Below are 115,343 nucleotides of genomic sequence, written 5' to 3' on the forward strand. Positions count from 1 at the left end.
CTTGGGGCGGGGGAACTGTCCAAGGGAGGGGGCAACGCACGTGAGAAAAAGGGGGCGCCCCCCCCCCCCCCCCCCCCCCCCGCGCCTTGTCGTTGCCGAACCCGCTCCCGGGGAAGCGCCACATGGCAAGGTGGCGCCATGGATTCCTTGGTCATTGTCGATGCCGCGAATGTCGTCGGCTCGGTGCCCGACGGCTGGTGGCGGGACCGGCACGCCGCGGCGGAGCGGCTGCGCGACGCACTGCCGGGCTTCGCCACCGCCGGCCTGCCGGGGCTGGCCGGGCCGCCCCTGGAGATGGTCCTCGTGGTCGAGGGCGCGGCACGCGGGGTGACCTCGATCGAGGGCGTACGGGTGGTGTCGTCGCCCGGCAGCGGCGACGACCGGATCGTGCAACTGGTGGCGGACGAGGGCGGCGGACGGGACTGCCTGGTGGTCACCGCCGACCGGGGGCTGCGCGAGCGCGTCCAGGCGCTGGGCGCGCGGGTGACGGGCCCCCGGGCGGTGTGGGGACGGCGCGGCGGCGCGTAGGAGCCGTTTCGACGCGGTGGTGGCCGGGTGGAACACCACGGCGCCACCCGCTCAGACCTCGGTCCGCTCCACGGGGATCCACAGCTCCGCGTCCGCCTGTGCCGCGTCCGGGGACAGGCGGGTGCGCAGGATCTCCGGTCCCGGCCTGCTCTGGTACGGGTTGGACGGGAACCACTGGGTGAACACGTCCCGCCACAGGTACTGGAGCGCCTGCGGGAACGGCCCGGAGTTGTCGAAGACGGCCCACGTCCCCGCCGGGACGGTGAGCGCGTCCAGGTCCTCCGGGACGGCCGCCCGGGTCACCACGCCGTGGTAGTAGTCGAGTTCCGTTCCCTCCGCCCTGCTCGGGTCGAGGCCGTCGCTCACCGCGACGATCCCCGCCGGCTCCTGATCGGACAGCGCGCCGATGCGCCGCATCGTCTCCTGGTCGATGCTCCGGATGAGGTCGGCTATCGCGGGGTTCGCCCCCTCGTGCACGAGCGGGACCCGGGCCTTCTTCCCGACCACACGGAACTGCTCCTTCTCCACGACCCGGTATCGCATGCTGCTGTTGCCTTCGATGATGAGACGGAAGGACATCCGCGGTTGGGAGCGCAGCGCGACACCGGTCCGCCGGGCCTCGCCCGGCCCCACACCGTGCACGGCCCGGAACGCTCGCGCGAACGCCTCCCCCGAGCCGTAGCCGTAGCGCACCGCGATCTCCAGCAGCGTCCGCTCTCCGGTGAGCACCTCGGCCCCCGCGATGGTCAGCCGCCTGCGCCGGACGTACTCCGACAGCGGCATCCCCGCCAGCGTGGAGAACAGCCGTCGGAAATGGTACTCCGACGTCGTCGCGATCCGCGCCAGCTCGGTCACCTCGATCCGCTGGTCGAGATGCCCCTCGATGTGTTCCAGGGCCTCGTTCAGCCGCTCGAGCACCTCGGTCTCCTTCCCTTGCGTCCACCACGTGAGGAAGGACGCACCCCGCCGGACCCGACATCCCGTACCCGGTCCGATCAGGTACGACGGTCGCCGACGATCCCCCCTGCACACGAACGCTACGCGGTCGGCCGCACGGAAAGGCCCCGTACACCGCGACGTGCGCGGCGTACGGGGCGAGCGGAGGGCCAGACGGGCGCGCGGCCGGGGCAGGGGCGGGGTCTCAGCCCTTCTCGGCCTGCCGGTTGCGGATGCCGAGGCGGCTGTGCGACCGCCCGTACAGGAAGTAGATGCCGAAGCCGACCACCATCCAGACCGCGAACCGCGCCCAGGTCTCGGCGGGCAGATTGAGCATCAGCCACAGCGAGGCGGCCACCGACAACAGCGGCACCACGGGCACGAACGGGGTGCGGAACGAACGGGGCAGGTCCGGCCGCGAGCGGCGCAGCAGAATGACGCCGACGGCGACCACGACGAAGGCGAACAGCGTGCCGATGTTGACCAGTTCGGCCAGCTCGTCGATCGAGGTGAAACCGGAGACCACGGCGACGACGACGCCCAGCGCGATGGTCGCACGGTAGGGGGTGCCGTAGCGGGGGTGGGCCCGCGAGAAGACCCGCGGCAGCAGCCCGTCCCGGCTCATCGCGAAGAACACCCGGCTCTGGCCGAGCAGCAGGATCATGCAGACCGAGGTCAGACCGACGGCGGCGCCGAAACTGATCACCCCCGCGAAGTAGGGCTGGTCGAGGTCCTTGAAGGCATCCGCGAGCGGGGCGTCGGTGGAGAGCTTGCTGTACTTCTGCATACCGGTGACGACCACCGACACCGCGACGTAGAGGACGGTGCAGATGGCCAGCGAGCCGAGGATGCCGCGCGGTACGTCGCGCTGTGGGTTGCGGGTCTCCTCGGCGGCGGTGGCGACGATGTCGAAGCCGATGAACGCGAAGAAGACCACGGCCGCCGCGCCGAAGATGCCCATGACGCCGAAGTTGGACGGGGTGAAGCCGAAGAGCAGCTGCGCCAGCGGCGCGCCCAGTCCGCCGCCGCCCTCGGTGGGCCGGCTGGGCGGTACGAACGGTTCGTAGTTGGCGCCGTTGATCAGGAAGGCACCGGCGATGATGACCAGCAGGACGACGGTGACCTTGATCCCGACGACCACCGCCGTCACCCGCGAGGACAGCTTCATCCCCAGCACCAGAATGCCGGTCAGCACCAGCACCAGGACGCAGGCGAGCAGATCGAAGCCGAACCGTCCCTCGTGGGTGCCGGACAGGCCGACGGGGAGGTGCCATCCGGCGCTGTCCAGCAGTGAGCGGATGTAGCCCGACCAGCCGACGGCGACCACCGCGCAGCCCAGCGCGAGTTCCAGGATCAGATCCCAGCCGATGATCCAGGCCGGCAGCTCCCCCAGTGAGGCGTAGGAGAAGGTGTAGGCCGATCCGGCGACCGGCACGGTGGAGGCGAACTCCGCGTAGCACAGCGCCGCCAGCGCGCAGACCACGCCGGCGGCGACGAAGGACAGCGCGACGGCGGGACCGGCCTGCTCCTTGGCGATCTTCCCGGTGAGGACGAAGATGCCGGTGCCGATGACCACACCGACACCGAAGACGGTCAGATCGAGGGCCGACAGGGACTTCTTGAGTGTGTGCTCCGGTTCTTCGGTGTCCAGGATCGACTGCTCCACAGTCTTCGTCCGGAACATGCCGCTCTGTCGACGTGAATCATGTGGTGTGCCGTGCTGTGTGCTCATGGGCGAACCTCCGCCTGGACGACCCTCGCAACTCTCCTGAACTGACCGAGTCTCCGCAATGTCTGGAAACAGTCAGCTTTGGCGGGCCTCCAGGAGGCGGTGATTCACCCGATGGGGTGTGGCCGCGGGTATGCCGATGGGCCGGGCGGAACATCCGTACGGATGACCGGCCGGCCCATCGGCCGCGCTCTGCGGAATCAGTCGCGGGCGACCTCGGCCTGCGCGCGGTCGGGAACGTCCGCGGTGGCCGCGGTGTCCTCCAGGTCGGTCCGCGGCAGACCGTCGATCTTGGAGACCAGGCCGGTCACCTGGCGGGCGATGTCCGGAGCGGTGAGCCCGATCTCCGCCAGGATCTCCTTGCGGGAGGCGTGGTCGAGGAAGCGCTCGGGGATGCCGAAGTCGCGCAGCGGCAGGTCCACACCGGCGTCCCGCAGCGACTGGGCGATCGCCGAACCGACGCCGCCCGTACGGGAGTTGTCCTCGACGGTGATGACCACGCGGTGCCTGGCGGCCAGGCCCGGCAGCGCCTCGTCGACCGGCTTGACCCAGCGCGGGTCCACGACGGTCGTCGAGATGCCCTGCTTGTCGAGGAGGTCGGCGATCTCCAGGCACATCGGGGCGAGCGCGCCGACGGAGACCAGCAGGACGTCGGGCCGCTTGACGCTCTCGTCGGGCGCGCGGAGCACGTCCATGCCGCCGACCCGGTCCACGGCCTCGACGGCGGGACCGACCTTGCCCTTGGAGTAGCGCACGACGGTCGGGGCGTCCTTGACCTCGACGGCCTCGCGCAGCTGGGCGCGCACCTGGTCGGCGTCGCGCGGCGCGGCGATCCGCAGGCCCGGGACGACCTGGAGCAGGGACATGTCCCACATGCCGTTGTGCGAGGCGCCGTCGTCGCCGGTGACACCGGCCCGGTCCAGGACGAAGGTGACCCCGCACTTGTGCAGGGCGACGTCCATCAGCACCTGGTCGAAGGCGCGGTTGAGGAAGGTGGCGTACACCGCGAAGACCGGGTGCAGTCCGCCGGTCGCCAGGCCCGCCGCCGACACGGCCGCGTGCTGCTCGGCGATACCCACGTCGTAGACCCGCTCCGGGAACGCCTTGGCGAACTTGCCCAGGCCCACCGGCTGCAGCATGGCCGCCGTGATCGCCACGATGTCGTCGCGCTCCTGGCCCAGCTTGACCATCTCGTCACCGAAGACGGAGGTCCAGCTGGCGCCCGACGCCGCCACCGGCAGACCGGTGTCCGGGTGGATCACCCCGATGCCGTGGAAGCGGTCCGCCTCGTCCTGCTCGGCGGGCTTGTAGCCGCGGCCCTTCTCGGTGAGGCAGTGCACGATGACCGGGCCGCCGAAGCGCTTGGCGCGCTGCAGCGCGGACTCCAGGGCCTCCATGTCATGGCCGTCGATCGGTCCGACGTACTTCAGGCCCAGGTCCTCGAACATGCCCTGCGGGGCGATGAAGTCCTTCAGGCCCTTCTTCGCGCCGTGCAGCGTCTCGTAGAGCGGCTTGCCGACGACGGGGGTGCGCTCCAGGAGGTCCTTGCCGCGGGCCAGGAATCGCTCGTAGCCGTCGGTGGTGCGCAGGGTGGCGAGGTGGTTGGCCAGGCCGCCGATGGTCGGCGCGTAGGAGCGCTCGTTGTCGTTGACGACGATGACGAGCGGGCGGTCCTTGGCGACCGCGATGTTGTTGAGCGCCTCCCAGGCCATTCCGCCGGTCAGCGCGCCGTCACCGATGACGGCGACGACGTGGTCGTCCTTGCCGCGCACCTGGTTGGCCTTGGCCAGGCCGTCGGCCCAGCCCAGGACGGTGGAGGCGTGCGAGTTCTCGATCACGTCGTGGTCGGACTCGGCGCGCGAGGGGTAGCCGGACAGCCCGCCCTTGGCCCGCAGCTGGGAGAAGTCCTGACGCCCGGTGAGCAGCTTGTGGACGTAGGACTGGTGCCCGGTGTCGAACAGGACCCGGTCCCTGGGCGAGTCGAAGACACGGTGCAGGGCGATGGTCAGCTCGACCACGCCGAGGTTCGGGCCGAGGTGTCCGCCGGTCTTGGAGACCGCGTCGACAAGGAAGGTACGGATCTCCCCCGCCAGCTGCTCGAGCTGCTCCGGGCCCAGTCGGTCCAGATCGCGCGGTCCCCTGATACGGGAAAGCAACGCCACCCCTGCCTCCTTGCTGCTGCTGTGTTCGAGCTTGCGGCTGTGATCGAGCTTGCCGATCAGATGAGTCTAATGTCGCGCCCGCGGCGGCGACGCGCGGGCCTCGCGATGTATGTCACTCGGGTGACGACGGCTTTCGGCCGGTTGGTTGCGCGGTGTGACACACACGGCACCGGCCCCCACCGGATCATGCCCGGTGGGGGCCGGCGCCGTCGAAGCGGCTGGGCGGCGCTGCCGCAGCCGAGTGACGAGCGGAGGACTCAGGTGCGTCAGGAGCGCTGCCGCGGGCAGGCGACTTCCCGCACCTTACGTGCGCCGGGAGCGCTGCCGCGGGCAGACGACTTCCCGCACCTTACGTGCGTCCCGCAGTTTTCTGCGTCCGCCGGGAAACCGAGTCGATCACGACCGCGGCGAGCAGCACCGCGCCGGTGATCATGTACTGGATCTCACTGGCCATGCCCAGCAGGTTCAGGCCCTGCTGGATCGACTGGATGACCAGCATGCCCAGCAGCGCGGACCAGATCTTGCCGCGGCCGCCGAAGAGGCTGGTGCCGCCGATGACGGCCGCCGCGATGACATTCATCAGGGTGTTGCCGGAACCGAGGTTCTTGGTGGCGCCACCGGAGAGGCTGGCGATGAACAGTCCGCCGAAGGCGGCGAGCATCCCGGAGATCGCGAAGACGCTGATCCGGATCTTGTTCACGTTGATGCCGGCCCGGCGGGCCGCCTCGGCGTTGCCGCCGACCGCGAAGATCTGCCGCCCGTAGGTGGTGCGGCGCACCACGAAGTCGGCGATGACCAGCACCGCGAGGAAGAGCACCAGGGCAAGCGGCAGACCACGGGCACCGGCCGGCTCGTTGAGCACGTAGGCGACCACGAAGCTGATCAGCGCGACCACGCCGGTGCGCAGCAGGATCTCGCTGAGCGGCCGGGAGGGCAGTGCGGCGGCCCTGCGGCGCTTGCTGTCCAGCAGGAGCGAGGCGGCGTACGCGAGGACCGCGACCAGCGCGAGACCGTACGCGGCGGCCTTGTCCTCGAAGTAGTAGCCGGTGAGGCTCTCCACCACACTGCCGCTCGGCGTGTTGATGGAGCCCTCCTTGCCCATCATCCAGATCTGCAGACCGCTCCAGCCGAGGAAACCGGCCAGGGTGACGACGAAGGCCGGCACACCGATCTTGGCGAAAAAGAACCCGTGCAGGGTGCCGATGGCCACACCGGCCACGATGGCGATCAGGACCGCGAGCCAGTCGTTGACACCGTTGGTGACGCTGAGCACGGCCCAGACGGCCGCACCGACACCGGCCACCGAGCCGACGGAGAGGTCGATCTCGCCGAGCAGCAGCACGAAGACGATGCCGACGGCCATGATGCCCAGGCCCGAGGTGTAGACACCGATGTTCGCGAGGCTGTCCGCGGACAGGAAGCTGCTGTTCTTGAGCTGGAAGACGACCGCGATGACGACCAGGCCGATGATGACCGGCAGCGAGCCCAGCTCACCGCCGCGCACCCGGCGCTTGAAGTCGTTGAGGTAGCCGGCGATGCCCTGTTCACGGACGAGCAGACGGGGGTCGACGGCGGCCGGCTGCGGGGTGTCGACGGCGGCGGGTGCCGCCTCGGTCTCCTGCGGCGCCGCCTCGGTCTCCTGGCCAGCTGGCTCCTTGGTGAGGTCACTCATGCCGAAACCTCGCTCCGCTCGGCCCCGCATTCGCGAGGCACGCACCTTCCAATGGTTCGCTCGCTGCGCTCACTCACGCCCCGGCCTCCTTCTTCACCTGGTCCGTACGCGCCTTGCGGCGGGTGACGGCGTTGTCCGAGGCGCCGGTGATCGCGGCGATGATCTCTTCGTGGGAGGTGCCCTCGACGTCGAAGACACCGTTGTTGCGGCCCAGCCGCAGCACCGCGACCCGGTCCGCGACGGCCTGCACATCGGCCATGTTGTGGCTGATGAGGATGACGCCCAGGCCGCGCTCGCGCAGCCGCTCGACGAGGTCGAGGACCTGCGCGGTCTGCTCGACGCCGAGGGCGGCGGTGGGCTCGTCGAGGATGACGATCTTGGGGTCGCCGATCAGCGCACGGGCGATGGCGACGACCTGCCGCTGGCCGCCGGAGAGCGCGGCGACGGGGATGCGGACGCTGGGGATGCGGATGGACAGGGTGTCCAGCAGCTCCTTGGCGCGCTTCTCCATGGCGATCTCGTCGAGGACACCGGCGGTGCGGGTCTCGTTGCCGAGGAAGAGGTTGGCGACGACGTCGAGGTTGTCGCAGAGCGCGAGGTCCTGGTAGACGGTGGCGACGCCGAGTTCCTGGGCGTCGTGCGGCTTGCCGATGCGGACCGGCTCGCCCTCCCACTCGATGGCGCCGTCGTCGACCGGGTGGACGCCCGAGATGGTCTTGACCAGGGTGGACTTGCCGGCGCCGTTGTCGCCGACGAGGGCGACCACCTCACCGGGGTGGATCTCCAGGGTGACGTCCGTGAGTGCTTGGACGGCGCCGAACCGCTTGGAGACTCCGCGCAACGCCAGCACAGGCGTAGCGGACACGTGAATCATCTCCTTCGCCGCCGTCACAACGGCGGGGATGGTGCGAAGAGCGGGGGGCTCTGCGAGGGGATGGGGGTGGTGCGGGTACGGTCCCGCGCCCGCGCCCGGGACAGGTCGGCGCGGGCGGGAACCGGTACGGCCGGAGGCCGGAGGCCGGGGGCCGGGGGCTGGCAGCCGGGAGGCCGGCAGCCGGTGGCCTTACTTGATGCCGGCCGCCTCGCAGGCCTTCTTGACGTCGCCGGTGCAGATCTGGCTCGCCTTGTAGACCTTGTCCTTGATGATCGTGGAGGCGATGTTGTCCTTGGTCACGATCTGCGCGTCGTAGAGCTTCGCCGGGATGCCCTTGACCTCGCCGCTGAGGCTGTCGACCTTGGCGTCGGTCAGGGAGTCGATCTTCTCGCCCTTGAGCAGCTTGACGGCGATCTCGGCCGTGGAGTCGGCCTGCGGCTTGATCTGCTTGTAGATCGTGAACGCCTGCTCGCCCTTGAGGAGGCGCTGCAGGCCCGCCAGCTCGGCGTCCTGGCCGCCGACCGGGACCTTCACGCCCTTCTGCTTGAGGGCGGTGACGATGCCGCCGGCCATGCCGTCGTTGCCGGAGTAGACGCCCTGGAAGCCGTCCTTGCCCAGCGAGTCGAGGGCCGCACCCATCTTCCGGTTGGCCTCGTCCGGCGACCAGTCCGGGATGTCCTGCTCGTACGCGACCTTCTTGACCTGCTTGTCGAGGACGCTGTGGGCGCCCTTCTTGAAGAACGGCATGTTCGGGTCGGTCGGCGACCCGTTGATCATGACGACGTTGCTGTCCTTGGCCTTGTCGCCCAGAGCCTTGACCAGCGCCTCGCCCTGGAGGCGGCCGATCTTCTCGTTGTCGTAGGAGACGTAGGCGGAGATGTTGCCCTCGGCCAGCCGGTCGTACGCGATGACCTTGACGCCCTTCTTGGCGGCCTGGTTCACCCACGACTTGGTGGCCTTGAAGTCGACCGCGTCGAGGATGATCACCTTCACGCCCTGCGTGATCAGCGCGTCGAACTGCTTCTTCTGGGTCTCGGTCTCCTGCGCCGCGTTGTTGTACTTCACCGTGCAGTCGCTGCACAGCTCCTTGATCTTCGCCTCCATCAGCGGGCGGTCGAAGGTCTCGTAACGCGTGGTCTTGTTCTCCGGCAGCAGCAGGCCGATGGTCTTGTTGTCGCCACCGCCGCCCTTGGCGCCGTCACCGGCCTTGCCGCAGGCGGCCACGGAGAGCGCCATCGATACGGCGGCGGTTCCTATGACGACGCGACGCGTCCAAACGTTCATTGGGGTTGCCTCCCTGACGAGGCCGCGTCGTTGCGGCCGAGGTGGCTGGAAGTCAACTCGGCCGCCAGCCGACCGTCAAGAAGTAAATCCTTAACGAGATGGCAACGGTGCCATGCGTTAGCTGTGTGAACTCAGCGCGCTCACGCTATAGCGGGCGCGTCCACACCCTGCACGCCGTCGAGCAGGCTCGAATCGCCCATTTCGCTCAGCACCAGCGCCAGCGCGCCCAGCACCTCCGCGCGGCCCCCGAGCGTGCCGGGGACGATGCCCAACTGCCGTGCCGCGCTGGGGATCGCGTACCGCGACACCGACTCCCGGATCGGCGCGAGCACCAGCTCACCGGCCTCGGCGAGATCACCGCCGAGCACCACCCGGCTGGGATTGAGCAGATTGCACAGATTCGCCACACCACTGCCGATATGGCGGCCTACGTCCGCAATGACCCGACGGCAGCCCGGGTCCCCCTCGCGGGCCAGCTGCACCACGCGCGGCATGGTCAGATCGGCGCCGTGGCTCGGCTGCAGCAGCGGCAGGACGTACCGGGCCGCGGTGAAGGTCTCCAGGCAGCCGCGGTTGCCGCAGCGGCACACCGGTCCGGACTCGTCCAGGGTGATGTGCCCGATCTCGCCCGCGGTGCCGCCCGGCCCGCGGTAGATCTGCCCGCTGATCACCAGGCCCGCGCCGACACCGCTGGCGACCTTGATGTACGCCAGGTCGGAGGCTCCGCGACCGCCGCCCCACACCAGCTCGCCCAGCGCGCCGAGGTTGGCGTCGTTGTCGACGTAGACCGGCACCCCGAGGCGCCCGGAGAGCTCCTGGCTGGGGTTCGTCCCGGACCAGCCCGGCAGGATCGCGGTCGAGCCCAGCGTCCCCGATTCGACGTCGATGGGGCCGGGCACGCCCAGGCCCACGCCGATGACCTTGCCCGGGCTGATGCCGGTCGCCGCGATCAGCCGGCTGACCAGCTGCTCCGCCCGGTCGAAGCCCTCGGCGGCGGAGGCGTCCACATCGATCGGCTCGGCCTCCTCGGCGAGCACCTGGTGGGCCAGGTTGCCGACCGCGACCCGCAGATGGGAGTGCCCGAAATCGACGCCCACGACGATGCCCGCGTCGCCGGAGAGCGAGACGCTGCGTGCCCGCCGCCCGCCCGCCGAGGTGGGGGTCACCTCGACGGTCCCGCCGTCCTTCAGCTCACGGACGATGTTGGAGACGGTGGCCGCGGACAGCCCCGTGCTCCGGGCGATCTCCGCCTGCGTGAGTGAGCCCGCCATACGCACCGCGCGCACGACCCGCTCCAGATTGGCCCGGTGCAACGAGGACTGCGACCCCGGAGTCTCCATCGACTCATCCACTCCTGTCTCGGGCCGGGGGTGCCTCCCAGCAGAGCTGGGGAGGGCACGACCGCCCACCGACCGCACCCACACCTTCGGGGGGCGGCTGTCGATTCAACATGTGAACTCTAAGCAGAACGCCCGTCGGGAAGTCTCGTCAAGACGTTGAGTCCGGGATGATCGGGGGGCGGCTCAGATGTGCGAACCTCGGGGGCGGCTCCGCCGTGGCGGGGCCGCCCCCGAGGGCGGGGCGCGTGCCGGGGTCTACTTGATCGCTCCGGCCGTCAGCCCGGCCTGCACCTGCCGCTGGAAGACGAAGTACACCAGCAGTACCGGCAGCATCGCGATCATCATGCCGGCCATCAGCCCGCCCCAGTCGCCCTCATAGCCCTGCTGCAGCGCGATGTTGGCGAGGCCCTGGGTCAACACGTACTTGTCCTCGTCCTGGTTGAGGACCATCGGCAGCAGGTACTGGTTCCACTGCCCCAGGAAGTTGAAGATCCCGATGCTGATCAGGCCGGGCTTGGCCATCGGCAGCATCACCTGGAAGAACGTCCGCACGTGCGAGGCACCGTCGATCATCGCCGCCTCCGCCACCGAGGTCGGCAGGGTGCGGAAGAAGGACGTCATGAAGAAGACGGTGAACGGCAGCGAATAGGCGATATAGACCGCGATCAGGCCCTGGTACGTCGCCAGCAGCGGAATCCCCGGAAAGTCCCGCATCACGAAGAACAGCGGGATGACCAGCATGAACACCGGGAAGGACATCCCGGCCACGAACAGGTAGTAGATGAGGCGGTTCCCGGGGAACGTGAACCGTGCCAGGACGTAGCCGGCCATGGAGCCGAGCACCATCGTCCCGATGACCGAACCCCCCACCACGACAAGGGTGTTGAGGAAGAACTTGCCGATGTTGGCCTTGTTCCAGGCGTTGGCCCAGTTCTCGAAGTGCAGCACGTCCGGCAGCGACCAGGGCGTGGTGAGAATGTCGCCGCTGCTCTTGAAGGAACTCCACAGCACCCACAGCAGCGGCATTCCCACCATGAGCGCCCATACGATCAGCATGCCGTGCGAGAAGACATGGAGTACGCCACCCTCGGCGCCCCGACGCGACTTCCGCGCGCTCTTCCCGCTCTCGGCCCGCCGCCCGGCCGTCGCCGGCAGCTTGTCCACCGCGTCGGTTTCCGTCGTCATGCGCCCAGCCCCTAGAACTCGATCCGCTCACGCCGCGCGAAGCGCATCGTGAGGACGGCGAACAACAGCGTGACGATGAGCATGGCGACACCCATCGCCGCCGCGTAGCCGAACTGACTGTCACGGAAAGCGGTTTGGTACAGCCGCAGCGGTACGACGTCGGTCGCGCCGTCCGGGCCGCCCATGTTGACCGACATGATCTGCACCAGTGCGAAGGCGTCCATCGCGATGATGCCCATATAGACCCAGCCCGTCTGCACGGTGTCCCACAGCAGCGGAAGGGTGATCCGGAAGAAGGTGTGGAAGCGGTTGGCGCCGTCCAGCAGCGAGGCCTCGTAGATCTCCCGGGGAATGGAGGCCATGGCGGCGGAGAAGAGCACGACGTAGAAGCCGACGTTCGCCCAGACCATCACCACCATGATGCAGGCCAGGGCGAGGCTGCGCTCACCGAGCCAGGAGCTCTGCAGCGAATCCAGACCCACCGTGCCGAGCAGCGAGTTGAGCATGCCGTCGTGCGGATCCGGATTGTAGATGTTGAACCAGATCACCGAGATGATGGTGATCGAGATGACCTGCGGGAAGAAGTAGACGAACTTGTAGAACGCCGCTCCGCGGACGCCGGTGATGACCGCGCCGCGGCGGGCGCGTCCGCCGACGTTGAGCATGAAGGCGAAGAACAGCCCCAGTGCCAGCGTCGCGATCGGCACCAGCACCAGCATGACGACGTTGTGCCGCAGCGCGTTCCAGAACTCGTCGCTGTGCAGCAGCTTGTCGTAGTTGTCCAGACCGATGCTCTTGGCGGCGCCGCGCAGGCCGCTCCATTCCGTGGTCGAGATCTGGAATGCCTGGATGAACGGCGAGATCACGAAGATCGCATAGATCAGCAGAGGCAGGGCCAGGAACCCCACGATGAATCGGTACTTGCCGTGTTGCATGCGCTCCCCGGCCCTCCCTCGTCAGCGGTGGCGGTGTGCTCAGGCCTAGGGCCTGTCGTCAAGCTCCTGTCGTTCGCCCGCAAGGCAGGCAGGAGTTTGACGACAGGGCCTAGCGGCGGAACTTGGTGACGGAATCGTCCTTGGCGAATTCGTCCGCGTACTGCTGGGCCTTTTTGATCCACTCCGCGGCCTTCATGTCACCGGTCAGCAGCTGACTGGTGAGCCCGCCCAGCTTCTCGTCCGTCAGCTTCGGGTACCACTCCTGCAGCTGGATCATCAGCAGGTTCTCGCCACCCTTCTTGACGACCTCGGCGGCCGAGGACAGGCCCGGTGAGAGCTGCATGCCGTCGGTCGCGCCCTGGACCGCGGTGAGCGACTTGACCTTCGTCGCGAAATTCTGCGCGTGCTTCTTCGACAGCAGAATGCGCAGCAGCTCCATACCGCCGACCGGGTTCTCGCCGCCCTTGGCCACGATGAACGGCTCACTGGGCTCGGCGCGTACGGTGCCGTGCGGCATCTTGTCGCCGCTGCCGCCGTCGAACAGCGGGCCGACGGCCATGCCGAAGTCCTTCGGGGTGGTCGGCGCGGCCTCGTTCTCCACCCAGGAGCCATTGGGGAGGAAGACGGCCTTCCCACGGGTCCAGGCGGTCTGGGACTGAATGTGCGTCAGCCCCTGACTGCCCTGGAGGAAGTACTTCTTGGCGGCGAGTTCCTCATAGTGCTCGACGACCTGCTTGACCGCGTCGTTCGACGTCCAGGCCTTCGGCTCCAGGTTGTCGATGGCGATCCACTTGTCGAGCCCGCCGATCTTGGCGATCTGCGCGAACATATTGAAGTGGACGTAGTAGGGGTACTTGCCCGGGTACGTCCAGGGCGCCACGTTCGCCTTCTTGATCTCCGCACAGAGCTTGATCATGTCGTCGAACGAGGTCGGGTACTCCCAGCCCCGGTCCTTCAGCAGCTTGCTGGAATACCACGTGCCGTAGACCGTGAACGCGTAGTAGAGGACATCGAACGCGTCCTTGTGCTTGCCCTTTTCCAGAGTGCTGGGGTAAAGCGTGTCCCGGACCTTCTTCTTCGGGTCGTCCAGCGAAGGCGCGTCGAGCAGCGTCGTCAGATCCTGCAACTGGCCCTGCGAGGACAGCTTGTTCATATCCAGGTGGTCGGATCCGGAGTTGTCGATGACGTCCGGGGGATTTCCGCCGGCGAACCGCGGCTGCAGCTTCGGGCCGACCTGCTGGGTACCGGTGTGCTTGACCGTGACGCCATAGGTCTTGTGGTAGTCGGCCTCGGCGTCCTTCGCGTACTGGTCGCCCAGCCCGCCCTTGAAGATGAACGCCTCCATCGGCACGCCCTTCTTCACGCCGAGCGGGTTCTTCGCCGAGGTCTCGCCCTTGTTCTTGGTGCCGTTGTCGGTGTCCCCGCCACCGCCACCGGTGGCACACGCCGAAAGCGTCCCCATTGCCGGGACGGCGATGATGCCCAGAGCCGCGGCCCGCTTGACCAGATCGCGACGGTTGAATTCTGAGGTGGATCCCATGCTCAAGTCCTCGCCTTCTTCAGGACTCAGGCGGTGTACCGGAGCCACCCCGGCACCGCGGGTCAGATGAAGCTGAGTTGTACGGGATGTGCACCGGGCGCGCTAGGGATATGCGGGGAAATCATCCGTTCCCCGCCTTCCCCCCGGCTCCCCACGGCCTTGGTCGTACGGCCGCTCGGACGCCGACAGGTATAGTCCACTTCCGGCCGAAGGGGCAAGATCGAATGCAGGGTTGGACAGCAGTCTTTCCCTAGTTGAGACCTCTCCGGTATGCCGACGATCCGACCGCCGTCACCCCGCCGGATCACCTTGGGGCCCGGCCGGCCCATCGATCGCAGCGGCACCCTTGACACCAAAGTGCCCACGCACCTTACTTATCTCTGTTTATCGTCGCGTCGTTCAACTGACAACGATGTCAATCTGGTTGAGAGGGACCGCGTGCGACTCAGACACCGGCACAGTCCACTGCGGGGCGTCCCCCGCCCGACCGCCCTCGTGGCGGCCGCTCTGCTCGTCATCACCGCCCACGGCCCGGCCCTGGCCGCGCCGCCCCAAAAGCCCCGGTCGACACCGGACTTCCGCTCCTCCTTCGAGTCCGGCGACCCCCGGCCCGACTGGACCGACGGCATCGAGACCGGGCCCGACGGACGGCCCCGGACCTCCGGCGTCACCCCGCCGATGACCCCCGCGGCCCCCGGGATGAGCACCGCGCCGGGCACCGGCCCCGCCGACTCCCCCACCGCCAAGGCGCACGCCGGCTTCTCCGGCGGCCATGCGCTGCGCTACGCCGGCACCCACACCGCCGACGGCCGCGGCTACTCGTACAACAAGATCTTCGACGTCGACACGCCGGTCACCGCGTCGACGGCACTCTCGTACGAGATCTTCCCGGAGATGGCGACCACCGACCCGGCCTACCCCGCGACCCATGTCGCCGTGGACCTGGCCTTCACCGACGGCACCTACCTCAGCGAGCTGGGCGCCGTCGACCAGCACGGCGCCCCGCTGACCCCGCAGGGCCAGGCCTCCTCCAAGACGCTCTACGTCAACCAGTGGAACCACCGCGAGTCGCGGATCGGCGCGGTCGCCGCCGGCAAGACCGTCGACCGGATCCTGGTCGCCTACGACGCGCCCGAGGCGCCCCGGAGCGCACCGGCCTTCCGCGGCTGGGTCGACGACCTCACCCTCGGCCGCAAGGCCCCGGACAAGCCGCTCTCCCACCTCTCCGACTACGCCGTCACCACCCGCGGCACCCTCTCCAGCGGCAGCTTCTCGCGCGGCAACACCTTCCCCGCCACCGCCGTCCCCAACGGCTTCAACTTCTGGACGCCGGTCACCAACGCGGGCTCCTCCGACTGGCTCTACGAATACGCGCGCCGCAACAACGCCGACAACCTCCCCACCCTCCAGGCCTTCAGCGCCAGCCATGAACCCAGCCCCTGGATGGGCGACCGGCAGACCTTCCAGGTCATGCCGTCCGTCGCTGCCGGCACCCCGGACGCCTCGCGCACCGGCCGGGCGCTGCCCTTCCACCACGCCAACGAGACCGCGAAGCCGCACTACTACGGCGTGACCTTCGACAACGGCCTCAAGGCGGAGATCACCCCGACCGACCACGCCGCGCTGATGCGCTTCACCTTCCCCGGGAACGACGCGAGCCTGATCTTCGACAACGTCAACAACAAGGGCGGCCTGAGCCTGGACACCGAGCGCGGCGTCGTCACCGGATTCTCGGACGTCCGCAGCGGGCTGTCCGTCGGCGCCACCCGACTCTTCGTCTACGGCGTCTTCGACGCTCCGGTCAGCGGCGGCGGCAGACTCCACGGCGGCGGGGGCAAGGACGTCACCGGCTACCTCCGCTTCCGGCCCGGCGCCGACCGCACCGTGACGATGCGCATCGCCACGTCCCTGATCGGCGTGGACCAGGCGAAGGCGAACCTCTTCCGCGAGATCCCGGCCGGCACGGCCTTCGGCGACGTCAAGCGCCGGGCGCAGTCGCAGTGGGACGACCTGCTGGGCCGTATCGAGGTGCAGGGCGCGAGCCGCGACCAGCTCACCACCCTCTACTCCAGCCTCTACCGCCTCTACCTCTACCCCAACTCCGGCTTCGAGAAGGTCGGCTCGCGCACCCGCTACGCCTCCCCCTTCTCGCCGCAGACCGGCCCCGACACCCCCACCCACACCGGCTCGAAGATCGTCGACGGTGCGGTGTACGTCAACAACGGCTTCTGGGACACCTACCGCACCACCTGGCCCGCCTACTCCCTGCTCACCCCCGAGCGGGCCGGGAAGATGGTCGACGGCTTCGTCCAGCAGTACAAGGACGGCGGCTGGATCTCCCGCTGGTCCTCGCCCGGTTACGCGGACCTGATGACCGGTACGAGTTCCGATGTGGCCTTCGCCGACGCCTACGTCAAGGGCGTGGAATTCGACGCCGAGGCCGCCTATGCCGCGGCCGTCAAGAACGCCACCGTCGCCCCGCCGAACCCCGGAGTCGGCCGGAAGGGCATGAACACCGCCCCCTTCCTCGGCTATACGAGCACCGACACCCGCGAGGGCATGTCCTGGGCGCTGGAGGGCTACCTCAACGACTTCGGCATCGCCCGGATGGGAAAGGCGCTGTACGCCAAGACGCACAAGCAGCGGTACAAGGAGGAGTCGGCGTACTTCTTCCAGCGCGCCCGGAACTACGTCAAGCTCTTCGACGACAAGGTCGGCTTCTTCCAGGGCAGGGACGCCAAGGGCGACTGGCGCCTGCCGCCCGAGCGGTTCGACCCCCGCGTCTGGGGCCACGACTACACCGAGACCAACGCCTGGACCTTCGCCTTCACCGCCCCGCAGGACACCCGGGGCCTGGCCAACCTCTACGGCGGCCGCTCCGCCCTGGCCAAGAAGCTGGACGCCTACTTCTCCACCCCGGAGACGGCCGCCAAGGAATTCGCCGGCTCCTACGGCGATGTCATCCATGAGATGACCGAGGCCCGCGACACCCGTATGGGCATGTACGGGCACAGCAATCAGCCCTCGCATCACATCGCCTACACCTACGACGCCGCGGGCCGGCCCTGGAAGGCCCAGCAAAAGGTCCGCGAGGCGCTCTCCCGGCTCTACCTCGGCAGTGAGATCGGACAGGGATACCCGGGCGACGAGGACAACGGCGAGATGTCCGCGTGGTATGTCTTCAGCTCGCTGGGCTTCTATCCGCTGGTGATGGGGCAGGGCGAATACGCGGTGGGCTCACCGCTGTTCACCAAGGCCACGATCCACTTGGAGAACGGCCGCGATCTGGTGATCAAGGCCCCGCGCAACGGCCCGCGCAATGTCTATGTCCAGTCCCTGCGCGTCAACGGAAAGCCCTGGAACTCCACCGCCCTCCCCCACAAGCTGCTCGCCCGCGGCGGCACCCTGGAATTCGGCATGGGCCCAAAACCGTCCGCCTGGGGCAGCGGCAAGAAGGCCGCCCCCACCTCCCTCACCCAGGACGACCAGATCCCGGCCCCCGAGGCGGATCTGACCCGTCCGGACGGCAGTGCCCTGTTCGACGACACCTCGGACACCGCGGCGGAACTCACCACCGCCACGGTCGCGCTGACCGACCCGAAACGGGCGACGTCGTACACCCTCACCTCGGCGGCGAAGGAGGACGCACCCACGTCCTGGGTACTGGAGGCCTCCCGCGACGGCCGGCGGTGGACACCGGTGGACCGCCGCCGCTCCGAGTCCTTCACCTGGGACCGCCAGACCAGGGTTTTTGAGATCTCCCGGCCGGGCTCGTACCGGCACTACCGGCTGGCGGCCGACGGCAGTCCGACGCTCGCCGAGATCGAGCTGCTCGGGGCGCCGTAGCCCCGGTCGACCTGTGGCGCCCCGGTGACCGGCGAACGGCACCCGGGCATCGCCGGCGCCCGGAACGCGGAACGGGCCGCACCCCCTCGTCTCGGGGAGTGCGGCCCGTTGTGCGTCGTGCGGGACCTACCTGCGGCAGTGCTTACTTACGGATGAGCGACCGCAGCACGTACTGCATGATGCCGCCGTTGCGGTAGTAGTCCGCCTCGCCGGGGGTGTCGATGCGCACGACCGCGTCGAACTCGACGCCGGTGTCGGTGGTGACCTTGACCGTGCGCGGCGTGGTGCCGTTGTTGAGCTCCTCGACGCCGGTGAAGGAGAAGGCCTCCTCGCCGGTCAGGCCGAGGGACTCGGCGTTCTGGCCCTCGGGGAACTGCAGCGGCAGAACACCCATGCCGATGAGGTTCGAGCGGTGGATGCGCTCGTAGGACTCGGCGATGACGGCCTTAACGCCGAGCAGCGCGGTGCCCTTGGCGGCCCAGTCACGCGACGAACCCGAGCCGTACTCCTTGCCGGCCAGGATGGCCAGCGGGATGCCCTGCTCGATGTAGTTGCGCGAGGCGTCGTAGATGAACGACACCGGAGCGTCGGCCTGGGTGAAGTCGCGGGTGTAGCCGCCCTCGGTGCCCGGCGCGATCTGGTTGCGCAGGCGGATGTTGGCGAAGGTGCCGCGGATCATGACCTCGTGGTTACCACGGCGGGAGCCGTAGGAGTTGAAGTCACGACGCTCCACACCGTGCTCGGTCAGGTACTGACCGGCCGGGGTGTCGGCCTTGATCGCACCGGCCGGGGAGATGTGGTCGGTGGTGACCGAGTCGCCGAGCTTGGCGAGCACGCGCGCACCGGTGATGTCCTGGACCGGCGCCGGCTCCATCGCCATGCCCTCGAAGTACGGGGGCTTGCGGACGTAGGTGGACTCGGCGTCCCACTCGAAGGTGTTGCCGGTCGGGATCGGCAGCGCCTGCCACTGGGCGTCGCCCGCGAAGACGTCCTGGTAGGACTTGTTGAACATGTCCTCGCCGATGGCGTTGGCGACGACGTCGTTGACCTCGGCCTCGGTCGGCCAGATGTCGGCCAGGTAGACCGGCTTGCCGTCCTGGTCGGTGCCGAGCGCGTCCTTGGTGATGTCGACCTTCATCGAACCCGCGAGGGCGTACGCGACGACCAGCGGCGGGGACGCCAGGTAGTTCATCTTGACGTCGGGGTTGATCCGGCCCTCGAAGTTGCGGTTGCCGGAGAGCACCGAGGTCACGGCCAGGTCGTGCTCGTTGACGGCCTTGGAGACCTCCTCCGGCAGCGGGCCGGAGTTGCCGATGCAGGTGGTGCAGCCGTAGCCGACGAGGTTGAAGCCGACCTTGTCGAGGTACGGGGTCAGACCGGCCTTGTCGAAGTAGTCGGTGACGACCTTCGAGCCGGGCGCCAGGGTGGTCTTGACCCACGGCTTGCGGGACAGGCCCTTCTCGACCGCCTTCTTGGCCACCAGCGCGGCGGCGACCATGACGTACGGGTTCGAGGTGTTGGTGCAGGAGGTGATGGCCGCGACCGTCACCGCACCGTGGTCGATCTCGTAGGTCGAGCCGTCGGGGGCGGTGACCGTGGTCGGACGGCTCGGCACGCCGTTGGTGGCGGCCGGGGAGTCGGAGGCCGGGAAGGACTCCTGGCCCGCCTCGTCGGCGTCCGACACGTAGTTCAGGACGTCGCGCTCGAACTGCGAGGCGGCCTCGGCGAGGACGATGCGGTCCTGCGGGCGCTTGGGACCGGCGATCGACGGAACGACCGTCGACAGGTCCAGCTCCAGCTTCTCGGAGAAGTCGGGCTCGGCGGCCGGGTCGAGCCAGAGGCCCTGCTCCTTGGCGTACGCCTCGACGAGCGCGACCTGCTGGGCGTCACGGCCGGTCAGGCGCAGGTAGTTCAGGGTCTCGTCGTCGATCGGGAAGATCGCCGCGGTGGAGCCGAACTCCGGCGACATGTTGCCGATGGTGGCGCGGTTGGCGAGCGAGGTGGCGGCGACGCCCTCACCGTAGAACTCGACGAACTTGCCGACGACACCGTGCTTGCGCAGCATCTCGGTGATCGTGAGCACGAGGTCGGTGGCGGTGGTGCCGGCGGGCAGCTCACCGGTCAGCTTGAAGCCGACGACGCGCGGGATGAGCATGGAGACCGGCTGGCCGAGCATGGCGGCCTCGGCCTCGATGCCGCCGACGCCCCAGCCCAGCACGCCCAGGCCGTTGACCATCGTGGTGTGCGAGTCGGTGCCGACCAGGGTGTCGGGGTAGGCCTGGCCGTTGCGGACCATGACCGTACGGGCCAGCTTCTCGATGTTGACCTGGTGGACGATGCCGGTGCCCGGGGGGACGACCTTGAACTCGTCGAAGGCGGTCTGGCCCCAGCGCAGGAACTGGTAGCGCTCCTTGTTGCGGCCGTACTCCAGCTCGACGTTCTGCTTGAAGGCGTCGTTCGTGCCGAACTTGTCGGCGATGACGGAGTGGTCGATGACCAGCTCGGCCGGCGCGAGCGGGTTGATCTTCGCCGGGTCGCCGCCCAGCTCCTTCACGGCCTCACGCATGGTCGCGAGGTCCACGACACACGGGACGCCGGTGAAGTCCTGCATGATCACGCGGGCCGGCGTGAACTGGATCTCCTGGCTGGGCTGGGCCTGCGAGTCCCAGCCACCGAGCGCCCGGATGTGGTCGGCGGTGATGTTCGCGCCGTCCTCGGTGCGGAGCAGGTTCTCCAGCAGCACCTTCAGGCTGTACGGCAGACGGGCGGAGCCCTCCACCTTGTCCAGCCGGAAGATCTCGTACGACTCGTCGCCCACCTGCAGCGTGCTGCGGGCGTCGAAGCTGTTCGCCGACACGACAGTCTCCTTCATGCATGAATTCGCGCGTACCACCGCAATCCTGCCGTCACAGGTCCTTGCCCCATCCGCTAAGGTGAGCCTAAGTTAGGCATGCCTTACTGGCGCGGCAGCGGTACGCCTCTCGGCAGATATCTCGATGTCGAGATAACTCTAGTACATCGTCGCGGCGGGGTCATGCCCTGACGGGCGCCGACGACTCCCCCGCAATCCGGTCGCTGTCTCCTCGAACGCCGTCCAAAAGGACACACCCGCGCCCGAAGATCTCCGCACGGACCCGGACGACCTGCTGGTAGGCCGCTGGAACGGCGTCCCGTTCGCGGACGGCGGTGTCGCGCACATCACCCTTGCCATGATCGTTGTCCGGTCACATCCGACCCGCCGCATACGTCATGGTGATGACGGATCATGACGGGGAGGCAGGAGACCGGTGAACGATCACGAGTGGCTGGCGGCGCGGTTCGAGGAGAACCGGAGTCATCTGCGGGCGGTGGCCTACCGCATGCTCGGCTCACTCAGTGAGGCGGACGACGCCGTCCAGGAGGCCTGGCTGCGGCTGAGCCGGTCCGGTGCGGAGGGCGTGGAGAATCTGGGCGGCTGGCTGACGACGGTCGTCGGGCGGGTGTGCCTGGACCAGCTGCGGATGCGCAAGGCACGGCGCGAGGACCCTCTCGACACGCACGTCCCCGAGCCGGTGGTGAGCCGCCTGGACTCCGTCGATCCGGAGAACGCGGCGATGCTGGCCGACTCGGTCGGGCTCGCGCTGCTGGTCGTCCTGGAGACCCTCACCCCCGTCGAGCGGCTCGCCTTCGTCCTGCACGACATGTTCGCGATGCCCTTCGACGAGATCGCGCCGATCGTCGACCGCACACCCGCCGCCGCCCGGCAGCTCGCCAGCCGGGCGCGGCGCCGCGTGCAGGGCACCGCCCCGGCCGCGGACACCGATCTCGCCCGCCGGCGGGAGGTGGTGGACGCGTTCCTCGCCGCCTCGCGCGGTGGCGACTTCGAGGCGCTGCTCGCCGTCCTCGATCCGGACGTGGTGCTGCGCGCCGACGCCGGTGCGGAGCCCGGCGGCCTGTCGAAGCTGATCCGCGGGGCACGGTCGGTCGTCGGCCAGGCGCTGATGTTCTCCCGGTTCGCCCCCTTCGCACGGCCGGCGCTGGTCAACGGCGCTCCGGGACTCGTCACGGTGGTGGAGGGGCAGCCGTTCTCCGTCATGGACTTCACCGTCGCGCACGGGAAGGTCGTCGAGATCAACATCCTCGCCGACCGCGCGCGGCTGCGACGACTGGATCTGACATTTCTCGATGACTGAGTCACGCGCGGCCCATGACAGGCCGGACCAGCTCAGCAGCTGGGGACCGAGCCGCCCTTGGCCAGCGCGCGCAGCGCCTGCACCGCACCCTTGAGGGTGGTGACGGGGACCAGCCGCAGCCCGTCCGGGGCCGGCTGCACCGCCGCGCACTCCGCCTTCGGCACGAGGAAGACGCTCGCCCCGTCACGCCGTGCCGCCTGCGTCTTCAGCGCCGCTCCGCCGACCGCGCCCACCGTCCCGTCGGCGTCGATCGTGCCCGTACCGGCGATGTTGCGGCCGCCGGTGAGGTCGCCGCCGCTGCCGTCGCCGTCCAGCTTGTCGACGATGCCGAGCGAGAACATCAGTCCGGCACTTGGCCCGCCCACACCGTCGAGGGTGAGCTTCACCTTCACCCGGCCCGGGTCCTTCCCCAGCAGTCCGAGCGCGGCCGCGGTGGCGGCATGCTGGGAGGACTTCATGTCCGCGAGGTTGTGCCGCGCCGTCTCGGCATCGGACATGCCGGCCGGGAACACGGCGTCTTTGGGCATCACCGCACGATCCGTACGGAACCAGCCGTCGATCACCTCTCCCCAGCGGACGGTGACATGCGGCCCGGTCGCCTGGATCGCTGCCATCCGCAGCTGACCGCTGGTCTGACGCACCGGTGCGCCCCTGATGGAGATGACCTCGCCACCACGATCCGAGCCCAGCACGTCGGTGGTCTGTCCGGGCCGTGCAACGGAGTACGGAAGCGGTGCGAGGCCGACGACGGCCAGCAGCACCACGAGCGGCACGGCGCTGAGCGCGAGGACACGGCCACGGACGCGCGAGGGAGCGCCGGGGCGGACCGGAGTTCCGTCGGGGGAAGGGCGAGTGATCACGTTGTCAATCTAGGTCAGGGCGCGTGACCGGGGTTCACGCGCCCCGATGGCGAGACCGGCACAGACGGCATACGGGCGGAGAGCCGCACCGTCCCGGCTCACTTGCCCGCCAGGCCCACCCGTACCACCGTCACGATCTCCTCGTCGGAGAGTCCCAGATGGCGGGCCTGCGCGATCAGGCGCTGGGCGGCCTCACCGAGGCGGGCGCGCGCGGGGGTGGCGATGCCGGTGACCACCGCGCCGCGGCCGCGGCGGAGTTCGATCAGGCCCTCCTCCTTGAGGCGCTGATAGCCGCGCAGCACGGTGTGGACGTTCACCCCGAGGGACGCGGCGAGTTCACGGGCGGCCGGCAGCCGCTCCCCGGTGCCCACCGTGCCGTCGGCGATGGCGCCGCGGACCGAGGCGGCGATCTGGTCGCCGAGCGGGACGGACGAGCCGGGGTCCACCCGGAAAAGCACCTCAGCCTCCTTGCCGCGAGCGCGCGCGGTCCGCGTAGGTGTTGAGCAGCGCGGCGGCGGTCGCCGCGTCGTCCACCGTGACGACGAACTCCCGGCCGCTGGTCAGCCGTACCGCGATCCCCTCACCCGAACGCAGCACCAGGCCGCTGCCGCGCCCCCGGACACGGTAGCCCCAGCCGCCGAACTCGGCGAAGCAGTCGACCCGACGGCTGGTGGCCTCCGCCACGCGGTCGGGGCCGATGCGCCGGAACCGGATGCCGAAGGCCCGCGGCAGCGCCGGCGCGAGGGTCAGACCGCGGCGGTCGACGGTCACCCGTACCGACGTGACGGCGAGGCACACGATCCCGCTGAGGACGAGGATCACGCCGGAGAACCAGCTGGCGAGCTCGCCGGTGGCGAGCCTGCCGCAGAGCACCAGTCCGCCCAGCGCCATCAGCGGGGGCGAGCTGATGGTGCGTGACCAGCCGGCCGTCGTGCCCGCCGGGAGGTCGAGCCGGGGCGCGTCGCCCGCCGGCCGGCGGGGCGGGCGGGGTGCGGCGCCGGCGAGCAGATGGCCCAGCACGCCGGCGAGCAGGGCGACCGGGATCGTCAGGAGCAGCTGCCACAGCGGCAGCCGTACGGCCGAGGCGTCGGCGGCGCTCGCGTTGCCGAGCAGGGTGAGGCAGAGCGCGTAACCGACACCGGCGGCGACGGTGTATCCGGTCGCGATCACCCACGGGGCCGCCGTGGCGAGCTTTGGCGCCCCGCCGAGCAGGGTGAAGACGGCTCCCAGGGCGAGGAGGACGATCAGAGTGCCCGTCAGAAAGCCGTGGGTGGAGGAGAAGCCGTCGGCCCGACCGGCGGCGTCGAAATGGGTGGCGAGCGGGTCGGGCAACCGGGTGGAGACGGAGGCGTGGACCGTGGTGGCCGTCGCGGCGGCCACGACGAAGGGAAATGCGGCAATAAGCGGCCGAAGTATGGCCTTTAAGCGTAGAGCCGGACGAGGAGCGCGCTTCATATGCGTGGTGACCACCCTTCAGTTGTTTGCATATTAGTAGAACAACCTAGCCACCATCAATTGCACATCCATCTCATATCTGAGATACGGTCGGCCCATGGCAGACGACTACCTCGTACGCATCGGCAAGCTCATCCGTGACGCCCGACAGCATCGCGGCTGGACGCAGACGCAACTCGCGGAGGCGCTCGGCACCAGCCAGAGCGCGGTCAACCGCATCGAGCGCGGGAATCAAAACATCAGCCTTGAGATGATCGCCCGTATCGGTGAAGCGCTCGACAGCGAAATCGTGTCGCTCGGCTATGCCGGACCGATGCATCTGCGAGTGGTCGGCGGTCGCCGGCTGTCCGGCAGCATCGACGTGAAGACGAGCAAGAACGCCTGTGTCGCGCTGCTGTGCGCCACGCTGCTGAACGCGGGACGCACCACCCTGCGCAGGGTGGCCCGCATCGAGGAGGTCTACCGCATCCTCGAAGTGCTGGGCAGCATCGGCGTGCGCACCCGGTGGATCAACGACGGCAACGACCTGGAGATCGTGCCGCCCGCGGAACTCGACCTCGACGCGATGGACACCGAGGCGGCCCGCCGCACCCGCAGCGTCATCATGTTCCTCGGCCCGCTGCTGCACCGGATGGACCACTTCAAGCTGCCGTACGCGGGCGGTTGCGACCTCGGCACCCGGACCGTGACCCCGCACATGACGGCGCTGCGCCACTTCGGGCTGGAGATCACCGCGACCGACGGCACCTACCTCGCCGAGGTCGACCGCACCGTCGCCCCCAAGCGGGCCATCGTCCTGACCGAACGCGGCGACACCGTCACCGAGAACGCGCTACTGGCCGCCGCCCGGCACGACGGCGTCACGGTGATCCGCAACGCCTCCTCCAACTACATGGTCCAGGACCTCTGCTTCTTCCTGGAGGAGCTGGGCGTCCGGGTCGACGGCATCGGCACGACCACCCTGACCGTGCACGGCACCGCCCACATCGAACGCGATGTGGACTTCGCCCCCTCCGAGGACCCGGTCGAGGCGATGAGTCTGCTGGCGGCGGCAGTCGTCACCGAGTCAGAACTGACGATCCGTCGGGTCCCGGTGGAGTTCCTGGAGATCGAGCTGGCCGTCCTGGAGGAGATGGGCCTGGACCACGAGCGCAGCACGGAGTACCCCGCGGACAACGGCCGCACCCGGCTCATCGATCTGACCGTCCGCCCCTCCAAGCTCCAGGCCCCGCTGGACAAGATCCACCCGATGCCCTTCCCGGGCCTGAACATCGACAACGTCCCCTTCTTCGCGGCCATCGCCGCCAGCGCCCAGGGCCAGACCCTGATCCACGACTGGGTCTACGACAACCGCGCGATCTACCTCACCGACCTCAACCGGCTCGGCGCCCAGGTCAAACTGCTCGACCCGCACCGCGTCCTGGTGGACGGCCCGACCCGCTGGCGCTCCTCGGAAATGATGTGCCCCCCGGCCCTGCGCCCGGCCGTCGTGGTCCTGCTCGCCATGATGGCCGCCGAGGGCACGTCCGTACTGCGCAACGTCTATGTCATCAACCGCGGTTACGAGGACCTGGCGGAGCGGCTCAACTCGATCGGGGCGCAGATCGAGATCTTCCGGGATATCTGAAGTCCCCTCCGGAGGAAGGCCGCAGACTCCCCCGTGCGGGCCCACCTGACCCGGGCTCACCTGACCCGGGCCCGAACGACAAGCACTGACCAGGATTCCCCCGGGAAGCCTGGTCAGTGGTCTTTTCGCTGCCCTGTAGGGGCCGGGCGATGGCGTCCGGCCCCTACCGAAGGGCGAAAGCGGGCCCTGGGTACCCGGCCTGTGGCTCGGGGGTCCGGGCCGTTGCGGACTCTTAGTAGTCCTTGTCTTCCTTGCCGTCCTTGTCGTCCTTGCCGCCACCGTCGGCGAAGCTGTTGTTGCAGCCCATCGACGAGCCCATCTTGGTCTCCTGGGCGCCCGGGGAGCCCTCGCCGCCGAGCGCGTTGCCCAGGACGCCGTTGAGGATGCCGACCTCGCCGAGGACGTCGACGTTCAGGTCGTGCGACCGGCAGGAGCTGCCCTGCTTGATGTTGAACTCGGTGCCACCCTTGTGCCTCCCGCCGTCGGCGGAGGCAGAGCCGGCGCCGAGGAAGGCGACGCTGCCGAGGACGGCCGCCACGACGGCAGCCTTACGAAGCTTGTGCATGTCATCTCCGGTGTTCTGAACGGATGCGATCAGTAACTGATCAACCTCGTACAGTTACGAAAGGCTAATCGGAAAGTCCTCGTCCGCATTGATCGACGCGCCGAGTCTGGGCGCGGCCGCGGCATACCGGTCAGCGGCGCCCGCAACGCCGCACGGTGTCGGCGTGGTCACCGCTTCCCGTGGTAAGGGCGGCGGCGCCCGGGCCGAACGCGGCGTGCCGCATGCGGCGTTCGGGCCGGACGCCGCATGCCGCATGCCGCGTTCGTCCAGCGTGGGGTACGGGAAGGTGCGGCCTGGCGCCTCCGCCCGGAGGGACAGGGACTATCGGCGGCAGAGGACTTTGAGCCGCGGTTTGTGCGGAGTCGGGGGTGGGAGGGGCGTCGTCGAACGTCGGGGAGGGCGAAGGGCGGTCAGCCCAGTGCGCCCGCCTGCGGTGTGAGGACGACGAACTCCGCGCCCGAGGAGTCGGTGCAGACGGCCAGTCGTCCGACGTCCTCGGCGGTTTCCGGTCCCATCGACAGCGTGCCGCCGTTGCCCGTCACCAGGCCGACCGTGGCATCGCAGTCCTTCGAGACGAACACCGGGTGCCAGTACGGCTTTCCGCCGGGCCCGAGCAGGTCGGCGGGGACGCCTATGAGGCCGCCGTGCATCCGTTCCTCGCTGCAGTTCGCGGGGCGGAGCAGGGTGTAGGTGCCGCCGCCTGCGGGGAGCTGCATGTCCTGGGTGTGCCAGCCGAAGACGGTCCGGTAGAAGGTCTGCGCGGCGGCCGGGTCGGTGGTGTACAGCTCTGTCCAGCCCAGAGTGCCCGGGCCGTCCGCGGCCTCGATGCCCGGATATCTCGCCGGCTGCCAGACGGCGAACTCCGCGCCCTGCGGATCCGTGAGCTGGGCGAACCGGCCGTCGTCCGCTCCCACCGGGGCCGGCGCCGAGCGGACCGAGCCGCCCGCCCGCGCCACCGCCTCGGCCGTGGCATCCGCGTCAGGGGTGTGGAAGTAGATCGTCCAGGCGGAGCGGGCGCCGTCCTCGGTGAGCGGGCCGGCCGCGCCCACCGCCTTCCCGTCGAGCCGGAAGAGGGTGTATCCGCTCGCGCCCTGCTCACCGTGCGGTTCGGCCCGCCAGCCGAACACCGCTCGGTAGAAGGCCGCCGCGACCTCGACATCGGGCGCACCAAGATCGATCCAGCACGGGGAGCCAGGGACGAAGTCAGTAGTGATCATGACGATTCCCTTCGCGGATCCTTCGTGATTTCAGCCTGACATCCGCCACTGACACTCGCCCGTCGGCCGCCCACCGCCCGGGATTCGGCCCCCGGGCATCCGCTTGCTAGCCTGACGCGCGCTCGTCAAGGAATCCCGCATCGAGGAGACCCGCGAGCGCATCATCAATCGGGTACGCGTACGGCTACGCGTACGCAGCGGCCGCCCACGGAGGCGGCCGCTTGTCACGGGGGAGAACTCGGGATGAAGATTCGCCATGTTCGCGCTGTCGCGGTGTGCGCGCTGGTGGTCGTCGCGCTGACCGGTGCGCGCGGTTCGCACGGTGGTGGCTGCGGCGGCAGCCACAGCTCCAGCTCCAGCTCCAGCAGCAGCTCCGGCGGCGAGTACAGCTCCGGCAGCACGTCCAGCGGCGGATACAGCAGCTCCGGCAGCACCACCAGCGGCACCACCACCAGTGGCACGACCACCGGTTCGCCGTCCTCCGGATCCACCACGCCGCCCGAGTCGGACATCCGCATCACCGACTGCCAGGTCGACAGCGCCGCCGCCACGCTGACCGCCAAGCTGAGCGTGACCAACGGCAACTCCACGAGCCCCGCGACCTACAACGGCAGCGTGCGGTTCACCGACGCCTCCGGCGGCTACGTCGGCGTCGTGCAGATCTCGTCGCTCAAGGTGGCCGCCGGCCAGACCCTGCCCACCACGGTGACCGGCACGTTCATCAAGAGCCCCAGCGAGCAGGGCACGTTGTCCGGCAAGTGCACGCTGGGCAGCGTGTGGAAGGTCAACGGCTGAGGCCTCAGGGTCGGCCCGGGCGGCGGAGTCCGGTACCGGCACGGACGGTTGACGTTCAGTGCCGGTACAGCTCCTTGGCGATGATGGAGCGCTGCACCTCCGTCGCGCCCTCGTAGATGCGCGGGGCGCGGACCTCCCGGTAGAGGTGCTCCAGGAGGTGGCCGCGGCGCAGCGCGCGGGCGCCGTGGATCTGGACCGCGGCGTCGACCACGTACTGGGCGGTCTCGGTCGCCAGCAGTTTGGCCATGGCCGAGCGGCGGGCGATGTCCGGGGCGCCGGTGTCGTATGCGGAGGCGGCCGCGTACACCAGCAGGCGGGCGGATTCGACCCGGGTGGCCATCTCGGCGAGCTGGTGGCCCACGGACTGCAGGTCCTTCAGCGGGCCGCCGAACGCGGTGCGCGCGCCCGCGTGCGCCAGCGCCGCGTCCAGCGCGGCCTGCGCCATACCGACCGCGAAGGCGCCCACGCTCGGCCGGAAGAGGTTCAGGGTGGCCATCGCGACGGCGAACCCACCGCCCACCTCGCCCAGCACATCCGCCCTGGTCACCGGCGTACCGTCGCACACCAGCGTCCCGATGGGGTGCGGGCTGAGCATGTCCAGGCGCTCGCCGGTCAGGCCCGGCCGGTCGGCGGGGACGAGGAAGGCGGTGACCCCGCGCGCGCCCGCCGCGCCCCCGGTGCGGGCGAAGACGGTGGCGAAGTCGGCCTCGGGGGCGTTGGAGATCCAGCACTTCTCGCCGGTCAGCCGCCAGGCGTCCGGGCCGTCCGGCTCGGCGGCCAGGGACAGCGCGGCGGCGTCCGAACCGGCGCCGGGCTCGCTCAGCGCGAAGGACGCGACGGCGCGCCCGGCGGCCACCTCGGGCAGCCAACGGGCACGTTGGGCATCGGTGCCGGCCTGGACGATCGGGTAGGCGCCCAGGCCCTGCAGCGCGAGCGCGGTCTCCGCCTCCGTGCACTCCTGGGCGAGGCACTCCCGCAGCAGACACAGGTCCAGGGCGCGCAGCGCTCCGTCGGTGGGGAACAGGCGGCGCAGCAGGCCCAGTTCGCCGAGGGCGGCGACCAGCGGGCGGTTGACCCGGCCCGCCGCGCCCTTCTCCGCCAGCGGGCTCAGCCGTTCGGCCGTCATGGCGCGCAGCTCGGCACACCATTGCCGCTCGTCCGGTCCCAGCGCGAATACAGTCACGAGGCGGCTCCCTGGTAGCGGTCCTCTATCGCGGTCTGTTGACTGCCGTCACCAACACGTTACGCTGACGAAGCATCCGAACGGCAGTCCTCGACCACTCGTCGCACCGGTCCCGGCCGGCCGGACGAGCAGCCAACCGAGTCGGCCACCCGGCCGCCCTAGGGGGCGCATCCGCCATGGAGCTACGGTCCTCGGCCCACGCCGACACCTTCGCGCGCGACCGGCTGCCGCCCCGCGAGCAGTGGCCGCACCTCACCGACCTGGGCTACCCCGACCGCCTGAACTGCGGCGCCGAACTGCTCGACGGCACCATCGCACGGCTCGGCGCGGACCGTCCCGCGGTGCGCGACGCGAGCGGGCCGGTGTGGACCTACGGGCAGCTGCGCGCACAGGTCGACGCGATCGCCCGGGTGCTCACCGACCGGCTCGGGGTACTTCCGGGCAACCGCGTGCTGCTGCGCGGCCCCACCACCCCGTGGCTGGCCGCCTGCTGGCTCGCCGTGATGAAGGCGGGGGCGGTCGCGGTGACCGTCCTGGCCGCGCAGCGCCCCAAGGAGCTCGCCACGATCTGCGAGATCGCCCAGGTGCGGTACGCGCTGTGCGACGTCCGCTGCGTCGACGACCTCGCCGCGGCCGGGGTCCCGGGGCTGCGGATCACGCCCTACGGCGGGGACGGGCCGGACGATCTGCACCGGCTCGCCCGGCCCGGCGCGCCGTACACCGCGGTGGCGACCGCGGCCGACGACGTCGCGCTGATCGCCTTCACCTCGGGCACGACCGGCCGCCCCAAGGGCTGCCTGCACTTCCACCGCGATGTGCTCGCCATCGCGGACACCTTCTCGGCACGGGTGCTGCGCCCGGCCCCTGACGACGTGTTCGCCGGCAGCCCGCCCTTGGGATTCACCTTCGGCCTCGGCGGGCTGGTGGTCTTCCCGCTGCGGGCCGGCGCCTCGACGCTGCTCGCCGACTGGAGCGGGCCCAAGCGGCTGCTCACCGACATCGCGGAACATCGCATCTCGGTGCTGTTCACCGCGCCGACCGCCTATCGGGCGATGCTGTCCGAACTCGACGGGCATGACATCTCCTCGCTGCGCCGGTGCGTGTCGGCCGGCGAGAACCTGCCCGCCGCGACCTGGCAGTCCTGGTACGGGGCGACCGGCCTGCGGATCATCAACGGCATCGGCGCCACGGAGCTGCTGCACATCTTCATCTCGGCCGCCGACGAGGCGATCCGGCCGGGTACGACGGGGCTGCCGGTGCCGGGTTTCCAGGCCCGGGTGGTGGGCACGGACGGCACACCGCTACCGGACGGCGAACCGGGCCTGCTGGCCGTACGCGGCCCGACCGGCTGCCGCTACCTCGCGGACGCCCGGCAGACCGAGTACGTCCGGGGCGGCTGGAACCTCACCGGTGACACCTATGTCCGCGAGCCCGACGGCTACTTCCGCTACGTCGCCCGCGCGGACGACATGATCATCTCGGCCGGATACAACATCGCCGGGCCCGAGGTGGAGGACGCCCTTCTCCAGCACCCCGACGTGGCCGAGGCCGCGGTGGTCGGGCGGGCCGACGAGGACCGCGGACAGGTCGTCGTCGCCCATGTCGTGCTGCGGGCCGGCGTCCCCGAGAAAGAGGACACGGTCGCCGCGCTGCGCGCCTTCACCAAGGCCCGTATCGCGCCCTACAAATGCCCCCGCGAGATCGTCTTCCACACCGCGCTGCCCCGCACCCCGACGGGCAAGCTCCAGCGCTTCCGGCTGCGTACGCCCCTCTAGAGTGACCCGGTGACCGACCAGCAGACACAGCACACCCCGCGGTCCCTGATCGTCACGTTCTACGGCGCCTACGGGCGCGGCGAACCGGGCGCGACGGACGAGACGGCCGCTGTGGTGCCGGTCGCCGCGCTGATCCGGGTGCTCGGGGTGCTCGGGGTGGATCCGCCGTCGGTGCGCTCCGCGGTCTCCCGGCTCAAGCGGCGCGGGCTGCTGGTCCCCGCGCGGACGGCCACCGGGGCGGCGGCCTACGCACTGTCCGACGCGGCCCGCGAGCTCCTGGAGGACGGCGACCGGCGGATCTTCGGCCGGCCGGCCGCGCGGCCCTCGGACGGCTGGGTGCTGGCCGTGTTCTCCGTCCCCGAGCAGGAGCGGCACAAACGGCACCTGCTCCGCTCCCGGCTGGCCCGGCTCGGCTTCGGCACCGCCGCGCCGGGTGTGTGGATCGCGCCCGCACAGCTCTACGAGGAGACCCGGCACACCCTGGAACGGCTGCAACTGGCCCCGTACGTCGATCTGTTCACCGGCACGCACGCCGGGTTCGCCGCCACGGCGGACGCGGTGGCACGCTGGTGGGACCTGGACGCCATCGCCGCGCAGTACCGCGCCTTCCTGGACGAACAGGAGCCGGTCCTGCGGCGCTGGTCACGACGGCGCACGGTGCCGCCGGAGGCGGCCTACCACGACTATCTGCTGGCCCTGGACGCCTGGCGCCACCTGCCGTACGCCGATCCCGGGCTGCCCTCTCCCCTCCTTCCGGAGGACTGGCCGGGTGGCCGCGCGGCAGAGGTGTTCAGCAGGCTGCACGGCATGCTGCGGACCACCGGCGCCCGTTACGCGCACCAGGCGACGGCCGGTCCGTAAGGCGCCGTCCGCGGCTCAGCGGCGGCGCGCTTGAGCCCCCACCGCGACGGCCGGCCGCGGCCTGGCCGCCGCGATCACCGAGACCACGTCCTTGAACGAACTGCACATCCGGGTGCCGGCGACCGCGGCGAGCTCACCGAACGTACCGACGCCGTAGGTCACCGCGACCGGCGCCATGCGCGCGGTGACCGCCATCCTCATGTCCCCCACGGTGTCCCCCACATACGCGCTCTGCCAGGGCGCGACGCCCAGCCGGCCGGCCGCCCGCAGCACCATCTCCGGGTGCGGCTTGCCGCGCCGGACCATGTCCTGGCCGATGACCGGGCCGACCAGGTCGCGGATGCCCATGACGTCCAGCAGCGCCTCGGCGCTGCGGGTGGTCTTGGACGTGGCGACGGCCAGCTCGACACCATGGGCGCGCAGCGCGGACAGCCCCGCGGTCACGCCGGGGAAGAGCAGCTGCGGCCCCTGGCACAGCACCTCGTAGGCGAACAGCTCGCGGTAGCGGGAGATGGCGGCCTGCACCCGGCCGTCGTCCTCGGGCTTGCCCAGCAGCCGGCCGAAGGCGGGGCCGGGGGGTTTGCCGATGGCGGAGGCCGCCTGCCGCGCGGTCACCGAACAGCCCTGCTCCGAGGCCACCTTGACCAGCAGTTTGCTGATCGCGGGCAGAGTGTTGGCCAAGGTGCCGTCCAGATCGAAGACGGCGGCCTTGATCGTCTCGCCTCCTGCGACCCGTGCGCCTCTCGCGGGACGTTCGCCGACTTCCATTGCTACGCGCATGGCTGGAGACCTTTCCGGATTCCGATGGGGGTGCGGGGTGCGGGGGTTCGGGTGACGTTGCTGGCTCTGCTGGTTGGGCGGCCTGCGGTCGGCGACGGGTAAGGGGCGGAGGCGGTCTCGCCATGGCGCACACGCTGTCCAAGGGCGGTACGCGACCGTCGCGGCGGCTACATCGGAACGGATCGTCCCGTTTACCGCCTTCGGAGATTTAAAAACCGCCTGCGCTGTTTGTCAATGTGCCTTTGTCACATCCTGACGGGTCGACAACGCTCCCCCGCAAGGCCAGACTGGCGACACAGGACCCGCAGGCGCCACCGGAGGCCCGGAATCCGCGGCCGGACATCGGCTTCTCGCCAGGGCGTACCAGTTCAGGCCATTCACCCCGACCATATCGAACCGCATGGTTGGTTTTCTATGTAGACTGCAATCAGCTTCGCAGCCGTACTAGAGACGGGACGGACACCGTGCCCACCCAGCATCGCGCCATCCAGAGCCGCCAGGCACTCATCCGCTCGGCCGCAGAGACCTTCCTGGAGAAGGGGGTTCCCGCCGCGGGCATGGTCGAGATCAGCCGGCGGGCCCGGCTGAGCAAAGGAGCCCTCTACTTCCACTTCACGTCCAAGGACGACCTCACCCTCGCGGTGCGCGACGCCGCGCTCGCCACCCTGCAGGAGATCGAGAACGGCTTCGCCCGCTCCCCGCGACCACTGGCGAGCGCCGTGCAGGACTTCGCCGTCGAGCTGTTCAGCCGGGTGGAGACGGACGCCGTACTGCGCGCCGGATTGCGGCTGCGTCCGGAGACCGCACCGGGTCTGGGCATCTACGCCCTGGAGCAGCGCTGGTACGCGCTCTTCCTCGACAAGGCGGTGACCTGCGGGACCGGCGAGCCGGGCCGGCCGACCGCGGCGGAGGCGCCGGACGCCGAACCGCGCCGCACCGCCCAGCTGCTGACCTCGATCGTGGTGGGTCTGCTGCATCTGGGCGGCGAGGACGGGACGTGGTGGGACCGGGAGGCCGTGATCGGCCTGTGGGGGCTGCTGTCGGCCTCCGCGGAGCGGATCCCGGCCGCCGGCGTCCCGGAGCCGGCACACGCCCCGGCCGCCGGCTGACCCGGCAGGCCGTTCAGGGGCTGTACGCCACGAACGGGCGCGAGCGGATCACAACTCGACCAGCACGGCCCCGATGTGGCGGCCCTGGGTGAGCTCGCACAGCGCCCGCGGGGCCTGCTCGATGCCCTTCAGCAGGGCGTGCGGGAAGACCAGGGAGCCGTCCCGCAGGCCCTGACCGAACTCCTTCGCCCACTCCTGCGGCAGATCCGGGTGCGCATGCAGCGCGAAACCGCGCAGCGCCACCCGCCGCGTGATGATCAGCGCCGTGTCCAGCTCCACCGGGGCGGTGCTGCCGCCGGTCGCGCCCAGCTGGCTGGAGAGCGCGCCGACCAGCGCGAAGCGGGCGTCGGGGCGGGCCAGAGCGAGTGCCGCGGTCAACTGCTCGCCGCCCACGGTGTCGAGCAGTACGTCGATGCCGTCCGGGGCCGCCCGCCGCAGCTGCCGCTCGATCGGGCCGGCGCCGCGCACGATGGTGTCGTCGTACCCCAACTCGGCGCGCAGCCGGGAGGCCTTGCGCTCCGAGCCGGTGCTGCCGACGACCCGGGCGGCGCCCAGCCGGCGCGCCAGCTGCCCGGCCAGACTGCCCACGCCACCGGCCGCGCCGGAGACGAACACCGTGTCCCCCGGGCGGACTTCGGCGGCCCGGCGCAGCGCGCCCCAGGCCGTCGCGCCCTGGGAGAGGTGCGCGGCGGGATCCGGTAGCGCGTCCAGGTCGAGCCGGCGCACCTGCGACTCGTCGACCACCGCGAACTCCCGCCATCCGTAGCGGTGGTGGACCAGTTCGCCGGGCGTGAAGCCGCCGCCGGGCGCCGCCACCACCTGCCCGATCGCGGAGCCCCACAGCGCCTGACCCGGTACGAAGGGCGGCATCGGCTTCGAGTCGCCGGACATCTGCATCCGCATCGCCGCGGTCACCGCCATCAGGCGCGTACGCACCAGGACCTGCCCCGGCTGCGGTTCGGGCAGCGGCACCTCGGCGACCACGAAGTGCCTGCTGGTCAGCTCTCCTTCGGCGTGGCGGGCGAGCCGGATCTCGCGCTGCGCGGCAGGCAGAGCGGTGGGGGACATCGGACAGCTCCTAGAAGTCGTAGTACACGCCACGGCGCGCAGATTCAATACCGCCTGGTTGGCTTCTTTATGATGCCGAAAGAGACTGCGCGGCCAGGGCGACGGGTCGCACTCGGCGCAACTCCAAGAGAGCATACGGAGGCGGTTCGGTGGTCAAGCAGGAACGTGCAGTGCGCACCCGGCGCGCGGTCCTCGAAGCCGCGGCGCACGTCATCGGCAGCCGCGGGTACCAGGCCGCCACCATGGCCGAGATCATCCAGCGTGCCGGGGTCACCAAAGGAGCCGTGTACTTCCACTTCACCTCCAAGGGCGCACTGGCCCGCGCGGTCATCACCGAGCAGGCCGACCCGTTCCTTCCGCAGGTCAGCGACTCCCGGTTGCAGGACGCCATCGACTTCACCCACCGGGTGGCGCTGGCGCTGCGCAGCGACCCGCTGCTGCAGGCCGGCACCCGTATCGCGGTCGAGACGACGTTCAGCGACGAGCCGCTGGTCCCCTACCAGGCCTGGACCGACATCATCAGCACGATGTTCAGCGAGGCCCGGGACAAGGGGGAGTTGCTGCCCGGTGTGGTGCCGGACCGGGCCGCCGAGTTCTTCGTCGCCGCCTATATGGGCGTGCAGTTGTTCTCGCGCGCCGCGACCAACCGCGCCGATCTCCCCGAGCGGGTCACGGCGCTGTGGAAGCACACCCTGCCGGGTCTCGCCTCGCCGGGCGCGATGAGCCACCTCGACCCGCACGGCCGCGCGGCGCGGGTCTCCGTCTGACGTCCGCCCGTCCGGCTTCGCCGCCCTGTCGAGCCTGGCCGAGGAGCGCCCCTTAGCACTGGTGAACACACCACAGGGTCCGTATCTTGGAGCCGCGGGGACCGCCAGCGCGGCTCGGCCCGTCTGGGCGCTGAGAGCCGCACTTCAGAGAGGACACCTATGGCCAGAGCCATCCTCATGCCGTCGTCCCAGGATCAGCGCCACGACGGCAGAGGCGGGTTCGCCGACGGAAACCGAACGTTCCCTTTGAGTTCCACCGCGCCGCAGGGGTACGGCCGCCGTGCGGCGGTGCCCGAGGTGTTCCTGACCAACTGGCGGCGGGACACCGCCGACGGCTGGGTCGTCAGCGCCCGGTGGCCGCGCGCACACGGCTTCTACGGACCGGTCGACGGGCGCGAGCGGCTGCACGACCCGCTGCTGCTGGTCGAGACCATGCGGCAGGCGGGGATACTGCTCAGCCATCTCGCCCACCGCGTGCCGCTCGACCACCCGATCACCTGGCAGCGGATCCACTACGACCTCGCGCCGCAGGCACTGGGCACGGCCGGCGCGCCGGCGGAGGTGGAACTGCACGTCACCGACCATGAGGTGGTCCGGCGCGGCAAGCGGCTGCTCAGCGCGCGCCAGGACTTCCGGGTGCGGTGCGACGGCGCCGACCTGGCCACCGCGACGCTCGACTACGCGTGCCACAGCCCGGCCGTCTACCGCCGGCTGCGCGGCAGGTACAGCGAGCGGAGGCCGGCCGACGCCCGCAGGCTGCCGCTGCCCACGCCCGTCTCCCCGCAGTCGGTCGCCCGGGAGCGCGAGCACGATGTGGTGCTCTCGCCCACCGGCCGCCCCGGCCTGTGGCGCCTGCGGGTGGACACCTCTCATCCGGTGCTCTTCGACCAGCCCGCCGACCACGCCCCCGGCATGCTGATGATCGAGGCCGCCCGCCAGGCCGCGCAGGCGGCGACGCCCGGGGTCACCCTGCCGATAGCGATGGAGTGCACCTTCGAGCGGTACGCCGAACTGGACGCACCGTGCTGGGTACGGGCGCGGACCGCCACGGAGCGGGCCGCGGCGCAGGACCGGGACGGCCGCATGCCGGTCGACGTGGCCGTGGAGCAGCACGGCAAACCGGTGATCTCGGCGCGTGTCACCAGCCTGCCGCTTCCCTGAGGCGCCGCCGTAGGGCTACCGGAGGTGCGCCGTCCCTCCGCAGACGGCCCCGCCCCGCTGCCCGTGTCTCCCCGTCACCGCAGCGCGAGGCGGGGCTTCGGCGCGTCGGTACGACCGGTGGGCGGGGTACGGCTGCCCGCCTGGTAGGGCAGCGGCCACGGGGCGCCCGGCCCGGTGTACCCCTGCTCCGCTGCGGCGTGCAGCGTCCAGTGCGGGTCGTACAGATGGGGCCTGGCCAGCGCGCACAGGTCCGCACGCCCGGCGAGCACCAGGGAGTTGACGTCGTCCCAGGAGGAGATGGCGCCGACCGCGATGACCGGCACCCCCAGGGTGTTGCGGATGCGGTCGGCGAACGGCGTCTGGTACGAGCGGCCGAAGTCGGGGCGCTCGTCGGCCACGACCTGCCCGGTGGAGACATCGATGGCGTCAACACCGTGCTCGGCGAAGGCCGCCGCCATGGCCACGGCGTCCTCGGCGGTGGTGCCGCCCTCCGCCCAGTCGGTGGCGGAGATGCGGACCGTCATCGGCCGGTCCTCCGGCCACAGTTCGCGGATCGCGTCGAAGACTTCGAGGGGGAAACGCAGGCGCCGGGAGAGGGAACCGCCGTAGGCGTCGGTGCGTTGATTGGTCAGCGGGGAGAGGAATCCGGACAGCAGATAGCCGTGGGCGCAGTGCAGTTCCAGCAGATCGAAGCCGCAGTCGACGGCGCGGCGCGCGGCGGAGGTGAACTGGCTCCGGATCATGGCGAGTTCGCCCGTGGTCAGCTCGTGGGGGCGCTGGCTGCCGGGCTTGTACGGAAGGGGGGATGCCGCCACGAGAGGCCAGTTGCCGTCGTCGAGCGGTTCGTCGATGCCGTCCCACATCAGCTTGGTGGAGCCCTTGCGGCCCGAGTGGCCGAGCTGGAGACCGATCGCGGTACCGGGTGCCTGGGTGTGCACGAAGTCGGTGATGCGACGCCAGGCGGCGGCCTGATGCGGGGTGTAGAGCCCGGCGCAGCCCGGTGTGATGCGCCCCTGTTCGCTGACGCACACCATCTCGGTCATCACCAGGCCCGCCCCGCCCAGGGCCCTGGCGCCCAGGTGGACGAGGTGGAAGTCCCCGGGGACGCCGTCCCGCGCCGAGTACATGTCCATCGGCGAGACGACCACGCGGTTGCGCAGGGTCAGCGAGCGCAGCCGGAAGGGCGTGAACATCGGCGGTGTGCCGGTCGGCGTGTCCGCCTCGCCCTCGACGGCCGCGACGAATCCGGGGTCGCGCAGCCGCAGGTTGTCATGGGTGACACGGCGGCTTCGGGTCAGGAGGTTGAAGGCGAACTGGCGGGGCGGCTGGCCGAGGTAGGTGGCCAGCTCCTCGAACCAGGCCAGGCTGGCGCGGGCGGCGCGCTGGGTGGAGGCGACGACGGGGCGGCGCTCCGCCTCGTAGGCGGCCAGCGCACCGGCGGTGTCGGGCTGCTCCTGGAGGCAGGCGGCCAGCGCCAGCGCGTCCTCGACGGCGAGCTTGGTGCCGGAGCCGATGGAGAAGTGCGCGGTGTGCGCGGCGTCGCCGAGCAGCACCGTGTTGCCGTGTGACCAGCGGTCGTTGACGACCGTGCGAAAGGCGGTCCAGCTGGAGTTGTTGGAGCGCAGCGGCCGGCCGCCGAGTGCGTCGGTGAAGGTCCTGGCGCACCATTCGGCGGATGCGCGCGCGTCGCAGCGGTCCAGTCCGGCCGCCCGCCAGACCTCCTCGCGCATCTCGACGATGACGGTGCTGGCGCCGCTGGACGGGCGGGCGTAGGGGTAGGCGTGCAGCTGGGCCACACCGTGCTCGGTCTCGGCGATCTCGAAGCGGAAGGCGTCGAAGGCGAAGTCGGCGGCGAGCCAGATGTAGCGGCAGCGGTGGGTGGTCAGCCGCGGCCGGAAGGCGTCGGCGTGCGCGGTGCGGGTCGCGCTGTGCACCCCGTCCGCGGCGATCACCAGGTCGTGGGCGCGGGCCAGCTCGGCGGCGGGCGGCGCCTCGGTGCGAAAGCGCAGATCGATGCCGAGGTCGCGGCAGCGCCGGTGGAGTACGGCCAGCAGCCGGCGCCGTCCGAGCGCCGCGAAGCCGTGTCCGCCCGAGGTGAAGGTGCGGCCCCGGTGCACGATGTCGATGTCGTCCCAGCGGACGAACTCCGCCTGGAGTGCGCGGTAGACCTCCGGGTCGGCGTGCTCGATGCCGCCGAGGGTCTCGTCGGAGAGCACGACGCCGAAGCCGAAGGTGTCGTCGGGGGCGTTGCGCTCCCACACGGTGATCTCGCGGCGGGGATCGAGCCGCTTGAGGAGCGCCGCGGAGTACAGCCCGCCCGGTCCACCGCCGATGACGGCGACCCGCACGGCTACTTCCCCTGCCACTTGGGCGCCCGCTTCTCCATGAAGGCGGCGTGGAACTCGGCGTAGTCGGCGCTGTTCATCAGCAGCGCCTGGGTGGCGGCGTCCATCTCCACCGCGGCGGCCAGCGGCAGATCGAGCTCGGCGGTGAGCAGCGCCTTGGTCTGGGCGTGCGCCAGCGCGGGACCCTCGGCGAGCCGACGGGCGAGCGCGGCGGCCGCCTGGTCGGCGTGGCCCTCCTCGGCCAACTCGCTGATCAGGCCGAGCCGTTCGGCCTCGGGCGCGCGTACGGCGTCGCCGAGCATCAGCAGCCGGGTGGCGTGGCCCAGCCCGATGACGCGGGGCAGCAGATAGGCCGCGCCCATGTCGCCGCCGGACAGTCCGACCCGGGTGAAGAGGAAGGCGAAGCGGGCCGAGGGGTCGGCGACGCGGAAGTCCGCGGCCAGCGCCAGCACCGCGCCGGCGCCGGCGGCGACGCCGTGCACGGCCGCGATCACCGGGAACGGGCACTCCCGCAGCGCCCGTACGACCTGGCCGGTCATCCGGTTGAAGTCCAGCAGCTGTGCGGTGTCCATGCCCAGGGTGGCGCCGATGATCTCCTCGACGTCGCCGCCGGAGCAGAATCCGCGGCCTTCTCCGGCGAGCACCAGGGCGCGTACGGAGCGCTCCCTGGACAGCTCCGTCAGCAGGTCGCGGAGGTCGGCGTAGGCCTCGAAGGTGAGCGCGTTGAGCTTCTCCGGGCGCGCCAGGGTGACCGTGGCGATCCCGTCCTTCCTGGTCACGCGGATGTGCTGCCAGGAGTCTGTGCTGCGGGCGGATCCTGTGAACGGGCTCATCGGACTGCCTGCCCCCTTTGGCGGGTCGGCCGGTGGATGCTCTTCCGGATGCCCTTCGAAGTTATCACCGCTTTGTGACTGTCGTCACGAGGGCGCGATACGCCGTTTCTCGGCCATGGACCGGACGAAGGTCCCGCCCGCCGTAGGGCTTAGGTCACCGCGGCCCCGGCCGCTCGCCTCTGCCCCGGGCTCCGCCGCGCTTCCTACGGTGGACCTACCGGATCCGGCCGGCAGGCCCCCGGCGCGGGCCGCGGGCACCCGGCGCGGGCCTTCCGCACCCGATCCGGCCCCCGGCATCCGATCCGGCCTTCTGCGAACGGAACGTACCGCTCATGTTGGCACCGCCCACCCCCACGACCTGGCATATCGCGCTGCCGCGGGGCGCGACCGCGGTCCCCGTCGCCCGGGCGATGGTCCGATGCGCCATGCAGGACCTGCGGGCCACGGCCGACCGGACCACCGCTCAGCTGCTGGCAGCCGAGCTGGTCGCCAACGCCCTCAAGCACACCCGCGGCACCGACCCCGTCGAGCTGGTGGTGGAGCTGGGGGCCGGGGGCTGCCGGGTGGAGGTGCACGACGGGGACGGCAGGCACCTCGACGGGCTCGGGGCGCCTCCCCCGGCTCCGTCCGCTCCCCCTCCCCCGGGCGACGGCACCGCCGCCCCGGCCTGTGCCCGCGGCCGCGGTCTGCTGCTGGTCCGGTCCCTCAGCTCCGCGTCCGGCTGCCGCCCGACGCCGCGGGGCAAGGCCGTCTGGTTCACCCTTCCCGAGCTGCGTCAGCGGCGCCAGGGCCGCTGACGGCCGGTTCACCGGCCGGCTGCGGGGCCGCCGCGAGCCTGGAGTGGCGCCGCCCGTAGAGCGCGTAGACCAGCGCGCCGGCCACCAGGAAGCCGGCGAACTGGAGCCAGGTGGCCGGGCCGGTCCCGTACATCAGGTAGAGGCAGAAGCCGATGCCCAGCAGCGGGCTGGCCGGGAAGAGCGGGACGCGGAAGCGGCGCGGCAGATCGGAGCGGGTGCGGCGGAGCACCATCACGCTGAGGTTGACCGCCGCCATGACCGCCAGCGTCCCGATGGTGGTCAGGTTCATCACCACGTCCAGCGGGACGACCGCCGCCGGCACGGCGAAGACGGCCGCGACGATCCAGGTGTTGGCGACGGGGGTGGACGTACGCGGCGAGACCCGCTCGAAGACCCGCGGGATCAGGCCGTCCCGGGACATCGACATCAGGATGCGGGTCTGGCCGTACATCACGGCGAGGACGACGGAGGCGATGGCGACGACCGCGCCGAAGGCGATCACCCCGCCGCCGAGCGCCGAGTCGGTGACCCGGTTGACGATCAGCGACAGCGCGGCGGGCCGGCCCGCGACCTGGTCGGAGGAGAGCGCACCGATGGCGGCGAGCGCGACCAGGCAGTAGAGCACGGTGACCACACCGATGCAGACCATGATCGCGACGGGGATGTTGCGGCGCGGGTTCTTCACCTCTTCACCGGCCGTGGTGATCGCGTCGAAGCCGATGTAGGAGAAGAACGCGAGGGAGGCGCCGGAGGTGATGCCGGCGATGCCCTCGGGCGCGAACGGCGAGAGGTGGCCGGCCCGGAAGGCGCTGAGGCCGATCGCGCAGAAGAGCACCAGGATCGCGAGCTTCAGCACGGCCATCGCGGCGGTCGCCCGGGCGCTCTCCCGGATGCCGCGGACGAGAAGCAGGGCGGCGAGCAGGATCACGACGACGGCCGGGATGTTGACGATGCCGCCGTCGCCGGGCGGGCCGGCGAGCGCGGCCGGCAGCTGCCAGCCGATCAGGCTGCCCAGCAGCTCGTTGAGGTACTGGCCCCAGCCGACGGCGACCGCCGAGACCGAGACGCCGTATTCGAGCAGCAGGCACCAGCCGACGAGGAAGGCGGTGCGCTCGCCGAGGGTGGCGTAGGCGTAGGAGTACGAGCTGCCGGACACCGGTATCGCGCCGCCCAGCTCCGCGAACGAGAAGGCGGTGAACACGCAGGTGACGGCCGCCAGCACAAAGGACACCAGGACCGCGGGGCCGGCCTCGGCGACGGTGTCGGACAGGCCGACGAAGATGCCGGTGCCGACGATGGCGCCGATGCCGAAGCACACGAGCTGGAAGAGCCCCATGCTGCGCTTGAGGCCGTTGCCTTCGAGGTCCGCGCCCGATTCGGCGACGAGGACGTCGGGGGACTTGATGCGCAGTCCGGACGGACCTGGCGCGCCGGGTGCGGCGCGCAGCGCCTCCTGGGGACGGGGGCGGGAGACGGGCGGGCGCATGGGGGCGGTTCTCTTTCTGGTGGTGCGGTGCGCGCGGCGGGGGTGGGCCGCACACAGGAGCGGGGTCCGGACCGGTGGGTCCGAACCCCGCGAGCGGCTCGATGGTAGCCGCTCCCTCCGCATGATCGCCCATTGGGACGTATGCCTATGCAATGCGATCTTTCAGGCGATGCCGCCGCACATGGTGGATACCGCCTCCGCTCAGCGGGCGAGCGTCGCCACCAGCACCGCCTTGATGGTGTGCATCCGGTTCTCCGCCTCGTCGAAGACGACGGAGTGCGCGGACTCGAAGACCTCGTCGGTGACCTCCAGCGACGTGAGGCCGTACCGGGCCTGGATCTCCCGGCCGACCGCCGTACCGAGGTCGTGATAGGCGGGCAGACAGTGGAGGAACTTCACGTCCGGCTTGCCGGTGGCGCGCAGCACGTCCATCGTGACCGCGTACGGGCCGAGCAGCGCGATCCGCTCGCCCCACACCTCCTTGGGCTCGCCCATGGAGACCCAGACGTCGGTGGCGACGAAGTCCGCGCCGCGCACACCCTCGGCGACGTCCTCGGTGAGCGTGATCCGGGCACCGCTGCCCTCGGCGAGCGCCTGCGCCCGGTCGATCACCGACTGCTCGGGCCACAGCTGCCGCGGGGCCACGATCCGGACGTCCATGCCGAGCAGGGCTCCGGTGACGAGGTAGGAGTTGCCCATGTTGTTGCGGGCGTCGCCGAGGTAGGCGAAGGCGGTCTCCTCCAGGGGACGGCGGCCGCCGTGCTCGACCATGGTGAGCACGTCGGCGAGCATCTGGGTCGGGTGCCAGTCGTCGGTCAGCCCGTTGAAGACCGGTACGCCGGCGTGGGCGGCCAGCTCCTCGACGTCGGACTGCCGGCTGCCGCGGAACTCGATCCCGTCGAACATCCGGCCCAGAACCCGGGCGGTGTCCTTGACCGACTCCTTGTGCCCGATCTGCGAGCCGGACGGGTCGAGGTAGGTGGTCGAGGCGCCCTGGTCGGCGGCCGCGACCTCGAAGGAGCAGCGGGTCCTGGTCGAGGTCTTCTCGAAGATCAGGGCGATGTTCCTGCCCTGGAGGCGGGGGACCTCGGTGCCGGCGCGCTTGGCCGCTTTGAGCTCGGCCGCCAGGTCGATCAGTCGGCGGAACTCCTCGGCGCTGAAGTCCAGCTCCTTGAGGAAGTGGCGGCCCCTGAGATCTATCGCCATGGGTGGGCTCCTGGTTCGCGGCGGTGGGACGGGGATGCGTACGGAAGGCGTACGGTCGCACGACGGGAGGGGCACACGGCCCCACATCTGGAAGTATATACGAACAGCCGTATCTATATACAGAGCGTCCGGCGTGCCCTCCGGACGCGCGGCCGGGTGCATCGGCGGGTGTCACGCCTCAGGCTGCCCCGGGTACCGCGTCCCTCGCCACCGGGCAGCTCATACAGCGCGGGCCGCCCCGACCCCGCCCCAGCTCACTGCCCGGGATCGTGATCACCTCGATGCCGCGCTTGCGCAGAAACGTGTTCGTGGTGACGTTCCGCTCGTACGCCACGACCACCCCCGGCTCGACCGCCAGCACATTGCACCCGTCGTCCCACTGCTCGCGCTCCGCGGAGTGCACATCCTGGGTCGCGGTCAGCACCCGGATGTCCGACAGGCCCAGCGAGGCCGCTATGGCGCGGTGCATATGCTCCGGCGGATGGTCGGTGACCTTCAGGTCCTGGTCGCCAGAGCCCGGCTCGATGGTGTACGAGCGGAGCATGCCGAGCCCCTCGTACTGCGTGAAGGTATCCCCGTCGATCATGGTCATGACGGTGTCGAGGTGCATGAACGCGCGGCGCTTGGGCATGTCGAGCGCCACGATCGTGCGCGCGGAACCGGCCGCGAACAGCCCGCGCGCGAGCAGCTCGACCGCCTGCGGGGTGGTCCGCTCACTCATCCCGATCAGCACCGCGCCACTGCCCAGCACCAGGACGTCGCCGCCCTCGATCGTCGACGGGAAGTCCGCCTGTCCCTCCGACCAGACGTGGAAGTCCTCGTCGCGGAAGAGCGGGTGGTGGCGGTAGATCGCCTCGTAGTGCACGGTCTCGCGCTGCCGGGCCGGCCAGCGCATCGAGTTGATCGAGACCCCGTCGTAGATCCACGCGGAGGTGTCGCGGGTGAAGAGGTGGTTGGGCAGCGGGCCCAGCAGGAAGTCGTCCAGATCCATCACATGGAAGCGGACCGAGGTCGGCTCCGGGTGGCGTTCGAGGAACTCGCGCTTGGTCATGCCGCCGACCAGCGCCTCGACGAGTTCCGGCACCGGCAGTTCGTCGAAGGCGGCACGCAGATGGTCGGTGGCCAGCGGCCCGTACTCCTTCTCGTCGAAGACCCGGTCCAGGACCAGCGTCCGCGCCTCGGGGATCTGCAGGCTCTCGGCCAGCAGATCCCCGAAGAGGTGCACCTCCACACCGCGGTCGCGGAGCACATCCGCGAACCCGTCGTGCTCGGCCCGCGCCCGGCGCACCCACAGCACGTCGTCGAAGAGCAAGGTGTCCTTGTTGGACGGTGTGAGCCGCTTCAGCTCCAGGTCGGGTCGGTGCAGGATGACCCGGCGCAGCAGCCCGGCCTCGGAGTCAACATGGAATCCCATCCGTCCATCTTGACCGCTTCCGGTGCCGGGGGAAGGGAGTCGGGCGATGTCGGCTGGTCGGGTCCGGGGGCGGGCGGGCCCGGGGCACTGGGCGGACCGTCGCAGATCACCTGTCGGGCCATCGCAGGGTCGGCGCTGCCACGACCGCGGCCGCCGAGATCACCGCGAAGAGGAGCCAGCCCCCCGCAACCTCCCTGATACCGGGCTCTGCTGACCGCCCATCACAATGCTCAGCACGGCCATGCCGAGCGCCGTCCGACCTGCCGGGCGACCACCAGGACGCCGGATCCCTGCGAGAGCCGACGCCGCGACGGAGGCACGGGCGGCGCGACGGAGGGGGCGGGGGGAGGAGCGGCAACCGCCCCTCCCCCCGCCTCGGTCCGCCTCGGTCCGCCTACAGTCTCGGGTCCACCGGCTCCGACTCCAGCGCCAGCACCGCGAAGACCGCCTCATGCACCCGCCACAGCGGTTCGCCCTCCGCCAGTCGGTCGAGCGCCTCCAGGCCGAGCGCGTACTCCCGCAGGGCCAGCGAACGCTTGTGCCCCAGATGGCGTATGCGCAGACGCCTGAGATTGTCCGGGCGGGTGTACTCCGGACCGTAGATGATCCGCAGGTACTCGCGGCCACGGCACTTGACGCCCGGCTGGACCAGCCGCCCGTCCGCCGTCCGTACCAGCGCCTGTACCGGCTTGACCACCATGCCCTCACCGCCGTCCGCGGTCAGATCCAGCCACCACTGGACACCGGCCGCGACCGACGCCTCGTCCTCGGTGTCGACGAGGATGCGCCGGGTCGTGGCGAGCAGCCCCGGGCGGTCCCGCCCACCGGCCCGTGGCGCGGCACCGTCCCGGGACGTCACCGCGTCCTCGGCCGCGACGATCCGGTCGATCAGCGCCAGCTGTTCGGTGTGTGCCAGCCCCGCGAGGCTGCGCCCCTGCACCGCGAGGATCTGGAACGGCGCGAGCCGGACGCCCTCCAGGTCGCCGAGCCCGCCGGACGGTTCGGCCGCGGCCGCTGCCGTGCCGCCGCCCGCCACATCCGCCCCGGCCGCCGGCCCCTCCGCCGTGCCTTCCGCCGTCCCGACGCGCCAGCAGTAGCGCCGGTACGCCTCGGTGAACGCCGCGGCGTCCGCCGCCCGGTCGCGCTGCCGATCGAGCAGCGGCCCCACCTCGACACCGCGGGCGGCGGCCGCCTCCAGCGCACCGAGCACGCTCGGGAAGGCCGCGCCGGACGCCGCGCCGACCGCGGCGTACTGCTTGCGCAGCAGGCCCGTCGCCTTCAGGGACCACGGCATCAACTCCGCGTCCAGCAGCAGCCAGTCCGTCTCCAGCTCCGCCCAGAGGCCGGCCTCCTCGACGCACGCCCCGATCCGCCGCAGGATCCGCTCGGTCGTCTCCGGGTCGTCGAAGAACGGCCGGCCGGTGCGGGTGTACAGGGCGCCCGACACGCCCTTGGGAACGCCGAAGCGCTCGCCGGCCACCGACTCGTCGCGGCACACCAGGACCACCGCACGCGATCCCATGTGCTTCTCCTCGCACACCACTTCGCGTACGCCGTCCGCCCGGTATCCGGCGAACGCTTCCACCGGGTGCTCCAGGAAGCCCTCGTCACCGGCTCCCTCACGGGTCTGCCCCGTCGAGGTCGCGCAGGGCGCCATCGTCGGCGGGAGGTACGGCAGCAGCCGCGGGTCGATGGCGAAGCGGCTCATGACCTCCAGCGCGGCCGCGGCGTTCTCCTCCCTGACCGCGAGCCGGCCCATGTGGCGGGTTTCCACGATCCGTCGGCCGGCCACGTCCTCCAGGTCGAGGGGACGGCCGTCCGCCCCGCCCGGTGCCTCCGTGGCGAGCGGCTTCGCGGGCTCGTACCAGACCTGCTCCGCCGGTACGTCCACCAGCTCGCGCTCCGGCCAGCGCAGCGCGGTCATCGCGCCGCCGAAGACGCAGCCGGTGTCCAGGCAGATCGTGTTGTTGAGCCAGGTGGCCCGCGGGGTGGGCGTGTGGCCGTAGACGACGGCGGCGCGGCCTCGGTAGTCCTCGGCCCACGGGTAGCGCACCGGCAGGCCGAACTCGTCGGTCTCGCCGGTCGTGTCGCCGTACATCGCGAAGGACCGCACCCGGCCGGACGTCCGGCCGTGGTACTTCTCCGGCAGCCCGGCGTGGCACACCACCAGCCCGCCGCCGTCCAGGACGTAGTGGCTGACCAGGCCGTGGACGAACGCCCCCGCCTCGGCGCGGAAGGCGTCGTCCTCCGCCCCCAGCTGCGCGACGGTCTCGGCGAGCCCGTGGGTGTGCTGGACCTTGCGGCCCTTGAGGTAGCGGCCGAGCTTGTTCTCGTGGTTGCCGGACACGCACAGCGCGTGCCCGGCCCCGACCATGCCCATCACCAGGCGCAGCACTCCGGGGCTGTCCGGTCCGCGGTCGACGAGGTCGCCGACGAAGACGGCCGTGCGGCCCTGCGGGTGCGCCGCGTCCACGGCCCTGCCGAGCTCGTCGCGCACCAGCGCATAGCCGAGCCTGCCGAGCAGCGTCTCCAGTTCGGAACGGCACCCGTGGATGTCGCCGATGATGTCGAACGGGCCGGTCAGATGGCGCAGGTCGTTGAACCGCCGCTCCAGGACGACTTCGGCGGACTCCACCTCCGCCTGGCCGCGCAGCACGTGCACCTTGCGAAAGCCCTCGCGCTCCAAGTGCCGCAGGGAGCGGCGCAGTTCGCGCTGGTGACGCTGGATGACACGGCGCGGGAGCCCGGCTCGGTCGGCACGCGCCGCGTTGCGCTCGGCGCAGACCTGCTCGGGCACGTCCAGCACGATCGCCACCGGCAGTACGTCGTGCTCCCGGGCCAGCCGCACCAGCTGGGCCCGCGCCTCGGGCTGCACGTTGGTGGCGTCGACGACCGTCAGCCGCCCGGCCGCGAGCCGCTTGCCCGCGACGAAGTGCAGCACCTCGAACGCATCACCGCTCGCGCTCTGGTCGTTCTCGTCATCGCTGACCAGCCCCCGGCAGAAGTCCGAGGAGATCACCTCGGTCGGCTTGAAGTGCCGGGCGGCGAAGGTGGACTTACCGGAGCCGGTGGCCCCGATCAGCACCACCAGCGAGAGGTCGGGCACGCCGAGCGTGCGCCGCACCGCCTCCCCGCTGTCCCCGTGCCCGTGCGCCTTCCCGTCCTGGGACTCCGTACGATCCGCGTCCGTCATGCCGCGACCTCCTCCCCACTCACCGAACCATCGTCACTACGCGCACCATTGCCCTGTGCGCCGTCATTACGTGCACCACTGCCACGTGCACCGCCGTTACGGCCGCCGCTGTTACGGCCGCTGCTGTTACGGCCGCTGCCACCTGCTCCCTTGCCGTCATCGCCGTCGTCGCCGGAGATGCGGAAGTGCGCGAGCTGGGTGGGTGGGCCCACCTCCGGGTCGTCCGGCCCCACCGGGCCGAAGACCACCTCGTATCCGTGCCGCGCGGCAACCTCCTGCGCCCACTGCCGGAACTCCTCGCGGGTCCACTCGAAGCGATGGTCCGCATGCCGCACATGGCCGGCCGGCAGCGACTCCCAGCGCACGTTGTACTCGACGTTCGGTGTCGTCACCACCACCGTCCGTGGCCTGGCCCAGCCGAACACCGCGTACTCCAGGGCCGGCAGTCGCGCGGGATCGACATGCTCGACGACCTCGCTCAGCACCGCCGCGTCGTACCCCTTCAGCCGGCTGTCCGTGTAGGCCAGCGACCCTTGCACGAGCCGTACGCGCTCGGCCTGCCGCTCGGACATCCGGTCCAGCCGCAGCCGGCGTCGCGCCTCGTGCAGCGCCCGCATCGACACGTCCACGCCGACGACCTCGGTGAACTGTCCTTCCTTGAGCAGCGCACCGACCAACTGGCCCTGTCCGCAGCCCAGATCGAGCACCCGTGCCACCTGCTCCCCGCGCAGTACGGTGAGAATCGCCTCCCGCCGCTGTACGGCGAGCGGCACCGGCTTCTCCTCGGTATCCGCCTCCTCGTCCACCGCGTTGTCCACCTCCTCGGCCGCCACCCCGTCCGACTCGGCCAGCCGCTCCAGCTCCAGCCGCTCCATGGCCTGGCGCGTCAGCGACCAGCGTCGTGCGAGATAGCGTCCGACGATCACCCGCTGCTCCGGGTGGTCCTCCAGCCAGCCCTCGCCGGCCCGCAGCAGCTTGTCGACCTCGTCCGGCGCGACCCAGTAGTGCTTGGCGTCGTCCAGCACCGGCAGCAGCACATACAGATGCCGCAGCGCCTCGGCGACCGTCCGCTCGCCCTCCAGGACAAGCCGGACGTAGCGGGAGTCGCCCCACTCCGGGAACGTCTCGTCCAACGGCACCGGCTCGGCCAGCACCGTCCAGCCCAGCGGCTGGAACAGCTTGCGCACCAGCTCCGCACCGCCCCGGGCGGGCAGCACCGGCACCTCGACGCGCAACCGCATCGCCCGCGCCACCAGCTCGGGCCGCGCCGTGCACTGCCCCTTCATCGCGCTCGCGAAGACGCTTCGCAGCGCCACCGCCAGCAACGAGGAGGCCGCGTACGGCCGGTCGTTCACATACTGCCCGAGCGCCGAGTCCGGAGCGCCGCCACGGCCCTTCCCCCGGCCCCGGCGGACCAGGGCGATGGGATCGACCTCCAACACCAGTGCGGCCGTGCACCGTTCCGCATCCGCCTCCGGGTAGAGGACGTGTGCGGTGCCGTGCGACGTCGAGAACTGCTGCGACCTGTCCGGATGCTTGTGCAGCAGAAACCCGAGGTCGGTCGCGGGACGGTCGGCGCTGCCGGTGGTGGTTATCGTCAGGAACACGCGTCCGAGTATTGCCGCAATCCGTCCCGATTCCCCACCGGTTTTCCCACAGCACCGCCCACCACCCCGGCCCCGATAGGCCCGGCCCGGCCGGCCTCGCCGGCCCGGGCCCGACTCGCTTCACCTCACCTCACCTCGCCCCAGCTCCCCTCCCCCCTCCCCTCCCCTCCCCTCCCCTCCCCTCACCTCACCTCCCCTCCCCTCACCTCCCCTCCCCTCACCTCACCTCACCTCACCTCACCTGCGACTGGACCTGCTCCGAGATCAGCTCAAGGTGGTCGAGATCATCGAGGTCCAGGATCTGCAGGTAGACACGGGAGGCACCGACGGCGGCATAGCGCCCGATCTTGTCGACCACCTCGGCGGGCGAGCCCGCCAGGCCGTTGGCCTTCAGTTCGTCCACGTTCCGCCCGATGGCCGCGGCGCGGCGTGCCACCTCGGCGTCGTCCTTGCCGACACAGGCGACGAGGGCATTGGAGTAGACCAGCTCATCCCCTTTCCGCCCGGCGGCTTCGGCGGCCGCCCGCACCCGTCCGAACTGGGCTTCAGTGTCCTTGAGCGAGGCGAAGGGAATGTTGAACTCATCGGCGAACTGCGCCGCAAGGCGCGGGGTGCGCGTCTTACCGTGTCCACCGATCAGCACCGGCACCTTGCCCTGAGCGGGCTTGGGCAGCGCGGGCGACTTCTCCAGCTGGTAGTAGGTCCCGTGGTAGTTGAACTCCCTCCCTGCGTCTGTGTCCCACAGGCCGGTGATGACTTCCAGCTGTTCCTCCATTCGCGCGAACTTCTCCCTGGGGAAGGGGATGCCGTACGCCTTGTGCTCCTCCTCGAACCAGCCCGCGCCAAGGCCGAGTTCGACCCGTCCGCCGGACATCTGGTCGACCTGCGCGACCTGGATGGCCAGGACGCCCGGCAACCGGAAGGTGCCGGCCGTCATGAGTGTGCCGAGCCGGATGCGCCGGGTCTCACGGGCGAGGCCGGCCAGTGTGATCCAGGCGTCCGTCGGGCCGGGCAGCCCGTCGACGTTGCCCATGCTCAGGTAGTGGTCGGACCGGAAGAACGCGTCGAAGCCGAGATCTTCCGTGGCCTTGGCGACCGTCAGAAGGGTGTCGTAGGAAGCCCCCTGCTGGGGCTCGGTGAAGATTCGTAGGTCCATACCTCCATCCTGCACACCGAACGGCAAACCAACCGTTAGGTGTGTCGAGGCATCAAGTCGCTACGTCAGTTTGGGTCAGAGCTGGTCAGGGCCGAGTGAATGTGGGTCAGCCTCTGTCACGGCGACGGTGCGGGCGGCGCGGGCGGCGCGCATCGATCATCGACGCGGGGTGGCGCGACATGGCAGGACATGGCATGGCACGTTTGGGCCCAGTGCGTTAGTGCGGCTGCGCGGGCACGAAGGCGGCGATCACTGGCATCACTGGCATCACTGGCATCAGTGGCAGATGAAACGGAAAGCGCAAGCAGCCGCGCGGTGGCAGTGGCAGTGGCAGTGGCAGTGGCAGTGGCAGTGGGGAAGGTAAGCACGGCGGTGGGCCTACCGCCACCTGTCGGCGGGCGTGACGTCGCACCGTCGGCGTGCTGGGCGTGAGCATTCGTGTCTTGTCCGGTCCCCGCTCAGGCCGGGTTCCGGTCACGCACCTCCAGCTTCTCCAGGATTCCGGCGACGCGATCCCTCGATTCGTCGACCGTGTCCATGGCCTCGACACAGGTCCAGTACGCTCCCTCCTCGTCCGCGAGCAACACCACTCCCACCAGCGCCTCGCACACTTCTCGCAAGAGCCGGCTCAGGCTCGTTAAGGCGACTCTGGCATCGCGCACCTCGGTCAGCTGAGCCGCTCGCAAGCCGCCGGTGACCGATGCCGGGCACAGCAGTCCCCCGCTGAACCGCCCGCCCGCGTCGCCCAGACTCTGAGCCCTGGACCGTACTTCGTACGGCCCGAATATCGCGAGATGGCTTCCTATCGCCTCCGCCAACGCTTGCGCCTGCCACGCCTCGACGATCACGTCCTGGACCGTCGTCGCCTCCACCAGCCCGCGCCGACCGGCCGCGATGATCCGCACCGCATCCATCCGTTCCCCTCCTTCCCGCTCCATTCGCATGCACCCTGCACTTCTTCCACTACCCAGAGTGAGGGTGAACGCCCAAAAAAGCCAGGGGAATTCGCAAATCTGTGGACAACCAAGGCGTTGTGGAGAGATCAATCACTCCGGAGAGTGACGATTGGCGGGTGCGGGCCCTTCGCCCTCCCCTCTCGCCACAGCACCCCCACCTCTCACACGACGGACATAAGTCACGGAAAACGCCCGAACGGCCTGAATCGTCGCGCCGGTACGGACCGAACGAGCCCGGAGCCCGCCGTGATGAAAAGGCGGGGGTGGGAACGCATGCCGCTCCCACCCCCGCGCCGCCCCGGCTCCGCCCGGCGCCCCCTACTGCGCCGCGACGACTCCGCTCCCTACTCCTCGTCCTCCCGCGGCCGGTCCGGCCGTGCCCTGCGGACCGCGGGGAATCGCGACTCGTTGCGCTCGATCTTCGCGGCGAGCGCCGCCAGGGCGTCGATCCCCAGCGCCTCGCAGAACTGCAGCAGATACGCCAGCACGTCCGCGACCTCGTCCTCGACCCGGCCGGCCGCCCGCGGATCGGACATCACCTTCGCCGACTCGTCCGGTGTCAACCACTGGAAGATCTCGACGAGTTCCGCCGCCTCGACGCTCAGCGCCGCGGCCAGGTTCTTGGGGGTGTGGTACTGCTGCCAGTCCCGGGCGGCCGCGAATTCGGCCAGCCGTCGCTGCAGCGCGTGAAGATCCTCGCTCATGTCCCTAGGTGTAGCACCTGTACACCGGGCAGCCCCTCGGCGACCGACGGATCCCGCACCGTCCCCAGCAACCGGACATGTCCCCGATCCGCCATGCGGACGGCCAGCGACACCAGCTCACGGGCCTGCCTGCGGTCCATGCAGCGGTCCATGCCGTCCGCCATCACCGTCATCTGCTGCTGGGCCGACGGGACCTCCCCGGCCGGGTCCATCGCCAGCACCCCCGGCCCGGTGAGCAGTACCAGCGCCAGCGCCAGAAAACGCAGCTCCCCGTCACCGAGCTGCTCGACGGGCATCTCCCCCAGGGCACCCCGGTCAAGGACGGCCCGTACGCCCGGCTCCCACGCCTCCTGCCCCTTGTGCTGAACGGCCGCCGGTCCGCCTCGGCCGGGCGCCGACGGGGCGGCGGCCGCCCCCTCCGCCACGGCGCCCGCCTGACGCGGCACGGCGCGCAGCCCGTCGACCGGCCCCGTACAGGCCTCCCTTACGGCCGCGACCAGCACCGCGTGCCGCCGCGCGCACTCGCGGCTCGTGCGCTCCAAGACCGCGGGCAGGTTGTCGCAGGACGACCGCAACCGCCCCTCGTCCTCCTCCCCGTCCCGGCCCCAGCCACCGGCCTCGCCGCCCCCTCCACTCCCCCTGCGCCCCCGTGTGCCCCCGCCGGCTTTGGTCGCACAGCTTCCCGCGCTCCCCGCCCGGCCGCCCCGGGCCCCGCCTCCCCGCCCCGCGGCGCCGTCCGGACCCCGTCCACCCCAATCGCCGCCCCCGCTCGTCTCGCCCGCACGGGCCTCCCGCATGGCCTCCGGTCGGGGGTCGCACACGAACGCCGACCGGAGCGCCACCACGACCTGTTCGGCCGCGGCCAGGACCAGCCGCTGGCCTTCCGTCTTCCCCGCCACGCGCAGCGGCAGCAGCGACGTGCCCAGCCGGTCGTCGGGCAGCGGAGCGCGGGTCACGGCAGTCGCGCCCGCGGTGTGCCAGGCCGCCTGGACCGCGGGACGGGTGGGGTCGGTGAGCGCGGTGGTCAGCAACGTCTCGCCGCCGCCGGTCAACCGCTCGCCGACGATGCGCAGTTCGGGCTCGGCCTGTACGGCGAGATCGAGGCTGACCGGACCGGCCGGGCCGTCGACCGTGCAGCCGATGCGGAACCCGCGCCGTCCCTGTCCGTCGGGGCGTGCTCCCGCCGGCACACAGGCCGACGGGCCGCCCACCACCTCCTGTACGGCACGTGCGAGCGGCTCCCCGCTACCGAGCCGGGCGAGCATCTCGTACGCCTGCAGCACACTGGACTTGCCGCTTCCGCTCTCGCCGCTCAGCAGCGTCAGCGGGCCGAGCGGCAGGGTGACGCCGCGATGGGTCTTGAAGGCGGACAGCCGTAACTCGGTGACGGCCGGCCGCACACTGTCGGTATTCATGCGTGGACGCTATGCAGCAGCCCGGCCGGAGAACCGTTACGCCCGACAGCTCTTCCTACGAACGGGGGACGGCCCCCGTTGCGGCCTCGTCGACCTCGGTGCCCACCGGGGCGAGCAGGAAGACGTTGGTGTCCACGCGGTGCATCCCGCTGCCGAGCCCGAAGACGACGCCGCTGGAGAAGTCCAGGATGCGCTTGGCGACATCGGTGTCCGCGCTGCTGAGGTCCAGCAGGACCGGGATCTGCGCCATCAAGTACTCGGCGACCTCACGGGCGTCCGCGAAGGTCTGGACGCGGATGACGATGAACCGCCGCATCTCCTCCGCCGGCTCGTCCTCGGGGAGGGCGCGGTGGTCGGGCCAGGAAGGCCATCCACTGCTGCTGCGGAGCGGGACGACCTCGGCGAGCCCTTCCCACTGCTCGTCGGTGGCATCGGGGCCGTTCACCGAATCACCTCACCCAGAGGAGCGCTGGCTATCTGCGGTATCTGCATCGCACGATTCTAGAGATAAACATACAAAGCCTGATGGACGCGACACACGCCGCGCCGCGCCCGTTCCATCCTGCACCATGCCCCCTGACCTGTGCTGACATCCTCGACAGATATCCTGCGTCGAGATTCTGTGTGCCCGTTCATCCCCCCTTGTCACGGAGGTCGGTTCTGTCGTGAGCACTGAACCTCCCGGTCGCCGGCCACGCGGCCTGCGCGGCCTGCGCAAACCCGCGAAGAAGAAGGGGGCCGCCGCGCCCCCGCCCGCCGAGCCCGCCGACGGCACCGAAGCCCCCGAACCGTCGACCGAGAACAACAGCAGCATCATCAGCGCCGCCCTGTACCGGGACGGACACCGCGTCAGCACCCACGACACCCTCGCCGACGCCTTCCGCCAGCAGCGCGCCACCGCCGACACCCTGGCCTGGATCGGTCTGCACCGGCCCACCCCGTCCGAACTGGTCACCCTGGCCTCGGAGTTCGATCTCCACCCGCTCGCCGTCGAGGACGCCCTGGAGGCCCATCAGCGCCCCAAACTGGAGCGCTACGGCGGCACCCTCTTCGTCGTACTGCGCGCCGCGCGCTATCTGGACGACCCCGAAGAGGTCGACTTCGGCGAGCTGCACATCTTCGTCGGCCGCGACTTCGTGATCACCGTCCGGCACGGCGGCGCCCCCGACGTGTCAGCGGTGCGCCGCCGCATGGAGGACACCCCCGAACTCCTCAAGCGCGGTCCCGAAGCCGTGCTCTACGCCATCCTCGACGCGGTCGTCGACGGCTACGCACCCGTCGTCGCCGGCGTCCAGAACGACATCGACGAGATCGAGACCGAGGTCTTCGGCGGCGATCCCCGGGTCTCCCGCCGCATCTACGAACTCTCCCGCGAGGTGGTGGAGTTCCAGCGCGCGACCCGCCCCCTCAACACCATGCTGGAGAGCCTCACCGCCGGCTTCGAGAAGTACGCGATCGACGCGGAGCTCCGCCGCTATCTGCGCGACGTGGCCGACCACGTACTGCACACCACGGAGCGTGTGGACGGGTTCCGGCAGGCCCTGCAGGACATCCTCACCGTCAACGCGACGCTGGTGAACCAACAGCAGAACGCCGAGATGCGCGCCCTGGCGGAGGCCGGCTTCGAACAGAACGAGGAGATCAAGAAGATCTCCGCGTGGGCGGCGATCCTGTTTGCACCCACATTGGTGGGAACGATCTACGGCATGAACTTCGACAGCATGCCGGAGTTGCACTGGGCGGGTGGCTACCCGTTCGCGATCCTGCTGATGGCCGTGGTGTGCACAAGCCTGTACGTGGTCTTCAAGAAGCGCGACTGGCTATAGAACACGACGCCACACCGCTGATTATCTTCATGCCTGCGCACACCTCTGAGAGGTCGCGGCAACCGTCTGGGGAGAATCTGGGGAGAATGCGCACACGGCCCGCCTTCTGTCCGGTTTGATGTCCCGCCGCAACCGGTACCGGTGCCGGCGCACCGCGGCGGCGGTGGTCTTGAGCCGCTCGGCGATCCGGGAGTCGTCGTGGCCCTCGGGGGCGAGTAGCACGACCGCCCGGGACTCGGCGGAACGCTATGGCGCGGTCGCGGCGGGCGACGTGCCCTTGCCGGCGGGCGAGAGCCTCGAATCACCCCCCGGCGGGTGCAGTGATTCGTACTGCAGCTCTCAGTACTCCGTCGAGCCCCTCGGGGCGCGGCATCGCGGTAGCGTCGGGTGACGTGGCGTCAATGGCCCCAAGGGGAGGGGAAGGTGCGTCGAAGGTCGACCGGGTGCGGTGGGCGGGTGAGCGGCCGGCCGGTGTCCGCGGTGCTGCCCCCGTTGCTGCGCGCGTGGCTCGGGGTGATCGCGGCTCTCGCCGCGCTGGTGGTCGTCGTGCTCGGGGTCCTGTATGCCGATGCCGGCGAGCCCGGCAGGGTGGACGCGCGGATCTGGGCGGCGGTGGACGGTGTGGGGCCGCCGTGGCGGTATGTCGCTCTGGCGACGGACTTCTTGGGGGAGCCCGTGGGAGCGGCGACGCTGGTCGTGGCCGCCGTGGCGGGCTGCCTGCTGCTTCGGTGTCCTCGTGCGGCGGTGCTCCTCGTTGCCGGTGCCGGCATGACCGTGGGGACGGCGACGGTGCTCAAGCACCTGGTGGGCCGCACCATCCACGGCGACGACAACCTGTCCTACCCGAGCGGGCACACCGCCTTCCTCACCGCGCTCGCCCTCATGGTGGCGCTGCTCGTGACGGGGCAGCTCGGGCTCGGCCGGGCGGCCGGGATGCTCCTCGTGCTCACCGCGGCGCTGGTTGCCGGCGCCCTCATGGGCTGGTCGCAGGTCACCCTGGGCGCGCACTATCCGACCGACGCCCTCGGCGGCTGGTGCACCGCGCTGGCGGTGGTACCGGCGACCGCGTGGCTGGTCGACCGGATGGCCGTGCGGGTGACCGATCGGCTGGGTGAGCGGATGGCCGACGGGCTTGGTGAGCGAACGGCCGACGACGGTCGGCGGGAGCGTGGCTGACGTCACGTCAGGTTTCAGGTGACGTGACGTCATGTCACGGCATGCGGCGGAATACCGGCTTCACCGGCCGTCCGGCCAGCCAGGGGGTGGGGTCACCGGCGTCCAGTGCCTTCCGGTACACCGCGCATGCCTGGGCCACCACGTCGACGGTGTGATCGATGTCGGCGTCGCTGAGCGCGCTGCTCACCACGAACGACGGGGCCAGCACTCCGCCCGCGAGGAGACGGCGCAGGAACAGGGTGCGGTACTGCTGCGAGGGCTGCCGGTTCTCGTCGAGGGTGGCGAAGACCAGGTTGCTGGCCCGGCCCCGGACGACGAGGTGGTCGCCGACGCCCATGCCGGCCGCGGCGTCGCGGACACCGGCGGCCAGCCGCTCGCCGAGGGTGTGCAGCCGTGCGGTGACGCCCTCCTCGACGTAGGTGGTCTGCACGGCCATCGCGGCTGCCAGGGAGTGCGTTTCCGCGCCGTGCGTGGTGGACAGCAGGAACACCCGGTCGTGGGAGTGGCGCAGCCCGCCTCGCTCCATGAGAGCGCGGCGCCCGGCCAGTGCGGAGACGGCGAACCCGTTGCCCAGCGCCTTGCCGAACGTGGAGAGGTCGGGGACGACGCCGTACAGGCCCTGGGCGCCCGCCTCGGACCAGCGGAAGCCGGTGATCATCTCGTCGAAGATCAGTACGCAGCCGTGCCGGTCGGCCAGTTCGCGGAGGCCCTTGAGGTATCCGGGCGGGGGCTCGGTGTGGGTGGCGGGTTCGAGGATCAGGCAGGCGACCTCGTCCTGATAGCGGGTCAGGAGCTCCTCCGTGGCGGGCAAGTCCCCGTACGGGAACGGCACGGTGAGGTCGGTGGTCGCCGTCGGGATGCCGGCGGACATCGGTGTGGTGCCGATGAACCAGTCGTCGACGGAGAAGAAGGGATGGTCTGCGCAGAGGGCGACCCGCGGGCGCCCGGTGACCGCGCGGGCGAGGCGGACGGCGGCGGTGGTGGCGTCGGAGCCGTTCTTCGCGAACTTCACCATCTCGGCGGTCGGCACCGTGGCCAGGAAGCGTTCCGCGGCCTCGGCCTCCACGATGGACGGCCGGACGAAGTTGCTGCCGCGGTCGAGTTCCCGTCGCACCGCCTCTAGCACGCGTGGGTGGGCGTGGCCGAGGCTGACCGATCGCAGGCCGGAGCCGTACTCGAGGTAGCGGTTGCCGTCGATGTCCCACACGTGGGCACCGCGGCCGTGGCTGATGACCGGGGCCAGGTTCTCGGGGTACTGGTCGTCGCCCTTGGCGTAGGTGTGCGCGCCGCCGGGGATCAGGGCGTGCAGTCGTTCGTTCGCCGCCCGTGACCGGGGGAGGCTGAACTCTTCGGTGTCCATGGCGACTTCAGCTCTCTTTCTGCTTCAGGGCTTCGGCGAGGCTCGGTGCCTCCCGGTCCCGCTGGGACATCGAGGTGGGCGGAAGCGGCCAGGGAATGGCGAGCTCCGGGTCGTCGAAGCGAATCGTCACGTCCTCGGTCGGATCGTGCGGGCGGTCGATCTTGTACGAGGTGTCGGCGGTTTCGGTCAGCGCCTGGAAGCCGTGGGCGCATCCCGCCGGGATGTACAGGGTCGTCTGTGTCTCGCCGGACAGCTCGAAGGAGGCCCGGCCCAGGTAGGTCGGCGAGTCCGGCCGCAGGTCCACGACGACGTCGAAGATCTTCCCGTACGAGCAGCGCACGAGTTTGGCCTCGCCGGCGCCGGAGCGCAGGTGCAGGCCGCGCAGCACGCCCCGGACCGAGCGGGACACGCTGTCCTGGATGAAGGCGTCCGGGTCGAGGCCCACCGAGCGGATCACGTCGGCGTCGAAGGTGCGGCAGAAGAAACCGCGTTCGTCGGCGTACGGGGTCGGCTCGAAGAGGTATGCGCCGTCGATCGCCGGGACTGCGGTCGCTTTCATGGAGCCTCCCGGATGGTGCGGGCGTGGGCATGGGCAGGGGTGGTCGCCGGGAACAGGGCCGCGGTCAGGGCGGTGAACTGTCGCTCCAGGCGCCGGGCGGCGGTCAGGTTCCGCTGGGTGAGGGTCCGCCGCAGCTCCGCCGATCGCCGCTCCAGCGCCCGGAACTGCACGAGCAGCCGGTCGGCGTCGACCTCGCGGGCCGGGTGGCAGTACGCGGCAAGGCCCATCTGAGCCATGAGCGCGTCGCTCTTGGCCGCATAGCTGAGTGCGAGCGTGGGCGTGCCGACCTTCAGCGCGCAGATCAGGTTGTGGTAGCGGGTCGCCACCACGGTGTCGGCGGCCGCCATCTCCTTCATCAGGTCGGCCAGTGAGAACGTCTCGGCAGCGGTGACCAGCGGCGAGTCCACCGCGTCGAGGATCGCGGCGACCACCGGCGCATCGCACTCGTCGCCGGTGAGCAGCCGCACCGGCCTGCCGTCCTCGACCAGCGTACGGACGAAGCGGGTGGTCCCGTCGAGGTAGCGGCGGTGGATCTCCTCGGCCCGGGCGCGGTCGTCATTGCCGCCGTGGAAGGCCATGACGCCGACGCAGACCGGGCCCGGCCGACTCGGTACAGGCGCCGAGGGCGCTTCCCCAAGCTCTCCGACAAGCTCCGAGCAGGGGATAGCCCCTTCCCGCGGTGTCGGCAGGGCGAAGGCGAGGTCCGGGTAGACCTCGTCGCGTGCGGTGTCCACGCCCATCTCCCGCATCGCGTCGCGGGACGGGGCGTCCCGGTACGACCGGTACGCGGCCAGCCGCGCCGACCAGCGCACCAGGGCCCGGGTCGACCGGTTGCCGATCGGGGCGGCGCCGACGCCGACCAGCGCGACCCGGGTGCCCAGCAGCCAACCGGATGCGCAGAGCAGGAACAGCGCGTACGGGAAGCCCCACGGCCGCAGTGGCAGCGTGGCCTCCAGGACGCCCATGCCCGGCACGATCACCACGTCGTGCCGGCGCACCCAGACGGCGGTGCGGACGGCGTCGACGAGTTTGCCCAACCCCTTCGCCGCGATCGCGCCCGCGCGCGACGCGGTCCGGTACTCCCCGCGGTACCAGTGCAGCCGCGTCGCGGGGATCCCGTACCGGGCCGCGACGACCTCGGGGCCGCCGCACAGCGCGTCGACGACCGCCTCCGGGTGCTCGGCGCGGAGGTAGCCGAGCACGGCCTCCAGCGACCCGTCGTTGCCGAGGTTGCCGGAGCCGAGCAGGCCGAACACCCCGACGCGCACCGGGGTTTCGTCCGCGGACGTCATGCCTGCCCCCCTGTACGGCCCTCACGGCCGGCGACGAGGGCGTCGACGGAGACGGTGAGCAGGGCCGGGTCGGCCGGGGCGCGGTCCTCGACCCGCTCGCCGGCGCCCGGCCGGACCCGGCTGGTCATCCATGCGGCGAGGTGGCGGTAGCAGGCGCGCCGGTCGGCCGGGGACAGCGGCGCCCGCCGGATCGCCGAGGCGAAGCCCCAGACGTACTCGGCGAGCAGCCGGGGCGTCGGGTGCAGCGGGCCGGCCCGGCGCGGGTCCAGGTTGACGCACCGGGAGCGCTTGGACGGGTTCGCCCGCTCGGCGCGGGTGGGGTGGTCGCGGCGGAAGTACAGCAGCTCCGGCACCTGGTGGAAGGGCCCGTGCAGCACGATCTCGGCGACGAACGTGCGGTCCGCGTGGTGGTAGCTGTCGTGCGGCTTCACCCGGCGCAGCATGTCGGCCCGCATCACCCCGTAGAAGTCGTCGCCACCGGGCTCGAACAGGAAGCTGCGGAACCGCTCCGGCGCGTGCGGGGAGGCGGTGGCGAGCCCGTACGCGTACGGGACCTTCACCTGGCCGTCGCCGTCGATGACCGCCTGGCCGGAGTGCGCGAGGACCACGTCCGGCCGCTCGTCCAGCGCCTGAACGCAAGCCCGCAGCAGGTCCCGGGCGTACAGGTCGTCGTGCGAGGCCCACTTGAACAGCTCGCCGCGGCACTGGGTGAACACGTAGTTGTGGTTCGGTGCGGCGCCGATGTTGCGGGGCAGCCGGAGGTAGCGGATGCGCGAGTCCTGCGCGGCGTACTTGCGGCAGATGTCCTTGGTCCCGTCGGTCGAGGCGTTGTCGGTGACGACCAGCTCGAAGTCCTCGTAGGTCTGGCCGAGCAGGGCGTCGAGCGACTCGGCCAGGTACTCCTCGCCGTTGTACACGGGCAGGCCGATGCTCAGCCGGGGATGGCGGGGATGGGCGGTCATGGCGTCGTGGTCCTCACTTCGGGGATGGGGTTCTGGTGGCGCTCGCGCAGGGCGGAGCGCAGCTGCAGCCACCACACGGCCGAGCCGCTGACGGTCGCGGCGGCGACGCCCCAGGCCGAGCCGACCGTGCCGGCCACGGCCGCCCCGCCGAGCCCGCCGATGACGTAACAGGCGGAGGCGAACAGCTGGCTGCGCAGGCTGCGCCGAGCCGCGCCGAGCGCGCGCAGCCCGGCCGCCGCGCCGGTGCCGAGGCCGGCGCCCGCGACGCCGAGCGTGGCCGGCACGATGAGCTGGGAGGCGGAGTGCCAGACGCCGCCGAGTACGAGTTCGCCGCCCCGGTCCGGCATCAGCAGCAGCGCCGCGCCCCAGAGCAGCGCGGCGACGGCCTGCCCGCCGCCCAGCAGGAGGCAGAACGCGCCGAGGCGGTGCGGGGCCCGCCGCAGCACCCGTGCCGCCTCCGCGACGGTGACCAGCGACAGCCCCATCAGCACGGCGAGGAACGGGCCGAGCAGAAGCTCGGCGCCCCGGACCACACCCACCGCGCCGACCCCGACGATCGCGCCGAGCCCGTACGCCCGCAGCTGGCTCGCGCCGCTGGTGCTGACGTTCTCGACCAGGTACCGGTAGCCGAGGTCGCGGTGCTCGCGAAGCCACTCGCGCGCTCCGGACAGCCGGGGCAGGAGTCCCGACTGGAAGCAGCCGTACACCGCGGCCACCGCGGCGGACGCCCCCCAGGCGAGCACGAAAGCGGCCACGGTGCCCACGCGGGCCGCCACCACCATGGCCGGGACGAGCGCGACGCCCCACACGACGTCGTTGACGAACGCCTTTCGCCCGGCTCCGGCGGCGAAGAACGCGAACCGCCAGGCGTCCTGCAGCAGCAGCGCCGGCAGGACGACGCCGAGGCAGACGAACGCGGGCCCCACACGGCCGCCGAGGCCGAGGCCGACCAGCAGGCACACCGCGCCGAGGGCGGTCCCGACGCCGAGCGCGGCACCCGACGACCGGGCCGCCGCCCCGCGCCAGGACGCGTCCGGCACGCCGCTGAAGCGCACCACGAGCGGGTCGGTGGCCAGGCCACGGGCGACGTTGAGCACCACACCGTAGGTCAGCCAGGCCAGGCTGAACACGCCGAACGCGGTCACCCCCAGCGAGCGTGCCACGTAGATCCCCACCGCGAAGTTGGTCATGCTGGAGGCCGCCTGGTCGGCCAGTCCCCAGGACAGCCGGCCGACGATGGCCCGCCTGGCGGTCGCCGCCGTCGGCCTCGTCTTCTCCCCCTCGGTGGTCATCGGCGTCATGCCTTGATCAGCCCGGCGCCGTGCAGGGCGCCGGCCGCGGCGGCGACGGTGGAGAACGGCAGGCCGGACCGCTCGGCGACGTCCAGCAGACTGTGCTCGCCGTCGGAGAGGTTGAGCACCCAGAGCATGGCCATCTGGGCCTGCTTGGCGTCGCTGCGGCCGCCGAGCGAGTCGTACAACCCCCGCCGGCCCAGCTGCGGTTCGCCGTAGGGGCTGAGGTTGACGTACCGCCGGTTGCGGTCCAGCACGGCGCATGCCTCGCGGCAGACGGCGAGGGTGTCCGCCATCGCCTCCGGGGAGACGAAGTCCAGGTTGTCCGCCGAGGTGTGGTACTCGGGGTAGCCGGCGTACGGGGTCCGGGTGAGCGAGCCCACGCCGAGGTCGAACCCTGGCGAGCAGTACTGCCGCTCGTCGTAGCCGTAGGGGGTGAACTCGGTGATGTGGTGCGGGCGTTCGGTGGCGGCGAGCACGTGCCGCATCACCCGGTCGATCTCCGCGTCGCCGCGTCTGCTCTGCTTGTACGTGAGGTCGCCCGGGTCGCCCGCGCAGGCCAGCACGAGGCCGTGCTTGACCCGCTCCACGCGTTCCTTGTTGCGGGCGAGCCAGGTGATCGCGCCGATGGTGCCGGGCGCGAAGATGAACCGGTAGGTGTAGTAGGGGGTCTGCTCGGCCAGGGCGCGGGCCAGGTAGGTTGCGACCGCGATGCCGGCCAGGTTGTCGTTGGCCAGCGACGGGTGACAGACGTGGCAGGAGACGATCACCTCGTCGGCGACCTGGCCGGGGACCACGTGCTCGGCGTAGGTGAGATGGCCGTCGGCGAGGGTGGAGTCGACGCACACCTCGTACTCGCCGTCCGGCATCGCGTCCAGGGTGTCCTGCGCCAGGCAGAACCCCCATTCCGGCTGGTAGTAGCTGGTGCGGTACGGCACCCACGTCGGGTGGTCGGGAAGGGTGTGGAGGTGTGCGCGCAGCTCGGCGAGCGGCATGGTCCGCGACACCGGGACGCTGTAGCCGAGCACGTGCAGGCTGGACGCGGCGAAGTCGACGACCCGGTTCCCGGCGGCGTCGGCGATGTACGCGTCCCTGATGTTCCACTCCTGCGGCACCGTCCAGTCCAGCACCTGGGTTCCGGTCGGTACCTCGTGCACGTCGAGCGGGAGGTGTTCACCGACGAGGGCCAGGGTGGCGCGCACACCGTCGCCCGTGATGCTCCGGCAGAGCGGGTACATCCGCTCCACCAGGGCGTACATCTCCTCGCCTGGCGTGGTCACGGGCGCCACCGCAGGGTGTCGTCGACGGCGCCGGCCTCGGAGGCCGCGCGCAGCACGGCGAGGCGGGTGAAGCGGCGGTCGAAGTCGTCCTTGGTGAGGGCGAACTTCCGGTAGGCGTCGGCGAGTTCGAGGGCGCCCCGCTTGACCGTCCACTCGCAGTCGAAGCCGGGGAGCGCGTCGCGGAACCGGGAGAAGTCCACCCGGTAGGAGCGCGGGTCGGCGCCGTTCTCCCCGGTGATGCGCACCTTCGCGCCGGTCACCGCCTCGGCGACCTGCTCGGCGATCTCGGCGACGGTGACGTTGTTGGTCTCGCTGCCGATGTTGAAGGCCCGGTCGTGGACCGCCTCGCGGGGCGCGGTCAGCGCGGCGGTGAAGGCGCGGGCGATGTCGGCGGCGTGCACGAGCGGACGCCAGGGCGTGCCGTCGGAGAGCACGAGCACCTCGCCGGAGAGCAGGGCGTGGCCCACGAGGTTGTTCAGCACGATGTCGGCGCGCAGCCGGGGCGAGTAGCCGAAGGCGGTGGCGTTGCGCATGGAGACGGGCGTGAAGTCGTCGTCGGCGAGCGCGTGCAGGTCGTCCTCGACGCGCACCTTGGACTCCGCGTACGGGGTCACGGGGCGCAGCGGGGCGTCCTCGCCGACGAGTTCGTCGCCGCCCGCGGCCCCGTACACCGAGCACGTGGACGCGTAGAGGAATCGCTTGACGCCGGCGTCACGGGCGAGGCGGGCCAGGTGGACGGAGGCGTGGTGGTTAATGTCGTAGGTGAGTTCCGGCGCGAGCGAGCCCAGCGGGTCGTTGGAGAGCGCGGCCAGGTGGATGACGGCGTCGACGCCTGCCACGTGCTCGGCGGTGACGTCGCGGAGGTCCACCCGGTGCCCCTGCGGGTCGGCGGGTGTCGGGCCGAGGACGCAGTCGGCGAACAGGCCGGAGTCGAGGCCGACGACGTCGTGTCCTGCGGCCTTGAGGACCGGGGCCATCACGGTGCCCAGGTAGCCCTGGTGTCCGGTCAGTAGTACGCGCAAGGTTCAATCCCCCAGGTTGAGCGTGAGTTTGGTGACGGCGAACGCCTCGGCGTAGCGCTCTTGGCATTCGATGCCGCGGATCCGGGCGAGGCCGAGGAAGGCCTCGCGGTCGTACCAGGGACGGTGCCGCTGCGAGGGGTAGTGCTCCTGCAGCAGCCGTACCTTCTGTTCGGCGATCTCCTCGGGCAGCGGCTGGTACGCCGTCATCCGGCCGAGGTCGCCGTCCCACTTGACGATCTCGTAGCCGAGCACGAGGTGGTCGCGGAACGCGGTGGGGATCAGTCGCGCCAGGCCCCGGTGGTCCTGGTGCGCGTCGTCGGTGCGCGGGGCGAGGACCAGGTCGGGGTCGGTCTGCGCGCGCAGTTCCTCGACCGCCGACTTGGCCTCCTCCCAGTGCGCGGGAAGCCGTCCGTCGGGCAGCTTGTGCACGGTCAGGCGCAGGTCGGCGCCCGGGCAGAAGGCGGCGAGCGCGGCCTGCTCCTCCTGTTCGCGGTCGCTGCCGCCGCCGGAGAGCACCAGCGCGTCGACCCGCACGCCGGGCCGCGCCCGGCACAGCGTCAGCAGCGTGCCGCCCGCGCCGATGGCGATGTCGTCGCAGTGCGCGCCCACCGCGACGATCCGGTCCGGGCGGCCGGCTCCGAGCCTGATCACGCGCCCACCCCCACGCCGGCCCGCTCCCACACGGCCCACGGGCGGTCGCCCCGGGCGTAGGCGTCGTCGAGCGCGGCCCGCTCCTTGACGGTGTCGGTCGGCTTCCAGAAGCCGCGGTGCTGGTGCGCCACGAGGCGGCCCTCCTTGGCGAGCCCGGCGCAGCCGTCGGCGACCAGGTCCCCGTTCTCCGGTATGTGGTCGAAGACCTCCTGGCGGAGCACGAAGTAGCCGCCGTTCTCCCACAGCGGCATGTCGCTCACCGCGGTGATGCCCCCCACCAGGCCGTCCTCGCCCAGGTCCACGCAGTGGAACGAGGACTGCGGCGGCACCACCATCATCGACGCGCCCGCGTCGCGCCGGGCGAACCGGTCGACCATCTCGTCGAGCGGGGCGTCGGTGAGCACGTCGGCGTAGTTGGCGAGGAACATCTCGTCGCCGTCCAGGTGGTGCCGCACCCGGCGCAGCCGCTCCCCGATCGGCGACTCGATGCCGGTCTGCGCGAACGTGATCGTCCAGTCCGCGATGTCGGTGGACAGCAGCTCGGTCCGCCCGCCCCGCAGCACGAAGTCGTTGGACGTCGTCTCCTCGTAGGTGAGGAAGAAGTTCTTGATGTGGTGCGCCCCGTACCCGAGGCACAGGATGAACTCCGTGTGCCCGAAGTGCGCGTAGTAGCGCATGACGTGCCAGATCAGCGGCCTGGGGCCGACCATCGCCATCGGCTTGGGCACGTCGTCCGCGGCACCGCTGCGCATCCGCATCCCGTAACCGCCGCAGAACAGAACGACCTTCATGCGGTGACCTCCTTCACGACGCCGACCTCGACGATGCTCAGTTCCGGGATGGGGAAGACAAGGCGGCCGCCCCAGTCGTGGACGAAGGACAGCTGCTCGGTCAGCTCGGCGCGCAGGTTCCACGGGAGGATCAGCACGTAGTCCGGCTTGTCGGCGGCTATCTGCTCGGGCGGCAGGATCGGGATGCGGGTGCCCGGGGTGAACCGGCCGTGCTTGTAAGGGTTGCGGTCGACCGTGTACGCGAGCAGGTCGGGCCGGATGCCGCAGTGGTTGAGCAGGGTGTTGCCCTTGCCCGGGGCGCCGTAGCCGACGACCGTCTCGCCGCGCTCGGCCGCCTCGACGAGGAACGTGAGGAGGTCCCGGCGCACCTTGGCCACCCGGGCGGAGAACTCGGTGTAGCCGGACAGCTCCTGCAGCCCGGCGGCCTTCTCCCGGGCAAGGACGTCGGCCACTCGCTGGGACGGCTCGCCGGCCGCCTCGGTCGGCCGGGCCCACAGCCGGATGGAGCCGCCGTGCGTGGGCAGCAACTCGACGTCCACGAGCGCCAGTCCGCCGCTCGCCAGGGCTCGGATCGCGGAGGCGACCGTGTAGTACTGGAAGTGCTCGTGGTAGATCGTGTCGTACTGGTTCTCCTCGATCAGGGTCAGCAGGTGCTGCACCTCGATGGAGACCCAGCCGTCGTCGGCGACCAGGGCGCGCAGCCCCTGGGTGAACCCGACCACGTCGGGGATGTGCGCGTACACGTTGTTGGCCACGACCAGGTCCGCCGGGCCGTGCTCGGCGCGGACGGCCGAGCCGGTGTCCGGGCTCAGGAACTCCGTGAGCGTGGGCACCCCCGCGTCGCGTGCCGCGGCGCCGACGTTCACCGACGGCTCGATGCCCAGGCAGCGGATCCCCCGGTCCACCACGTGCTTGAGCAGGTACCCGTCGTTGCTCGCGACCTCGACCACGAAGGCCTCGGAGCCGTCGGTGCCGAGACCCACCCGCTGTACGGCGTCGGCGACGAACGTGCGGGCGTGCTCCACCCAGGAGGTCGAGTACGAGGAGAAGTACGCGTACTCCTTGAACGTCTCCTCCGGAGTGATCAGCGGAGGGATCTGCGCCAGCCAGCAGTCGGTGCACACCCGCAGATGCAGCGGGTACGCGGGCTCCGGCGCGTCCAGTTGGTCCGCGGCGAGAAAGCTCTCACACGGCGGGGTCGCCCCCAGATCGACGACGCTCGCCAGCGCCGTCGAGCCGCAGAGTCTGCATCGTGTCATTTACTGCCCCCCATTGATTCCGTCCGACCCGCGATCGCGGTGCGGTACCCCTCCACCAGGCGCTCCAGGCCGACGGCCGGGCTGAAGCCCTGCTCGTATCGGCGCCGGGCCGCCTGGCCCATCTCCTGGTTGCGGTCCGGATCGGCCGTGATCCGGCGTATGCCGGACGCGAGCGAGGTTGCCTCGCCCGGCCGGTGCAGCAGCCCGGTCACCCCGTCCTCGACGAGCTCGACGAAGGCGCCGTGACCGGCGGCGACGGTCGGCACCCCGGCCGCCATCGCCTCCACGACCACCAGGCCGAACGCCTCCAGCCACGTCGAGGGAGCCACCACGGCGACCGACCGCGCGACGGCCTGACGGCACTCCTCCGCGTCGTACAGACCGACGTAGCGCACGTCGTCCCGGCCCGCCGCCCAGGCGGTCACCTCTCGCTCCAGCGGCCCCGCGCCGGCGATCACGAGCGGCACGCCCACACCGCCGCCCGCGGCGATCTCGTCCCACGCGGCCATGAGCAGCCGCACGCCCTTGGCCTCCGCGAGCCGGCCGAGATAGAGCAGATGCTCGCCGGCGCCCGTCCGGCAGGCGCCCGGGTCGGGCACGAAGTTGTGCTTCACCGCCAGCCGCTCGGCCGGCATGCCGGCCCGCACCAGGACGTCGCGCTGCGCCGCGGAGATGCAGAAGAACCGCTCCACGCCGGACCACCACCGCCGCCGGTTGACCGACAGGCTGACCGCGAGCGGCACCGTCGCAAGGCGGGAGTCGCGGTAGCAGCCGTGCCGGACGGCGGGCAGCGGCGCCGTTCCGACGCACTCGGTGCACGGCCGGCCGTCCCGTTGCAGCGTGCCGGGTGGGCAGACCTGGGTGTAGTTGTGCAGCGTGGCGACGGCGGGCACGCCGGCGTCGGCGCAGGCGGCCAGCACCGCGGGCGACAGCAGCGGGAAGACGTTGTGGACGTGGACCACGTCCGGCCGCTCGGTGCGAAGCCGGGCGGCGAGCTCCCTGCGGACCGCCGGGTTCCACGGCACCAGCAGCGGCACCGCGACCTTGCCCGGCAGGGACCGGGCGGCGATGGTGTCGCTGCGCCGCTCGAACACCTCGACCCGGTGGCCGGCCGCGCGCAGCAGCGCCACCTCCTGGTCGACGACCTTGTTCTCCCCGCTCGGCTGCGCCGAGGCGTAGCGGTTGTGCACCACGAGGACGTGCATGCTCAGATCACCTCCGATTTCCGGGCCCATCGCGGGATGCGTCGTCGAGGGACCTCGGGCGTCACGAGTCGGGGCACATGGGGCGTCGCCAGGGGCGTGGCCGCGGCAGGAGCCGTCAACAGCGAGGCGGCCACGGCCAGATGCAGCAGATACGGCGAGGCGTCGCCCAGCCCGGCCTCGGTGTACGACGCGATCGCGCAGTAGCTGATCAGGAAGATCGCGCAGGCCCTCGGCAGCGACGGTGGCCGCAGCAACGCGACACCGCCGAGGACGATGACGATCGCCGCCACCAGGGCGACGCCGGTCAGCCCCTGCTCCTGGTAGACGGCCAGCCAGCTGTTGTCGATCGGCAGCCCGCCGAACGACTTGTCGCCCAGGCCCACGCCGAACAGCTGCTCCGAAATCGTCCGGGGGGCTGCCAGCAGGGCGTCCCAGACCTTCTGCCGACCGGTGAGGCTGGTCAGGTACTCCTGGCTCTGTCCGCGCAGGAACCACGCCCGTAGCGCGGAGCCGAACCCCACCGCGGCCACGGCGGCGCACAGCACCGCCCAGGTGAAGAACCGGCGGGCGGCGGCGCTGGTCAGGACGAGCGAGCCGATCGCCAGCGCCAGCCCGATGAGCAGACCGAGCGTGGCCGTTCGGGTATGGGTCAACGCGAGCAGGACGAGCGAGGGCACGATGATGACCGCCGCGCCGGCCCGGTCGGTCCGGCGGCCCAGTACGAGCAGCACGGTGAGCCCGATGATCACCGCGGCGTACTGTCCGATCTGCGGCGGGGTGAGCGGCCACAACGCGCCGACCAGCCGCCCGCCGTAGAACTCGGGCATGGCCGCGCCCGGTGAGAGGACCGCGCCGGCGGCGACCGACCCGAGCACCGCGAAGTACATCCGGATGTGGTGCCGGACGAACGTCGGGCTGCCGTCCCACCAGCGGCTGAGCAGCCACAGCGTGCCGATGAAGAGAGCCAGCCGGGCGCAGCGGAACAGCGCGCCGAACCCGGACTCCAGGTGCACGCTGGAGATCACGCTCGGCACCAGCAGCAGGGTGAGCAGGAACACGAAGGCGCTGGCCCGGATGCGCAGCCGGGTATTGAGCGCGAGCGCCAGCGCGAACGCGGCGACCAGCGCGCCCATGGTGACCAACTGGATGAGGGAGCGGGGCAGCGGGATGATGGTCTGCGCCCCGGCGGAGCCGAGCGTGTTGAGGACCAGCAACCCCCAGACGATCCCGACGGTCTTCGGTGTGCCGGCAGGGCGCGGTGCGGCGCCGGGCCGCGTGCCCGCCGTCTCCGCTCCGCCCGGCAGCCCACCGCGCCGCAGGTCCCCGCCCATCTCAACCACCGGCCCGTGGGGCGAGGGTGCTGCCCGCGTCCTGCTGGTAGGGCGTGGCCTGCCACTGCGCGAAGTCGAGCACCCGGCTCGGGTCGTGGGCGACGAATTTCCACGGTCCGAGGTAGACGTTGTCGTGCCAGCGGTTGTGCTGCTCGTGGGTGATCGCCTCGGCCACCCGCTCGCCCTGGTACGGCGACCAGTCCGGATAGGTGCCGTAGTTGGCCAGCACCGCCATGCGGTCGCACTTGACCGTGCACTCGACGACGGACTTGTCCAGCACGAAGCGGTTGCCGTGGATGTCCACCCGCTGGGTCTTCCACCGGCAGTCGGCGTAGCGCGGTGGGGTGGCGATCGCCGGCCGCGCGCAGCGGTCGGAGTGCCGCACCAGCAACGTGCAGTCACCGGAGGAGGTGTTGGCCGGGCTGTTGCAGAACCGGTCGGCGTTCTCCCACAGGGTGATTCCGGACCAGTTGTTCTCCAGCACGTTCCGGTAGATCTCGATCTTGTCCGTGCGGGCCTTGATCCGTGGTTCGCCGCCGGCCTCGGACAGGTAGACGGTCGCGAACGGGAAGCTGTCGCCGCGGTCGGCTGACCTGCGGCCCTCGACCCAGTTGTTGCGCCGGATGGTGTTCTTGCGGACGACCGCGTTGTAGCTGGTCTCATAGATCAGCGCGGCACCGTCGTTGGCCTCCAGCACGTTGTTCTCGATGCGGAAGTCGTTGTTGTTGGTGTCCGCCCACAACCCGGCTCCGCGGTTGTCGTGCACCCAGTTGCCGCGTACGTCGGCGCCGTCGACGGCCCAGAACTTCACGCCTGCGGTGCAGCCGCAGCCCGGCCGCCGCCGCTCCCAGTCGTCGGTGTTGTTGGCCACGATCTCGTTGCCCTCGACCACCAGGTCGCCGAGGGGGTCGCCGGCCTTGTACGCGTTCATTCCGTACTGTCCGTTGCCGCGCAGGCAGCTGGCGCGGACCCGCTGGCGGGCTCCGGCCATCAGCCCGGCGCCGGAGTTGTGCTGGATCGTGGCGTGCTCGATCACCCACCCGTCGGCCGAGTCGTGGTTGACCACGCCCTCGTTGTGCGGCGCGACGAAGCGCTGCACGGTCAGATAGCGGATGGTGACGTCGCGGGCACTGCCGCCGAACGCGTACTGGTTGGTCTTCCGGCCGTCGAGGACCGCGCCCGGCGCGCCGAGGTAGCGGTCCCCCTTCTTGGGGATGACCTGGGAGTAGCGGTCCGGCTCGAGCCTGTGCTTGCCCGGTCGAAGCCAGAACGTGGTGTGCGGGGGGCTGTTCCGGGTCTTCGCCGCCAGGTCACCGACCACCGCGGGGTCGACCGTCACCGCGCCCGCCGGCGCCTTCGCCGGCCCGGCCGCCGGCTTGGCGCACACCCGGGCCACGGATCGGGCCACGGGCGTGGAGGGCGCAACGGTCGGCTCCGCCGCCGGGGTGCCCGGCGTGCTCACACAGCCGGTCGCCAGCAGGGCCAGCGCCAGCGGTGCCACCGGCCACGCCCAGTGCCGTGTCTTGATCACCACGCGTCCTCCCTAGCCGCGGAACCCGAGTACGGTGGTGAACCCCTGCGCGCCGTCGACGAAGCCGGTGCCGACCAGCGTGGTGGTGGGTTCCTTGCGCCCGAAGCCGGCGGAGTACCAGCCCAGCGGCGGGTCACTCTCGCCGCGATGCGCCCGCCAGGACAGCTCCCCGGGCAGGTCGAGCACCGCGGAGCGGTCCTCGCCGTCCCGGGTCCAGGTGAGCGCCGCCCGGTTCCCCACCAGGTCCGCGGCGATCGCCGGGCCGAGGTGGAACGCCAGACGCACGGCCCGGCGCGGGCCGCGCACCTCGTCGACCACCCGCAGCTCCCGGCTCGCGGCGGTCAGCTCCACCCGGCGGCGGTGCACGGAGCCCTGGTAGCCGTCGTGCTCGGCACACCAGCGGGCCGTCCCCCCGTCGGAGGCGCCGGAGGTGTCCGCGACCAGGACGCGGCTGCGGGCATGCCGGGTCCACAGGAACGGGCCGCCGGAGACGGACTGGTCACCACCGTCCAGTTGCAGGGTGTTGTGGCCGAGGGTGGACCGGAAGTACTGCCGCCACCCGGGCTGCCCGTGGTAGCAGTACGTCCCCGGGTCGGCGAGCACGTCGACCCCGTCGTGCCGGACCTCCACGGACAGCGCGTCCGCGTGGGCGTGCGCGGCGATGGACAAAAACCCGTGCGGACCGCCGTCGCAGCGGCACCAGATCCCTCCCGCCTCTTCCGGACCGCGCAGGATGGTGAGCCCCGCGTCGGCGAAGTGGGCCGGTCGGCTCGCCGGGCGGGTCACGGCCGGTGCGGTTGCGTTCTTCGCGTACGGCCGGATGAGCGCGGCGAGCAGCGGGGTGCGCACATCGGTGCCGGTCACCTCCGGCCACCAGGCGAGCCGGCCGAACACGGCGTCCCCGGTGGCAAGGAGCGAGGCCCAACGGTCGGTGCCGGCGCCGTCCACGACCAGACCGTGCCCGTCGTCCGCGTCCCCCTGGCGCGGCGGCCGCAGCCGGCCGTCCACGATGGCCGCGAGCGCGTCGGTCATCCGCAGCAGCACCAGCCGGATCGACGCGGGTACCGCCGCCCCGGCGGCATCGGCCTCGGCCACCGCGGCCAGGCCGAGATCCAGCACCAGTCCGTGATACTCGGTGGCCAGCTCGCGGTTGAGGCCGGAGTCGAAGGTGTTGCCGCGCAGATGCCGCTCCAGCGACCGCAGCGCGCCGGCTCGCCAGCGCGCCGAGGAGGGGAACCACCCGAACGCGCAGGCCGCGGCCAACTGCCCGGCGGCCTCGGCGATGACGTGGTTGTTCGCCGAAGAGCCCCGGCTGGGGAAGGCGGCCAGCCAGCGCTGGTGGTGCCAGATCTGGTTCCGCGCCACCGGGTTGTCCTCGAACAGCCCGGCCACGCCCGGCCAGCCGTCGAGCAGCCGGCGGATCCACACCCAGGACAGCAGCCGGATCCCCAGCTCGATGCCGCTGATCCAGTGCACTCCGCGCAGCGGCGCGTTGGCCCCCCACCACAACCGCAGGTGCTCGGCCACGCGCTCGGCGTACCGCTCGTCCCCGGTGACCGCGTAGGCGGCGGCGAGCACGGTGAGGTACTGGTGCCGGGACGGCTCCCAGATCTGCTTGATGTCCCCGACCGCGTCCTCGTCGCGATACGGCACGTCGAAGGCGTAGCCCCACGGAGCCCGGCGCCCGGTCTTCGGGTCGTACCACCAGTCCGGGTCGGCCATATCATCGCGGACCACCCCGAAGTACTCGGCGTGCCCGGCCATCAGCCGGTCCGCCTCGGCGAGGAGACGCTTCGCGGCGTCCGGGGGCACCGCCTCGATCGTGCCGGCGGGCAGTACCGCGGTGAACCGGGCGCCGGTCACGCTCGGGCAGTCCGGCAGCGCCGACCGCCACCGCCGCCTGCGCACCGCGTCGCCCACCCGGCCGCCGACCTCCCGCGGCCCCATCCGGGACAGCCGCCGTAAATACCAGCTCGCGCTCATGGTCACGGCGTCCTCGCCAACGTCACCGGCGCGCCGCCGGCCAGGCCGACCGGCACGGCGAGGGTGGCCGCCGTGGTGGCGACCAGCGACTGGAGCGGCACCGGCATCGGCCCACCGGTCCGCACGGCCTTGATGAACGCCGCCAGTTCGGCGTTCTGGCCCTTGTCCCGGGCCTTGGGCAGCCGCGAACTGACCCACCGCTTGCGGCCGGCCCCTCCGTCTACAAACAGCGAGGCACGGACGAAGTCGTCGAGCCGCAGCACCTTGCCGTCCGCGACGAGGTCCAGCGTCTCCTTGGGGAAGCCGGGCGCGCCGGTGGTGACGTAGCTGATGGTGGCGGTGGACCCGTCCGGGTAGCGCATGACGACTTGGAGGTCCTCGTTGCCGGGCGTGGCGAGCGCGTACACCGACACCGGGTCGGCGTCGAGCAGCCAGCTCGCGGTGTCGATGAAGTGTCCGCCCTCGCCGGCGAACCGCGAGCCCTCGGTGCCCTGTTGGAGGTACCAGCTGCCGTGCTGCAGCGTGCCCGCGTTGACCAGGTAGCGCAGGCTCGCCGGGCCGGTCCGGGCGCCGAACCGCTTCTTGGCCTCCTGCAGCATCGGCGCGAACCGGCGGTTGAAGCCCACCTGCAGCCGGTCGTTGCCGGACTCCTCCACCGCCGCGAGCACGCCGGTCAGCTCGTCCTCGGTAAGGGCCAGGGGCTTCTCCACGAACACCGTCTTGCCGGCGAGCAGCGCCTTCCGGGTGAGTTCGGCGTGCGTGCTGTGCCGGGTGACGACGAACACCGCGTCGATGGACGTGTCGCCGAGCACGGCGTCGAGGTCGGTGGTCGCCTCGGCGAAGCCGAACTTGCGCTGCGCGTTGGCCGCGGACAGCGCCGTCGTGGTGACGACGGTCGACAACTCGACGCCGTCGCGCTGTGCCAGGTGCGGCAGCAGCATCGACGTCGCGTAGTTTCCCGCGCCGACGAAGGCGAGGCGCACCGGCGTCTTGGAGGCACGGGCGGGACTCGGCTTCACGTTCACCGAAGGCACCGCCATCGACGGGGCCTCCGCTTCCGCCGTCTCCTCCGTCTGTTCGGGGTACCGGAACAGCACGGCCACGGCCTTCAGTTCGCCGTCCTTCAGGCGCCGGTAGGTCTCGACGGCGTCGTCGAAGTCGGCGATGTGGGACACCAGGGGCTCCACGTCGACGCGGCCGCGGGCGACGAGGTCGAGGAAGCACGCCAGGTTGCGGCGCTCGGTCCAGCGCACATAGCCGATCGGGTAGTCCCGCCCTTCCAGCTCGTACTCCGGGTCGTAGCGGCCCGGACCGTAGGAGCGGGAGAACCGGACGTCGAGCTCCTTCTCGTAGTACGCGTTCCACGGCAGGTCCAGGCGGCACTTGCCGATGTCGACGACCCGGCCGCGGTCCCGGCAGAGCCGGGCGGCCAGCTCGACGGGCTGGTTGCTGCCGCCGCCCGCGGCCAGGTACACCTGGTCCACGCCGTGACCGCCGGTGAGTTCGGCGACGGCGGCCTCCACGGCCGCGGACGCGGGATCGCCGCAGGCCGCGGCGCCCAGGCGCTCGGCGAGCTCGCAGCGCACCGGGTCGGGGTCGGCGCCGACGACGCGGACTCCCGCGGCGGCAAGGAGCTGCACCACCAGTTGCCCGATCAGCCCGAGGCCGATGACCAATGCCACTTCGCCGAGCTGAGGCTCGCCTTGGCGGACGCCCTGCAGCGCGATCGACCCGACGGTGCCGAAGGCCGCGTGCCGCGGCGCGAGGCCGTCCGGCACCGGGGTGTAGAGGTTCTTCGGCACCCAGTTCAGCTCGGCGTGCAGCGCGTGCTCGTTGCCGGCGCAGGCCACGAGGTCGCCGACCTTCACATCGTCGATGCCGGCGCCGACCTGCTCGACCACCCCGCACAGCGAGTAGCCCAGCGGCGTGTAGGAGTCCAGCTTGCCCATCACCTTGCGGTAGGTGGCGGGCACGCCGTTGGTGGCCACGCTCTGCATGACCTTGGCCACCTGGTCCGGCCGGGAGCGGGCCTTGCCCAGCATCGACATACCGGCCTCGGAGACCTTCATGAGTTCGGTCCCGGTGGAGATCAGCGAGTAGGCGCTGCGTACCAGCACACCGCCCGGCTTGCACCCCGGCACCGGCACGTCGAGCACCGCCAGCTCGCCGCTCTTGTAGTTCTGCACAACCTGTTTCACCCGAAGTCCCCTTGTTTCTACGCCGTCACGTGAGCGTTGTTGTCGGACCCGGAGGTCGCGCCGCGATACCAGTACTCGAGGGTCAGCACATGCCACAGATGCTTGGAGAAGTCCCGCTGCCCGGCGGCGTCCTCGGCGACCATGCGGGCCAGCGCGTCGCGGCGCAGGAACCCGGAGTTGACGAGCACGCCGTCGTTGACCACCTCGCGCACCAGCGGTGCCAGATCCCGGCTCATCCAGGCCCGCAACGGGGCGCTGAACAGGCCCTTGGGCCGGTACACGATCTCCTTGGGCAGGATCGAGGTGGCCGCTTCCTTGAGGACGGCCTTGCCCTGCCGTCCGACGATCTTGCGGTCGCCGGGCACCGCGAACGCCGCCTCGACCACCTCGACGTCCACGTACGGCACCCGCACCTCGGTCGACGCGGCCATGCTGGAGCGGTCGGTGTACGCGAGGTTCAGGCCCGGCAGGAACATCCGGGCGTCGCCCAGGCACATGCGGTTGACGAAGTCGTCGAGGTCGTTGTCCTGGTAGATGTCGTCGTGCTCGGTCAGCACGTCGTCGACCGTCCCGGCCAGGTCCGGATCGACCAGGGCGAGCAGCTCGTCCTGGTCGTACATGGTGTAGCTGCGCCGGAACGCGGTCTCCTCCGGCAGATCGGCGAAGGACAGGAACCGCTTCGCGAAGCGCACCGACCGGTACCCCCGGCGGGCCGTGGCGACCGGCAGCCGGTCCACGACCCTGGACACCCCGCGCCGCAGGGGCCGCGGGACGCGCTGGTAGCGCAGCGCGAGCAGGTTGGCCAGGTGCTTGCGGTACCCGGCGAACAGCTCGTCGGCGCCCATCCCCGAGAGCATCACCTTGACCCCGGCCTCCCGGGCGGCCGAGCAGATCAGGAAGGTGTTGATCGCGGCGGGGTCGCCGATCGGCTCGTCCAGGTGGTACGTCATCTGCGGCAGCAGGTCGAGCACGTTCGGGGCGATCTCGATCTCGTGGAGGTCGACGCCGAACCGCTCGGCCACCTGCCGGGCGTAGCGCAGGTCGTCCGGCATCGCCTCGAACTTCGCGTCCTCGGCGCGGAATCCGATCGTGTACGCGGAGATACCGGGCTGGTGGCGAGCCGCGAGCGCGGTCAGGTAGCTGGAGTCCAGCCCGCCGGAGAGGAAGGTCGCCACGGGTACGTCGGAGAGCAGATGCCGCCGGGTCGACTCCTCGACGATGGCGGCCAGATCCGGCCGCTCGCCGCTGCGGGCCCGCTCCCGGCCCTCGGCGGCGACGTCCTTCAGGTGCCAGAACCGGCCGCGCTCCACCCGGCCGTCGGGCCGGCACCGCAGCCAGCTCCCCGGCGGCAGCTTCTCCGCTTCGCGGAACGCGCAGCGCGAGTCCGGCACCCAGTAGTACAGCAGCGAGGCCACCAGCGCCGCATGGTCCACCTCCAGCGTCCCGCCGGTGGCGGCGGCGAGCGCCTTGAGCTCGGAGGCGAACACCAGACCCTCGCCGCGCCGGAGCCAGAACAGCGGCTTGATGCCCAACTGGTCGCGGGCGAGTACCAGTTCACCGGTCCGCTCGTCGAAGATCCCGAACGCGAACATGCCGCGCAGCCGGGGCAGGCAGTCCGTGCCCCAGCGCCGCCAGGCCTCCAGGACCACCTCGGTGTCGGAGGTGCCACGGAAGCGCACCCCGGCGGCTGCCAACTCGGCGCGCAGCTCGGGCGCGTTGTACAGCTCGCCGTTGTACGTCAGGGCGAGGCCGCCCGAGACCATCGGCTGGGCGCCGGTCCCGGACAGGTCGATGATGGCCAGCCGCCGGTGCCCGAGGTGCACTTCGCCGTCACCGGCGGGGTGGCTGTACCGTCCGGCCCCGTCCGGACCGCGATGGGCGAGGGTGTCGGTGAGCCGGTCGGTCACGACCTTCCCGTCCGGCCACCGGTAGGTGCCTGCGATGCCACACACGTCTTACTGCGCCTCCTGGTCGGTGTCCGGGACTCGTCCCCGAGCTCTCAACCCTGTTCGAGCAGGGGAGACCCCACTGGCCCATGTCGGCCGCTCCGTCCTCAGCTGGCCCTCCCCCACTGCCTCGACGGCGTGGGAGGTACCCCCATCGTTCTGCCGGGCAAGGCGCTCGCTGTGACCCCGCAGCGCGATGTGCAGCCCGTCCCACAGCGTGCCGTCGGTCCGGTCACGTGGATCGGGGTCGATCAGCACCACACCGATCACCACAATGCGCTGGTCCGCCAGCTGCCGTGCCACGGTGTGCAGCCAGGTGGCGCTGCCGTGCCCGGCACGCACGACGAGCACGGTCTGGCTGCCGAGGTACCGCAGGTCGGTCCACGCCGTGCCGGGCGCGACCGAGCCGACGCCGAGCCGGCGCACCTGAGGCGGCACGGCCGCGGCACGCTCGCCGCTGACCACGTCCGGGTCTCCCGGCTTCCGGCTGCTGTTGGCGAGCAGCGGGCCGGGCAGACCGTCGACGATGGCCACTGGCCCCTCCGTCGCCAGTGCCCTGGCGACGTTCAGGGCGATCACGCTCGTGCTGCGCGCACAGCCCAGTTCCAGCAGCGACACCGGTTCCGTGGAGCCGCGCACGGTGCGGGCCAGGGTCGTGGTGAGCCGTTCGCGTGCCGCGCGGTTCCGCCGGCGCTGCCACCGCCCGGCCGGCCGGCGGGGCGCACCGCGCAGCTCCGCGATGACCGAGGCGCCCAGGTTCGCCGCGATCTCCCGGCGCAGCACGGGGCGGTCCGCCACCACCGCGCCGACCGCGGCCACCGCGAGCCCGAGGACGAGCCCGAGGAGGAGCCCGATCCCGGCGTTGGTGACAGCGGCCTTGGGCAGGGAGTGCCGCACCAGGTGCGGGGCGTCCACGATCTGCGTGCCGGCGATGAGCTGGGGCGTGCCGATGCGCGCCTCCTCGGCGCGCTGGGCGAAGTCGGCGATCCGCGCGTTGAGCTCGGCCCGGCGGGCGAAGAGCGACTCGATGCTCGCCGACGCTTTCGGGTCGCGCTCCGGCGATCGGTCTCCGATCGCCTTGTTGACCTCGGCGAGTTCGTTCCGCATCCGGTCACGCTGGTCGAGCAGGGCCTTGGCCTCGGCTTTCGCGGCTTCCCGCATCCGCTGCACATGGTCCGCGACGAACGCGTCGGCCAGCGCCTTGGCCCGGGCCACCGCTTCGGTTTCGCTGCCACCTGTCACATCGATCTGCAGCAGGTTGTTGGTCAGGCCGGTACCCCGGTATTCCCGCAGGAAGTCTTCCGGTTTCTCCGGGGACTTGAGGGACTGCAGGGCCCGTTCGGCGATCCTCGTGGTCCCCAGCAGCTCGACGTCGGTGCGGATCAGCGTTCCGGTGTCGTTCGGCTGGTCCTCCTGGTGCGCGACCAGCACCTTGGTCGCCGCGGTCGGCGGCGGCAGCAGCACGACCGCCACCGCCGCGCCGATCAGCAGCCCCAGCAGCGCCACGGTGCACCACAGCCGACGGCGCCTGCGCACCGCCACCACCAGCGCCTGCAGGTCCAGCAGCGGAGCGGCGGCCGACGGCTCCGAAGTCGTGCTCGTCGTCACACCGAACCTCCCGTCGCGTGGCCGCGCACCGCGAGCGCCAGAGGGGCGTCATGGTGAGGATGGCCGGCAGTCCGCGTCGGACGGGCCCGGTCCGTGCCGGCGACGACGACGCCGACGACCTCGTGCCCCCCGTCCGCACACGCCTCGGCGATGCCGGCGAGCTCCCCTGCCGTCCAGCTGCCCGCGCTGAGCACGACCAGGGCCCCGGAGTCGACGTCGCGGTCCGGCACCATCGGCTGGGACACCGAGACTTCCACCACGCGCAGCATGGGGTATCCCCTGCTCGACGAGCTCGGGGAAGGATCGCTCTCGGCCTCGGCGACGAGCTGCCCGGCGGCCCGGCGGGCGATCTCGTCGCCGTCCGGTACGACGACCAGCAGCCGCCGGGGGGCCGGCAGGTTCTCCCGGAGGCGGGCGCACACCCGCCGGTAGCGGATCCGCCGGCTGGCCTCGTCGCCGGACATCCGCGGGGTCGGCACGTCCCACCGGGTGTCGACGCCCAGCAGCCGGCGGATCCAGGCCCGCGGGCCACGGCCTTGGGGCCGCTGCGCGGGCCGGTCTCCCGGCACGTCGACGGTGCCCAGCAGCGCCGAGCCCAGCGCCGCGGCGATCTCCGGTTCGGTGCGCAGTCGGCGGCTCATCCGTGCGGCGGTGAGATGGCCGATGACCGCGAGCAGGAAGAACAGCAGCGCCCCGGCGACGATGAGTTGCACCCTCGTCGGCGGTGCCTCGCCGGTCGGCCGGGCCGCCGGCCCCATGACGACCATGTTGGCCTTGTTGGTCGCCGGGTCGGCCTCGTCCAGCTTCTTCATGGCCGCCTGCAGCGCGGTGCGCAGCTTCTCGAGCTCGGTGCGGACCTGCACGCTCTCCACGGTCTGCCCCGGATCGGCCGCATCGGCCAGGTCGGTGATGCGGCGGTTGGTCTGCGCCACCTTCTGCCGCAGTGCCTCGGGCTCCGCCGCCGCGTCGGGGTCGGTGTTGTCGCCCGCGATCCGCGCGGCGAAGGTGACGAACTCCTGGGCCACCTGGTCGGAGAGCCGTTGCGCGCGCTCCGGGGTGTCGGCCGTACCCGAGATCTTGATGATGTTCCCGTCGGCGGCCTTGGCGGCCACCCGTTCCCGCAGCTCGTTGCCGCTGACGCCGGGCCAGCCGAGCGTGGCGGCCGCGCGGTCGACCACCGCCGAACTGGCCGCGATCTCCGCCTGGGTCAGCAGCTCGCGCTCCTCCCACTGCCCCGCCAGCAGTACCGATGTCGATGTCGTGTAGCTCGGTGGGAACAGCAGAGAGGCGCCGTAGCCGACGAGCGCGCCCACCACGGCGACGACGGCGAGCAGCCGCCAGCGCCGACGGAAGATCCGCCCGATCGTGACCAGGCGTATCGCATCATCGCTCAACGCCGCTGCCTCCTCTGTGCCCGGACCGGGGTGCCCTCGGACACCGGGACGCGGTCACGGCAGGCGGCGGCGTAGGCGGCGAGCAGCGACGCTTGCGAGTTCCGCCAGGAGAGCGGCCCGCTGATCCGCTCCTGGCCGATCTTGCCCATCCGGGCCCGCTGCTCCGGATCGTCCAGTAACTGCGCGATGAGACCGGCGAATTCGGCCTCGTCGTTGGCGGGCGCGTAGAGGGCGGCGTCACCGGCGGAGACCCTCGCCTCCCGCAGGTCGAACGAGACGATCGGCCGGCCCATCACCATGTACTCCAGGACCTTGTTCATGGTCGACACGTCGTTGAGCGGATTGCGCGGGTCGGGCGAGAGGCACACGTCCGCGGTGGACAGGTAGCGCACCAGGTCGGCGTCCGGAACGCGCCCGGTGAACTGCACCTGCTCGCAGAGCCCGAGCCGCCGGGACAGCTTCACCATGTCGTCGAAGGCGTCGCCGGCGCCGACGAACACCGCGTGCCAGTCGGTCCGCCCGAGCTCGTCGCGCAGCTTCGCGAGAGACCGCAGGGCGTAGTCGACGCCGTCCTGCGGGCCCATCACGCCGAGATAGCACAGCAGATGAGGCTTGCCCCGCTTCAACTCCGGCTCGGGCGGCACCGGGTGGAACCGGTCGATGTCGGGGGCGCTGCGCACCACGAAGACGTCCTCCGGCCGCCGGCCGCCGCGGCGCAGCGCGACGTCCCGGTAGCTCTCGTTCGTGGCGAGCACGATGTCCGCGGCCCGGTAGGTCCGCCGTTCCAGCGCGCACACGGCGCGGTAGAGCAGGTCCTTGCCGCGGTCGAACCGGGAGAGGTACAGCTCCGGCACCAGGTCGTGCTGGTCGAAGACGAACCGCGCGCCGCGCCGCTTCAGCCACAGTGCCGGCAGGAACAGCAGGTCGGGCGGGTTGCAGGCGTGGACCACGTCGACCGGGCCGACCTTGCGGGCCAGCCGGACCGTGTGCCACAACGCCGATCCGTACTCCCGCAGGTAGCCGGCCGGCCCTCCGGTGGCCGCGCGCAACGGGTAGCGGTGGATCCGCACCCCGTCGATCACCGCCTCCGGCTCCGTGTCGCGCTTGCTCCCCCGCGGACAGATGACGTGCACCGTCCAGCCCGCGTCGCGCAGCGTCGTGCACTCCTGCCACACCCGTCGGTCGAACGGCACCGACAGGTTCTCCACCAGAATCAGCGCGCGACGGGCCGGCCCGTCGCCGCTGACCGTGTCACCAAACGATGTGTCACCAAGCAAGGCCCACGTACCCAGGTTCGGCCCGGCGCGCGTCGGCGTCGGGAAGGTGGATGAGGTCGACAATCACCGGGCCGTCGCCGTGGGGCAGCGCCGACAGGACGGCCGGATCCCTGGTCCCGACCAGGCACACCTCGGCATGCTCGAGCACGTCGTCGACGGACTCCGCGAGCAGCTGCGCGAGGTGCGGCAGCCGGGTCTCGATGTACTCGCGGTTCGCGCCCATCAGCCGGGAGAGGCTCACGTTGGCGTCGTGGATCCGCAGGTCGTAACCCTTGCCGAAGAGCCTCTCCGCGAGCTCGACGAGCGGGCTCTCGCGGAGGTCGTCGGTGCCGGGTTTGAAGGAGAGACCGAACAGGCCCACCCGGCGCTTGCCGGTGCGCTCGACCAGCTCCACCGCGCGCTGCAGATGGTCGGAGTTGGAGGGCAGCACATGGGACAGGATGGGCACCGAGACGTCGGCCCGCTGGGCCGCATGGACCAGGCTGCGCAGGTCCTTGGGCAGGCAGGAGCCGCCGAAGGCGAAGCCGGGCCGCAGGTAGGCGGGGCTGATGTTCAGCTTGCGGTCGGCCAGGAACACGTCGATCACCTGGTGCGAGTCCACCCCGAGCGCCTGGCACACCGCGCCCAGCTCGTTCGCGAAGCCGATCTTCAGGCCGTGGAACGCGTTGTCCGCGTACTTGATCGCCTCGGCCGTCGGGACCGGCACCCGGAACACCTCGCCGGGCAGGCCGTCGTACAGCGCCGCCACCACGTCGCCGCTTGCCGGGTCGAGCTCGCCGATGACGGTCTTGGGCGGGTCGAAGAAGTCCCGCACGCTCGTGCCCTCGCGCAGGAACTCCGGGTTGACCGCGACCCCGAAGTCCACCCCGGCCGTACCGCCGGCGCACTTCTCCAGGATCGGTACCAGCAGGTTCAGACAGGTGCCCGGGAGCATGGTGCTGCGGAACACGACGGTGTGCCGCCCGCCCCGCTCGGCCACCGCGGCGCCGATCTGCTCGGTGACCCGCTCCAGGTACGTGGTGCACAGGCTGCCGTTGGGCTCCGACGGCGTGCCCACGCAGACCAGCGACACCTCACTGCCCATGACCGCCTCGCGGACGTCGCCGGTGGCGCGCAACGCTCCGGTCCGCACGACCTCGGCGATGAGCTCGCCGATCCGCTCCTCGACCACCGGGGCCTTGCCGTCGTTGACCAGGTCGACCTTCACCTGGTTCACATCCACCCCGATGACCTCGTGCCCCATGCTGGCCAGGCACGCGGCCGACACACAGCCCACGTAGCCAAGCCCTAAGACGCTGATCCTCATGACCCGTCCCTCCCCCCAGGCAGGCCCTTTTGGCCTGCGGTCCGTGCGCCCGCCGTACGACGGTTCGCGCGCATCAGTAGGCCCCCTGCCCGTGGAGCACCGCACGCAGCGTCTTCCACAAGATCACTGTGTCCAGGGCGAGCGACCAGTCCTCCACGTACCGCAGGTCGAGGCGGACCGCCTCCTCCCACGGCAGGTCGCTGCGCCCGCTGATCTGCCACAGGCCGGTGAGCCCGGGCTTGACGAGCAGCCGCCGCCGGATGTCCGGGCCGTACGCGGCGGACTCCTCCGGCAGCGGGGGCCGCGGGCCGACGAGCGACATCGAGCCGGTGAGCACGTTGAAGAGCTGCGGGAGCTCGTCGATCGAGTACCGGCGCAGCACCGCTCCCAGCCGGGTCACCCGCGGATCCCGGCGGAGCTTGAACAGCAGGCCGGCGCCCTCGTTGCGCTCGGCCAGCTCGGCACGTGCCCCGTCGGCCCCGGCGACCATGGTGCGGAACTTGACAATGGTGAACTCGCGGCCGTCCTTGCCGACCCTGCGCTGGCAGTAGAACGCCCCACCCCGGCTGTCCACCAGCACGAGCAGCCCGACGAGCACCATCAGCGGCGCGAACAGCATCAGCAGGATGGCCGCGCCCATCCGGTCGACGACCTCTTTGATCGCCCGGCGGCCGCCGGTGAAGATCGGCATGCTGACCCGCAGCAGCGGTATCCCGAGCACCGCGTCGACGTGCAGCCGCGGGCCGGCCACCTCCATCAGCACGGGGGCCACGACCATCTCGGCGTCGCCGCCTTCGAGGTTCCAGGCCAGTCGTTGCAGCCGGTCCGGTGACCAGTGCGGGTCCGGTGTGACCGCGACGACCCGGTAGCCGTCGCGGTGGACGTGGCCCGCGACGTCCGCGAGTCGGCCGACGACCGGCACTCCGTCGAGTCGGTCACCGTCGAGCCCGAGACCGTCCGGCGTGCACACCGCCTCCACCCGCCAGCCGAGGTGCGGGAACTTGCGGGTTCGGGTGATCAGGTCGCGCACGGTGGCCAGGCTCCCGGCAGCGAGCACCGGGCGCAGGCACCGTCCTTCCTTCCGCTGTTTGTGCAGCCACAGGCGCAGCAGATACCGCTCGGTCATGGTGATGAGCGCGATCGCCGGGAGCGCGACGAAGATCCAGAGCTTGATGTTGCGCGAGGTCAGGGCGATCCCGCCGAGCGCCAGTACGACGGCCGCCGTGAACAGTGAGCGTCCCAGCCGGCGGAATTCCTCGGCGCCCTGGCCGAGCACGGCCGGAGCCCACGACCGGCTCACCGCGAGCGCCGCCAGCACCAGCAGTTCGGTGCCGAAGGCGAGAATTCTCCACTTCTCATGCCAGTTGGCCGCGTCCCGGACCCCGAAGAAGCCCCCGATCGCCGCCACCACGAAGGCGGTGGCCACCGTATCGCTGATGATCACGGTACGGCGGTATCGCTGTTCCCAGTCGATCGCGGGCGGGCTGATCGGCCCGTTCTCCAGGCACCCGCGCGCCGAGGGAAACGGGCTGACCAATTCCCCCTGCTGCACCGACCCCCTCAGGTCGCCAGCGGGCTCGACGTGTTCGCCCCACACGGTTCCTCCCCCCGGGAGGCCCCGCCCCCCGCACTGTTCCACCCCTTCGGGAGGCCCCCGCCCCCCGCGCCGCGCCGTTCCTCCCCTCGGGAGGCCCCCGCCCCCCGCGCATGACATCCGTGCTGTTGCCGCGCTACGTGAATCAACCCACCCTGGCGGCAGCGGACTTGCAGGTCCTGCCAGACCTTCGAGGTACACCGGAACCCGTCGACACCTCGGGCGCTCCCCGCACCCGAGGCCCCCTCGCGGGCCCCAAGAATTGATCACCCCCACGTCCGACGCCGGGACGCGACTGCCGGCTGTCCGTAGTGGCGGACCTATAGATCATTTTGGTCGCCACGTGACCGACCGGCCGAAGCACGGTCAATCTAGACCATCGGGACCAGTATGTAGAGGGGATGTGTTCAACTTGTGCTCAAGCTTTGGGTATTGCTCCCTCGACCGGTGATTCCCACGGGGGTCTTGACGAAGAAGACGTGCCTTGTGACCTGTGAGGACGGGAATTCACCGGGCCGCCGGCACCGGCAACTCCGTGGCGTCGTCGGCCAGAACGGGGCGCTGCCGTGGAAGCGGCGCCCGCAGACCAGCCGGTGGTGCGGGCGGTCGGGGCGGGCTGCCGCGGTCAGCGGGCCAGGCGACCCAGGAGGGAGGACGCGGCGGCGATACCGAGGGCCGCGGCCACCACGAGGACGGCGTAGTCCAGGGCCAGATGGGCGTGGGTGCCGAGCAGCAGACCGCGCAGGGCGTCGATCTGGTAGCTCAGGGGATTGACCTTGCTGACCGTCTGAAGCCAGCCGGGCATGACCGCCACCGGATAGAGGGCGTTGGAGGCGAAGAAGAGCGGCATGGTGATGGCCTGGCCGATGCCCATCAGACGGTCGCGGGTGAGCACGATCCCGGCGATCGTCATGGACAGGCAGGAGAAGAAGGCCGAACCGAGGACCACGGCGACGGCCACACCGATCAGCCGCAGCGGGTTACCGGTCATGGCCACGCCGAGCAGCGCCGCGATGACGATCACCACCACGGCCTGGATCAGCGCCTTCACCCCGGCGGCGAAGGCCTTGCCGGCGATCAGGGCGGCTCGTGGGGTGGGCGTGACCAGCAGCTTGGTGAGGATGCCGGCGTCCCGCTCCCAGATGATCATGATGCCGTAGAAGATCGCGATGAACATGGCCGACTGCGCGATGATGCCGGGCGCCAGATAGTCGATGTACGGGGTGCCGCCGGTGGGGATGGCGTTGATGCGGGTGAAGGTCTCGCCGAAGACCAGCAGCCACAGGGCCGGCTGGACGGCGCGGGTGTACAGCTCGGTGCGGTCGTGGCGCAGCTTCTGCACCTCGACCACGCACATCGCGACGACCCGGGCGGGCAGCACCCGCCAGCCGGTGCGGGAGCGCGGCGGGACCAGCAGCAGATCCAGCCCGTCGGCGCCGGTGGCGGTGTCAGCCGACTCGGTTGGCCGTGCGGCGGGTGCTTCGGACATCGCGGAAGTCTCCTGACTGCTCGTCGAGGCCGGTGCCGGCGACGTCCCGGAAGACGTCCTCCAGCGTCGGCGCGGCGTCCGACGAGCGCGATGCGGGGGAAGGGCCGGGCGCGGTGGAGGTGTGCGCGGCGCGCGCCGTGCGGCGACGGGCGCGCAGGGCGGACTTGAGGGCGTCCGGTGTGCCCAGGGCGCGGATGCGGCCGTGGTGCATCAGGGCCACGCGGTCGCAGTACTGGTCGGCCTCGTCCATGTGGTGCGTGGTCACCAGCACCGTCATGCCGGTGGCCGCGCGTACCGCGTTGATGTGCGCCCAGACGCTGGTACGGGCGACCGGGTCGAGGCCGACCGTCGGCTCGTCGAGCATCAGCAGACGCGGCGCGCTGACCAGCGCCTGGGCCAGTTCGAGGCGGCGGATCATGCCGCCGGAGTAGGTCTTGGCGAGCCGGCCGGCGGCGTCGGTGAGGCCGACCGCCGCGAGCGCCTGGGTGACGCGTGCGGCACGTTCGCGGCGGGGGACGTCGAAGACGCGGGCGAACAGGGCGACGTTCTCGCGGCCGGTCAGTCCGGCGTCGGCGGAGAGCTGCTGCGGTACGTAGCCCAGCAGCCGGCGGACCGCCATCCGCTCCCTCGCCGCGTCGTGACCGAATACCCGCACCATGCCGGCCGGGACGGGCAGGAGCGTGGTGATGCAGCGGATGGTGGTGGTCTTGCCCGCGCCGTTCGGCCCGAGCAGGCCGAAGACCTCACCGGCGTGTACGCAGAGGTCCACCCCGTCCACGGCCCTGGTCTCGCCGAAGGCGTAGTGGAGGGCGCGGCAGGTGACGGCGTCGGGGGTGGGGGTGGCGGGCGCCGCTGCGGCGGCCGGTCCCGGACCGCGCCCGTCGTCGGTGGTCATGTGCCCGCCAGTTCCTCGCGCAGCAGGTGGCCGGGCCGCAACCGGCACCGGATCGGCCGCCGGACACCGGCCGCCGGGCCATCGGCCAGGACGTCGGCGAGCGAGTCGGGGCACTCCCCTGCAGCCATGCCCCGATTTTAGTTCCGGGTGAGAGGCGGCGGCCAGGAAGCGCGCGGGAGCACGGACGAGCAGCACGCCCCATGGCCCGGCCGAGGGGTTCCAGCCGCTCACCCCCGCTTCCGGGGGCGGCGGTGGAGCCGGGCCCCGGTAGCGGCGCGATCTTCACATGGCCCGGACCCTGCCCACCGCCACCGACGCCGTGGCCGTGGCCACGCCGTCGGACGGTCGGACGGCGTCGCGGCGGGTGCGGACGGCAGGAACGCGTCACGGCGGGCTCCCGGGCCTCAGCCGGTGTCGACGACGCGCTTGCGTTGGAGGCGGATATTCCGGGCGGCCGTACGTTGTCCACAGCCCCGACCGCCGGCCTTGACAGTCATGTTGTAGGCGGAGAAGTCTGGTTGTTCCGGCCATTGCCGGAAGTCGGGGGAATCCGAAGGTAGCGGGAGTACCTGAGGTATCGGGGGAATCGGGGGGCTCATGCCGGGATACACGTCTGTGCGCCCGACGGGCGGGACGTCGACGTACGGGGACGGGGCATCGGCGTACGGGGTCGGGGCGCGCACCGCGAGCGCAGAGCGGAGGCCAGGGCGGCGGGCGCGGCGGACCGCCGGCCTCGGCGCGACGGCTCTCGCGCTCTGCTGCGCGCTGGCGGCCTGTGCGTCGGAAGGCGGTGGCGCGGACAGGGCGGGCGGACCCGGCAGCTCGCCGGGCACCGCCACGTCGTCGATGCCGCCCCCGACGCCCTCCGTCGCCCCCGACACCTATCGCCGCGCTCTCGCCCACGCCCTCGCGCCGCTCGACAGCGCGCTGCGCGCGGTGGACCGGGCCCACGAGGGCGGCTCGCTGGACAAGGCGCTGGGTGCCGCCGCCACCAAGGCCGACGCCGCCGCGGACGCGCTGCAGACCACCCGCACACCGGACAACGCCGGCCCCGGCAACGGCCAACTCGCCACGGCCCTAAGGGCATTGGGGCAGGACCTCAGGAGCGCCCGCGGTGCGGGCGGCCGCTGCGCCACCTCACCGCGGGTCGAACTCGGAACGGCCCAGAGTCCCAAGAGCGTCGAAGCGGCCGGTCGCGCGCTCGGCGCGCTCGGCTATGACGCCGCGCTGCGGCTGCCGCGCACGGAGCAGGCCAAGCACCGCAGGCTCGCCAACGGCGCCTTCGTTCGCGACGGCAGCCGGGGCGGGCTGGGACGACTGACGGTCAACAACGGCACCGGCACGGATGCGGTGGTGACGCTGACCCGCGGCCGGCGGACGGCGTTCTCCGTGTATGTGCGCCACGGCTCGAACACCACCATACGCAGCGTCGACAGCGGTGCGTACACGGTGTACTTCACGACGGGAGAGGACTGGAACGGCGCGAAGAGCTCCTTCACCCGGGAGTGCAGCTTCGAGAAGTTCGACGACAAGGCGAACTTCCGGACCGTCCGGGTGGCCGGTGGGACGCAGTACACCGTGCTGACGTTCACGCTGAACAAGGTGATCGGCGGCAATGCGAGCACGAGCACGGTTCCGCCGGGCGAATTCCCGTCGTAGCGGGGCCCGTCGGGTACACCGGAGCGGCTCGGTATTGTGGCGCCACGTGGGTGACAGCACATGGTGGACTCTGGCAATCGCGGCGGTGACCGGTGGCACGGCCGTGCTCGCCAGTTGGGTCACCAGCCGCGGCAGCACGCAGGCCGCAAGGATCCAGGCCGAGATCGCCGCGGGCTCGCAGCGCGCCGAGCGACTGCGGGAGAGCCGGCGCACCGCCTATCTGGATCTGATCGAACAGACCCACCGGATGGGCGAGTTGTACTGGGAGATCTCCGCGGCGCTGCGGCTGCCCGGCTCGGATGCCCGTACGGCCACGCTCGGCGAACTGCACGACCGGGAGGTCGCCGAGTACGCGAAGATCCGCCGCTGCGCACGCGTCGTCGAACTGGAGGGCCCGCCGTCGGCCGCGGCCGCGGCGCTCGCCCTCCAGAAGGCGACCGGCCCCTTCTACGCGGCCGTCAAGGCCGAACTGGACGGTGACGCCGACCACCGCGGTGCGTTCGACGCCGCCTACCGCCCCTTCTGGGCGGCCCTGGAGCGCTTCGTGGACGCGGCACGGGACGCACATCAGACGGACTGACTGCGCCCGCACGGCCGTCAGCCGTTCTCGGCCTTTTGGCGGGCACGGTAGGCGCGCAGGTTGGCGGCGTTGCCGCAGATCCTGACGTCGTGCCAGACGCCGCTGTTGTTGCGGGAACGGTCGTAGAAGGCCACCCGGCAGCGGGGGTTGCGGCAGGTCTTGAGGCGGCGACGGGTGTCGGCCTGCTGCGCCGCGAAGGCGGCGGTGAGGACCAGCGAGACCAGCCGGCGCCAGCCGCTGCCGCGCGGCTCCAGGCGGACGAGTCCGTCCTGCCCGATCTGGAGCGCGGCGCTGGCACTGTGCAGCACGGGTGCGACGGCGGCGGCCGCCGCGGCTCCGGTGTCCTGCGCCGTGGCGGTCAGTTCATGCAGGTCGTCCCGGAAGGCCCGGAGCCCGTCGAGACCGTCGGCGTCCAGCGCCACATGGGGAACGGGCTGCCCCGTGACCGCCGACCACTCGGCGATCGCCTGGTCCGCCCAGGCCTGCGCGTCCTCCGGGGTGGCGAGGAAGTCCGGCCTGCGTGGGGCGCCCGCGGCGACGGTGTTGAGCAGGTCCTGGACGAGGCCCAGCCCACCGGGCGCGGGGTCCAGGCGGTAGCGGGTGGTTGCGGGCCAGGTCATCGCGTCACACCTCCTGGCTGGACGTCGGTCGGGCGGTCGGGCGGTCCATCTTTTCACAGGGGCGGCGCCACGCGCTCCTCCGGTGAGGACATAGCCGTAAGCAGATCACCCATTACGCCACCGCCCCGGACGGGACCGGCCCGCCCGTGACCGCGGACGCCTCCCCCGGCTACCGGCCCCCGACTACCGGCCCCCGGCCGCCGCCGCGCGACTCACCACAGCGTGTCGAGCAGGGCCGCGTCGTACGGAATCGCCTGGTCGAGCCGGCCGCCGAGGGCCTTGGCCGGCCAGTCGGGGTCGGCGACGAGGGCGCGGGCGACGGCGACCAGGTCGAACTCGTCGCGCTCCAGACGGTCCAGCAGGAGGTCGATCCCGGTGGCCCCGGATCGCTGGGTCCGGCTCCGCGGGTCGGAGAACTCCTTGTCGAGGCCGACGGATCCCACGGTCAGCACGGCCCGGCCGGTCAGCTTCTTGACCCACCCCGCCAGGTTCAGCTCGCTGCCGCCGAATTCGGGCAGCCAGTAGCGGCGGGTGGAGGCGTGGAAGGCGTCCACCCCGGCCGCGGCGAGCGGGGTGACCAACTGCTCCAGCTCTTCGGGGCTCTCGGCGATCCGGGCCTGATAGTGGCCGGTCTTCCACTGGGAGAGCCGGAAGACGACCGGGAAGCCGGGCGAGACGGCCGCGCGCACCGCGGCGACCACCTCGGCGGCGAAGCGGGCACGGGAGGCCGGGGCGCCGCCGTAGCCGTCGGTACGGCGGTTGGTGCGCGGCCACAGGAAGTTGTCTATCAAGTAGCCGTGGGCGCCGTGGAGTTCGATGCCGTCGAAGCCGATGCGCTCGGCGGCCGCGGCCGCCTCGGCGAAGGCCCGGATCACCGCGTCGATGTCCTGCGGCGTCATCGCGGTGCCGTGGGGGCGGCCGTCGAGCCCCACCGCGGACGGGCCCTCGGCGGGGACGCCGGCCGGCAGGCTCCCGGGGCCGCGCGACACCCCCGTGTGCCACAGCTGCGGCATGATGCGGCCGCCCGCGCGGTGGACCTCGTCGACCACCCGGGCCCAGCCCGCCAGCGCGTCCTCGCCGTAGAAGTGCGGTACGTCGTGGTAGGCGGCCGCGGCGTCGCGGCCGATGAAGGTGCCCTCGGTGATGACCAGCCCCGCCCCGCCGGCCGCCCGGCGCGCGTAGTAGGCCGCCACGTTCTCGCCGGGCACCCCGCCCGGCGAGAAGCACCGGGTGACGGGCGCCATGGCGATCCGGTTTTGGAGGGTGAGGCCCCCGATGGTGAACGGTCGTCCCAGCAGCCGTGCGGCTCGCGAGTCCTCGTACGTCGTCATCGCCATGGCGCGCTCCTCAGGTGCGGCAACTCATCGTCTCGACAGAAGCATAAGCGATACACCTCTTTCGTGATCATGTGCCGTTCCTCACCCCCAGCACGGCCGCGACTCAGCTTCGAGGACGGAGGACCAACTTCCCCTTCGTCCGGCGGGCGAGCAGGTCCTCCTGCGCGTCGCGGGCCCGCGCGAGGTCGTACTCCGCGCCGACCAGCGGCCGCAGCCGACGCCGCGCCGTGAGGTCGAGCAGTTCCTGAAGTGCCGGGCCGCCGGCCCCGTCGCGGGCGAGGAGCGGGACGAGCCAGAAGCCTGCGACGGTGAGGCTCTCCAGCGCGAGGCGGCCCGGCGCGATGGCGGAGGCGGCCTGCCGCGACGAGGCGCCGTAGGTGACCAGCCGCCCGAGGTACCCGAGCGCGCCCAGGGCGGAGTCGAGGACCGGGCCGCCGACGGCGTCCAGGACGACGTCGACCGGGCGGCCGCGATTGGCGTCGAGGACCCGCTCGCGGTAGCCCTCCGCCGCGCCGTCGATCGCCACGTCCGCGCCGAGCTCCAGGGCGAAGGCGCGCTTGTCCTCGGACGACGCCGTGGCGATGATCCGCCCCGCCCCGAACTCCCGGGCCAGTTGGACGGCGAGGCTGCCCGTTCCGCCCGCGGCGGCATGGACCACCACGCTCTCGCCGGGAGTCATACGGGCGGCCGACCGCAGCAGGTGCCATGCCGTCAGCCCCTGCACGAGCAGGGCCAGCGCCTCGCCCGCAGGCACCCCCTCCGGCACCTCGACCAGGTCACGGTCGGCGACCACCGCCTTTTCGGCGTATCCCCCCTGCGGCAGATAGCCCAGCACCCGCCGGCCGTCCGGGGTCCGGCCGACGACCTCCAGACCGGGAATGCGCGGGAGCGGCCCCTTCAGCGCGTACGGACCGTCGGTGTGCTCGCCCGCGATCTGCTTGATGTCCCCGAAGTTGACGCCCGCGGCGGCCACTTCGACCAGTGTCTCGCCCGGCCCCGCCACCGGGTCCGGTACCTCGGCCTCCGCCAGCACCTCCGGACCGCCGAACCGCTCGAACCGCATGGCGCGCATGAGTGCCCCTCCCAGATGTCGGACTGATCGCCGTTCCGTCGCCAAACTACGTGGCCTACGAAATCAGTGCGCTGGGCCGTCGCTCCCGGTGGCGTGCGGTGCGAACGCCAGGATGGCGACGTCGTCGTGGAACACGCGGGTGTGCAGCGGCAGATCCGTGTTGAGGAAGTCGACCACGTCTCCCGGGCCGGGCGCGGGCCGGTCGGCGAAGCCGTGGCGGAGGCGGTCGAGGAGGGGGTAGAAGGCGCCGGTGGGGTCGCGGGCCTCGATCAGGCCGTCGGTGCACAGCAGCAGGACGTCACCGGGGGCGAAGGGGTGGGTGTAGGCGACGGGGGCCTCGTCGACGAGGGTGGCCAGTCCCAGCGGCAGGGCGGGCGGCCCGGTGAGGGCCGTCACCTCGCCGCCGGAGATCAGGACCGGTTCGATGTGCCCGTGATTGACGATCGTCACCAGGCCGGCGGGCGCGTCGTACTCGACCAGGGCGGCGGTGACGAACAGTTCGTCGTCGCGGATCTCCTGGGCCTCACGGGCCAGGCACCGTTCCAGACGGGCCGCTACGGACAGCAGGTCCCCCTGGTCGTAGGCGGCTTCGCGGAAGCTGCCGAGGGTGTCGGCGACGGTGCGTACGGCCTTGAGTCCCTTGCCGCGGACGTCCCCGATGATGGCGCGCTCACCGGCCGCGGTGGCGAGGATGTCGTAGAGGTCGCCGCCGACCATGGTGCCGACCTCGCCGGCCCGGTAGAGACCGGCCGCGAGGACGTTGCCCACCTGGTGCGGCACCGGCCGCAGCAGGGTCCGCATCAGGGCTTCGGCCACCGAGTTGGCGCGGACCAGATACCGCTCCTGGCGCTGGCGGTGGGCGGCCAGCGCCATGCCGAGGGCGCCGACCAGGCCGGTGGCGACATACGCGGCGACGTGGTGGTTCTCCCACAGCTGGTGGAGGTTGTGGCCCGTGCAGCACGGCGTGCCGGCCACCACGCCCAGCAGCACGACGGCGAAGACCGTGACCAGGCCGACGCCGACGGGACCGAGGGTGTAGGCGGCGACCACCGGCAGCGCGATCAGCAGGAAGCTCACCGCCCACGGTGTGGGGGTCACCGTTTCGAGGAGCATGACGAACACGACGTAGGCGAGCGGCAGCCAGCGCATCCACGCGGGCGGGCGGGGCACCTCGAAGCCGCTGTTCTCCACCATCGGCGCGCAGCCGTCGGCCGGCCGGCGGCGGTCCGGCCGGCGGCGGTCCGGCCGGCGGCGGTCCGGCCGGCGGTCGCGGTGTATCCGTTCGAAGACCGTCTCACCCGATCTGTTCACTCACGGACTCCCGGTACGGCCGTGCACAAGGGCCACAGCCTCGCGCGCCCGAACGGCCCCGCCCGGCCATTACGCCGTCAGCGGCATGTCATACGGCGTGTCCGTCAGGGCAGCGGGAAGGGGAGGGTCATGTCGGTGAGCGTGCCGGGGCAGGCGCAGGAGCGCTCCTGGGGAAGGCGGCCGAGGGCTTCGAGAACGAGGCCGCGCAGGCGCTCGGTGTTCTGGGCGAAGACGGTGAAGACCTCCTCCTGGGAGACGCTCTGGTGGGCGTCGATGCCCGCGTCGAGGTCGGTGACCAGGGCCACCGCGGTGTAGCAGAGCGCGAGTTCACGGGCGAGCACGGCCTCGGGGTGCCCGGTCATGTTGACCAGCGACCAGCCCGCGGCGGCGTACCACTGCGACTCGGCCCGGGTGGAGAACCGCGGCCCCTGGACCACGACCATGGTGCCGCCGTCGGTCGCCCCGGTGCCGGTCGCGGCGGCCGCCGCCAGCACCGCCCGCCGGCCGTGCGCGCAGTAGGGGTCGGCGAACGAGACTTGCACCGCGCCCCGCTCGTAGAAGGTCTGCGCACGCCCGCTCGTGCGGTCCACCAGCTGGTGGGGGACGACGACGGAGCCGGGGCCCAGTTCGGGACGGAGCGAGCCGACCGCGCAGGGGGCGAGGATCTGGCGGACGCCCAGCGAGCGCAGCGCCCACAGGTTCGCGCGGTAGTTGATGCGGTGCGGGGGTACGGCGTGACCGCGTCCGTGGCGGGGCAGGAAGGCGACCCGGCGGCCGCCGGCCGGGCTCAGGGTGATCGCGTCGGACGGCGCGCCGTAGGGGGTGTCGACGGTGACGCGTTCGGCGTCCGCGAGCAGCTCGTAGAAGCCGCTGCCGCCGATGACGGCGAACTCGGCGGTGGGGGTGGTGGTCATGTGTCCTGTCCCGCTGCGACATGAAGTCGCTCCACATTAGTGGAGCACCCGCGCCGTCAGGCCGTGTCGGAACCTCGCTCCAGGTATCGGGTCCGTGCGCGCCGGGAGCGGATCGGCGCCTGCCGGCACTCCGCTCGGTAAGCGGCCGGCGGGCCATGCAGAAATCAGCACGGCCGGCAACTCGGCAAAGAATGCGGAAAAAGAGGAGTGCGGCGAGTTTCGTTTCCGGCCGGGATCCGGTGTCGGCGGGAAAAGGAGCCCACCACCCGTTCGGCGCAGCGGAACCGACGTCGGGCCGCCCCGGCCTCTCACGCTTCACGATAATGAGATCGCAAGTGGTGTCGAAAAAAACTGGTGTCAAAACCTCTGACGTCGGGAGTTCATCATGGAATCCGGTTCCAAGGTCTGGAACTGTCCCTTCGACTATGCCGAGGCCCTTGAATTCGATCCGACGCTCAAGCGTCTGCTGACCGAAGAACCCGTCGCACGCATCAAGCTGCCGTACGGGGAGGGCGAGGCCTGGCTCGTCACGCGGTATGACGACGTCCGCACCGTGACGACCGACCGGCGCTTCAGCCGTCACGCCATCATCGGCCACGACTTCCCCCGGATGACGCCCGAGCCGATCGTCCAGGACGAGGCGATCAACGTGATGGACCCGCCCGCCAGCAGCCGCCTGCGGAGCCTGGTGTCCAAGGCGTTCGCCCCGCGCCAGGTGGAGCGCATGCGGGCTCGTACGAAGCGGGTCGTGGACGAGCTGCTGGACGGGATGGAGCGGCACGGGTCGCCGGCCGACCTGATGGAGTCCCTGGCCTCCCCGCTGCCCCTGACGACGATCTGCGAGGTCCTCGACATCCCCGAGGCCGACCGCGCCCAGCTGCGCGCCCACGCCCGGACGATGATGGACATCGGCCTGGACAACAAGGACAACGCCGTACGGGCCAAGGCCGAGATGCGGGCGTACTTCGCGACGCTGACCGCACAACGGCGCCAGAACCCGGGGGACGACCTGATCAGCGCGCTGGCCACGGCGCGGGACGGCGACGAGCTCCTCGACGAGCGGGAACTGACCGTCATGGCCATGGTGCTGCTCATCACCGGCCAGGACACCACCACCTACGAGATCGGCAACCTCGCCTACACGCTGCTCACCCGGCCCGCGGAGCTGCAGAGGGTGCGCTCGCGCCCCGAGACGCTCCCGCAGGCGATGGAGGAGATGCTGCGGTTCATTCCCTTCCGCAAGGGCGTCGGCATCCCCCGGGTCGCCCTGGAGGACGTGGAATTGAGCGGGGTGACGATCCGGGCCGGGGACATCGTGCACGTTTCGTATCTGACGGCAAATCGGGACGGCGCGAAATTCGAGCGGCCCGACGAGCTGGATCTGGAACGCCAGGGACCGTCCCATATGACGTTCGGCTGGGGCGGGCATCACTGCCTGGGTGCCCCGCTGGCCGTCACCGAGCTCGAAGTCGCCCTCAGCGCCCTCCTGGAGCGTTTTCCGGAGCTGCGGCTGGCCAAGCCGGCCGATGAAGTGCCCTGGAACAAGACCTCGATCTGGCGCTATCCGGTGGAGCTGCCGGTCACCTGGTGACGGTGTGCCACAGGCGGGCATGCGGTTTTTGCCCGCCTGGCTTACCGTTATGGTTCGACCAGTTGGCCCATCTGGACAAGGAGAGTTCATCCCTCGGGGAGAGTTCCTTCTTCGAAGGCAGGCCCGCCGAATCGAATTGAGCACAGGGATGTGCACTGGCGGACCACGGTCTGCAAGGAGTGGAATCCCATGGCAGTTCTGTGCAAACCAGCGATAGCCGTCCCCGAATACGTCATCACCCAGGAAGACACCCTCGAACTGGCCCGGCGGCTGCACAAGGACCATACGCAGCTGAAACTGGTGCTCCGACTGATCGAGCACACCGGCGTCCGCACCCGGCATCTGATCCAGCCGATCGACAAGGTCCTCAAGCACCCGGGCCTCGACGCCCGCAGCGAGGTCTACGAGGAGGAGTCCAAGGCCCGCGTCCCCGCCGTGGTGCGCCAGGCACTGGACCAGGCCGAGCTGGAAGCACGGCAGATCGACCTGATCGTCTACGTCTCCTGCACCGGCTTCATGATGCCGGCGCTGACCGCCTGGCTCATCAACACGCTGGGCTTCCGGTCGGAGACCCGCCAGATGCCGATCGCGCAGCTCGGCTGCGCGGCGGGCGGCGCGGCGATCAACCGGGCGCACGACTTCTGCACGGCGTACCCGGACGCCAACGTGCTCATCGTGGCCTGCGAGTTCTGCTCGCTGTGCTACCAGCCCACCGACCTGGGCGTGGGATCGCTGCTGTCCAACGGTCTCTTCGGTGACGCGGTGGCCGCCACCGTGGTCCGCGGCAAGGGCGGCAAGGGCATCCACCTGGAGCGCAACGGCTCGTACCTCATCCCGCACACCGAGGACTGGATCTCCTACGCGGTGCGGTCCACCGGATTCCACTTCCTGCTGGACAAGCGGGTGCCGGGCACCATGGAGCCGCTCGCCCCGGCCCTGCGCGCGGTCGCGCAGGAGCAGCAGTGGGACGCGGGCAACCTGGACTTCTACCTCGTCCACGCCGGCGGCCCGCGCATCCTGGACGACCTCAGCCGCTTCCTGGAGGTGCCGCCGGAGGCGTTCCGCTTCAGCCGGGCGACGCTGACCGAGTACGGCAACATCGCCAGCGCGGTGATCCTCGACGCCCTGGGCCGGATGTTCGACGAGGAGTCCTCCCGTGAGGGCCACCGCGGTCTGCTGGCCGGCTTCGGGCCCGGTATCACCGCGGAGATGTCGCTGGGCACCTGGACCTCGACTCCGGAAGCGGCGGAGTGACCGTCACGGCCGATCACCGCGCACACAGCGAAATCCGCCGTCGGCCGCGTGTCCAGATGTCACAAACCAGGGCATCTTGACACGCGGCACGGCGCGATCTATCCAGAGGGTGGAGGCGGTGCTCTCTCCATACCAGCAGGTGAGAGGGCCTGCGACCAGGTAAGGAGAGGACCATGACACGTGCAGTGGGTATCGACCTCGGGACGACGAACTCGGTGGTCAGTGTGCTGGAGGGCGGTGAGCCCACGGTCATCGCCAATGCCGAGGGGGCCCGCACCACCCCGTCGGTGGTCGGGTTCTCCAAGGGCGGCGACGTGCTCGTGGGGGAGATCGCCAAGCGGCAGGCCGTGACCAACATCGAGCGCACCGCGCGGTCGGTCAAGCGCCACATGGGCGACGCCGAGTGGCGCTTCCCCGAAGGGGGCGGCGAGATCGACGGCCGGCGCTTCACCGCCCAGGAGATCTCCGCGCGGGTGCTGCAGAAGCTCAAACGCGACGCCGAGCAGTACCTGGGCGAGGACGTGACGGACGCCGTCGTCACGGTCCCGGCGTACTTCAACGACGCGCAGCGCACCGCCACCAAGGAAGCCGGCGAGATCGCCGGGCTGCGGGTGCTGCGGATCGTCAACGAGCCCACCGCCGCCGCCCTGGCCTACGGCCTGGACAAGGAGAACGACCAGACGATCCTGGTCTTCGACCTCGGTGGCGGCACCTTCGACGTGTCGCTGCTGGAGATCGGCGAGGGCGTCGTCGAGGTCAAGGCCACCAACGGTGACACGCATCTGGGGGGCGACGACTGGGACCAGCGGATCGTCGATCACCTGACCAAGCAGTTCAAGAACGCGTACGGCATCGATCTGTCCCAGGACAAGATGGCCACCCAGCGGCTGCGGGAGGCGGCCGAGAAGGCCAAGATCGAGCTGTCCGCCGCCACCGAGACGACGATCAACCTGCCGTACCTGAGCGCGTCGGCCGAGGGCCCGCTGCACCTGGACGAGAAGCTCACCCGCTCGCAGTTCGAGCAGCTGACCGCGGACCTTCTGGAGCGCTGCAAGACGCCGTTCCACAACGCGGTGAACGATGCCGGGATCAAGGTCTCCGACGTCCATCATGTGATCCTGGTCGGCGGCTCGACCCGGATGCCGGCCGTGACCGAGCTGGTCAAGGAGCTGACCGGCAAGGACCCCCACAAGGGCGTCAACCCCGACGAGGTCGTCGCCATCGGCGCCACGCTGCAGGCCGGTGTCCTCAAGGGCGAGGTCAAGGACGTCCTGCTGCTGGACGTCACCCCGCTGTCCCTCGGTATCGAGACCAAGGGCGGCATCATGACCAAGCTCATCGAGCGGAACACCACGATCCCGACCAAGCGCTCGGAGATCTTCACCACCGCCGAGGACAACCAGTCCTCCGTGCAGATCCAGGTCTTCCAAGGGGAGCGCGAGATCGCGGTCTACAACAAGAAGCTCGGGATGTTCCAGCTGACCGGTCTGCCGCCGGCCCCGCGCGGCGTCCCGCAGATCGAGGTCTCCTTCGACATCGACGCCAACGGCATCATGCACGTCACCGCGAAGGACCTGGGCACCGGCAAGGAGCAGAAGATGACCGTCACCGGCGGCTCCTCGCTGCCGAAGGACGACATCGACCGGATGGTCCGCGACGCCGAGCAGTACGCGGAGGAGGACCGCCGCAGGCGGGAGGCCGCCGAGACCCGCAACCAGGCCGAGCAGCTGGTCTACCAGACCGAGAAGTTCCTCAAGGACAACGAGGACAAGGTCCCCGGCGACATCAGGACCGAGGTCGAGGCGGCCGTCGGCGAGCTGAAGGAGAAGCTCAAGAGCGAGTCCGCCGAGGGCGACAACACCGCGGAGATCCGCACCGCCACCGAGAAGCTCGCGGCCGTCTCCCAGAAGCTCGGCCAGGCCATGTACGCCGACACCCAGGCCGCGCAGGCCGCCGCGGGCGGCACCGGGGGCGGCACCGAGGGCGGCGGCGGGCAGCAGGCCGGGGCCGAGGACGACGTCGTGGACGCCGAGATCGTCGACGACGACAAGAAGGAGGGAGGCCCCCGATGAACCGCCCGCCCCACGTCCGCGGCCCCGCCCGCCCGCGGCTGGCACTCGTCGGACGCGGGCCGCAGGACAGCCCCGCCGTGCTCCCCTCGCGCACCGCCACCGGCAAGGAGCGGACCGCCACCGGGCCGCCGGAGACGTCCGAGGCCGCGGCGAGCGCCGAACTGCGCGAGCGCACGGCCGACCTGCAACGGCTCAAGGCCGAGTACGACAACTACCGCAAGCGGGTCCGCCGCGACCGCCAGGCCGTCGCCGAGATCGCCGTGGCCAATGTGCTGGGCCGGCTGCTGCCCGTGCTCGACGCGCTCGCCGAGGCCGCCGAGCGGGGCGAGGTGACCGGCGGCTTCCGGCGCGTCGCCGACGCCCTGGAGACCGAGCTGGCGGCACTGGGCCTGCAGCCCGTCGCCCGGCCCGGCGCCCCCTTCGACCCCCACGTCCACGAGGCGATCACCTGTACCCGCACCGACCGGGTCAAGGGCCCCACCTGCTCCGTGGTCGTCCGGCAGGGCTACCGGGTCGGCGGGCAGCTGCTGCGCCCCGCCGAGGTGACCGTCGCCGCACCACCGGACCGGGGCGCGTCCGGCAGACCGGGGCCGGGTCAGCGGGGCGGCAACCCGCCGTGCGCCAGGGCGCGTTGAGATCCCCCGGGGCCGCCGGCGGAGCGGGCCGGACCGCCCGCGCCGCTGTGTGAGCGTCCGGCCCGCGAGCGGCGCATTTGCCCCGGACCTGGGGCGGTGTGCGAGAGTGGTCGGCCCGGTCGGCCGGGCCCGCCGCGCGCGCAGCCGCTGCCGGGCTCCCCTACCGCACACCGACGGCTCCGGCGCGCCTCGCGCGCGGGGCCGCCGGCTCCCGTACGTGTCCCCTACGTCCTTCCCAGAGAGCGATGCAGGCAACGACCCTCGTCCCCCGGACCGCCGACCTGTTCGACCAGGGCCTGGAGCGCCAGGCCGGCTCCGCCCTGCTGCGTTTCGGCGCCGCGCGGCAGCGCCCGGCCGACCGGATCAGCTGGTCCGGCGACGGCGCCGCCGCCTGGCTCGACGGCCCCCGCGGCCACGTATGGAGCGTCGGCTCACCGGACGCCGCCGCCGGACTCGTCCTGCGCGCCGCACACGGGCTGGCCGGCGGTGTGCGGGAGTTCACCGGCCCGCGCGGGACCGACGCCCTGGTCGGCCGCCACCTGGCGGTGGCCGACGCCGTCGAGTGGGTCTTCCGCTGGACGCTTGAGGAGCCGCCGGTCCAGCGGGGCGAGGAGCGGGTGGCCGCGCTCGACGAGACCCACCACGAGGAGCTCTTCGCCTTCCTCACCGAGCACAGCCCGGCCCACTCCACCGGCCCCGGCTCCTCGGAGGTCAGCCTGTGGGCCGGCATCCGCGACGACGCCGACGGACGGCTGGTGGCCTGCGGCGCCCTGAGCAGTCTGCGGGACAGCGGCGCCCCGCTGATGGCGTCGGTCGCGACCGACGCCGCGCTGCGCGGCCAGGGACTCGGCGCCGCGCTGACCGCCTGGCTGACCCGGCTCGCCGTACGCCGGCACGGGTTCTGCACCCTGTGGCAGCTCGCCGACAACGCCCCGGCCGAACGCCTCTACACCCGCCTCGGATACCGCAACGAGGACCCCTGCGTGGCCGCCCGCATCGGCGCGCGCTGAGGCTGCGGGGCGGGCGGGCGCGCTCTACACACCCGTGGCGGACAGCAGTTGGCGGGATATCTCGCGGACGACGACGTCGGTGTGCTCGTTGAGGTAGAAGTGGCCGCCGCGGTAGATCTTGAGGTCGAACTCCCCGGTGGTGTGGGTGGCCCATGCGCGGGCCTCCGCGACCGTCACCCGGGGGTCGGCGTCACCGATCAGGGCGGTGACCGGGCAGCTGAGGCCGGGGCCGGGCGCATAGCGGTAGGTCTCGGCGGCCTTGTAGTCGCCGCGGAGGGCCGGCAGGACCATGCTGCGCATCTCGGGATCCTGCAGCAGCCGCGAGTCGGTGCCGCTGAGCTCCTCGACATCGCGGATCAGCTGGTCGTCGCTCTTCCGGTGCACGAACTCGTCCCGGTGCGCGGACGGCGCCCGCCGTGCGGAGGCGAACAACACGACCGGGGCGACGCCGTGTTCGTGCTCCAGCAGCCGGGCGACCTCGAAGGCGAGCGAGGCGCCCATGCTGTGCCCGAACAGGGCCAGCGGGCGGTCGGTCCACGGGAGCAGCCGGGGGACGACCTGACGGGCCAGCTCGGGGAGGGAGTCGATGCACGGCTCCTTGCGGCGGTCCTGGCGGCCGGGGTACTGGACGGCCAGGACCTCGACCCGGGGGGCCAGGGCCGCCGAGACCGGGAAGTAGAAGCTGGCCGCGCCGCCGGCGTGCGGGAGGCAGACCAGGCGGGTGCCGGCTCCCGGGGCCGGGTGGAAGCGCCGCACCCACAGGCCGTTGTCCTCGGTGGTGTTCATCGACCGCAACTCCTTTGTTTCTTCGCTCGCTCGGACCGCTCGGGTCAGTCAGGTGTCGACAGGGCGCACGGCGGACTTCGTGTGCGCCGGGCGCCTGGGGGTGTCCGATGGATCAAACCCTAGAGGGAAGATCCCGGAAGGCCGCGGTGAGCGGCGTACAAGGCCGCGCCGTGGAGTGTACGTTCCGTGCATGAGTGGCGCGGCGGGTTTATCGGAACCGCGCATTCCGCGGCCGGGCGCCCACGCCGAATCCGGCATCGTACGGGGTGTCCGCGGGCCCCTTTCCGAAAGCTTGACTGCAATTTTTTGCACATCGCCCGGTGGATAAACCCCGTCGGACGCGAGGTGAAATTTTCTGCAGATGCATCCGGAGTGCAATTCTCGGCAGGTGAGCGGCTTCACCACGGCTCCCACCTGCTGCGTTCCGACTCACAATGCATCACGCCGGAATAACCTTGACGACATTACTGAGCCGAAGATAGCTTCGGGGCTGCCGCAAAGCCGCACGATCTTGTGGGGCGGCGCGGCCGATGGGGGTGGCTGACGTGGAGTCGGCCCGGGCCGCGCGCTCGGGCCGGCCCGCGCGGCCCAAGCGGACGAGTCCGTGGCAACGGGGTTCTGGGGGAAGGCGTGACGGGGGTGCGGGACGGGGTGGACACCCCGCTGGCGTGTGGGCCGCAGGGCACAGTCCACCACTACGGAAACCGCTTTCCGTTCAACGAATTTCCGCACGTTACACATTTCTTTTCCACCCCCGATGCGGCCGCCTTTTCGGCCGTCGCCGCATTTTCCGCACGTGGCCGCGCCGCCGGTGGCCGGCGCATCTGATCACAGGAACTCGACGGGGGACTTGAAATGAACTCGGCCGACTGCTGACACCTGCGAGAAGCGCTGCCCTGCGAGGTAACCGAACTGCCCCGCAGCATGTTCACCCCTACCGCCTCGCATGTCACTCCGCCTCTGCCCCCACACGCCACCACCCGAGGGGATCCGAAAAGCATGCCCGCCGCAACGCTGTCCAGCGCGCCCGCGCAGCCGCCGTTAACGGAAGAAGGGAAGTAGCCCCATGCCGAACCGCATTCTTCTGTTGGCGCTGACTCTCGGTGCGTTCAGCATCGGCACCGACGGTTTCGTCATCAGCGGTCTGTTCGTGCTGACCGTGGCCCTGCTCACCGTCTTCACCTACCACCGGCGTCGACGCCACCGGAGTCGGCGTCTTCCTTCTGGTGTGGGGCGTCGCGGCGGCGCGCGTCACCTGGGTGCCATCAACCGCTTCCGCACCCCCGCCGCCGCGCCCGTGTGAGCCACTGCTTTCCCGCTCAACTGAACAGGACCGTCGGGCCCCTGTCCGCCGGCTGACGGACGGTCCGGACTGTCGCTCTGCGCACGTTGAAGAGAGGTATCCAGTGACTGGCAGACAGCAGGTCGAGGAATTACTGCGTCGCGCCGACCGCCGCGTCGGTCCGACGATCGAGAGCATCGCCGGACCGCCCACCAGAGGAGAAGTGGCCGACCAGCACCCCGGTGTCGAGTACTTCGAGCTGGCCGACAGCCTGTTCCGGACCGCACGCAAGGAAGTGCTGCTGGTCAACGGCCAGATGAACGGGTTCCGCCGAGAGGACATCGATCGCTTCCGGGGCAGCATCGCCGCCCTGGGCGAGCGGTCGATCGCCGTGTCCGTGATCTGCCACCCCGACGAACTCGACGGGCACGGGCGGCAGGAGTTCCTGCAGCGGATCGGCCGGGAGCACGGGGCGCAGACCCGGATCAGCACCGTGGACCTGCACGGGATGCTGGTCATCGACCGCAGGCGCGTCCTGATGTGGCCGGCCGAACACGGCCGCAACTGCCTCCTGGTCCACTCCCCCGTCATCATCGAACCGCTGCTGACGCTGCTCGACGCCAGTTGGGAAAGCGCCTGCGACCTGGAGACGTTCGTCCGCTACCACCAGAACATCCTGGACGAGAAGACCCCGCAGATACTGCGGCTGCTCGGGTCGGGGCGCAAGGACGAGGTCGCCGCCCGCCAGCTCGGCGTCTCGGTGCGGACCTACCGCCGCCATGTCGCGAGCCTGATGGAGATGCTGGGTGCCGAGTCCCGGTTCGAGGCGGGGGTGAAGGCGGCGGCGCTCGGGCTCATCGACGTCGACATCCGCGGTGGCGCTCCCCGTCCCGCCGCGCCGCCCGGGCGCCGGGCCGTGCCGGTGGTCCCGAGCCGGCGGAGCGGCCTCGGCCCCGCTGCCGCCCCGGAGATCAGGGGCGAGGGCGACCCGGCCGACGAGCAGCTCGGCTGCGCCGCCACATCCCTGGCACTGCGGCGGCCCCGTCGCGGCGCCGGCCCGACGGCTCCCTGGGCGGCCCGCTGGTGCCCGAGGTGATCCCGCCCCGCCCCCGCCCACCGCGATGGCAGCTTGCTGCCTTGCGGGCGGGGGCGGGGCGGGCCCGGCCTACGCTTCCCCCGAGGTGTTCCCCCGAGGGGTTTCCCCTGCGGGGCAGGGCGCAGACGACGCGACGGAAGTGATCGGGGACCGTGCACACCACAGCTGCCGACGATGCGACGCCGATGTTCGCGCGGGACAAGACCATCTGGTTCCACCACTGCGACCCGGCCGGCATCGTGTTCTATCCGCAGTACCTGCTGCTGATGAACGAGATTCTGCAGGAGTGGTTCGAAGCCGGACTGCGGACCGACTACGCGGGGCTCTTCCAAAAGAGGCGGCTCGGCATTCCGACCGTGCGGCTGGAGTGCGACTTCCTCGCGCCGAGCCGGCTGGGGGACACCGTGCGGTTCAGCCTCGCGGTGCACCAGATCAAGACCAGCTCGTTCCACCTCGCGTTCTCGTGCACCGGCGCCGACCCGGCCGACGTACGCGTGCGGATCAAGGCCGTTCTGGTGTGCATGTCGCTCGATTCCCACCGGCCGGTGCCGATTCCCGACGACATCCGTACCGCGATGCGGGACTGGCTGGTCCCGGCGGCCGACGCGGAGACCACCTGACAGGGGAAGGACGAGAGCGAGAGATGGCAGACGAACTGGTGCTCACCGAGGGCATGGGAGCGGGCAACTTCTTCCGCACCGCGGCCGCCGCCGGCACGATCGCCGGCAAGAGCGTCATCGAGCTGGACAAGGACTACCACCACCCCGAGGGCCACACCGTCCGGGCGTTCACGCTCGCCGAACTCGACGCGCTCACCGACCGGGTGGCCGCCGGATTCCAGCGCGACGGCATCGGGCCCAAGGACCCGGTGGCGCTCTTTCTGGACGAGAGCGTGCGCTATCTGATCCACTACATCGCCCTCACGAAGATCGGCGCCATTCCGGTCTTCCTCAACAGCCTGCTTCCGCCGGACATCGCGGCCACGTTCATCTCCCGGGTCGGCGCGGTGGCGGTGGTCTGCGACGGCAGGCTCGACAAGGGGGCGCTGGACCTCCCCTTCTACGACGCCGACCCGTACGCCGCCGAACCCTTCCGGGCGTTCACCCACGCCGACAACGACCCCGTCCTGATCGCGCACACCTCCGGGACCACCGGGGTACCGAAGGCCGTCCAGTTCAACCACCTGGGCTTCTTCTTCGGCATCAGGCAGCAGATCGGCGCGGCGCTCGGAGCGCGCGTGCTGTCCGCGCTCCCGCAGAGCCATGCGTCGGCGATCTCGGTGCTGATGTCCTGCGTGGCCCGCGGCAGCCGGGTCCTGCTGAGCACCGGGCGCGAGCCGGAGGGCCTGGCGGAACGCATCGAGGAGTTCCGGCCCGAACTGGTCGCCGCCTTCCCGAAGGTCTTCGTCGACCTGTGCCGCCTCGACCTGGACCGCTACGACTTCGCGTCGGTCGCCCGCTGGATGTCCACCGGGGACGCCAACCACGAACGGCACATCCGACGGCTCGTCCGGCTGGGCAACCACCGCGACCGCAGCGGGACCATGACCCCCGGCTCCCTGTTCATCGACAACTTCGGCTCCTCGGAGTTCGGCTTCGCGATGTTCCGGCAGGTCCACTCGCCGGCCACCGACCGCTACGGCCGGTGCATAGGGCGGCCCTTCGACTGGATCGACGCCCAGGTCTTCGACGACACGGACACGCCGGCGGCGCACGGCACGGTGGGGCGGCTCGCGCTGAAGTCCCCCACCGTCACCGCGGGTTACTGGAACAACTCGCTGCTGAGCGAGAGGAACCGGGTGCGGGGCTACTGGCTCACCGGTGACCTCGCCTACCGCGACGAGGAGGGCCGCTTCTACCACGTCGACCGCACCTCCGACAGCATCACCACTCCACGGGGCACGATCTACAGCTGCCAAATCGAGGAGTTGATTTTGCGTCAGATTCCGGAGGTTTTCGACTGCTCCCTGGTGCACACCTCGGCCACCGCCGACGCGCCGCGGCACCTGGTCCTCACCGTCGACCTGTCCTCGGCCGGCACCGACCTGGAGGCGCTGCGCACGCGGATCAACGCGGCGCTGTCCCAGGCGCGGTTCCCGATCGTCGACCGGCTCGTGGTCAAGGAGTCGGACGACCACGTCGGCATGACCGGCAAGGCCCTCAAGCGCACCATGCGGGACGCCTACCAGAGCGTGTGACACCTCCGCCCGCCCGGGCGCGCCGCCCACCCCCCAACGGCGCGCCCGGGCCATTTCCGTACGTCAGGTGAGGAAAGAAGCACTATGCCGACACCCAAGCTGCGCACCCGGGTGGGCAGCGCGCACGCCAGGCCCAGGCCGCGGACGGCGGCGGCCTGGACGGTCACGTACATCGTGTTCACCTTGCTGCTCGGGGGGACCGTGCCCACCCCGATGTACTCGCTGTACGCGCAGCGGCTCGAACTGTCGCCGGTCACGGTCTCGGCCGTCTTCGCCGCCTTCGCGGTCGGCGCGCTGTCCTCCCTGGTGCTGTTCGGCTCGCTGTCCGACCAGATCGGACGGCGGGCGACGATCGCTCCGGCGCTGTGCCTGGCCGTGTGCAGCTGTGTGACCTTCGCCCTCTCCCCCACGCTTCCCGGGATCATCGCCGGGCGCCTGCTGTGCGGCCTGTCGGTGGGCCTGGCCAACGGCGCCGCCACCGCCTACCTCGGCGAACTCCTCCAGGACCGCGGGCGGGCGGCGCTGACGTCGTCGGCCGCCAACATGCTGGGCCTGGGCGTGGGGGCGCTGCTGTCCGGGGCGCTGGTGGAGTTCGTCCCCGCGCCGCTGACCGTCTCCTACCTGGTGCTGGGCGGCCTGCTGCTGCCCGGTTTCGCGCTGCTGCTGCTCCCCGAGACCGTGCGGCGGGAGGGCAGGGCGCGCTTCCGGCCACAGCGGCTCGGGGTCCCGGCGGAGATGCGGTCGGTGTTCACCGCCATGGCAGTCGCGGTCTTCGGGGCCTTCGCCCTGCTGGGGCTGCTGGCGGCGCTGGCCGGCAAGTTCCTCACCAGCGGGCTGCACATCGCCAGCCATCTGATGGTGGGCGTGGTCGCCTTCAGCGCGTTCGGCTCCGCGGGCCTCGCCCAGCTGCTGGGCGCCCGGCTGGCGCCCCGGGTGGGTTCGGTGCTCGGCATGGTGGCGGTCCCGGTCGGGCTGGGGCTGTTCGTGGCCGCGCTGCCGGCGGCCTCCCTCGCCCTGTTCCTGGCGGGGTCGGTGATCGGCGGTGCGGGCAGCGGTCTCGCCTTCCGCGCGGGCCTGGCCCTGGTGTCCCACCAGGCCCCGCCCGACCGGGTGGGTCAGGTCGTCTCCAGCTACTTCGCCGCCGCGTACCTGGGACTGACCCTTCCGGTGCTCGGCATCGGCGTGATGGTCACGGAGCTGCCGATGCTCACCGCGGCCGTGGTCTTCGCCGTCATCATCAGCCTGCTCGCCGCCCTCAGCATCACGGTCACCGTCGCGACCCGGGCCAGGGCGGTGGCCTGACCGAACCCCCGGCTTCAGAGAGGACACCTCATGTCCGACAGCGGCACCACCCCCGGGGGAATGCCGCGCGACCGGGCGACGCTCGCCGCGGCGCTGGAGGAGGCGGGCCTGCCCGCCGACTTGGGGGACGCGGCGGACACCGACGCCTTCGACGGCGCGCTGCGCGCCTCCCACCGGGAGGGGATCGAGCTGGTGGGCCAGGAGGTGGGCACCCCGGTGATCGCGGTGCCGGGCGCGGACGGCGGGCGTATCGCCTTCTTCGGACCGGTGGTCACCCCGGCGCCCAAGGGCGAGGCGGCGGCCAGACTGGGGGACGGAACGCTGCTGGTCACCTCGACGCCGGGCTTCTACGAGATCAAGCGGACCCGGGAGGCCGACCCGGTCTACGACTAATGCAAGAGGTGTGCAACAGCGCGTTGCCGCGTTTGACCGGAAACCGGCAACAAGCTGCCGCCCACGGCGATCACACCGCGCACGGCACGCACAGTGGGATCGACCGGTGCACAGATCCCAGGGAGGGCGGCGCATGACCGACACGACATCCGTCACCGCGGGCGCCGCCGCGGTGACACCCGGCGAGACCGACGCGGGGCTGCTCTCGCCGGTGCGGGCCGGCACCCCCATCGAGCGGGTGGTCGGCGACCGGGCCTGGCTGCAGGCGATGCTGGATGCGGAGGCGGCGCTCGCCAGGGCCCAGGCGAGCCTCGGCGTGGTGCCGGCCGACGCCGCCGCCACGATCACCGACACCGCGCGGGCGGAGCTGCTGGACCTGCGTGCCGTCGCCCTCGCGGCACGCGAGACCGCCAATCCGGTGGTGGGTCTGGTCGCCGCCTTCACCCGCGAGGTCGCCGCCCGGGACCCGCGGGCGGCCGAGTACGTACACCGCGGCTCGACCAGCCAGGACATCCTCGACACCGCGTGCATGCTGGTGGCGCGCCGGTCCCTCGGCCTGATGCGCGCGGACCTGCGGCGCGCGGCCACGGCGCTCGCCCGCCTCGCGCTGCACCACCGCGCCACCCCGATGGCCGGCCGCACCCTCGCGCTGCACGCGGTGCCCACGACCTTCGGTCTGAAGGCCGCCGGCTGGCGGCAGTTGCTGCTGGACGCCGACGAACGCCTGCGGCGGCTCGTGGAGGACGGCGGCCTGCCGGTGTCGCTCGGCGGTGCGGCGGGCACCCTGGCCGGCTACCTGGAGTACGCGCGGATCGACACCGCCGAGGCGGCCGCGCGCCCGGGAGTCCGGTCGTACGCCGGTGAGCTGACCGAGGCCTTCGCGCGGGAGACCGGTCTGGCCCGGCCGGCGCTGCCCTGGCACGCGCTGCGCACCCCGCTCGCGGATCTCGGCGCGGCGCTGGCGTTCACCGCGGCGGCCCTGGGCAAGCTCGCCGTCGACGTGCAGACCCTCACCCGGACCGAGATCGCCGAGGTCGAGGAGGCGCCGGTGGCGGGCCGCGGCGCCTCCTCCGCCATGCCGCACAAGCACAATCCGGTCCTCGCCACGCTGCTGCGGTCCGCGGCCCTGCAGGTCCCACCGATGGCGCTGGGGCTGACGCAGAGTCTGCTGTCGGAGGACGAGCGCTCCGCGGGCGCCTGGCACGCCGAATGGGAGCTGCTGCGCGAGTGCCTGCGGCTGACCGCCGGTGCCACGCACACCGCCGTCGAACTGGCCGAGGGCCTGCGCGCCAAGCCGGAGCGGATGCTGCACAACCTCGGCCTGACCGGCAGCCGGATCGTCTCCGAACGCCTCGCGGCGGTCCTCGCGCCCCACCTCGGCAAGGCCGAGGCCAAGCGGGTGCTGACCGACGCCTCGCGGCTGGCCGGTGAACGCGGCTGTTCGCTCGCCGCGGCCTTGACGACGTTCCCGCAGGTCGCCGCCCATCTGGACCGCGCGGAGCTCACCGCGCTCACCGACCCGACCGCCTACACCGGTGCGGCCGCCGTCCTGGTGGACGGCGCGCTGGAGACCGGCCCGACACCAGCCCGGTAGGGCGTGACGCGACCTGCCGCACCGGCCGGCGAGGCGCCCCGCGTCCTTCGCCCCCCCACCCCCACGACACCATCTGCCCGGCTGAACACAGGGAGCCCCTCATGCCCTCCGTACGCGTCTCGGGACCGAACCGCCGCACCTCGCACGCCTCGCGCACCCCACAGGGCGCGGTGTGCAAAGAGGAGTCGGGGCCGCTCAACCCCGCCCTGCTGCGTACCTTCGTCGAGGTCTACCGCACCGGTTCCTTCGGCAAGGCCGCCCACCGGCTGCACATCTCGCAGCCCGCCGTCACCCAGCAGATCCGCATGCTCGAGGAGCGGGTGGGAGTGCCGCTGTTCGTCCGGCACGCCACCGGATCGCGGCCCACACCGGCGGCCGAGTCCCTCGCCCGCGACGCCGAGGGCGCGGTCGACGCCCTCGACTTCGTGTTACAGCGCTACTTCGGCACCGACGGCCCGGCCCGTCCGCTGCGGCTGGGCGCCCCCAGCGACCTGATCAGCGACCGGATCCTGCCGGCCCTCGCCGACATGCTCAGGGACAGCGTGCAGCTGCACACCACGCTGGCGCTCTCCGACGCCCTGCTGTCCCAACTGGCCGCGGGAGAGCTGGACATCGTCATCGCCCGGGTGCGTCCCCGCCTGAAGGGGATCACCGCACTGCCGTTGTACGACGAGGAGTGCAGCCTGGTCGCCTCCCCCGAGACGGCGCGGGACCTGGCGCCGGTCCTGACCGCCGGCGAAGCGCCGCATGTGCTGTCCGCCTACCCCCTGGTCGCCTTCGCCGAGTCCGTGCCGCTCATCGACCACTACTGGTGGTCGGTCTTCCACGCCCCGCGGTCCACCGCGCCCGACGTGGTGGTGCCCGACCACCGGGCGGTGCTCTCCGCCGTCCGGGCGTCGGTCGGCATCACCGTGGTCCCGACGTACCTGTGCGCCGACGACTTCGCCCGCGGCACCCTCGTCCCTTTGCTGAAGCCCGAGATACCGCCGATCACCACCACCTACCTGGCCACCCGCGAAGGGGACGTCTCCCGTCCGCAGGTCTCCGCCGCGCACAACAAGCTGATCGCCTGCGGCCGTACCTGGAACTGACCTGACCTCACGGGGCGGTCAGCCGCCAGTCGAGGGCGCGCCGGAAGTACACCAGCGGCTCCCCCGGTCCGACGTCGCAGCCGGCGACGTTCCCGACCAGGATGGCGTGGTCACCGTGCTCGACGACCTTGGCCCGTACGCACCGCAGATACACCAGCGCGCCCTCCAGGCGGGGCACCGGTCCGTCCCACGACCAGTCCTGCCCGGCGAACTTGTGGTCGCCGCGGCCCGCGAACACCGAGGCGGTCTCGCCCTGCGCGGAGTGCAGCAGGTGGACCGCGAACTCCTCTGCGGCCAGGAGCGAGGCGTAGGAGCGGGCCCGCTGGTCGACGGCGAGCATGACCGACGGCGGGGCGGCGCTGTAGGAGCACAGCGAGGACACCAGCAGTCCGCACGGTGCGCCCGAGCGGTCGGCGGCGGTGACCACGGCGACGCCGGACGCGAGACTGCTCATCGCGTCGAGGAACGTCTCGGGTGCCACGGCGGACATCTGGGAATCAAGCATTTTCCACCACGCATTTCGTCGGCGGGAAAACCATGCGGCGCCACTTCGTGTGCCGGCGGAAAAGGGCGACCGCACCGGGACGAGTCCACCGAAAGGTACATTCACCAAAAGGCACGTTCGCCCAAAGGCACGTTCACCCAAAGGCGCCGCCGGCGGCCGCCGCTGCCGGGCGAGGAAACCAACTCGCCCGGCAGCAGCGGGCCGTAGGCGAAACGGCGCCGGCTATCTCACCGGGTCACCGCTCCTGGGGCTTGAACCGCGGGGCCACCTTCTCGGCGAACAGCCGCAGCGTCCGCTCGGCGTCGCGGTAGTCCGTGTAGCCCGGGTTGACCTGGATGCTGACGCACAGGTCGTCGCCGTAGCTCTCCCGGGAGGCGTCCAGCTGCCCGATCACGTCGTCCGGTGTACCGGCCAGGATCTTGCCCGCGTCCAGGGCCTTGCCGAAGTCGTACTCGCGCGCCTTGTCGACGAGCTTGTCGTACCCCTTGTACTGGTCCGAGCTGGTCCGCAGCCATCCCGCGGCCGCCTCGGACATCAGCACGACGTGGTTGTTCTCCATCTCCTCGCCCCGCCGCAGCGCCTCGTCGCGGTCCTCGGACAGGTAGCAGTTGTACTTGAGCTGGATACGGGCCGCGCCCTTGGCGTGGCCGGCCTCCGCCCACGCCTTGCGGTAGGCGGCGAGCATCTCCACCACCACCTCATGGCTGACGATCGTCGGCACGACCTGCAGGTGGTAGCCGGCCGTACCGGCGGCGGCACAGGACTCGGGGCTCGACGCGGAGGCGACGAACACCGGCGGGCCGGGCTGCTGCACCGGGCGGGGCGACAGCGTCACCGGCCCGAAGGAGTGGAACTCGCCCTCGAAGACGACGTCCTCCTCGCTCCACAGCCTGCGGCAGGCCTCGATGCCCTCGCTGAAGCGGCGGCGGCTCTCGTCGATCGACACGCCCAGCCACTCGAACTCCTGGGGCAGCCAGGCCCGGCCGAAGCCGACGTCCAGCCGCCCGTTGGAGATGTTGTCCAGCATCGCCAGCTTGCTCGCGAGCTGCAGCGGGTGGGTGAACGCGGGGATGACGGCGCCGCTGGCGACCCGGATGGTCTTGGTGCGCGCGGCGATCGCGGAGAGCAGGGTCACCGGGTCGGGGCTGTACCCGCCGTACGGTGTGCCGTAGTGCTCCACCGTCTGCACATGCTCGAACCCGTACTCCTCCGCGATCTGGCTCAACGCGATGGCCTCGCGATAGAACTGCCACGCGGGCTTGTGATCGGGAGTGAAAACCGGGAAAAAGTTCAGACCGAAGTCCACGGAACTCTCCTGAGGAAAAGGTTGCGCCAGCATGGGCAAGGGGTGAGGCGACGAGGCGTCCAAGACGTACCCCCCGCGCGGCGCGCCCTGAGGGGAGCCCAAGGGGGATCGCACGTCGCCGCGGCACTCGCCGCACATACCTCCGGTGCATTCGACGGCATTCGGAGTCGATGTTCGGATGGCGCAACTGTGGCAACCGGCCGTCAGAGCCGTCAAATAAGGTGGGCTATCGGCTTGATAACCGATCTGATCTCCCGGCGGAATTGCGCCAATTCCGCTGCTGGGAACGGTGAGTTGATAGCGTCGGGGCGCCCTGTGGCGCCGGATGTGCCCAAGACACCCCCATGCCGCCGCCGGCCACCAGACTCACCCCCGGAGCCGCTGCCATGAGCACTGTGATCCTTCCCTGTGCGCCGAGCCGGCCGGAGAGCGGGCTCGACCCGGATCTCGCGGCGCTGCTCGCCCAGGCCGGGCTGGACCCCTCAGGGGTCGAGGACCTCGCCCGCCGGGCCGTCGAGGAGGACCTCGACCACGGCGTCGACGTGACGACGGCCGCGACGGTCGCCGAAGGCGCCGTCAGCTCGGGCGACTTCACCGCGCGCGAGGCGGGCGTGGCCGCGGGGCTCCGGGTCGCGGAGGCCGTGCTGTCGGTGGTGTGCACCGAGGAGTTCACCGTCGAGCGGCACGTCGAGGACGGCGAACGGATCGAGGCGGGCCAGGTCCTGCTGAGCGTCACCACCCGCACCCGCGACCTGCTCACCGCCGAGCGCAGCGCGCTGAACCTGCTGTGCCGGCTGTCCGGGATCGCCACCGCGACCCGCCGCTGGGCCGATGCTCTGGAAGGCACCAAGGCGAAGGTCCGCGACACCCGCAAGACCACGCCGGGCCTGCGTGCGCTGGAGAAGTACGCGGTGCGGTGCGGCGGCGGCGTCAACCACCGCATGTCGCTGTCCGACGCGGCCCTGGTCAAGGACAACCACGTCGTCGCGGCGGGCGGTGTCGCCCAGGCGTTCCGGGCCGTGCGCCGGCAGTTCCCCGGCCTGGCCATCGAGGTGGAGGTGGACACCCTGCCCCAGGTGCGGGAGGTGCTGGACGCGGGAGCCGACCTGATCCTGCTGGACAACTTCACCCCCGCCCGGACCGCGGAGGCCGTCGCCCTCGTCGCGGGCCGCGCCCTGCTGGAGTCCTCCGGGCGCCTGACCCTGGACACCGCCCGCGCCTACGCCGGGACCGGTGTCGACTTCCTCTCGGTGGGCGCCCTCACCCACTCCGTCCCGGCCCTCGACATCGGCCTGGACCTGAAGGCGCGGGACTGACCGGGCGGCGAGCGGCCGCACCACATCACGGGAGGCGCGGCCCGGCGCCCGCCTCCCGCTCCGTCGGCCCCCAGGCAGCAAGCTGCCACCGCCGCGCCCCGAGGCTGCAGGAAGGTGTCAGGGCCACAAGCGGCGCGACGTACGCGCGCAGCATGGGCTCGCACCGGATGCCCCGGCGAGCGGAGCCCGGAACAACGGATGGCGTGACATCCGCGTCCCGGGCCCCTGACGGAGGAGCGATGGAACCACTGTCACCTTCTGCGCACCAGGACACCTTCCCCCGCGACAGCCTGCCACCGCGCGAGGAGTGGCCCGAGCTCGTCTTCGACCTGCCGGAACTGCGCTACCCCCAACGGCTCAACTGCGCCGTCGAGTTGCTCGACGCCACCATCGCCCGGTTCGGCGACGGGCCGCCCGCCCTGCGTGACGAGGCCGGCCGGGTCTGGTCGTACGGGCGGCTCAAGGAGCGGGTCGACACGATCGCCCGGGTGCTGGCCGAGGACTACGGCCTGGTGCCGGGCAACCGGGTGCTGCTGCACGGCCCCAACTCGCCCTGGATGGCCGCTTGCTGGCTGGCCGTCCTGAAGGCCGGCGGGGTCGTGGTGACGACCATGGCACTGCTGCGGGCCAAGGAGCTGCGCGCCGTGGCGACCAA

92 protein-coding genes and 1 pseudogene (1 of these 93 cut by a window edge) are annotated in these 115,343 nt (G+C 71.3%); 30 read left to right on the plus strand and 63 right to left on the minus strand.

Annotated features, from left to right (window positions below):
* The first annotated feature begins 138 nt into the window (after positions 1-138).
* Positions 139-528, plus strand: coding sequence for a PIN domain-containing protein (locus tag ACZ5XZ_RS27190; protein WP_468982540.1), 390 nt, complete (start codon positions 139-141; stop codon positions 526-528).
* A gap of 51 nt (positions 529-579) precedes the next feature.
* Here the strand turns inward: ACZ5XZ_RS27190 and ACZ5XZ_RS27195 are convergent, their stop codons facing one another.
* From ACZ5XZ_RS27195 to ngcE, 10 genes are all read right to left on the minus strand, one after another.
* Complete coding sequence (locus ACZ5XZ_RS27195) at positions 580-1,446, minus strand: AraC family transcriptional regulator (RefSeq protein WP_468982543.1); 867 nt, start codon at positions 1,444-1,446, stop codon at positions 580-582.
* Between the two features lie 223 nt (positions 1,447-1,669).
* Entirely contained in the window at positions 1,670-3,148 is a 1,479-nt protein-coding gene (locus ACZ5XZ_RS27200) for an amino acid permease (RefSeq protein ID WP_468982546.1), read from the minus strand.
* Between the two features lie 245 nt (positions 3,149-3,393).
* Entirely contained in the window at positions 3,394-5,355 is a 1,962-nt protein-coding gene (gene dxs, locus ACZ5XZ_RS27205) for a 1-deoxy-D-xylulose-5-phosphate synthase (RefSeq protein ID WP_468982549.1), read from the minus strand.
* A gap of 349 nt (positions 5,356-5,704) precedes the next feature.
* Positions 5,705-7,027, minus strand: a complete 1,323-nt coding sequence (locus ACZ5XZ_RS27210) for a sugar ABC transporter permease (protein ID WP_468982551.1) — start codon at positions 7,025-7,027, stop codon at positions 5,705-5,707.
* 73 nt (positions 7,028-7,100) lie between these two features.
* A complete protein-coding gene (locus tag ACZ5XZ_RS27215) occupies positions 7,101-7,901 on the minus strand; it encodes an ATP-binding cassette domain-containing protein (protein WP_468982553.1) in 801 nt (266 codons plus the stop codon).
* Positions 7,902-8,090: 189 nt separating this feature from the next.
* On the minus strand, positions 8,091-9,185 hold the full coding sequence (locus ACZ5XZ_RS27220; protein WP_468982556.1) for a substrate-binding domain-containing protein: 1,095 nt from the start codon (positions 9,183-9,185) through the stop codon (positions 8,091-8,093).
* A gap of 140 nt (positions 9,186-9,325) precedes the next feature.
* Positions 9,326-10,525 (minus strand): ROK family transcriptional regulator, encoded by a 1,200-nt coding sequence (locus tag ACZ5XZ_RS27225; protein ID WP_468982558.1) that lies wholly within the window; start codon positions 10,523-10,525, stop codon positions 9,326-9,328.
* Between the two features lie 255 nt (positions 10,526-10,780).
* Complete coding sequence (locus ACZ5XZ_RS27230; protein WP_468982561.1) at positions 10,781-11,710, minus strand: carbohydrate ABC transporter permease; 930 nt, start codon at positions 11,708-11,710, stop codon at positions 10,781-10,783.
* 11 nt (positions 11,711-11,721) lie between these two features.
* Entirely contained in the window at positions 11,722-12,645 is a 924-nt protein-coding gene (locus ACZ5XZ_RS27235) for a carbohydrate ABC transporter permease (protein WP_468982563.1), read from the minus strand.
* 109 nt (positions 12,646-12,754) lie between these two features.
* Positions 12,755-14,185, minus strand: coding sequence for an N-acetylglucosamine/diacetylchitobiose ABC transporter substrate-binding protein (ngcE, locus tag ACZ5XZ_RS27240; protein WP_468982565.1), 1,431 nt, complete (start codon positions 14,183-14,185; stop codon positions 12,755-12,757).
* Positions 14,186-14,623: 438 nt separating this feature from the next.
* Here ngcE and ACZ5XZ_RS27245 point away from each other — a divergent pair, with 438 nt between their 5' ends.
* A complete protein-coding gene (locus tag ACZ5XZ_RS27245; RefSeq protein ID WP_468982568.1) occupies positions 14,624-18,031 on the plus strand; it encodes a GH92 family glycosyl hydrolase in 3,408 nt (1,135 codons plus the stop codon).
* Positions 18,032-18,173: 142 nt separating this feature from the next.
* Here ACZ5XZ_RS27245 and acnA read toward each other — a convergent pair whose 3' ends face one another.
* The gene (gene acnA / locus ACZ5XZ_RS27250; protein WP_468982570.1) at positions 18,174-20,888 is read right to left on the minus strand and encodes an aconitate hydratase AcnA; all 2,715 of its coding nucleotides are present in this window, start codon (positions 20,886-20,888) and stop codon (positions 18,174-18,176) included.
* Between the two features lie 430 nt (positions 20,889-21,318).
* Here acnA and sigJ point away from each other — a divergent pair, with 430 nt between their 5' ends.
* The gene (gene sigJ / locus ACZ5XZ_RS27255; protein ID WP_468982572.1) at positions 21,319-22,203 is read left to right on the plus strand and encodes an RNA polymerase sigma factor SigJ; all 885 of its coding nucleotides are present in this window, start codon (positions 21,319-21,321) and stop codon (positions 22,201-22,203) included.
* 32 nt (positions 22,204-22,235) lie between these two features.
* On the opposite strand, the gene ACZ5XZ_RS27260 is transcribed toward sigJ, so the two are convergent.
* The 3 genes from ACZ5XZ_RS27260 to ACZ5XZ_RS27270 all read right to left on the minus strand — a co-directional run bounded on the left by ACZ5XZ_RS27260 (position 22,236) and on the right by ACZ5XZ_RS27270 (position 24,443).
* The gene (locus ACZ5XZ_RS27260; protein WP_468982574.1) at positions 22,236-23,063 is read right to left on the minus strand and encodes a S16 family serine protease; all 828 of its coding nucleotides are present in this window, start codon (positions 23,061-23,063) and stop codon (positions 22,236-22,238) included.
* 98 nt (positions 23,064-23,161) lie between these two features.
* Positions 23,162-23,521: a GntR family transcriptional regulator gene (locus tag ACZ5XZ_RS27265; RefSeq protein ID WP_384431469.1), complete on the minus strand. Its 360-nt coding sequence runs from the start codon at positions 23,519-23,521 to the stop codon at positions 23,162-23,164.
* A 1-nt stretch (position 23,522) separates the two neighbouring features.
* Positions 23,523-24,443, minus strand: coding sequence for a DUF1648 domain-containing protein (locus ACZ5XZ_RS27270; protein ID WP_468982575.1), 921 nt, complete (start codon positions 24,441-24,443; stop codon positions 23,523-23,525).
* A 172-nt stretch (positions 24,444-24,615) separates the two neighbouring features.
* Here ACZ5XZ_RS27270 and ACZ5XZ_RS27275 point away from each other — a divergent pair, with 172 nt between their 5' ends.
* On the plus strand, positions 24,616-26,145 hold the full coding sequence (locus tag ACZ5XZ_RS27275) for a helix-turn-helix domain-containing protein (RefSeq protein WP_468982578.1): 1,530 nt from the start codon (positions 24,616-24,618) through the stop codon (positions 26,143-26,145).
* 232 nt (positions 26,146-26,377) lie between these two features.
* Here the strand turns inward: ACZ5XZ_RS27275 and ACZ5XZ_RS27280 are convergent, their stop codons facing one another.
* Together ACZ5XZ_RS27280 and ACZ5XZ_RS27285 are read right to left on the minus strand one after the other, a co-directional pair.
* Positions 26,378-26,710, minus strand: coding sequence for a hypothetical protein (locus ACZ5XZ_RS27280; RefSeq protein ID WP_468982580.1), 333 nt, complete (start codon positions 26,708-26,710; stop codon positions 26,378-26,380).
* Positions 26,711-27,120: 410 nt separating this feature from the next.
* Complete coding sequence (locus tag ACZ5XZ_RS27285) at positions 27,121-27,927, minus strand: VOC family protein (protein WP_468982582.1); 807 nt, start codon at positions 27,925-27,927, stop codon at positions 27,121-27,123.
* A gap of 243 nt (positions 27,928-28,170) precedes the next feature.
* Between ACZ5XZ_RS27285 and ACZ5XZ_RS27290 the strand changes: the two genes are divergently transcribed.
* On the plus strand, positions 28,171-28,722 hold the full coding sequence (locus tag ACZ5XZ_RS27290; protein WP_468982585.1) for a hypothetical protein: 552 nt from the start codon (positions 28,171-28,173) through the stop codon (positions 28,720-28,722).
* Positions 28,723-28,777: 55 nt separating this feature from the next.
* Here the strand turns inward: ACZ5XZ_RS27290 and ACZ5XZ_RS27295 are convergent, their stop codons facing one another.
* The gene (locus ACZ5XZ_RS27295; protein ID WP_468982588.1) at positions 28,778-29,905 is read right to left on the minus strand and encodes an acyl-CoA dehydrogenase family protein; all 1,128 of its coding nucleotides are present in this window, start codon (positions 29,903-29,905) and stop codon (positions 28,778-28,780) included.
* A 176-nt stretch (positions 29,906-30,081) separates the two neighbouring features.
* On the opposite strand from ACZ5XZ_RS27295, the gene ACZ5XZ_RS27300 reads away from it, so the two are divergent.
* Positions 30,082-31,680, plus strand: coding sequence for an AMP-binding protein (locus tag ACZ5XZ_RS27300; RefSeq protein WP_468982589.1), 1,599 nt, complete (start codon positions 30,082-30,084; stop codon positions 31,678-31,680).
* A 9-nt stretch (positions 31,681-31,689) separates the two neighbouring features.
* Positions 31,690-32,541, plus strand: coding sequence for a PaaX family transcriptional regulator (locus tag ACZ5XZ_RS27305; RefSeq protein ID WP_468982590.1), 852 nt, complete (start codon positions 31,690-31,692; stop codon positions 32,539-32,541).
* Between the two features lie 15 nt (positions 32,542-32,556).
* On the opposite strand, the gene ACZ5XZ_RS27310 is transcribed toward ACZ5XZ_RS27305, so the two are convergent.
* Positions 32,557-33,321: an HAD family hydrolase gene (locus ACZ5XZ_RS27310; protein WP_468982592.1), complete on the minus strand. Its 765-nt coding sequence runs from the start codon at positions 33,319-33,321 to the stop codon at positions 32,557-32,559.
* Positions 33,322-33,785: 464 nt separating this feature from the next.
* Between ACZ5XZ_RS27310 and ACZ5XZ_RS27315 the strand changes: the two genes are divergently transcribed.
* A complete protein-coding gene (locus ACZ5XZ_RS27315) occupies positions 33,786-34,430 on the plus strand; it encodes a TetR family transcriptional regulator (RefSeq protein WP_468982595.1) in 645 nt (214 codons plus the stop codon).
* Between the two features lie 48 nt (positions 34,431-34,478).
* On the opposite strand, the gene ACZ5XZ_RS27320 is transcribed toward ACZ5XZ_RS27315, so the two are convergent.
* On the minus strand, positions 34,479-35,498 hold the full coding sequence (locus ACZ5XZ_RS27320) for an MDR family NADP-dependent oxidoreductase (RefSeq protein WP_468982598.1): 1,020 nt from the start codon (positions 35,496-35,498) through the stop codon (positions 34,479-34,481).
* Between the two features lie 149 nt (positions 35,499-35,647).
* On the opposite strand from ACZ5XZ_RS27320, the gene ACZ5XZ_RS27325 reads away from it, so the two are divergent.
* On the plus strand, positions 35,648-36,265 hold the full coding sequence (locus tag ACZ5XZ_RS27325) for a ScbR family autoregulator-binding transcription factor (RefSeq protein ID WP_468982600.1): 618 nt from the start codon (positions 35,648-35,650) through the stop codon (positions 36,263-36,265).
* A 246-nt stretch (positions 36,266-36,511) separates the two neighbouring features.
* Positions 36,512-37,426: a ScbA/BarX family gamma-butyrolactone biosynthesis protein gene (locus ACZ5XZ_RS27330; RefSeq protein WP_468982602.1), complete on the plus strand. Its 915-nt coding sequence runs from the start codon at positions 36,512-36,514 to the stop codon at positions 37,424-37,426.
* Positions 37,427-37,500: 74 nt separating this feature from the next.
* On the opposite strand, the gene ACZ5XZ_RS27335 is transcribed toward ACZ5XZ_RS27330, so the two are convergent.
* Together ACZ5XZ_RS27335 and ACZ5XZ_RS27340 are read right to left on the minus strand one after the other, a co-directional pair.
* On the minus strand, positions 37,501-39,792 hold the full coding sequence (locus tag ACZ5XZ_RS27335) for a bifunctional salicylyl-CoA 5-hydroxylase/oxidoreductase (RefSeq protein WP_468982605.1): 2,292 nt from the start codon (positions 39,790-39,792) through the stop codon (positions 37,501-37,503).
* Positions 39,777-40,604: an enoyl-CoA hydratase family protein gene (locus ACZ5XZ_RS27340; RefSeq protein WP_384431426.1), complete on the minus strand. Its 828-nt coding sequence runs from the start codon at positions 40,602-40,604 to the stop codon at positions 39,777-39,779. Before ACZ5XZ_RS27340 ends, ACZ5XZ_RS27335 begins: the two co-directional genes overlap by 16 nt.
* 332 nt (positions 40,605-40,936) lie before the next feature.
* Between ACZ5XZ_RS27340 and ACZ5XZ_RS27345 the strand changes: the two genes are divergently transcribed.
* Entirely contained in the window at positions 40,937-41,401 is a 465-nt protein-coding gene (locus ACZ5XZ_RS27345) for an ATP-binding protein (protein ID WP_468982607.1), read from the plus strand.
* On the opposite strand, the gene ACZ5XZ_RS27350 is transcribed toward ACZ5XZ_RS27345, so the two are convergent.
* The 10 genes from ACZ5XZ_RS27350 to ACZ5XZ_RS27395 form a co-directional block, all read right to left on the minus strand.
* Positions 41,361-42,887 (minus strand): amino acid permease, encoded by a 1,527-nt coding sequence (locus tag ACZ5XZ_RS27350; RefSeq protein ID WP_468982608.1) that lies wholly within the window; start codon positions 42,885-42,887, stop codon positions 41,361-41,363. The genes ACZ5XZ_RS27345 and ACZ5XZ_RS27350 overlap by 41 nt on opposite strands.
* 201 nt (positions 42,888-43,088) lie before the next feature.
* On the minus strand, positions 43,089-44,093 hold the full coding sequence (gene argF, locus ACZ5XZ_RS27355) for an ornithine carbamoyltransferase (protein WP_468982610.1): 1,005 nt from the start codon (positions 44,091-44,093) through the stop codon (positions 43,089-43,091).
* Positions 44,094-44,271: 178 nt separating this feature from the next.
* A complete protein-coding gene (locus ACZ5XZ_RS27360; RefSeq protein ID WP_384489982.1) occupies positions 44,272-45,507 on the minus strand; it encodes an arginine deiminase in 1,236 nt (411 codons plus the stop codon).
* A gap of 394 nt (positions 45,508-45,901) precedes the next feature.
* Positions 45,902-48,700, minus strand: a complete 2,799-nt coding sequence (locus ACZ5XZ_RS27365) for a polynucleotide kinase-phosphatase (protein ID WP_468982611.1) — start codon at positions 48,698-48,700, stop codon at positions 45,902-45,904.
* Positions 48,697-50,307: a 3' terminal RNA ribose 2'-O-methyltransferase Hen1 gene (locus ACZ5XZ_RS27370; RefSeq protein WP_468982613.1), complete on the minus strand. Its 1,611-nt coding sequence runs from the start codon at positions 50,305-50,307 to the stop codon at positions 48,697-48,699. The genes ACZ5XZ_RS27365 and ACZ5XZ_RS27370 overlap by 4 nt, the downstream gene beginning before the upstream one ends.
* A 232-nt stretch (positions 50,308-50,539) precedes the next feature.
* Positions 50,540-51,463: an LLM class F420-dependent oxidoreductase gene (locus tag ACZ5XZ_RS27375; protein WP_468982616.1), complete on the minus strand. Its 924-nt coding sequence runs from the start codon at positions 51,461-51,463 to the stop codon at positions 50,540-50,542.
* Between the two features lie 458 nt (positions 51,464-51,921).
* The gene (locus ACZ5XZ_RS27380; RefSeq protein ID WP_468982617.1) at positions 51,922-52,377 is read right to left on the minus strand and encodes a DUF6099 family protein; all 456 of its coding nucleotides are present in this window, start codon (positions 52,375-52,377) and stop codon (positions 51,922-51,924) included.
* 386 nt (positions 52,378-52,763) lie between these two features.
* Positions 52,764-53,123, minus strand: a complete 360-nt coding sequence (locus tag ACZ5XZ_RS27385) for a nucleotide pyrophosphohydrolase (RefSeq protein WP_468982620.1) — start codon at positions 53,121-53,123, stop codon at positions 52,764-52,766.
* Positions 53,120-54,538, minus strand: a complete 1,419-nt coding sequence (locus tag ACZ5XZ_RS27390; RefSeq protein WP_468982622.1) for a biotin transporter BioY — start codon at positions 54,536-54,538, stop codon at positions 53,120-53,122. The genes ACZ5XZ_RS27385 and ACZ5XZ_RS27390 overlap by 4 nt, the downstream gene beginning before the upstream one ends.
* 55 nt (positions 54,539-54,593) lie before the next feature.
* The gene (locus ACZ5XZ_RS27395) at positions 54,594-54,983 is read right to left on the minus strand and encodes a cell division protein SepF (protein ID WP_468982624.1); all 390 of its coding nucleotides are present in this window, start codon (positions 54,981-54,983) and stop codon (positions 54,594-54,596) included.
* Between the two features lie 220 nt (positions 54,984-55,203).
* On the opposite strand from ACZ5XZ_RS27395, the gene ACZ5XZ_RS27400 reads away from it, so the two are divergent.
* Both ACZ5XZ_RS27400 and ACZ5XZ_RS27405 read left to right on the plus strand, forming a co-directional pair.
* On the plus strand, positions 55,204-56,364 hold the full coding sequence (locus ACZ5XZ_RS27400) for a magnesium and cobalt transport protein CorA (protein WP_468982625.1): 1,161 nt from the start codon (positions 55,204-55,206) through the stop codon (positions 56,362-56,364).
* 456 nt (positions 56,365-56,820) lie between these two features.
* On the plus strand, positions 56,821-57,540 hold the full coding sequence (locus ACZ5XZ_RS27405) for a phosphatase PAP2 family protein (RefSeq protein WP_468982627.1): 720 nt from the start codon (positions 56,821-56,823) through the stop codon (positions 57,538-57,540).
* A gap of 34 nt (positions 57,541-57,574) precedes the next feature.
* Here the strand turns inward: ACZ5XZ_RS27405 and ACZ5XZ_RS27410 are convergent, their stop codons facing one another.
* From ACZ5XZ_RS27410 to ACZ5XZ_RS27525, 24 genes are all read right to left on the minus strand, one after another.
* Positions 57,575-58,900 carry a glutamate-1-semialdehyde 2,1-aminomutase gene (locus tag ACZ5XZ_RS27410; protein WP_468982630.1) on the minus strand — a complete coding sequence of 442 codons (1,326 nt, stop codon included), beginning with the start codon at positions 58,898-58,900 and terminating at the stop codon, positions 57,575-57,577.
* A gap of 7 nt (positions 58,901-58,907) precedes the next feature.
* Positions 58,908-59,459: a dTDP-4-dehydrorhamnose 3,5-epimerase gene (rfbC, locus tag ACZ5XZ_RS27415; protein ID WP_468982631.1), complete on the minus strand. Its 552-nt coding sequence runs from the start codon at positions 59,457-59,459 to the stop codon at positions 58,908-58,910.
* A complete protein-coding gene (locus ACZ5XZ_RS27420) occupies positions 59,456-60,751 on the minus strand; it encodes a polysaccharide pyruvyl transferase family protein (RefSeq protein WP_468982634.1) in 1,296 nt (431 codons plus the stop codon). The genes rfbC and ACZ5XZ_RS27420 overlap by 4 nt, the downstream gene beginning before the upstream one ends.
* Positions 60,748-61,713 (minus strand): glycosyltransferase family 2 protein, encoded by a 966-nt coding sequence (locus ACZ5XZ_RS27425; protein ID WP_468982636.1) that lies wholly within the window; start codon positions 61,711-61,713, stop codon positions 60,748-60,750. The genes ACZ5XZ_RS27420 and ACZ5XZ_RS27425 overlap by 4 nt, the downstream gene beginning before the upstream one ends.
* On the minus strand, positions 61,710-63,005 hold the full coding sequence (locus tag ACZ5XZ_RS27430; protein ID WP_468982752.1) for a hypothetical protein: 1,296 nt from the start codon (positions 63,003-63,005) through the stop codon (positions 61,710-61,712). The genes ACZ5XZ_RS27425 and ACZ5XZ_RS27430 overlap by 4 nt, the downstream gene beginning before the upstream one ends.
* 5 nt (positions 63,006-63,010) lie before the next feature.
* Complete coding sequence (locus ACZ5XZ_RS27435; RefSeq protein ID WP_468982638.1) at positions 63,011-64,294, minus strand: DUF4910 domain-containing protein; 1,284 nt, start codon at positions 64,292-64,294, stop codon at positions 63,011-63,013.
* Positions 64,282-65,307, minus strand: a complete 1,026-nt coding sequence (locus ACZ5XZ_RS27440) for an NAD-dependent epimerase/dehydratase family protein (protein ID WP_468982639.1) — start codon at positions 65,305-65,307, stop codon at positions 64,282-64,284. Before ACZ5XZ_RS27440 ends, ACZ5XZ_RS27435 begins: the two co-directional genes overlap by 13 nt.
* Positions 65,308-65,310: 3 nt before the next feature.
* Complete coding sequence (locus tag ACZ5XZ_RS27445) at positions 65,311-65,958, minus strand: PIG-L deacetylase family protein (protein WP_468982641.1); 648 nt, start codon at positions 65,956-65,958, stop codon at positions 65,311-65,313.
* The gene (locus ACZ5XZ_RS27450) at positions 65,955-66,749 is read right to left on the minus strand and encodes a glycosyltransferase family protein (protein ID WP_468982643.1); all 795 of its coding nucleotides are present in this window, start codon (positions 66,747-66,749) and stop codon (positions 65,955-65,957) included. The genes ACZ5XZ_RS27445 and ACZ5XZ_RS27450 overlap by 4 nt, the downstream gene beginning before the upstream one ends.
* Positions 66,746-68,008 carry a class I SAM-dependent methyltransferase gene (locus tag ACZ5XZ_RS27455; protein ID WP_468982645.1) on the minus strand — a complete coding sequence of 421 codons (1,263 nt, stop codon included), beginning with the start codon at positions 68,006-68,008 and terminating at the stop codon, positions 66,746-66,748. The genes ACZ5XZ_RS27450 and ACZ5XZ_RS27455 overlap by 4 nt, the downstream gene beginning before the upstream one ends.
* Positions 68,005-69,213 carry a glycosyltransferase gene (locus ACZ5XZ_RS27460; RefSeq protein ID WP_468982648.1) on the minus strand — a complete coding sequence of 403 codons (1,209 nt, stop codon included), beginning with the start codon at positions 69,211-69,213 and terminating at the stop codon, positions 68,005-68,007. Before ACZ5XZ_RS27460 ends, ACZ5XZ_RS27455 begins: the two co-directional genes overlap by 4 nt.
* Positions 69,214-69,215: 2 nt before the next feature.
* On the minus strand, positions 69,216-70,544 hold the full coding sequence (locus ACZ5XZ_RS27465) for an O-antigen ligase domain-containing protein (protein ID WP_468982651.1): 1,329 nt from the start codon (positions 70,542-70,544) through the stop codon (positions 69,216-69,218).
* Position 70,545: 1 nt separating this feature from the next.
* The gene (locus tag ACZ5XZ_RS27470; RefSeq protein WP_468982652.1) at positions 70,546-72,078 is read right to left on the minus strand and encodes a right-handed parallel beta-helix repeat-containing protein; all 1,533 of its coding nucleotides are present in this window, start codon (positions 72,076-72,078) and stop codon (positions 70,546-70,548) included.
* Between the two features lie 9 nt (positions 72,079-72,087).
* The gene (locus ACZ5XZ_RS27475) at positions 72,088-74,058 is read right to left on the minus strand and encodes an alginate lyase family protein (RefSeq protein WP_468982655.1); all 1,971 of its coding nucleotides are present in this window, start codon (positions 74,056-74,058) and stop codon (positions 72,088-72,090) included.
* A gap of 2 nt (positions 74,059-74,060) precedes the next feature.
* Complete coding sequence (locus ACZ5XZ_RS27480) at positions 74,061-76,256, minus strand: bi-domain-containing oxidoreductase (RefSeq protein ID WP_468982657.1); 2,196 nt, start codon at positions 76,254-76,256, stop codon at positions 74,061-74,063.
* A gap of 17 nt (positions 76,257-76,273) precedes the next feature.
* Positions 76,274-78,208 (minus strand): asparagine synthase (glutamine-hydrolyzing), encoded by a 1,935-nt coding sequence (asnB, locus tag ACZ5XZ_RS27485; RefSeq protein WP_468982660.1) that lies wholly within the window; start codon positions 78,206-78,208, stop codon positions 76,274-76,276.
* Positions 78,209-78,211: 3 nt separating this feature from the next.
* Positions 78,212-79,810 carry a Wzz/FepE/Etk N-terminal domain-containing protein gene (locus tag ACZ5XZ_RS27490; RefSeq protein WP_468982662.1) on the minus strand — a complete coding sequence of 533 codons (1,599 nt, stop codon included), beginning with the start codon at positions 79,808-79,810 and terminating at the stop codon, positions 78,212-78,214.
* On the minus strand, positions 79,807-81,204 hold the full coding sequence (locus ACZ5XZ_RS27495) for a Wzz/FepE/Etk N-terminal domain-containing protein (protein ID WP_468982665.1): 1,398 nt from the start codon (positions 81,202-81,204) through the stop codon (positions 79,807-79,809). The genes ACZ5XZ_RS27490 and ACZ5XZ_RS27495 overlap by 4 nt, the downstream gene beginning before the upstream one ends.
* Complete coding sequence (locus ACZ5XZ_RS27500; protein WP_468982666.1) at positions 81,201-82,481, minus strand: glycosyltransferase family 4 protein; 1,281 nt, start codon at positions 82,479-82,481, stop codon at positions 81,201-81,203. Before ACZ5XZ_RS27500 ends, ACZ5XZ_RS27495 begins: the two co-directional genes overlap by 4 nt.
* A complete protein-coding gene (locus ACZ5XZ_RS27505; protein ID WP_468982668.1) occupies positions 82,471-83,787 on the minus strand; it encodes a nucleotide sugar dehydrogenase in 1,317 nt (438 codons plus the stop codon). Before ACZ5XZ_RS27505 ends, ACZ5XZ_RS27500 begins: the two co-directional genes overlap by 11 nt.
* A 73-nt stretch (positions 83,788-83,860) precedes the next feature.
* Positions 83,861-85,339 carry a sugar transferase gene (locus ACZ5XZ_RS27510; protein ID WP_468982669.1) on the minus strand — a complete coding sequence of 493 codons (1,479 nt, stop codon included), beginning with the start codon at positions 85,337-85,339 and terminating at the stop codon, positions 83,861-83,863.
* 667 nt (positions 85,340-86,006) lie between these two features.
* Positions 86,007-86,870 carry an ABC transporter permease gene (locus ACZ5XZ_RS27515; RefSeq protein ID WP_468982670.1) on the minus strand — a complete coding sequence of 288 codons (864 nt, stop codon included), beginning with the start codon at positions 86,868-86,870 and terminating at the stop codon, positions 86,007-86,009.
* Complete coding sequence (locus tag ACZ5XZ_RS27520; protein ID WP_468982672.1) at positions 86,830-87,765, minus strand: ABC transporter ATP-binding protein; 936 nt, start codon at positions 87,763-87,765, stop codon at positions 86,830-86,832. Before ACZ5XZ_RS27520 ends, ACZ5XZ_RS27515 begins: the two co-directional genes overlap by 41 nt.
* On the minus strand, positions 87,762-87,893 hold the full coding sequence (locus tag ACZ5XZ_RS27525; protein ID WP_468982673.1) for a hypothetical protein: 132 nt from the start codon (positions 87,891-87,893) through the stop codon (positions 87,762-87,764). Before ACZ5XZ_RS27525 ends, ACZ5XZ_RS27520 begins: the two co-directional genes overlap by 4 nt.
* A gap of 718 nt (positions 87,894-88,611) precedes the next feature.
* Between ACZ5XZ_RS27525 and ACZ5XZ_RS27530 the strand changes: the two genes are divergently transcribed.
* Together ACZ5XZ_RS27530 and ACZ5XZ_RS27535 are read left to right on the plus strand one after the other, a co-directional pair.
* Positions 88,612-89,424 carry a hypothetical protein gene (locus tag ACZ5XZ_RS27530; RefSeq protein WP_468982677.1) on the plus strand — a complete coding sequence of 271 codons (813 nt, stop codon included), beginning with the start codon at positions 88,612-88,614 and terminating at the stop codon, positions 89,422-89,424.
* A 46-nt stretch (positions 89,425-89,470) separates the two neighbouring features.
* A complete protein-coding gene (locus ACZ5XZ_RS27535; RefSeq protein WP_468982679.1) occupies positions 89,471-90,004 on the plus strand; it encodes a hypothetical protein in 534 nt (177 codons plus the stop codon).
* 17 nt (positions 90,005-90,021) lie between these two features.
* On the opposite strand, the gene ACZ5XZ_RS27540 is transcribed toward ACZ5XZ_RS27535, so the two are convergent.
* The 5 genes from ACZ5XZ_RS27540 to ACZ5XZ_RS27560 all read right to left on the minus strand — a co-directional run bounded on the left by ACZ5XZ_RS27540 (position 90,022) and on the right by ACZ5XZ_RS27560 (position 95,258).
* The gene (locus ACZ5XZ_RS27540; RefSeq protein ID WP_468982682.1) at positions 90,022-90,624 is read right to left on the minus strand and encodes a CGNR zinc finger domain-containing protein; all 603 of its coding nucleotides are present in this window, start codon (positions 90,622-90,624) and stop codon (positions 90,022-90,024) included.
* Between the two features lie 212 nt (positions 90,625-90,836).
* Positions 90,837-91,961: an oxidoreductase gene (locus ACZ5XZ_RS27545; protein WP_468982684.1), complete on the minus strand. Its 1,125-nt coding sequence runs from the start codon at positions 91,959-91,961 to the stop codon at positions 90,837-90,839.
* Between the two features lie 103 nt (positions 91,962-92,064).
* Complete coding sequence (locus tag ACZ5XZ_RS27550) at positions 92,065-93,033, minus strand: quinone oxidoreductase family protein (RefSeq protein WP_468982686.1); 969 nt, start codon at positions 93,031-93,033, stop codon at positions 92,065-92,067.
* A 63-nt stretch (positions 93,034-93,096) separates the two neighbouring features.
* The gene (locus ACZ5XZ_RS27555) at positions 93,097-94,344 is read right to left on the minus strand and encodes a PP2C family protein-serine/threonine phosphatase (RefSeq protein WP_468982689.1); all 1,248 of its coding nucleotides are present in this window, start codon (positions 94,342-94,344) and stop codon (positions 93,097-93,099) included.
* 104 nt (positions 94,345-94,448) lie between these two features.
* Positions 94,449-95,258: an S-methyl-5'-thioadenosine phosphorylase gene (locus tag ACZ5XZ_RS27560; protein WP_468982691.1), complete on the minus strand. Its 810-nt coding sequence runs from the start codon at positions 95,256-95,258 to the stop codon at positions 94,449-94,451.
* 385 nt (positions 95,259-95,643) lie between these two features.
* Here ACZ5XZ_RS27560 and ACZ5XZ_RS27565 point away from each other — a divergent pair, with 385 nt between their 5' ends.
* From ACZ5XZ_RS27565 to ACZ5XZ_RS27585, 5 genes are all read left to right on the plus strand, one after another.
* The gene (locus tag ACZ5XZ_RS27565; RefSeq protein ID WP_468982693.1) at positions 95,644-96,849 is read left to right on the plus strand and encodes a cytochrome P450; all 1,206 of its coding nucleotides are present in this window, start codon (positions 95,644-95,646) and stop codon (positions 96,847-96,849) included.
* Positions 96,850-97,038: 189 nt separating this feature from the next.
* Positions 97,039-98,103 (plus strand): type III polyketide synthase, encoded by a 1,065-nt coding sequence (locus ACZ5XZ_RS27570; RefSeq protein WP_468982695.1) that lies wholly within the window; start codon positions 97,039-97,041, stop codon positions 98,101-98,103.
* A 173-nt stretch (positions 98,104-98,276) separates the two neighbouring features.
* Complete coding sequence (dnaK, locus tag ACZ5XZ_RS27575) at positions 98,277-100,175, plus strand: molecular chaperone DnaK (protein WP_468982697.1); 1,899 nt, start codon at positions 98,277-98,279, stop codon at positions 100,173-100,175.
* Complete coding sequence (grpE, locus tag ACZ5XZ_RS27580; RefSeq protein ID WP_468982699.1) at positions 100,172-100,810, plus strand: nucleotide exchange factor GrpE; 639 nt, start codon at positions 100,172-100,174, stop codon at positions 100,808-100,810. The genes dnaK and grpE overlap by 4 nt, the downstream gene beginning before the upstream one ends.
* Before the next feature lie 245 nt (positions 100,811-101,055).
* The gene (locus tag ACZ5XZ_RS27585; protein ID WP_468982701.1) at positions 101,056-101,820 is read left to right on the plus strand and encodes a GNAT family N-acetyltransferase; all 765 of its coding nucleotides are present in this window, start codon (positions 101,056-101,058) and stop codon (positions 101,818-101,820) included.
* 24 nt (positions 101,821-101,844) lie between these two features.
* Here the strand turns inward: ACZ5XZ_RS27585 and ACZ5XZ_RS27590 are convergent, their stop codons facing one another.
* A complete protein-coding gene (locus ACZ5XZ_RS27590; protein ID WP_468982702.1) occupies positions 101,845-102,606 on the minus strand; it encodes a thioesterase II family protein in 762 nt (253 codons plus the stop codon).
* A gap of 1,066 nt (positions 102,607-103,672) precedes the next feature.
* Here ACZ5XZ_RS27590 and ACZ5XZ_RS27595 point away from each other — a divergent pair.
* The 8 genes and pseudogenes from ACZ5XZ_RS27595 (at position 103,673) to ACZ5XZ_RS27630 (ending at position 111,561) form a co-directional block, all read left to right on the plus strand.
* Positions 103,673-103,909, plus strand: coding sequence for a hypothetical protein (locus ACZ5XZ_RS27595; protein WP_468982705.1), 237 nt, complete (start codon positions 103,673-103,675; stop codon positions 103,907-103,909).
* A 103-nt stretch (positions 103,910-104,012) separates the two neighbouring features.
* On the plus strand, positions 104,013-104,984 hold the full coding sequence (locus ACZ5XZ_RS27600) for a helix-turn-helix transcriptional regulator (RefSeq protein WP_468982707.1): 972 nt from the start codon (positions 104,013-104,015) through the stop codon (positions 104,982-104,984).
* A 152-nt stretch (positions 104,985-105,136) separates the two neighbouring features.
* Entirely contained in the window at positions 105,137-105,604 is a 468-nt protein-coding gene (locus ACZ5XZ_RS27605) for an acyl-CoA thioesterase (protein WP_468982708.1), read from the plus strand.
* A gap of 23 nt (positions 105,605-105,627) precedes the next feature.
* On the plus strand, positions 105,628-107,181 hold the full coding sequence (locus ACZ5XZ_RS27610) for a class I adenylate-forming enzyme family protein (RefSeq protein WP_468982710.1): 1,554 nt from the start codon (positions 105,628-105,630) through the stop codon (positions 107,179-107,181).
* A gap of 84 nt (positions 107,182-107,265) precedes the next feature.
* Complete coding sequence (locus ACZ5XZ_RS27615; RefSeq protein WP_468982712.1) at positions 107,266-108,483, plus strand: MFS transporter; 1,218 nt, start codon at positions 107,266-107,268, stop codon at positions 108,481-108,483.
* Between the two features lie 78 nt (positions 108,484-108,561).
* Positions 108,562-108,876 (plus strand): annotated as a pseudogene (locus ACZ5XZ_RS27620) (mycothiol-dependent nitroreductase Rv2466c family protein); the annotation flags it as partial.
* Positions 108,877-109,009: 133 nt separating this feature from the next.
* On the plus strand, positions 109,010-110,470 hold the full coding sequence (locus ACZ5XZ_RS27625) for a nitrosuccinate lyase (protein WP_468982713.1): 1,461 nt from the start codon (positions 109,010-109,012) through the stop codon (positions 110,468-110,470).
* Between the two features lie 101 nt (positions 110,471-110,571).
* Entirely contained in the window at positions 110,572-111,561 is a 990-nt protein-coding gene (locus tag ACZ5XZ_RS27630) for a LysR family transcriptional regulator (protein ID WP_468982716.1), read from the plus strand.
* Positions 111,562-111,568: 7 nt separating this feature from the next.
* Here the strand turns inward: ACZ5XZ_RS27630 and ACZ5XZ_RS27635 are convergent, their stop codons facing one another.
* Both ACZ5XZ_RS27635 and ACZ5XZ_RS27640 read right to left on the minus strand, forming a co-directional pair.
* Positions 111,569-112,051, minus strand: a complete 483-nt coding sequence (locus ACZ5XZ_RS27635) for a flavin reductase family protein (RefSeq protein ID WP_468982718.1) — start codon at positions 112,049-112,051, stop codon at positions 111,569-111,571.
* Positions 112,052-112,301: 250 nt separating this feature from the next.
* Positions 112,302-113,372 carry an LLM class flavin-dependent oxidoreductase gene (locus ACZ5XZ_RS27640; RefSeq protein ID WP_468982720.1) on the minus strand — a complete coding sequence of 357 codons (1,071 nt, stop codon included), beginning with the start codon at positions 113,370-113,372 and terminating at the stop codon, positions 112,302-112,304.
* Positions 113,373-113,758: 386 nt separating this feature from the next.
* On the opposite strand from ACZ5XZ_RS27640, the gene nadC reads away from it, so the two are divergent.
* Complete coding sequence (gene nadC, locus ACZ5XZ_RS27645) at positions 113,759-114,688, plus strand: carboxylating nicotinate-nucleotide diphosphorylase (protein WP_468982722.1); 930 nt, start codon at positions 113,759-113,761, stop codon at positions 114,686-114,688.
* Positions 114,689-114,927: 239 nt separating this feature from the next.
* Positions 114,928-115,343, plus strand: partial view of an AMP-binding protein gene (locus ACZ5XZ_RS27650; protein WP_468982724.1) — the 5' end (the start) only. The gene runs 1,213 nt beyond the window's last position; only the first 416 of its 1,629 coding nucleotides appear in the window; the start codon lies at positions 114,928-114,930; the stop codon falls past the right edge of the window.

It is taken from the genome of Streptomyces sp. NPDC033270, from assembly GCF_055576575.1.

Coding starts and splice junctions, on each gene's coding strand:
- dnaK (WP_468982697.1), top strand. CDS start 98,277: ATGACACGTGCAGTGGGTATCGACCTCGGGACGACGAACTCGGTGGTC.
- ACZ5XZ_RS27275 (WP_468982578.1), top strand. CDS start 24,616: ATGGCAGACGACTACCTCGTACGCATCGGCAAGCTCATCCGTGACGCC.
- nadC (WP_468982722.1), top strand. CDS start 113,759: ATGAGCACTGTGATCCTTCCCTGTGCGCCGAGCCGGCCGGAGAGCGGG.
- ACZ5XZ_RS27595 (WP_468982705.1), top strand. CDS start 103,673: ATGCCGAACCGCATTCTTCTGTTGGCGCTGACTCTCGGTGCGTTCAGC.
- ACZ5XZ_RS27300 (WP_468982589.1), top strand. CDS start 30,082: ATGGAGCTACGGTCCTCGGCCCACGCCGACACCTTCGCGCGCGACCGG.
- ACZ5XZ_RS27565 (WP_468982693.1), top strand. CDS start 95,644: ATGGAATCCGGTTCCAAGGTCTGGAACTGTCCCTTCGACTATGCCGAG.
- ACZ5XZ_RS27290 (WP_468982585.1), top strand. CDS start 28,171: ATGAAGATTCGCCATGTTCGCGCTGTCGCGGTGTGCGCGCTGGTGGTC.
- ACZ5XZ_RS27350 (WP_468982608.1), bottom strand. CDS start 42,887: ATGCGCCCGCCCGTCTCCCGCCCCCGTCCCCAGGAGGCGCTGCGCGCC.
- ACZ5XZ_RS27590 (WP_468982702.1), bottom strand. CDS start 102,606: ATGAACACCACCGAGGACAACGGCCTGTGGGTGCGGCGCTTCCACCCG.
- ACZ5XZ_RS27385 (WP_468982620.1), bottom strand. CDS start 53,123: ATGAGCGAGGATCTTCACGCGCTGCAGCGACGGCTGGCCGAATTCGCG.
- ACZ5XZ_RS27540 (WP_468982682.1), bottom strand. CDS start 90,624: ATGACCTGGCCCGCAACCACCCGCTACCGCCTGGACCCCGCGCCCGGT.
- ACZ5XZ_RS27570 (WP_468982695.1), top strand. CDS start 97,039: ATGGCAGTTCTGTGCAAACCAGCGATAGCCGTCCCCGAATACGTCATC.
- ACZ5XZ_RS27450 (WP_468982643.1), bottom strand. CDS start 66,749: ATGAAGGTCGTTCTGTTCTGCGGCGGTTACGGGATGCGGATGCGCAGC.
- ACZ5XZ_RS27615 (WP_468982712.1), top strand. CDS start 107,266: ATGCCGACACCCAAGCTGCGCACCCGGGTGGGCAGCGCGCACGCCAGG.
- ACZ5XZ_RS27585 (WP_468982701.1), top strand. CDS start 101,056: ATGCAGGCAACGACCCTCGTCCCCCGGACCGCCGACCTGTTCGACCAG.
- rfbC (WP_468982631.1), bottom strand. CDS start 59,459: ATGAAAGCGACCGCAGTCCCGGCGATCGACGGCGCATACCTCTTCGAG.
- ACZ5XZ_RS27220 (WP_468982556.1), bottom strand. CDS start 9,185: ATGAACGTTTGGACGCGTCGCGTCGTCATAGGAACCGCCGCCGTATCG.
- ACZ5XZ_RS27545 (WP_468982684.1), bottom strand. CDS start 91,961: ATGGCGATGACGACGTACGAGGACTCGCGAGCCGCACGGCTGCTGGGA.
- ACZ5XZ_RS27635 (WP_468982718.1), bottom strand. CDS start 112,051: ATGTCCGCCGTGGCACCCGAGACGTTCCTCGACGCGATGAGCAGTCTC.
- grpE (WP_468982699.1), top strand. CDS start 100,172: ATGAACCGCCCGCCCCACGTCCGCGGCCCCGCCCGCCCGCGGCTGGCA.
- ACZ5XZ_RS27625 (WP_468982713.1), top strand. CDS start 109,010: ATGACCGACACGACATCCGTCACCGCGGGCGCCGCCGCGGTGACACCC.
- ACZ5XZ_RS27465 (WP_468982651.1), bottom strand. CDS start 70,544: ATGGGCGGGGACCTGCGGCGCGGTGGGCTGCCGGGCGGAGCGGAGACG.
- ACZ5XZ_RS27550 (WP_468982686.1), bottom strand. CDS start 93,033: ATGCGCGCCATGCGGTTCGAGCGGTTCGGCGGTCCGGAGGTGCTGGCG.
- ACZ5XZ_RS27530 (WP_468982677.1), top strand. CDS start 88,612: ATGCCGCCCCCGACGCCCTCCGTCGCCCCCGACACCTATCGCCGCGCT.
- ngcE (WP_468982565.1), bottom strand. CDS start 14,185: ATGGGATCCACCTCAGAATTCAACCGTCGCGATCTGGTCAAGCGGGCC.
- ACZ5XZ_RS27230 (WP_468982561.1), bottom strand. CDS start 11,710: ATGACGACGGAAACCGACGCGGTGGACAAGCTGCCGGCGACGGCCGGG.
- ACZ5XZ_RS27505 (WP_468982668.1), bottom strand. CDS start 83,787: ATGAGGATCAGCGTCTTAGGGCTTGGCTACGTGGGCTGTGTGTCGGCC.
- argF (WP_468982610.1), bottom strand. CDS start 44,093: ATGGCGATAGATCTCAGGGGCCGCCACTTCCTCAAGGAGCTGGACTTC.
- ACZ5XZ_RS27225 (WP_468982558.1), bottom strand. CDS start 10,525: ATGGAGACTCCGGGGTCGCAGTCCTCGTTGCACCGGGCCAATCTGGAG.
- ACZ5XZ_RS27215 (WP_468982553.1), bottom strand. CDS start 7,901: ATGATTCACGTGTCCGCTACGCCTGTGCTGGCGTTGCGCGGAGTCTCC.
- ACZ5XZ_RS27280 (WP_468982580.1), bottom strand. CDS start 26,710: ATGCACAAGCTTCGTAAGGCTGCCGTCGTGGCGGCCGTCCTCGGCAGC.
- ACZ5XZ_RS27235 (WP_468982563.1), bottom strand. CDS start 12,645: ATGCAACACGGCAAGTACCGATTCATCGTGGGGTTCCTGGCCCTGCCT.
- ACZ5XZ_RS27560 (WP_468982691.1), bottom strand. CDS start 95,258: ATGACCACCACCCCCACCGCCGAGTTCGCCGTCATCGGCGGCAGCGGC.
- ACZ5XZ_RS27475 (WP_468982655.1), bottom strand. CDS start 74,058: ATGAGCGCGAGCTGGTATTTACGGCGGCTGTCCCGGATGGGGCCGCGG.
- ACZ5XZ_RS27420 (WP_468982634.1), bottom strand. CDS start 60,751: ATGACGTCCGCGGACGAAACCCCGGTGCGCGTCGGGGTGTTCGGCCTG.
- ACZ5XZ_RS27210 (WP_468982551.1), bottom strand. CDS start 7,027: ATGAGTGACCTCACCAAGGAGCCAGCTGGCCAGGAGACCGAGGCGGCG.
- ACZ5XZ_RS27410 (WP_468982630.1), bottom strand. CDS start 58,900: ATGGACACCGAAGAGTTCAGCCTCCCCCGGTCACGGGCGGCGAACGAA.
- ACZ5XZ_RS27455 (WP_468982645.1), bottom strand. CDS start 68,008: ATGACACGATGCAGACTCTGCGGCTCGACGGCGCTGGCGAGCGTCGTC.
- ACZ5XZ_RS27430 (WP_468982752.1), bottom strand. CDS start 63,005: ATGACCACCGAGGGGGAGAAGACGAGGCCGACGGCGGCGACCGCCAGG.
- ACZ5XZ_RS27390 (WP_468982622.1), bottom strand. CDS start 54,538: ATGAATACCGACAGTGTGCGGCCGGCCGTCACCGAGTTACGGCTGTCC.
- ACZ5XZ_RS27610 (WP_468982710.1), top strand. CDS start 105,628: ATGGCAGACGAACTGGTGCTCACCGAGGGCATGGGAGCGGGCAACTTC.
- ACZ5XZ_RS27525 (WP_468982673.1), bottom strand. CDS start 87,893: ATGGCTGCAGGGGAGTGCCCCGACTCGCTCGCCGACGTCCTGGCCGAT.
- ACZ5XZ_RS27320 (WP_468982598.1), bottom strand. CDS start 35,498: ATGTCCCCCACCGCTCTGCCTGCCGCGCAGCGCGAGATCCGGCTCGCC.
- ACZ5XZ_RS27310 (WP_468982592.1), bottom strand. CDS start 33,321: ATGCGCGTAGCAATGGAAGTCGGCGAACGTCCCGCGAGAGGCGCACGG.
- ACZ5XZ_RS27520 (WP_468982672.1), bottom strand. CDS start 87,765: ATGACCACCGACGACGGGCGCGGTCCGGGACCGGCCGCCGCAGCGGCG.
- ACZ5XZ_RS27375 (WP_468982616.1), bottom strand. CDS start 51,463: ATGGACCTACGAATCTTCACCGAGCCCCAGCAGGGGGCTTCCTACGAC.
- ACZ5XZ_RS27360 (WP_384489982.1), bottom strand. CDS start 45,507: ATGGGATTCCATGTTGACTCCGAGGCCGGGCTGCTGCGCCGGGTCATC.
- ACZ5XZ_RS27365 (WP_468982611.1), bottom strand. CDS start 48,700: ATGACGGACGCGGATCGTACGGAGTCCCAGGACGGGAAGGCGCACGGG.
- ACZ5XZ_RS27425 (WP_468982636.1), bottom strand. CDS start 61,713: ATGACCGCCCATCCCCGCCATCCCCGGCTGAGCATCGGCCTGCCCGTG.
- ACZ5XZ_RS27630 (WP_468982716.1), top strand. CDS start 110,572: ATGCCCTCCGTACGCGTCTCGGGACCGAACCGCCGCACCTCGCACGCC.
- ACZ5XZ_RS27345 (WP_468982607.1), top strand. CDS start 40,937: ATGTTGGCACCGCCCACCCCCACGACCTGGCATATCGCGCTGCCGCGG.
- ACZ5XZ_RS27285 (WP_468982582.1), bottom strand. CDS start 27,927: ATGATCACTACTGACTTCGTCCCTGGCTCCCCGTGCTGGATCGATCTT.
- ACZ5XZ_RS27460 (WP_468982648.1), bottom strand. CDS start 69,213: ATGCACGTCCTCGTGGTGCACAACCGCTACGCCTCGGCGCAGCCGAGC.
- ACZ5XZ_RS27340 (WP_384431426.1), bottom strand. CDS start 40,604: ATGAGCCCGTTCACAGGATCCGCCCGCAGCACAGACTCCTGGCAGCAC.
- ACZ5XZ_RS27200 (WP_468982546.1), bottom strand. CDS start 3,148: ATGTTCCGGACGAAGACTGTGGAGCAGTCGATCCTGGACACCGAAGAA.
- ACZ5XZ_RS27190 (WP_468982540.1), top strand. CDS start 139: ATGGATTCCTTGGTCATTGTCGATGCCGCGAATGTCGTCGGCTCGGTG.
- ACZ5XZ_RS27515 (WP_468982670.1), bottom strand. CDS start 86,870: ATGTCCGAAGCACCCGCCGCACGGCCAACCGAGTCGGCTGACACCGCC.
- ACZ5XZ_RS27380 (WP_468982617.1), bottom strand. CDS start 52,377: ATGGATGCGGTGCGGATCATCGCGGCCGGTCGGCGCGGGCTGGTGGAG.